This is a genomic window from Dyella mobilis (genome assembly GCF_016904945.1).
Lineage (GTDB): Bacteria > Pseudomonadota > Gammaproteobacteria > Xanthomonadales > Rhodanobacteraceae > Dyella_B > Dyella_B mobilis.
Map to the genome: position 1 here is coordinate 1 of NZ_JADIKF010000033.1, position 115343 is coordinate 115343.

General features: G+C 62.2%; 98 protein-coding genes, 1 tRNA gene, 1 other RNA gene, 2 pseudogenes and 1 riboswitch (1 of these 103 running past the window's edge). Of the genes and pseudogenes, 63 read left to right on the top strand and 39 right to left on the bottom strand.

Annotation, left to right across the window (positions count from 1 at the left end; genetic code table 11):
• Nucleotides 1-119, top strand: a pseudogene (locus ISS99_RS23725) (IS30 family transposase); the annotation flags it as partial.
• A gap of 529 nt (nt 120-648) precedes the next feature.
• On the opposite strand, the gene ISS99_RS02220 reads toward ISS99_RS23725, so the two are convergent.
• A tRNA-Leu gene (locus tag ISS99_RS02220) sits at nt 649-735 on the bottom strand.
• Between the two features lie 98 nt (nt 736-833).
• Complete coding sequence (locus ISS99_RS02225) at nt 834-1073, bottom strand: hypothetical protein (protein WP_204629950.1); 240 nt, start codon at nt 1071-1073, stop codon at nt 834-836.
• 244 nt (nt 1074-1317) lie between these two features.
• On the opposite strand from ISS99_RS02225, the gene ISS99_RS02230 reads away from it, so the two are divergent.
• Nucleotides 1318-1971: a response regulator gene (locus tag ISS99_RS02230; protein WP_204629951.1), complete on the top strand. Its 654-nt coding sequence runs from the start codon at nt 1318-1320 to the stop codon at nt 1969-1971.
• A 79-nt stretch (nt 1972-2050) separates the two neighbouring features.
• Here ISS99_RS02230 and ISS99_RS02235 read toward each other — a convergent pair whose 3' ends face one another.
• On the bottom strand, nt 2051-5236 hold the full coding sequence (locus tag ISS99_RS02235) for an Rne/Rng family ribonuclease (RefSeq protein ID WP_204629952.1): 3186 nt from the start codon (nt 5234-5236) through the stop codon (nt 2051-2053).
• A 337-nt stretch (nt 5237-5573) separates the two neighbouring features.
• On the opposite strand from ISS99_RS02235, the gene ISS99_RS02240 reads away from it, so the two are divergent.
• Nucleotides 5574-6545, top strand: coding sequence for an RluA family pseudouridine synthase (locus ISS99_RS02240; RefSeq protein ID WP_204629953.1), 972 nt, complete (start codon nt 5574-5576; stop codon nt 6543-6545).
• Here ISS99_RS02240 and ISS99_RS02245 read toward each other — a convergent pair.
• Both ISS99_RS02245 and ISS99_RS02250 read right to left on the bottom strand, forming a co-directional pair.
• On the bottom strand, nt 6523-8022 hold the full coding sequence (locus ISS99_RS02245; protein ID WP_204629954.1) for a CPBP family glutamic-type intramembrane protease: 1500 nt from the start codon (nt 8020-8022) through the stop codon (nt 6523-6525). The genes ISS99_RS02240 and ISS99_RS02245 overlap by 23 nt on opposite strands.
• A gap of 14 nt (nt 8023-8036) precedes the next feature.
• Nucleotides 8037-8378, bottom strand: a complete 342-nt coding sequence (locus tag ISS99_RS02250; protein WP_204629955.1) for a 4a-hydroxytetrahydrobiopterin dehydratase — start codon at nt 8376-8378, stop codon at nt 8037-8039.
• Between the two features lie 139 nt (nt 8379-8517).
• On the opposite strand from ISS99_RS02250, the gene ISS99_RS02255 reads away from it, so the two are divergent.
• Nucleotides 8518-9126, top strand: a complete 609-nt coding sequence (locus tag ISS99_RS02255) for an NfuA family Fe-S biogenesis protein (protein WP_204629956.1) — start codon at nt 8518-8520, stop codon at nt 9124-9126.
• A gap of 21 nt (nt 9127-9147) precedes the next feature.
• Here the strand turns inward: ISS99_RS02255 and ISS99_RS02260 are convergent, their stop codons facing one another.
• The 8 genes from ISS99_RS02260 to ISS99_RS02295 form a co-directional block, all read right to left on the bottom strand.
• Complete coding sequence (locus ISS99_RS02260) at nt 9148-9318, bottom strand: hypothetical protein (RefSeq protein WP_204629957.1); 171 nt, start codon at nt 9316-9318, stop codon at nt 9148-9150.
• Between the two features lie 103 nt (nt 9319-9421).
• Nucleotides 9422-9772 (bottom strand): c-type cytochrome, encoded by a 351-nt coding sequence (locus tag ISS99_RS02265; RefSeq protein ID WP_204629958.1) that lies wholly within the window; start codon nt 9770-9772, stop codon nt 9422-9424.
• A gap of 21 nt (nt 9773-9793) precedes the next feature.
• Nucleotides 9794-10117, bottom strand: coding sequence for a c-type cytochrome (locus ISS99_RS02270; RefSeq protein ID WP_204629959.1), 324 nt, complete (start codon nt 10115-10117; stop codon nt 9794-9796).
• Nucleotides 10118-10277: 160 nt separating this feature from the next.
• Nucleotides 10278-11507: a TraB/GumN family protein gene (locus ISS99_RS02275; protein WP_204629960.1), complete on the bottom strand. Its 1230-nt coding sequence runs from the start codon at nt 11505-11507 to the stop codon at nt 10278-10280.
• A gap of 121 nt (nt 11508-11628) precedes the next feature.
• Nucleotides 11629-12519 carry a carbon-nitrogen hydrolase gene (locus ISS99_RS02280; protein ID WP_204629961.1) on the bottom strand — a complete coding sequence of 297 codons (891 nt, stop codon included), beginning with the start codon at nt 12517-12519 and terminating at the stop codon, nt 11629-11631.
• Between the two features lie 85 nt (nt 12520-12604).
• On the bottom strand, nt 12605-13933 hold the full coding sequence (locus tag ISS99_RS02285; protein ID WP_204629962.1) for a dicarboxylate/amino acid:cation symporter: 1329 nt from the start codon (nt 13931-13933) through the stop codon (nt 12605-12607).
• Between the two features lie 177 nt (nt 13934-14110).
• Complete coding sequence (locus tag ISS99_RS02290) at nt 14111-15145, bottom strand: agmatine deiminase family protein (RefSeq protein WP_204629963.1); 1035 nt, start codon at nt 15143-15145, stop codon at nt 14111-14113.
• A gap of 136 nt (nt 15146-15281) precedes the next feature.
• Nucleotides 15282-15626 carry a hypothetical protein gene (locus ISS99_RS02295; protein WP_204629964.1) on the bottom strand — a complete coding sequence of 115 codons (345 nt, stop codon included), beginning with the start codon at nt 15624-15626 and terminating at the stop codon, nt 15282-15284.
• 249 nt (nt 15627-15875) lie between these two features.
• On the opposite strand from ISS99_RS02295, the gene abc-f reads away from it, so the two are divergent.
• The 4 genes from abc-f (at nt 15876) to ISS99_RS02315 (ending at nt 20892) form a co-directional block, all read left to right on the top strand.
• A complete protein-coding gene (abc-f, locus tag ISS99_RS02300) occupies nt 15876-17771 on the top strand; it encodes a ribosomal protection-like ABC-F family protein (protein ID WP_204629965.1) in 1896 nt (631 codons plus the stop codon).
• A gap of 3 nt (nt 17772-17774) precedes the next feature.
• Complete coding sequence (locus ISS99_RS02305; protein WP_204629966.1) at nt 17775-18689, top strand: phosphoglycerate mutase; 915 nt, start codon at nt 17775-17777, stop codon at nt 18687-18689.
• Nucleotides 18686-20407, top strand: coding sequence for a single-stranded-DNA-specific exonuclease RecJ (recJ, locus tag ISS99_RS02310; RefSeq protein WP_204629967.1), 1722 nt, complete (start codon nt 18686-18688; stop codon nt 20405-20407). The genes ISS99_RS02305 and recJ overlap by 4 nt, the downstream gene beginning before the upstream one ends.
• Nucleotides 20408-20526: 119 nt before the next feature.
• On the top strand, nt 20527-20892 hold the full coding sequence (locus ISS99_RS02315) for a SpoIIAA family protein (protein ID WP_284343848.1): 366 nt from the start codon (nt 20527-20529) through the stop codon (nt 20890-20892).
• Nucleotides 20893-20909: 17 nt separating this feature from the next.
• Here ISS99_RS02315 and ISS99_RS02320 read toward each other — a convergent pair whose 3' ends face one another.
• The gene (locus ISS99_RS02320) at nt 20910-22400 is read right to left on the bottom strand and encodes a DcaP family trimeric outer membrane transporter (RefSeq protein ID WP_204629968.1); all 1491 of its coding nucleotides are present in this window, start codon (nt 22398-22400) and stop codon (nt 20910-20912) included.
• Nucleotides 22401-22695: 295 nt separating this feature from the next.
• Here ISS99_RS02320 and ISS99_RS23445 point away from each other — a divergent pair, with 295 nt between their 5' ends.
• The 5 genes from ISS99_RS23445 (at nt 22696) to lysS (ending at nt 27872) form a co-directional block, all read left to right on the top strand.
• Nucleotides 22696-22824, top strand: a complete 129-nt coding sequence (locus ISS99_RS23445) for a hypothetical protein (RefSeq protein ID WP_275578097.1) — start codon at nt 22696-22698, stop codon at nt 22822-22824.
• Between the two features lie 113 nt (nt 22825-22937).
• Entirely contained in the window at nt 22938-24614 is a 1677-nt protein-coding gene (asnB, locus tag ISS99_RS02325; RefSeq protein ID WP_204629969.1) for an asparagine synthase B, read from the top strand.
• A 141-nt stretch (nt 24615-24755) separates the two neighbouring features.
• A protein-coding gene (prfB, locus tag ISS99_RS02330; RefSeq protein WP_204629970.1) for a peptide chain release factor 2 occupies nt 24756-25881 on the top strand; the annotation gives its coding sequence in 2 pieces (ribosomal slippage) (nt 24756-24830 and nt 24832-25881; 1125 coding nt in all).
• Between the two features lie 24 nt (nt 25882-25905).
• Nucleotides 25906-26250: a hypothetical protein gene (locus tag ISS99_RS02335; RefSeq protein WP_204629971.1), complete on the top strand. Its 345-nt coding sequence runs from the start codon at nt 25906-25908 to the stop codon at nt 26248-26250.
• 104 nt (nt 26251-26354) lie between these two features.
• Entirely contained in the window at nt 26355-27872 is a 1518-nt protein-coding gene (gene lysS / locus ISS99_RS02340) for a lysine--tRNA ligase (protein WP_204629972.1), read from the top strand.
• Between the two features lie 203 nt (nt 27873-28075).
• Here the strand turns inward: lysS and ISS99_RS02345 are convergent, their stop codons facing one another.
• Both ISS99_RS02345 and sbcB read right to left on the bottom strand, forming a co-directional pair.
• Nucleotides 28076-28762: a DUF2461 domain-containing protein gene (locus ISS99_RS02345; RefSeq protein WP_204629973.1), complete on the bottom strand. Its 687-nt coding sequence runs from the start codon at nt 28760-28762 to the stop codon at nt 28076-28078.
• 15 nt (nt 28763-28777) lie between these two features.
• Complete coding sequence (gene sbcB, locus ISS99_RS02350; RefSeq protein ID WP_204629974.1) at nt 28778-30223, bottom strand: exodeoxyribonuclease I; 1446 nt, start codon at nt 30221-30223, stop codon at nt 28778-28780.
• 64 nt (nt 30224-30287) lie between these two features.
• On the opposite strand from sbcB, the gene orn reads away from it, so the two are divergent.
• The 5 genes from orn to ISS99_RS02375 all read left to right on the top strand — a co-directional run bounded on the left by orn (nt 30288) and on the right by ISS99_RS02375 (nt 35148).
• Nucleotides 30288-30848, top strand: a complete 561-nt coding sequence (orn, locus tag ISS99_RS02355; protein ID WP_204629975.1) for an oligoribonuclease — start codon at nt 30288-30290, stop codon at nt 30846-30848.
• A gap of 5 nt (nt 30849-30853) precedes the next feature.
• Nucleotides 30854-31759 (top strand): dihydropteroate synthase, encoded by a 906-nt coding sequence (folP, locus tag ISS99_RS02360; protein ID WP_204629976.1) that lies wholly within the window; start codon nt 30854-30856, stop codon nt 31757-31759.
• Nucleotides 31760-31939: 180 nt separating this feature from the next.
• Nucleotides 31940-33298 carry a phosphoglucosamine mutase gene (glmM, locus tag ISS99_RS02365; RefSeq protein WP_204629977.1) on the top strand — a complete coding sequence of 453 codons (1359 nt, stop codon included), beginning with the start codon at nt 31940-31942 and terminating at the stop codon, nt 33296-33298.
• A gap of 142 nt (nt 33299-33440) precedes the next feature.
• Nucleotides 33441-34376 carry an isopenicillin N synthase family dioxygenase gene (locus ISS99_RS02370; protein WP_204630088.1) on the top strand — a complete coding sequence of 312 codons (936 nt, stop codon included), beginning with the start codon at nt 33441-33443 and terminating at the stop codon, nt 34374-34376.
• A gap of 70 nt (nt 34377-34446) precedes the next feature.
• On the top strand, nt 34447-35148 hold the full coding sequence (locus tag ISS99_RS02375) for a VIT1/CCC1 transporter family protein (protein WP_204629978.1): 702 nt from the start codon (nt 34447-34449) through the stop codon (nt 35146-35148).
• A gap of 4 nt (nt 35149-35152) precedes the next feature.
• Here ISS99_RS02375 and ISS99_RS02380 read toward each other — a convergent pair whose 3' ends face one another.
• Nucleotides 35153-38077: a bifunctional diguanylate cyclase/phosphodiesterase gene (locus tag ISS99_RS02380; RefSeq protein ID WP_204629979.1), complete on the bottom strand. Its 2925-nt coding sequence runs from the start codon at nt 38075-38077 to the stop codon at nt 35153-35155.
• A gap of 350 nt (nt 38078-38427) precedes the next feature.
• Here ISS99_RS02380 and ISS99_RS02385 point away from each other — a divergent pair, with 350 nt between their 5' ends.
• Nucleotides 38428-38850 (top strand): hypothetical protein, encoded by a 423-nt coding sequence (locus ISS99_RS02385; protein ID WP_204629980.1) that lies wholly within the window; start codon nt 38428-38430, stop codon nt 38848-38850.
• 59 nt (nt 38851-38909) lie between these two features.
• On the opposite strand, the gene ISS99_RS02390 is transcribed toward ISS99_RS02385, so the two are convergent.
• Nucleotides 38910-39299: a nuclear transport factor 2 family protein gene (locus ISS99_RS02390; RefSeq protein ID WP_204629981.1), complete on the bottom strand. Its 390-nt coding sequence runs from the start codon at nt 39297-39299 to the stop codon at nt 38910-38912.
• Nucleotides 39300-39682: 383 nt separating this feature from the next.
• On the opposite strand from ISS99_RS02390, the gene ISS99_RS02395 reads away from it, so the two are divergent.
• The 3 genes from ISS99_RS02395 to ISS99_RS02405 are packed head-to-tail and all read left to right on the top strand — an operon-like array spanning nt 39683 to nt 43814.
• Entirely contained in the window at nt 39683-40315 is a 633-nt protein-coding gene (locus ISS99_RS02395) for a TetR/AcrR family transcriptional regulator (protein WP_204629982.1), read from the top strand.
• The gene (locus ISS99_RS02400; protein ID WP_204629983.1) at nt 40312-42864 is read left to right on the top strand and encodes a PEP/pyruvate-binding domain-containing protein; all 2553 of its coding nucleotides are present in this window, start codon (nt 40312-40314) and stop codon (nt 42862-42864) included. Before ISS99_RS02395 ends, ISS99_RS02400 begins: the two co-directional genes overlap by 4 nt.
• Entirely contained in the window at nt 42861-43814 is a 954-nt protein-coding gene (locus tag ISS99_RS02405; RefSeq protein WP_204629984.1) for an alpha/beta fold hydrolase, read from the top strand. The genes ISS99_RS02400 and ISS99_RS02405 overlap by 4 nt, the downstream gene beginning before the upstream one ends.
• Before the next feature lie 45 nt (nt 43815-43859).
• Here ISS99_RS02405 and ISS99_RS02410 read toward each other — a convergent pair whose 3' ends face one another.
• The 4 genes from ISS99_RS02410 to ISS99_RS02425 all read right to left on the bottom strand — a co-directional run bounded on the left by ISS99_RS02410 (nt 43860) and on the right by ISS99_RS02425 (nt 47481).
• Entirely contained in the window at nt 43860-44111 is a 252-nt protein-coding gene (locus ISS99_RS02410; RefSeq protein WP_204629985.1) for a hypothetical protein, read from the bottom strand.
• A gap of 148 nt (nt 44112-44259) precedes the next feature.
• Nucleotides 44260-46056 carry a chloride channel protein gene (locus ISS99_RS02415; protein ID WP_204629986.1) on the bottom strand — a complete coding sequence of 599 codons (1797 nt, stop codon included), beginning with the start codon at nt 46054-46056 and terminating at the stop codon, nt 44260-44262.
• A 314-nt stretch (nt 46057-46370) separates the two neighbouring features.
• Nucleotides 46371-46784: a VOC family protein gene (locus tag ISS99_RS02420; RefSeq protein ID WP_204629987.1), complete on the bottom strand. Its 414-nt coding sequence runs from the start codon at nt 46782-46784 to the stop codon at nt 46371-46373.
• A gap of 139 nt (nt 46785-46923) precedes the next feature.
• The gene (locus tag ISS99_RS02425) at nt 46924-47481 is read right to left on the bottom strand and encodes a hypothetical protein (protein ID WP_204629988.1); all 558 of its coding nucleotides are present in this window, start codon (nt 47479-47481) and stop codon (nt 46924-46926) included.
• 281 nt (nt 47482-47762) lie between these two features.
• On the opposite strand from ISS99_RS02425, the gene ISS99_RS02430 reads away from it, so the two are divergent.
• The gene (locus ISS99_RS02430; RefSeq protein ID WP_204629989.1) at nt 47763-48512 is read left to right on the top strand and encodes a DUF4386 domain-containing protein; all 750 of its coding nucleotides are present in this window, start codon (nt 47763-47765) and stop codon (nt 48510-48512) included.
• A gap of 27 nt (nt 48513-48539) precedes the next feature.
• Here the strand turns inward: ISS99_RS02430 and lspA are convergent, their stop codons facing one another.
• Nucleotides 48540-49037, bottom strand: a complete 498-nt coding sequence (gene lspA / locus ISS99_RS02435) for a signal peptidase II (RefSeq protein ID WP_204629990.1) — start codon at nt 49035-49037, stop codon at nt 48540-48542.
• A 360-nt stretch (nt 49038-49397) separates the two neighbouring features.
• Here lspA and ISS99_RS02440 point away from each other — a divergent pair, with 360 nt between their 5' ends.
• Nucleotides 49398-49832, top strand: coding sequence for a hypothetical protein (locus tag ISS99_RS02440; RefSeq protein WP_204629991.1), 435 nt, complete (start codon nt 49398-49400; stop codon nt 49830-49832).
• A gap of 87 nt (nt 49833-49919) precedes the next feature.
• Here ISS99_RS02440 and ISS99_RS02445 read toward each other — a convergent pair whose 3' ends face one another.
• The 5 genes from ISS99_RS02445 to smpB all read right to left on the bottom strand — a co-directional run bounded on the left by ISS99_RS02445 (nt 49920) and on the right by smpB (nt 54702).
• Nucleotides 49920-51572, bottom strand: a complete 1653-nt coding sequence (locus ISS99_RS02445; RefSeq protein WP_204629992.1) for an MASE1 domain-containing protein — start codon at nt 51570-51572, stop codon at nt 49920-49922.
• Between the two features lie 367 nt (nt 51573-51939).
• On the bottom strand, nt 51940-52188 hold the full coding sequence (locus tag ISS99_RS02450; protein ID WP_204629993.1) for a hypothetical protein: 249 nt from the start codon (nt 52186-52188) through the stop codon (nt 51940-51942).
• A 518-nt stretch (nt 52189-52706) separates the two neighbouring features.
• On the bottom strand, nt 52707-53495 hold the full coding sequence (locus ISS99_RS02455) for a YkgJ family cysteine cluster protein (RefSeq protein ID WP_204629994.1): 789 nt from the start codon (nt 53493-53495) through the stop codon (nt 52707-52709).
• A 236-nt stretch (nt 53496-53731) separates the two neighbouring features.
• Nucleotides 53732-54083: a transfer-messenger RNA gene (gene ssrA, locus ISS99_RS02460) on the bottom strand.
• Between the two features lie 124 nt (nt 54084-54207).
• Nucleotides 54208-54702, bottom strand: a complete 495-nt coding sequence (smpB, locus tag ISS99_RS02465) for an SsrA-binding protein SmpB (RefSeq protein WP_204629995.1) — start codon at nt 54700-54702, stop codon at nt 54208-54210.
• An 81-nt stretch (nt 54703-54783) separates the two neighbouring features.
• Here smpB and ISS99_RS02470 point away from each other — a divergent pair, with 81 nt between their 5' ends.
• The gene (locus ISS99_RS02470) at nt 54784-55215 is read left to right on the top strand and encodes a type II toxin-antitoxin system RatA family toxin (protein WP_204629996.1); all 432 of its coding nucleotides are present in this window, start codon (nt 54784-54786) and stop codon (nt 55213-55215) included.
• The gene (locus ISS99_RS02475; protein WP_204629997.1) at nt 55202-55498 is read left to right on the top strand and encodes an RnfH family protein; all 297 of its coding nucleotides are present in this window, start codon (nt 55202-55204) and stop codon (nt 55496-55498) included. Before ISS99_RS02470 ends, ISS99_RS02475 begins: the two co-directional genes overlap by 14 nt.
• A gap of 27 nt (nt 55499-55525) precedes the next feature.
• Here ISS99_RS02475 and ISS99_RS02480 read toward each other — a convergent pair whose 3' ends face one another.
• Entirely contained in the window at nt 55526-56011 is a 486-nt protein-coding gene (locus tag ISS99_RS02480) for an outer membrane protein assembly factor BamE (protein ID WP_204629998.1), read from the bottom strand.
• 75 nt (nt 56012-56086) lie between these two features.
• Between ISS99_RS02480 and fur the strand changes: the two genes are divergently transcribed.
• Entirely contained in the window at nt 56087-56509 is a 423-nt protein-coding gene (gene fur / locus ISS99_RS02485; RefSeq protein ID WP_204629999.1) for a ferric iron uptake transcriptional regulator, read from the top strand.
• Between the two features lie 311 nt (nt 56510-56820).
• On the opposite strand, the gene ISS99_RS02490 is transcribed toward fur, so the two are convergent.
• Nucleotides 56821-58428, bottom strand: a complete 1608-nt coding sequence (locus ISS99_RS02490; RefSeq protein WP_306482346.1) for an MASE1 domain-containing sensor histidine kinase — start codon at nt 58426-58428, stop codon at nt 56821-56823.
• 43 nt (nt 58429-58471) lie between these two features.
• On the opposite strand from ISS99_RS02490, the gene ISS99_RS02495 reads away from it, so the two are divergent.
• Nucleotides 58472-59107, top strand: coding sequence for a response regulator (locus ISS99_RS02495; RefSeq protein WP_204630000.1), 636 nt, complete (start codon nt 58472-58474; stop codon nt 59105-59107).
• Between the two features lie 16 nt (nt 59108-59123).
• Here ISS99_RS02495 and recN read toward each other — a convergent pair whose 3' ends face one another.
• Nucleotides 59124-60797: a DNA repair protein RecN gene (gene recN, locus ISS99_RS02500; RefSeq protein WP_204630001.1), complete on the bottom strand. Its 1674-nt coding sequence runs from the start codon at nt 60795-60797 to the stop codon at nt 59124-59126.
• Nucleotides 60798-60959: 162 nt separating this feature from the next.
• Here recN and hrcA point away from each other — a divergent pair, with 162 nt between their 5' ends.
• The 7 genes from hrcA to ISS99_RS02535 all read left to right on the top strand — a co-directional run bounded on the left by hrcA (nt 60960) and on the right by ISS99_RS02535 (nt 68708).
• A complete protein-coding gene (gene hrcA, locus ISS99_RS02505; protein WP_204630002.1) occupies nt 60960-62009 on the top strand; it encodes a heat-inducible transcriptional repressor HrcA in 1050 nt (349 codons plus the stop codon).
• A gap of 81 nt (nt 62010-62090) precedes the next feature.
• Nucleotides 62091-62624 carry a nucleotide exchange factor GrpE gene (gene grpE / locus ISS99_RS02510; RefSeq protein ID WP_204630003.1) on the top strand — a complete coding sequence of 178 codons (534 nt, stop codon included), beginning with the start codon at nt 62091-62093 and terminating at the stop codon, nt 62622-62624.
• 234 nt (nt 62625-62858) lie between these two features.
• Nucleotides 62859-64790: a molecular chaperone DnaK gene (gene dnaK, locus ISS99_RS02515; protein WP_204630004.1), complete on the top strand. Its 1932-nt coding sequence runs from the start codon at nt 62859-62861 to the stop codon at nt 64788-64790.
• Nucleotides 64791-64850: 60 nt separating this feature from the next.
• Nucleotides 64851-65429 carry a TMEM175 family protein gene (locus ISS99_RS02520; protein ID WP_204630005.1) on the top strand — a complete coding sequence of 193 codons (579 nt, stop codon included), beginning with the start codon at nt 64851-64853 and terminating at the stop codon, nt 65427-65429.
• A complete protein-coding gene (gene dnaJ / locus ISS99_RS02525) occupies nt 65426-66550 on the top strand; it encodes a molecular chaperone DnaJ (RefSeq protein WP_204630006.1) in 1125 nt (374 codons plus the stop codon). The genes ISS99_RS02520 and dnaJ overlap by 4 nt, the downstream gene beginning before the upstream one ends.
• Nucleotides 66551-66613: 63 nt before the next feature.
• The gene (gene dapB, locus ISS99_RS02530; protein ID WP_204630007.1) at nt 66614-67426 is read left to right on the top strand and encodes a 4-hydroxy-tetrahydrodipicolinate reductase; all 813 of its coding nucleotides are present in this window, start codon (nt 66614-66616) and stop codon (nt 67424-67426) included.
• Nucleotides 67427-67467: 41 nt separating this feature from the next.
• Nucleotides 67468-67634, top strand: a riboswitch (yybP-ykoY riboswitch).
• A 66-nt stretch (nt 67635-67700) separates the two neighbouring features.
• Entirely contained in the window at nt 67701-68708 is a 1008-nt protein-coding gene (locus ISS99_RS02535; RefSeq protein ID WP_204630008.1) for a sodium:calcium antiporter, read from the top strand.
• A 3-nt stretch (nt 68709-68711) separates the two neighbouring features.
• Here the strand turns inward: ISS99_RS02535 and ISS99_RS02540 are convergent, their stop codons facing one another.
• Nucleotides 68712-69416, bottom strand: coding sequence for a 2OG-Fe(II) oxygenase (locus ISS99_RS02540; RefSeq protein WP_204630009.1), 705 nt, complete (start codon nt 69414-69416; stop codon nt 68712-68714).
• Nucleotides 69417-69631: 215 nt separating this feature from the next.
• Between ISS99_RS02540 and carA the strand changes: the two genes are divergently transcribed.
• Genes carA through greA form a run of 3 tightly spaced genes read left to right on the top strand, consistent with a single transcriptional unit; the run spans nt 69632 to nt 74461 of the window.
• Entirely contained in the window at nt 69632-70759 is a 1128-nt protein-coding gene (carA, locus tag ISS99_RS02545; RefSeq protein ID WP_204630010.1) for a glutamine-hydrolyzing carbamoyl-phosphate synthase small subunit, read from the top strand.
• Nucleotide 70760: 1 nt separating this feature from the next.
• Entirely contained in the window at nt 70761-73988 is a 3228-nt protein-coding gene (gene carB / locus ISS99_RS02550) for a carbamoyl-phosphate synthase large subunit (RefSeq protein WP_204630011.1), read from the top strand.
• Nucleotides 73985-74461: a transcription elongation factor GreA gene (gene greA / locus ISS99_RS02555; RefSeq protein ID WP_204630012.1), complete on the top strand. Its 477-nt coding sequence runs from the start codon at nt 73985-73987 to the stop codon at nt 74459-74461. Before carB ends, greA begins: the two co-directional genes overlap by 4 nt.
• Nucleotides 74462-74537: 76 nt before the next feature.
• On the opposite strand, the gene ISS99_RS02560 is transcribed toward greA, so the two are convergent.
• Nucleotides 74538-75317 (bottom strand): CPBP family intramembrane glutamic endopeptidase, encoded by a 780-nt coding sequence (locus ISS99_RS02560; protein ID WP_239537605.1) that lies wholly within the window; start codon nt 75315-75317, stop codon nt 74538-74540.
• Nucleotides 75318-75428: 111 nt separating this feature from the next.
• Between ISS99_RS02560 and ISS99_RS02565 the strand changes: the two genes are divergently transcribed.
• Entirely contained in the window at nt 75429-76175 is a 747-nt protein-coding gene (locus tag ISS99_RS02565; protein WP_204630014.1) for an SDR family oxidoreductase, read from the top strand.
• Between the two features lie 86 nt (nt 76176-76261).
• On the opposite strand, the gene ykgO is transcribed toward ISS99_RS02565, so the two are convergent.
• From ykgO to ISS99_RS02585, 4 genes are all read right to left on the bottom strand, one after another.
• Nucleotides 76262-76387, bottom strand: coding sequence for a type B 50S ribosomal protein L36 (gene ykgO, locus ISS99_RS02570; RefSeq protein WP_008215056.1), 126 nt, complete (start codon nt 76385-76387; stop codon nt 76262-76264).
• Nucleotides 76388-76450: 63 nt separating this feature from the next.
• Complete coding sequence (locus tag ISS99_RS02575) at nt 76451-77362, bottom strand: LysR family transcriptional regulator (RefSeq protein WP_204630015.1); 912 nt, start codon at nt 77360-77362, stop codon at nt 76451-76453.
• A 233-nt stretch (nt 77363-77595) separates the two neighbouring features.
• Nucleotides 77596-79614: an NADPH-dependent 2,4-dienoyl-CoA reductase gene (locus tag ISS99_RS02580; protein ID WP_204630016.1), complete on the bottom strand. Its 2019-nt coding sequence runs from the start codon at nt 79612-79614 to the stop codon at nt 77596-77598.
• Nucleotides 79615-79695: 81 nt separating this feature from the next.
• The gene (locus ISS99_RS02585; protein WP_204630017.1) at nt 79696-79953 is read right to left on the bottom strand and encodes an acyl-CoA-binding protein; all 258 of its coding nucleotides are present in this window, start codon (nt 79951-79953) and stop codon (nt 79696-79698) included.
• A gap of 108 nt (nt 79954-80061) precedes the next feature.
• Between ISS99_RS02585 and cmk the strand changes: the two genes are divergently transcribed.
• From cmk to ISS99_RS02650, 13 genes are all read left to right on the top strand, one after another.
• Nucleotides 80062-80742, top strand: coding sequence for a (d)CMP kinase (cmk, locus tag ISS99_RS02590; RefSeq protein ID WP_204630018.1), 681 nt, complete (start codon nt 80062-80064; stop codon nt 80740-80742).
• Between the two features lie 161 nt (nt 80743-80903).
• Complete coding sequence (gene rpsA, locus ISS99_RS02595) at nt 80904-82577, top strand: 30S ribosomal protein S1 (RefSeq protein ID WP_204630019.1); 1674 nt, start codon at nt 80904-80906, stop codon at nt 82575-82577.
• Nucleotides 82574-82945 (top strand): integration host factor subunit beta, encoded by a 372-nt coding sequence (locus ISS99_RS02600; protein WP_275578098.1) that lies wholly within the window; start codon nt 82574-82576, stop codon nt 82943-82945. The genes rpsA and ISS99_RS02600 overlap by 4 nt, the downstream gene beginning before the upstream one ends.
• 158 nt (nt 82946-83103) lie before the next feature.
• Nucleotides 83104-83367, top strand: coding sequence for a DUF1049 domain-containing protein (locus tag ISS99_RS02605; RefSeq protein ID WP_204630021.1), 264 nt, complete (start codon nt 83104-83106; stop codon nt 83365-83367).
• On the top strand, nt 83364-84539 hold the full coding sequence (gene lapB, locus ISS99_RS02610; RefSeq protein WP_204630022.1) for a lipopolysaccharide assembly protein LapB: 1176 nt from the start codon (nt 83364-83366) through the stop codon (nt 84537-84539). Before ISS99_RS02605 ends, lapB begins: the two co-directional genes overlap by 4 nt.
• Entirely contained in the window at nt 84532-85578 is a 1047-nt protein-coding gene (locus ISS99_RS02615) for an MraY family glycosyltransferase (RefSeq protein WP_204630023.1), read from the top strand. The genes lapB and ISS99_RS02615 overlap by 8 nt, the downstream gene beginning before the upstream one ends.
• Complete coding sequence (locus tag ISS99_RS02620; protein ID WP_204630024.1) at nt 85565-87460, top strand: nucleoside-diphosphate sugar epimerase/dehydratase; 1896 nt, start codon at nt 85565-85567, stop codon at nt 87458-87460. Before ISS99_RS02615 ends, ISS99_RS02620 begins: the two co-directional genes overlap by 14 nt.
• Nucleotides 87461-88333 (top strand): UTP--glucose-1-phosphate uridylyltransferase GalU, encoded by an 873-nt coding sequence (gene galU / locus ISS99_RS02625; RefSeq protein ID WP_204630025.1) that lies wholly within the window; start codon nt 87461-87463, stop codon nt 88331-88333.
• Between the two features lie 301 nt (nt 88334-88634).
• Nucleotides 88635-94676 (top strand): alpha-2-macroglobulin family protein, encoded by a 6042-nt coding sequence (locus ISS99_RS02630; RefSeq protein WP_425490421.1) that lies wholly within the window; start codon nt 88635-88637, stop codon nt 94674-94676.
• Nucleotides 94677-94734: 58 nt separating this feature from the next.
• Nucleotides 94735-97131 (top strand): penicillin-binding protein 1C, encoded by a 2397-nt coding sequence (pbpC, locus tag ISS99_RS02635; protein ID WP_239537595.1) that lies wholly within the window; start codon nt 94735-94737, stop codon nt 97129-97131.
• Nucleotides 97132-97195: 64 nt separating this feature from the next.
• Nucleotides 97196-98485 (top strand): NAD(P)/FAD-dependent oxidoreductase, encoded by a 1290-nt coding sequence (locus tag ISS99_RS02640; protein WP_204630027.1) that lies wholly within the window; start codon nt 97196-97198, stop codon nt 98483-98485.
• On the top strand, nt 98482-98832 hold the full coding sequence (locus ISS99_RS02645) for a tRNA-binding protein (protein WP_204630028.1): 351 nt from the start codon (nt 98482-98484) through the stop codon (nt 98830-98832). The genes ISS99_RS02640 and ISS99_RS02645 overlap by 4 nt, the downstream gene beginning before the upstream one ends.
• A 1-nt stretch (nt 98833) precedes the next feature.
• Nucleotides 98834-99277, top strand: a complete 444-nt coding sequence (locus tag ISS99_RS02650) for a GNAT family N-acetyltransferase (RefSeq protein WP_204630029.1) — start codon at nt 98834-98836, stop codon at nt 99275-99277.
• On the opposite strand, the gene ISS99_RS02655 is transcribed toward ISS99_RS02650, so the two are convergent.
• A complete protein-coding gene (locus ISS99_RS02655) occupies nt 99274-100203 on the bottom strand; it encodes an MBL fold metallo-hydrolase (RefSeq protein WP_204630030.1) in 930 nt (309 codons plus the stop codon). The two genes, ISS99_RS02650 and ISS99_RS02655, sit on opposite strands and share 4 nt — an antisense overlap.
• Before the next feature lie 365 nt (nt 100204-100568).
• On the opposite strand from ISS99_RS02655, the gene ISS99_RS02660 reads away from it, so the two are divergent.
• The 7 genes from ISS99_RS02660 (at nt 100569) to ISS99_RS02690 (ending at nt 109085) form a co-directional block, all read left to right on the top strand.
• Complete coding sequence (locus tag ISS99_RS02660; protein WP_204630031.1) at nt 100569-104012, top strand: hybrid sensor histidine kinase/response regulator; 3444 nt, start codon at nt 100569-100571, stop codon at nt 104010-104012.
• A gap of 81 nt (nt 104013-104093) precedes the next feature.
• Nucleotides 104094-104477 carry a hypothetical protein gene (locus ISS99_RS02665; RefSeq protein WP_204630032.1) on the top strand — a complete coding sequence of 128 codons (384 nt, stop codon included), beginning with the start codon at nt 104094-104096 and terminating at the stop codon, nt 104475-104477.
• Between the two features lie 83 nt (nt 104478-104560).
• Nucleotides 104561-106318 (top strand): copper resistance system multicopper oxidase, encoded by a 1758-nt coding sequence (locus ISS99_RS02670; protein ID WP_204630033.1) that lies wholly within the window; start codon nt 104561-104563, stop codon nt 106316-106318.
• A complete protein-coding gene (locus ISS99_RS02675; protein WP_239537596.1) occupies nt 106315-107124 on the top strand; it encodes a copper resistance protein B in 810 nt (269 codons plus the stop codon). Before ISS99_RS02670 ends, ISS99_RS02675 begins: the two co-directional genes overlap by 4 nt.
• Before the next feature lie 8 nt (nt 107125-107132).
• Complete coding sequence (locus ISS99_RS02680) at nt 107133-107720, top strand: c-type cytochrome (RefSeq protein ID WP_204630035.1); 588 nt, start codon at nt 107133-107135, stop codon at nt 107718-107720.
• A 92-nt stretch (nt 107721-107812) separates the two neighbouring features.
• A complete protein-coding gene (locus ISS99_RS02685; RefSeq protein ID WP_425490422.1) occupies nt 107813-108577 on the top strand; it encodes a sulfite exporter TauE/SafE family protein in 765 nt (254 codons plus the stop codon).
• Nucleotides 108578-108716: 139 nt separating this feature from the next.
• Nucleotides 108717-109085 (top strand): HU family DNA-binding protein, encoded by a 369-nt coding sequence (locus ISS99_RS02690; RefSeq protein ID WP_204630037.1) that lies wholly within the window; start codon nt 108717-108719, stop codon nt 109083-109085.
• A gap of 107 nt (nt 109086-109192) precedes the next feature.
• Here the strand turns inward: ISS99_RS02690 and ISS99_RS02695 are convergent, their stop codons facing one another.
• On the bottom strand, nt 109193-109879 hold the full coding sequence (locus tag ISS99_RS02695; RefSeq protein ID WP_204630038.1) for a class I SAM-dependent methyltransferase: 687 nt from the start codon (nt 109877-109879) through the stop codon (nt 109193-109195).
• A 363-nt stretch (nt 109880-110242) separates the two neighbouring features.
• On the opposite strand from ISS99_RS02695, the gene aqpZ reads away from it, so the two are divergent.
• From aqpZ to ISS99_RS02710, 4 genes and pseudogenes are all read left to right on the top strand, one after another.
• Nucleotides 110243-110977, top strand: a complete 735-nt coding sequence (gene aqpZ, locus ISS99_RS02700) for an aquaporin Z (protein WP_204630039.1) — start codon at nt 110243-110245, stop codon at nt 110975-110977.
• A gap of 136 nt (nt 110978-111113) precedes the next feature.
• Nucleotides 111114-112091 (top strand): DedA family protein/thiosulfate sulfurtransferase GlpE, encoded by a 978-nt coding sequence (locus ISS99_RS02705; protein ID WP_284343849.1) that lies wholly within the window; start codon nt 111114-111116, stop codon nt 112089-112091.
• 532 nt (nt 112092-112623) lie between these two features.
• A pseudogene (locus ISS99_RS23730) lies at nt 112624-112719 on the top strand (ESPR domain-containing protein); the annotation flags it as partial.
• A 24-nt stretch (nt 112720-112743) separates the two neighbouring features.
• Nucleotides 112744-115343, top strand: the start of a protein-coding gene (locus ISS99_RS02710) for a YDG domain-containing protein (RefSeq protein ID WP_239537597.1). The gene runs 6853 nt beyond the window's last position; 2600 of the gene's 9453 nt are visible here — the first part of the coding sequence; its start codon is at nt 112744-112746; the stop codon falls past the right edge of the window.

Sequence of the window (115343 nt, forward strand, 5' to 3'; positions counted from 1 at the left end):
GTCGGTTGAATCTTCGTCCTCGCGCCACCCTGGACTACCACTGTCCCGCTGAAATGTTCATGCGCGCATTAGGACGTCATGATCTGGCGGATCAAATTGATGACGCACTTCTAGATTGACTCTGCCATTGTTTTTTTAGGCGCCGTCGCCGCCCGTGCTGGATTCGCTGCCGATTTACGTTGAGGTCGTTTAGGCATGATGTCCGCCCCTTTGATCGAGAGTTGTGGATGCCTGCAAGTGCCCGAACACACCGAGCGTATCGATGTGCAAGCGCTGGACTTGATGCCTCGTGACCGCTGCCACTGAAGAACAAATACGCCTAGATGACCGTTGCCTTAGAGCAAGCGGATCGCTTTTCTAATCGATGCGAGCGAATGAAAAAGCAGGTAACGACCGGGCGGTGGCCGAGCCTGTGATCAAGCCGGCCGCCGCTACGTCGCCCCCGCGTTCCCGATCCCCTGCCATACAACAAAATTTTGATGAGGCGCCGTGAAAGCTACGTCAAGAACGGGCAGTACCTTCGGGGGTATTTGAGCGCGCACAAACAATGGGCCTCTACCTCGACGCCCAGACCATGCTTGCTGATAATTGCGGACCAAATCCAAGATTGCGGACCAAAACACGCAATTGAAAATCGCTGGGAACGGTTGGTGCCCGGAGCCGGGATCGAACCGGCATGACCTTGCGGTCGAGAGATTTTAAGTCTCTTGCGTCTACCTGTTTCGCCATCCGGGCAGGAGGCAGCTGCCGAGTGACGAGAGCTGCAGGCGCGCGAATCGTAGCATGCGCCTGAGAATCATCGGAGCGTGGAATGCTCCGTATGCCTGATTGACTCAGGCCACTGCTGTTTCGATCGGCATGCCCGGGCGTGCGTACTGCGCCAGGCGAATGGTGGAGGCGGGGCCGGGCATTTCGACACAGGTGCTGCGGCCGGAGCGGTTGTGCTCGTCGCGGGCAGCTTCGCGTGCCAACTGGATGGCAGGGCCCAGCCGCAATTGGCTGAAAAGGGTCGCCGCATCTCGGCGAATGCTCCAATCCCCGTCAGGGGACTGCCTGAGCGAATAAATCACCATCGGTATCTCCATCGGTTAGTGATTACTAGCCTTACTGGGGACTGCGAATTGCGTGACTAACTAGTTCCTATATACGGAATAATGACATTTAAATTAGGTTGTGTATGTAAGTAATTTCCTACTCAACGTGTCAGGGTTGTAGCTATATGGAAAATCCTTGCCAAACGAGAAGTTACGGGCTTGCATTGCGTCAGCGAGGCGCCTACTTTGACGCTGCACAGCACCTAACCAGGGAGGGCGCGCAATGATCGACGTTGTACTCGTGGATGATCACGAGCTGGTTCGGACCGGCTTCAGGATGATCCTGCAGCAGCCGGATATTCGCATTTGTGGGGAGGCGGGCACGGCAGAGGAGGGCTTGCGCCTGATCAGGGCGGGCAAGCCGCACATCGCGCTGGTCGACGTACACATGCCTGGGATGAGCGGTATCGAGCTGACCGAGCGGGTCGCTCGAGCGAATTTGCCTACACGCGTGATCGTAGTTACGGTCGTGGACGATGCCCGTTTTCCGAAACGGTTATTGGATGCTGGCGCACATGGGTACCTGACCAAGAGCTGCGCCGCCGAAGAATTGCTCAATGCCGTGCGCCAGGTGGCCAGCGGCAGGCGTTACCTGGCTCCGGCCGTGGCGCAGCAGTTGGCGCTGGCCACCCTGGATGGGGAAGGGTCGCCATTCGACAACCTGTCCAGCCGCGAGCTGGAGGTGGCGATGATGCTGGTACGCGGCAAGGCGCTTACGGCCATTGGCGAACAGCTGAATCTGAGTCCCAAAACGGTATCCACCTACAAACAGCGGCTGATGGAGAAGCTGCAGGTGGATCACGTGATCAGCCTGGCGCATCTGATGACCGTGCACGGTCTGCTGGATACGCACAACAACCAGGTTGGGGCGACCTGAGCGGATTTTCCTCGCACCCATAAAAAAGGCCGGACATTGTCCGGCCTTTTTGTTTGTATCGCTGTAATCAACGGGACGGTCAGGACAGCCCGCTGTCGTGCTGTTCCTTGCGCACTTCGACTTCTTCCTCGGAAGAGGGCACATCGGCCTTTTCGTGGCCGTGTTCCGTGCTTTCCGGAGTGTCGTGATGCGGCTGGTGCAGCGGGTGGGAAAGCAGGTCGCCTTGCTGTGGCTGGTGGAACAGCGGAGCGGGCGCCACGACCACCGGGGCCGTGTGGATGATTTCGGGTTCGTGCGCACGCTCGACCACGACGGTGGGTTCGGTGACCGCGATGGGCGCTTCGGTGACCACGATCGATTCGGAGGAAGCGGCGACGCTGGCTTCGTTGGCGGCGATCGTTGTCTCGTGCGGCACGCTCACCGTCACCACTTCGGCGGGTACTTCACGCGCTTCGTGTGCCGGCTCGCTCTTCGCTTCAACGACCGGCGCCTCGGGAGCTTCGACCTCTTCGCGTACCGGAATAGGCGGAAGCACCGGCAGGTTGAATGAGGAAGGAGTCGGCGCCGAAGCGATGATCACCGGCTCGGCTGCTTCTTCTTCAACGGAGGGCGTGTAGGCAACGTCGGCCACAGCCGGCTTTGCTGCTTCGATCTCGCCAACGGATGTCTTGAACGGTTCGGTGATGGCCGATGCCTCGGCCGCAACCGGAGCCGTCTCTGCGGCAGGTGCGGGTGCGGGAGCCGGTGCCGGAGCTTTCACCTCGCGCGGTGCAGCCTGCGGCTGCGGCGGGGCGACAGGTTGCGGCCTGGCCTCTGCGTGAGCAGCTTCGGTTGCTTCCGGTGCGTCATCGTCGCGGTCCTCGTCGTCCACGTCCAGCCCGTCGTTGAGCTGGTCGTTGGACACGACGCCTGCGGCAGTCGCGCTGTCGTGACGACGGCGACGGCGGCCACCACGACGGCCGCGGCGACGGCGGGACTGTGCGTTGTCGCCGGCTTCGCCAGCGGCGGCGTCCACACCTTCAGGGGTGGTCACGGCGACCGGAACGGCAACGTCCTCAGCCGGCTTCGGCGTTTCGGCCGGCTTGGTGGCTATCGGCGCGGGCGGCGCAGCTTGCGCAGCCTGTTGCTGGCGTTCGGCCTGAGGTGCGCGCTGTTGCTGGCGCTCCTGCCGCTCTTGCTGTTGCGGTTTGGCGGCCTGGGCATTCTGCGGCTGCTTCTGGCGCTGCTCGTTACCGGCGGCTTCAGTAGCGGCCGGCTTGGGCTGACGCTGTTCCTGCTTGTTGCCCTGCTGCGGCTGCTGGCGGTTCTGCTGCGACTGCTGTTCGTTACGCTGCCGCTGGCCTGCGTTCTTGCCTTGCTGATTGCGGGTGCCGCCTTGCTGGCCGTCGCGCTGCTGGTTCTGGCGTTGCTGGCCGCCTTCGGCGCGCGGGCGCTGCTCGTTGCGGCGGTTGCCGCGCGAGTTTTCCGGGCGCGCGGTGCTCGCCGGAGCGGGGGCCGGGGCGGGTTCGGCTGCGGCGTTGCCGCCAAACAGACCGCCGAACAGCCTGGAGAAGAAGCCTCCCTGGGTCACGGGAGCCGCGGCCGGCGCGGGAGCCGGTGCAGGCTGGCGCCGGGCGGCCGGAGCCGGTGCTGCGGCAGGCGCGGTTTCCTCTTCGCGAACCGGTGCCGGGCTGGCCGGTACGATGCCGCTGACGGCAGGCTGTTCGCTGCTGCCCAGCATCTGGCCCATCTTGCGGACCACGTCGGCTTCTTGCGCAGTGAGGCGCTCATAGCTGGGCTTGCTGTGCTCGCCCATGTCCGCTTCGCGAATGCGCTGAATTTCGATGTGCGGCGTTTCGAGCTTGTCGTCCGCCACGATCACCACGTGCACCTTGTTGCGCAGCTCGATCTCGACCACGCTGGCGCGCTTCTCGTTGAGCATGAAGTTGGCCACGCTGGACGGGGCCTGCACCAGCACCTGGCCGGTGTTGTCCTTCATGGCGTGCTCTTCGATCAGGCGCAGGGTTGAGAGCGACAGCGATTCCACACTGCGGATGTGGCCGTGGCCTTCGCAGCGGGGGCAGACCATCTGGGTGGCTTCGCCCAGCGAGGGGCGCAGGCGCTGGCGCGACATTTCCATCAGGCCGAAGCGCGAGATGCGCCCGATCTGGATGCGCGCGCGGTCCAGCTTGGAGGCCTCCTTCAGGCGCTCCTCGACTTCCCGCTGGTGCTTGGGGCTGTCCATGTCGATGAAGTCGATCACGATCAGGCCGCCGGCATCGCGGATGCGCAACTGGCGGGCGATCTCGGTTGCCGCTTCCAGGTTGGTATTGAACGCGGTCTCCTCGATGTCGCCACCCTTGGTGGCCTTGGAGGAGTTGATGTCGATCGCGGTCAGCGCTTCGGTCTGGTCGATCACGATCGAGCCGCCGGAGGGCAGGCGCACGCTGCGGTCGAACGCGCTCTCGATCTGCGTTTCGATCTGGTAGCGCGAGAACAGCGGGGTGTCGTCTTTATAGAGCTTGAGCTTGCGCAGGGCGTTGGGCATCACCTGCTGCATGAACTCGCGGGCGTCGTGGTACAGCGACTCCTCGTCGATCAGGATCTCGCCGATGTCGCTGCGCAGGTAGTCGCGCAGGGCGCGGATGAACAGCTTCGATTCCTGGTAGATCAGGAACGGCGCCTTCTGCGCCTGGGCGGCGCCGGAGATCGCCTTCCACAGCTGGATCAGGTAGTCGAGGTCCCACTGCAGCTCTTCGGCGTCGCGGCCCATGCCGGCAGTACGCACGATCAGGCCCATGTCGTCCGGAACGGTGAGATGCTCCAGGGCTTCCTTGAGCGCCTGCCGGTCTTCACCCTCGATGCGACGGGACACACCGCCAGCCTTCGGGTTGTTCGGCATCAGCACCATGTAGCGACCGGCGAGGCTGATGAAGGTGGTGAGGGCGGCACCCTTGTTGCCGCGCTCTTCCTTCTCCACCTGGACGACCACTTCCTGGCCTTCCTTGAGGAGTTCGCGGATGTTGGACTTGTAAGGATCCAGGCCCTGCGTGAAGTACTCGCGGGCGATTTCCTTCAGCGGAAGAAAACCGTGGCGTTCGGCGCCGTAGTCGACGAAGCAGGCTTCGAGGGATTGTTCAACGCGAGTGATGCGGCCTTTGTAGATGTTGGCCTTTTTCTGTTCGCGGGAGGGTATTTCGATATCGAGATCGTAAAGGGTCTGGCCATCAACGATAGCCACACGCAACTCTTCACGCTGAGTTGCGTTGATCAACATTCTTTTCATTGTGATTCCTCGGCTTGGCCGCGCGTCGCGCGCCGCGGTGGCGCCTGGTGTGGCGGCCTATCCGGGGATCGCGCCGCTGCGGTAAAGCGGCAAAATAAACGGTAACGTTCCCGATACCGGGGTGATTCTTGGCACGCACGCCGCGCTGTCTGTCTGCACATGAGACCGGACAAGCGGCTACCCGAACCGTTACGATTACAGGGTGTTTGCAAGCGGCTGCCGTGATGGCGACCGAACCAAACCTCACCAGCGTTACGGTCAGGCTCCCAGTCTTTACCAACGTCGGCCGACCGGGATAAGCGCCGGACGAGTATCCTCTTTAGCTAGGTTTTTTTCAATGCAGACGGCAACTTCCCCTGATGCACCTCAAGGGGTGCGTCAACTCGAGATCGGCCCGGAGCGAGACGGCCAGCGCATCGACAATGCGCTGATGACCATACTCAAGGGGGTGCCCAAGAGCATGATCTACCGCCTTTTGCGCACTGGTCAGGTGCGGGTGAACGGCAAACGCGCCAAGCCCGATACCCGTCTCAGCCTGGGTGACATGCTGCGTATTCCCCCGGTAAGGGTGGCTGAGCGGACAGCCGAACAGGGTGCCGCCCTAGGCGCCATCGCGGCGGCCGCTGACGCGGTGATCTACGAAGACAAGCACTTCCTGGTCATCGACAAGCCCACCGGCATGGCCAGCCATGGCGGCAGCGGCGTGAGTCACGGGGCGATCGAGCTGCTGCGGCAGGCCCGACCCAAGGAACATCTCGAGCTGGTCCACCGCCTGGATCGCGATACCAGCGGGGTGCTGGTGTTTGCCCGCACCCGGGCCGGGCTGACCGGATTGCAGGCGGCGATCCGGGCCGGCGAGGTCACCAAGCAGTATTTATGTCTGATGGTCGGGCATCCTTCCAAGGCCCGCTTCGACGTGAATGCGCCCTTGCAGAAGTCGATCCTGCAGGGCGGCGAGCGCATGGTGCGGGTCTCCGAAAGCGGGAAGCCTTCGCTGACCTTCTTCCGGGAAATGGAGCAGTACCCGGGCGCCCGTTTGATGCAGGCCACCCTGGGTACCGGCCGCACCCACCAGATCCGCGTACATGCGGCCCACATCGGCCATCCGCTGGCTGGTGATCCGAAGTACGGCGATCGTGACGCTAACAAGCGCTTTCGGGACATGGGGCTGAATCGCCTGTTCCTGCACGCCTCGCACATGTCCTTCGAGCTCGAAGGGAAGGCGTATGGTTTCTCCGCGCCGCTTCCCGACGATCTGAAGAACTTTCTCGATACGCTGGCGGGCCCTAAAGGAAGAAGCGGGCGCTGACTTCCAGCGACCGAAGCCAGTCGCCTCCCGCAAGTCCCGATTCGACCAGCAGGGCGCAGACGGCGTGCGCCACCCCGATTGGCAGCACCCTGCGCCAGCGCAAGTAGCACCAGGCCCAGAACAGCTCGGCTGCGAAGCACAGCTGCATCAATACGCCGTTCGGGGTGTGCAGGAGGGCGAACAGAATCGCCACCGGGATGATGGTAAGTACGCGGCGATGCTCGGCGATCTGCTCGAACCGCCGCAGTACCACCACCAACATCAGCCATTGTTGCAACAGCGCCCAGCCGAAATAGGTGAGTACGTGGCCAAGCGGCAATGGGTGCAGCTTGTGTCCGAAGAGGACGATCAGCACCACGGTGATCGGCAGCGGTTCCATCGGCCACAGCCAGGCGAGCCGCGGAGCCGAACGCCACAGCCGCGGCAGATGGCGCCGCTCGATAAACAACGCAAAGGCGAGGCCGCCACCGAAGGCGAGCAGGCCGACGGGGGTGGGATAGAGCCCCCAGTTGAGTCCCATCACCAGCCACAAGGGCCCCAGCAGGCAAGCGCCGATTTCCAGCCAGGGCCGCCACGCTCCTTTGACGGGACGCAGTGCGAACCACGCGAGCGCGGCCAGGTAAACCAGGCAGTCGAGCCACGGCGCCAGATCCCCGGAAGTTTGTGACAACGCTTGCGGCATGGCGCCCGCCGGCACGATCAGCGCCGCGGGCCAGCGGGCGCGCAATGTGTCGCGCAGGCTCAGCATGGCTTCGGCGCTGAGGCTTTCCGGCAAGCGGAACAGCGGCATGGCCATGGCTTGCGCCGGAGCAAGTGCCGGTTCGACGTTGCCGACAGGCAGATCAATCGGCGCCGTCGGTACGTCGGTCATGGGTTCGGTGGTGAGCAAGGCAACCGACGCCAGATGCAAAGAAGCGCGTGCCGGCAATTGCACGCGCAAGCGCAGCATCTGCGCGACGCCCAGCGGTGGGCAGTGGCCGCCGGCCGGCGACTGCCAGGGCAGGTTCCGCAGATCGATACGCAAACTGCGCGTGTCGGGATTGAACCTGGCGGCCAGGGTAGCCTGGCAGGTCGGTGTGAGTCCGCTGCCCCAGATCAATCCCAGCGTGCCCTTGGCGGTACTTTGCAGTTCTGCTTGAAGGATGGGCCAGTGGGCAAGATCGAGCGTGGAGGCCACCGGCAAGCCGAGCTCGAAGGCGGTGCCATCCGTGCTCGTCACAGTCAAAGCCTGCGCGTGCCCCGTCACCGTTGCAGACCCGAATGCACGGCCTGCAACGAGATCGCGCGGTTTGTGCAGGGACCATTGCCAGCGCGGAAGCCCCGCTTCGACATCCGCCAGTTGTTGATTGGCCTGATTGAGCAAGTGCGCGGCGCTGATCCGCGCGGCCAGCCAGCTCAGCGCGACGCAAATGACGATCGTGGCCAGTGCATAGCCGGCGGAGATACCTATTGCGCCCAGGCGCTGCTGCCGATCCAATGCGGCGCCGCCGGTCAGCGGGCGAGCAGGGCGTCGACGCGCGCGGCGCAGATGAAGTCGTTCAACGACAACCCGCCGACATCATGCGTTGACCAGTGCAGCTTGCAGTGACCGTAGCCAGCCTCGATGTCTGGATGGTGATCTTCGTGATTGGCCATGAAGCCCACGGCGTTGATGAAGCCCAGCGTGTGATGGAAGTTCTCGAAGCGATAATCCTTCACCAGGCCATCCCCTTTCGTGCTGAGTTTCCAGCCGGGCACCATCGGCAGCAAGGCGCCCACGGCCGCTTCGTCCAATGCGTGTTCCTTGCCTTTGCGGGGCTGGCAATGCTGGGTGGCAAGCGGAAGGGTGGTCATGAGGCTCTCCGTAGTCATTCGTTGAAGCGCCGAAACTGTACGCGAAAAAACGTGATGGGGACATTCGTGGCGAAACAGGACTAAAATGGTGCTATATAGCCCGGCCTTTCCGGGCACCGACGATGTTCCCGGAGCACGCATGATCGAGATTTCCGAACGCGCACAGCAGCATTTCCTGCGCCTTCTCTCGCAACAAGGCATTGAGGGTTTGAGTATCCGCCTGCACGTCACCGCGCCGGGAACGCCGGCCGCCGACTGCGAGCTGGAGTTCTGCGAGCCGCAGGAACTCACCGGCGGCGAATGGACGGTGGAGTGCCAGGGTTTCGATTTCCACATCGACGGCGACAGCGCATCGTGGCTGGAAGGCGCCAGTATCGATTTCGAACCGAACCAGACCGGCGGCCAATTGAACATCCGCGCGCCGAAGATCAAGGGCGAACTGCCCGGCATGGAGGCAGGGTTGGTCGAGCGTGTGCGCTATGTGCTGGAAGCGGAAGTGAATCCGCGCATCGCCGCGCACGGCGGCCGCGTGAGCCTGCTGGAGATCGACGCCGACGGCGTGGTGCTGCTGCAGTTCGGCGGCGGCTGCCATGGCTGCGGCATGGTGGATGTCACGCTCAAGCACGGCGTGGAGAAGACCTTGCGCGAGCGCGTGCCTGAAATCACCGAAGTGCGCGATGCCACCGATCACAAAGGCGGCAGCAATCCGTACTACAGCAAAAAGGAAGGGCAGTCGGCGATGGGTTGAGTACGGCGCCGCCGGCGGGGCCTATTTTCTTGTGCCATTTTCTTTGCGCAGCAGCCAGATGAAGGCGCCGATCGAAAGCAGCCCCAGTGCGAGCCCGATACCGCAGCCCCACAGCACGCCGACGGCTCCGCCACACACATAGCCGATCAACGCGCCCAATAAAAAGAAGACGAGCAGAGGCAGGCAACCCATTGGTCGCTTTCCCGGACATGCAAAGCCCGATCTTCGTGCAAAAAAGCGAAAGCCCGCAACGTGTGTCGCGGGCTTTCGTCACGTTCCGAGCTGCGATGAGCCGTCAATCGCCCTGGATGTGTCCCTTGAGCGTATCGAGCTTGGTCGGCATGGAGGAGAAGTAGGCCGCGATGTCCTCGATATCCTGATCGGAAAGATTGCCGACAAAACCCTTCATGATCGCGTTGCCGCGACGGCCGTCCTTGTATTCGTGCAGGGCCTGTTGAATGTATTCGTTGTACTGGCCGGCAAGGCGCGGATATTGCGGATCGACCGCATTGCCGTCGCTACCGTGGCAGGCGAAGCACGTTGCGGCTTTGGCTTTGCCGTTTTCCGCATTGCCGCTGGCCAGCAGCGGCGACGAAGCCAGCACGAGAGCCATACCGAACGAGAGCAGCGTAAGCGCGCGTTTCATGCAGTGGAGTCCTCGGTCCGGTTACTTCGGAGAGATGCTGGAGAGATAGGCGGCGATGTCCTCGATCTCCTGGTCGGAGAGGCTCTGCGCCTGGGCCATCATGGTCGGATGCGTGCGATCGCCCGATTTGTACTCGTGCAGCGCATTGATGATGTATTGCGCATTCTGGCCGGCGATTTTCGGCACGGGATACTGCGGATAGGCATTGTTGGTGCCCGGAATTCCGTGGCAACCGTTGCAGGTGTAGATCAACGTACGGCCATTGGCTTTGTCGCCAGTGGCGTTGGCATTACCCGCGAGAAGAACGGCGGCTGCAGCCAGGCCAAACAATTGCAATCGAGTCATCAAGAGGATCCCCACGGTTCCAGCGGATGCATGCAACGTATTCGACCGAGTATAGAGGTGCCTCCGGGCAGTCACAATGGGATACGGCGATAGCAGGAACGCGACAAAAAGCCGCGCTCCCGCCGCAGGGATCGGGCGTCTCCCGGCATGCTTTGCCGAATCAGAGCAGGCTTTTCAGGATGTGGATGCCCGCGGCGTATTCGCCGATGATGGTGCCCAGGCACACCAGGAAGAAGTTGAGCAGCGTGCGCGCTACGCGGTTGGTCCACCAGCCGCTCCAGTGCACGATGTCGTCGCGCAGCGATTCGAAATCCGCCACGCGCGGGCGGCGGATCCAGGCTTCGACCATCGCACTGATGCCGCCGGAAGGAATGCCGGGGCGAAACGGCTTGATCGGGGCCGCGATAAAAGCCGCCAGAACGCTCAAGGGATGCGCTCGTGCTGCGATGGCCCCCAATGCCGCAAAGCCGCCGGTGAACAAAACCCAGTCGCGCAATGCCTGCGCGCCCAATGCGGCATTGCGATGGAATGCCACGCCGATCGCGGCGAACACCAGCAGCACCAGGCCGATGGCCAGCCACTTGGGCCACTTGGCCTTGGGCGGAGTTTGTGCCAACTCGGCAGCCGTCGTGGCGGGATCCGTTTGCTGCGTGCGCAGGTGCTCGCACATTCCTTTGAGGTGGCCGGCGCCGATGACCACCAGCACGCGATAGGGACGGGGCGAAGCGGAGTTCGCGGCCTCTTCGCGCAGGCGCGCCGCCATGAAGGCGTCGCGTTCGGCGATCAGGCTGCGATAAAGCGGCGCCGATTCGCTGGCGAATTCGCTGAAGGCGCTTTCCAGCATGTCGCCTTGCTTGAGCTTTTCGATCTCTTTTTCGTCGATCGTTTCGCGCTCGAATACGCTGGCCAGCAGGCCGCCCAGCAATCCGAAACGTTGCCAGAAGCCGACACTGTGCCAGGCGCGCTTGAGCGTGGTGCCCACTTCGCGGTCGATCAGCCACAGCGAGAGCTGCCGTTGCTCGGCACCATCCATGGCCGCCTTCATTTCCGCGCCGGGCTGGATGCCGTACTGGTCGGCCAGCCGCTTCTGGAAGGTGGAAAGCACCAGGCTTGCCGCGACCATGCCGGCCTTGCCCTGGCGGATCACCCGGAACAGATCCATCTGCTTGAAAGCTTCCGGATCGCGCATGCCCTGGGCGCGGCTTTCGCACAGCTCCACGGCAACGGCGTTGAAGGGTTCATGGGCAAGCAATGCCTGCACCGCTTCCACGCTGCTGCGCGAAACGTGGGCGGTGCCCAGCACGACATATTCCACCCCATCGCGTTGCACGCGCTCGATCGGCTGACCGTGCAGCCCGGCGGAAGACATATCGGTGTCGGGAACGCTCATGCGATCTAAGCAGCTCAGTTGAAGGGTGGGTCAAGCATGGGGACGCGACAAACGTGGCGCAAGTCGGACAACCCCGGTTGCAAAGTCTAGCCAGATAAAACGTCGCTCAGCACAACGTGAATCAATCGCGAAAGCGGCGCAGCAAGTCAGCATAGGCGTCGATGCGGCGGTCGCGCAGGAACGGCCAGATCCGGCGCACGTGCTCGCTGCGCGCCAGATCGACGTCGGCCAGCAGCAGGTGTCGCTGGTCGGTGCCGGCCTGGGCCAGGAACTCGCCCTGCGGACCGGCAACGAAGCTGCTGCCCCAGAACTGGATGCCGGCGCCCACGTTTGATGCGTCGGCCTCGTAGCCCGTGCGGTTGCAGGCCAGCAGGGGCAGGCCATTGGCAACGGCATGGCCGCGCTGCACGGTGATCCAGGCATCGCGCTGGCGATCTTTCTCGGCCTGTTCGTCGTTTGGATCCCAGCCGATGGCGGTGGGGTACAGCAGCAGTTCCGCGCCGGCCAGCGCCATCAGGCGCGCAGCTTCCGGATACCACTGGTCCCAGCACACCAGCACGCCGAGGCGGCCGACCGAGGTGTCGATCGGCTCGAAGCCCAGGTCGCCGGGGGTGAAATAGAACTTCTCGTAGAAAGCCGGATCGTCCGGGATGTGCATCTTGCGGTATTTGCCGGCGATCGCCGCGGAGCGATCGAACACCACCGCAGTGTTGTGATAGAGCCCGGCCGCACGCTTCTCGAACAGCGACGCCACGACGACCAGCTTCAGCTCTTCGGCCAGTTTGCCCAGGCGCGCCGTGCTGGGGCCGGGAATGCTCTCGGCCTGATCGAATTCGTGCACGGATTCGTGCTGACAGAAATACGGCCCGTTGTGCAGCTCCTGCAGTAGCACGAGTTCTGCGCCCGCCGCGGCGGCTTCGCGCAGGCCGGCTTCGATGGCATCGAGGTTGGCATCGCGGCTGCCGCGGTGGGTTTCCTGCAGCAGCGCGACTTTGAGGGTCTTGCGGGTCATGCTCGTGTCCTGTTCGCTGCGATCGGCGAAAGGCCATAGTGTACCGGCACGCCTCTTTACCGTCTTGCGACGAGGGACGCCCCGTTCAGGCCGTTTCGGCGGAGGCCGCGCCCGCGGTTTTCATCTGCACGTCCACGACCGTCGCCGTAACGATGTCGCTGCCGGCATTCACCGTGGTGCGCAGCATGTCGAGGATGCGATCCACGCCCAGCACGATGCCAATGCCTTCCGGCGGTACTCCGAACGTTGCCAGCAGTCCGGCGATCAACGGTAGCGAACCGCCGGGAATCGCGGCCACGGCGACCGAGCTGAGTACTGCAAGCAGCATCAGGACGCATTGCTGCCCAATGCCCAGCTCGACGCCGAATGTCTGGGCCACAAACAACACCACGCAACCTTCGAAGAGCGCCGTGCCGCTCATGTTCATGGTGGCGCCCAGGGGCAGCACGAAACCCGACGTACTGGGTGCGAGCCGCAATTCGTCGCGAGCTACGGCAAGCGAGGTGGGCAGGGCCGCGCTGCTGGAACTGGTGGAGAACGCCGTCACCAGCACCGGCCTGATCTGCCGGAAATAGGCCCAGGGCGAGCGTTTTGCCAACCAGCGCAGCCACAAGGACATCGTGCCGAACAAGTGCAAGGCCAGGGCAGCCGCGCAGCCCACCACAAATACCGACAGCGTCAGCAGCACGCCCATGCCCACTTTGACGATCACGCTGTAGATCATCGCTGGAACCGCGTAGGGCGCGAGTTTCAAGGCGAAACCCACGATCGAGGTCATCAGGTCGTTGAGCAGATCCAGGCCGGCCTGAAGTTTTTGCCGCCTGGCGTCGTCGAGCCTGGTGCCGGCCGCGCCGATCAGGATGGCAAACACGATCAGTGGCAATACGTCGCCCAGCACGTTGCGGTTGTTGCCGACAAACGCGCCGAACAGATTTCGCGGCATGAACATGTCGACCAGGATCGCCAGGCTCATGCCGGGCCGGCTTTGCGCGTGTTCGACGGCGTGCTGGGTGCTGCCACCGTATTCCTGCATCAATAGATCTTTGGATGCCGGGTCCAGGTGGTGGCCCGGTTGCAGCAGATTCATCATCAACAGACCGATCCCCACCGCGATCAGCATGTTGGCAGCGAACAGCGCGAACGTGCGCCAAGCCAGTGGCCCCAGCCGATCCAATCGGCCCAGTTGCGCCACGCCGGACGCCAGCGATGCGAAAACCAGCGGTATGACCACGAAGAACAACGTGCGCAGAAAGACCTGTCCCAGTGGGTCCAGCACCGAGGTGGACACCGCCTGCATGGTCTTTAGTACGTCGGGATAGAACTGGCCGATGCCCAGCGTGACGATGGCCGCCGCGATGCCGGCGACCAGTGCCCAGAGTATCCGGCTGGCGAGAGACGTTGATACTGCACTCATCCGATGAGTCTCCGTATCAGGTAGGAACGCCGCGCGCCGGTTCGTGGCCCGGCGCGGGGAATGATGGCGAAGCCGCGCACCGCGAGAGATGGCAAACGTTTGCCATCTCTCGCGTCAGTGCTGGAGCTTTACATCAGGGACGCATCCTTGACGATCGGATGGTTCGTAAATGAGCGATCAGGCAAACAGCCCTTCGGGCAATTGCATGGTGATGCAATGCAGGCTTCCGTTCTGCCAGATCAGCGGCCGGCAAGGCACCTGTACCACCACCCGGCCCGGATGGGCCTCGCCGATGATGCGGGCCGCTTCGGCGTCGGCGGCGTCGCCATAAGCGGGAACCAGCACGGCGCCGTTGACGATCAAGTAGTTGGCATAGGACGCGGCCAGGCGGCGCCCCTCATCCATGACCGGTTGCGCCCAGGGCAACGGATACAGCGTATAAGGCTTGCCTTCGGTGGTGCGCAGCGCGGCGAGTTCTTCGCCCATGCGTTGCAATTCGTCGTGATGCACGTCGCTGGCGTCGTCGCACGACTGATAGACGATGCGGTCGCCCGGTGCGAAGCGGGCCAGCGTATCGATGTGCGCGTCGGTATCGTCGCCTTCCAGATAGCCGTAGTCGAGCCACAGGATGCGCGCTGCATGCAGGCTGTTACGCAGGATGGCGCTCATTTCCTCGCGCGATTGTTCGGGGTGCCGTTGTGTGAGGCAGCGCCACGTCGTGAGCACGGTTCCCGCGCCATCGCTTTCGATGCCGCCGCCTTCCAGCGCCCAATCGATGCGCTTGTGCGCCGCCTTGCCGAACACGCCGGCTTCGACCAGGCCGGCGACCAGCGCGTCATCCTGCTCCGCGCCGAACTTGCCGCCCCAGCCGGTGAAGCGAAAATCGGTGAGCTGGAAAGCCTGGCTGTCGCGCAGGGTGATCGGGCCCGAATCGCGCAGCCAGGTGTCGTCGTAGGGCAGCTCCACGAAGCGGATGCGTGCCAGATCTGCCGAGGCGCTCTGCAGTTTTGCCGTGACGTGCGCGCGCAGTTGCGCGTCGGCCACCACGATGATCAAGGGCTGGAAGCGCGTCACCGCTGCGGACAGCGCCACATACGTGGATTCGACCGCTTCGAGCCGCTCGGCCCAGTCGGTATCGGCGTGCGGCCAGGCAATCAGGACGGCGGCCTGCGGCTCCCATTCGGCCGGCAGGCGCAAGGTGGATTCGCTCATGGAAAAGACACTCGCAAAGAAATGGCGCCCGAAACGTCGCCGGGCGAGGCAAGTGTCGAAGTTTACGATGGCCGGCGGGTAGGGGGCGAGAGCCCGTGGCGAGGGTGCGTCGCACCCGTCGCCCCCATCCAGCGGTTCAGTTCACCGAGCCGGGATTGCGGTTGTTGCCGGCCGGCGTATTGAGCACCGAGTGAATCACGTGGCTCCCTTGGAAATACACAATGAAATTGGCGTATTCCCAGCGGTTGATCGTCGGATGCTTGGGTGCATCGCCGCCGCGGGGGGAAAGCTTGCGCAAGGGTGCGCCGTACGCTTTCTCGACCTGCGCCATGGACATGCCACGGGCCGGCAGATTCATGCTTTTCTCGTCCTGCACACGCTGGGTCAGCGTTTGCTGGGCGAATGCCGTCTGTGTCACGGCAAGGCCGGAGCCGATGGCGAGCGCTGCCAGCAAGGGCAGGTATGTATGGTGCTTGAACATGGTCCCCTCTCCGCGCGAAGCGTTGCCGCGTCGTTGTAGCAGAACTGTCTGCGCCATGCTACGAGCAAAATCCTCAGATGTGATCCAGGCGCGCTCTGGGCGGTTTCGAGCAATGCGCCGGCGAGCCGCCGATGGCTGGCCCACCGGTGGCTTGGATCGCCATCACCGGCATGAAGTGAATCGGAGCATGCCCGTGAGCCGCTATCATGTGCGGCTGCGGGCAGTCAGGCCCGGCCCGAGTTTGTTTCGATGATTGCGTTTCGCCACTTTGCTTTGCGCCGCGGCAGCCGGTTGCTGCTTTCCGACATCGACCTGGTGATCCAGAGCGGCTGGCGCCTGGGGGTGGTCGGCCGCAACGGCTGCGGCAAGTCGAGCCTGTTTGCCGTCTTGCAGGGACAGTTGGAGGGCGACGCCGGCGAGCTGGACATGCCGGCCCGTTTGCGGCTGGCCTCGGTGGCGCAGGAAACCCCGGCGCTGCCAGATCCCGCCATTGAGTATGTGATGGGCGGCGACGTGCAATTGGCGGCGGCGCTGCGCGACGAACTGGATGCCCAGGCCCGCGGCGATACCGAAGCCATGGCCCGCGCGCACCATCGCATCGAAGAATTGCACGGTTACGACGCGCGGGCACGCGCCGGACGGCTATTGCACGGGCTTGGCTTCAGCCCCGAAACGCACGAGCGGGCGGTATGCGAATTCTCGGGCGGTTGGCGCGTACGCCTCAATCTGGCGCGTGCGCTGATGGCGCCCTCCGATTTGCTGCTGCTCGACGAACCGACCAACCACTTGGACCTAGACGCCGTGCTGTGGCTGGAAGAATGGCTGCGCCGCTATCAAGGCACCTTGCTGGTGATCTCGCATGATCGCGAGTTCCTTGACGGCGTGATCACCCATACCCTGCATTTGAATGAAGGCAGGGGAAAGCTCTACACCGGCAACTACAGCTCGTTCGAATTGCAGCGCGCCGAACAGTTGCGCCTGCAGCAGATTGCGCACGAGCGCGAGCAGGCCGAGCGCGTGCACCTGCAGTCGTTTATCGACCGCTTCAAGGCCAAGGCCAGCAAGGCCAAGCAGGCCCAGTCGCGCATGAAGCGACTGGAAAAAATGGCGGGCACCGAAGCGGTGCGCGCGGAACGGGCTTTTCGTTTCCAATTTGCCGTGCCAGATCGCGTACCCGATTCCATGCTGCAACTGGAAGAGGTCGTGGCGGGTTATCCAGGCGAAGCCGGCGAGCCGTCCGCCATCATCCTGCACGACGTTCGCTTTCGCCTGGAGGCGGGCGAGCGCATTGGCCTGCTCGGTCCCAACGGCGCCGGCAAATCGACCATGGTCAAGACCCTGGTCGGCGAGCTTGAACTGCTCGGCGGCGAGCGCAAGTCGCACAAAGATCTGAAGATTGGCTATTTCGCCCAGCACACCGTGGAAAGCCTGCGCGAGGGCGCCAGTCCGTTCGACCATCTGCAAGACAAGGCGCCCGGTATTTCGGCGCAGGTATTGCGCGATTTTCTGGGCGGCTGGAATTTCGCCGGCGATCGCGCATTCGAATCGGTGGACGGTTTTTCCGGTGGTGAGCGTGCGCGGCTTGCCCTCGCGTTGATCGCCTGGGACAAACCCAACCTGCTGCTGCTCGACGAGCCCACCAACCATCTCGATCTCGACATGCGCGAAGCGCTGGCCGATGCGCTGGCCGATTTCGACGGAGCTTTGGTGCTGGTGTCGCATGACCGTCACTTGCTTGGCATGGTCTGCGACAGCTTCTGGCGCGTGGCCGACGGCAAGGTCGAATCGTTCGACGGCGACCTCGACGATTACGCGCGCTGGTTGCGCGCGCGCGGCAATGCACCCAAGAAAAGCGCAGAAGCCGAAGCCAAACCGATGGAATCGGCGGCCGATCGCCGCCGCGCCGCCGCCTTGCAGCGCGAGAACGAAAAGGCTACGCGCCAGCGCGTCAAGAAAATCGAGACGCGCGTGGCCGCAATCGATGTAGACCTCACGACGTTGGAGCAGAAGCTGGCTGATCCGGAAACCTATAACGGCTCCACCGCCGAGCTGATGAAACTGGGGCAGCGCCAGTCGGAACTGCGCAAGGAGAAGGAAACGCTGGAGGCGGAGTGGCTTGAGCTGTACGAACTGCTCGAGGCCTGAGCGATGAGCGATCTGCAAACCCGTGCGGTGGAGTGCTGGCTGCCGGACCTGCAGCGCTTCGATGCCCTGCATCCGCTGCGCTCCTTGCTGCGGCGCGCGGATCGGCTCGATCCGGGTGCGGTCGGCTATCTCGGAGGGCTCGCCGCATTTTTCCATTGCGCAGAGGGTTTGCCTGCCGCGGCGCTGATCCGTGAATACCTGGCAGGGGATGCGGCCGATGCGTGCTGGCTGAGTGCCGATCCGTCCTGGTTGCAACCGGATCTGAGTGGTGCTCGCTTGATGGCTTGCGGGCATTTGCAGTTGAACGCGGACGAGGCGCTGGCACTGGCCGAAACCCTGAAGCCGGTATTCGCCGATGCTGGCATGGCACTGGACATCTCATCTCCTGATCGTTGGCATCTGCGCTTGCCGCCCGGAACCGCCTTGCCGGACTTCGACCCGCCGGAAAGCGCCTTGGGCGAAGACTTGTACGAGCATCTGCCCCAGGGCGAGGAAGGACGGCGTTGGCGCGTGCTGTTGAATGAGGTGCAGGTGCTTTTGCATCAACACCCGATCAATGCCCAGCGCCGCACGCGCGGCCTGCCGCCAGTCAATACTGTGTGGTTGTGGGGGGCGGGTGCGTTGCCGTCGCAGGTCACCACCAAGCTGACCGGCGTGATCAGCCAAGATCCGCTCCTGCTGGCGCTGGCCAAACGCGCAGGCATTCCTTCGCAACCGCGCGAACAGGTATCGGTGAGCGCTGCGGGCCGCGGCTGGTTGGTCGATTTGCAGGACTTGCCCGTTGTTGATCTGGCCTCTGCCTGGTGGCCGGTGTTGCAGGCGCAAGCCCGGCGACAACCCTTGCTGCTTGCCTTTGCCAGCGGCGAGCGCTATCTGCATCGCCCCTGGCATCGCATGCGCGTGTGGCGAGGATCATGAGCACGTTGCAAATACGGCGGCGCCCGTTGCTGGGCGAGCCGGTGGGTTGGGGCAATACGCTGCATCCCTTGTTGCAACGCATTTACGCAGCTCGCGGCGTGTTCACTCCCGAGCAGGCCGAGCATCGTCTGACTCGCTTGCTGTCGCCACAACAAATGGGCGGTTTGCGCGAAGCGGTGGCATTGCTTGCGCAGGCCATTGGCGACGATCAGTCGATCGTGATTGCCGGCGACTACGACTGCGACGGTGCAACCGGTACCGCGGTTGCCGTACGCGGCTTGCGTCTGCTCGGGGCGCGCAAGGTGGATTACGTCGTGCCGAATCGCTTCGTGCACGGCTACGGGCTGACGCCGGAACTGGTGGCGTCGCTGCCGGACCACGTGCAGTTGGTGGTGACCGTCGATAACGGCGTGGCCAGCGTGGCGGGTGTTGCTGCCGCACGTTCGCGCGGCATGCGCGTGATCGTCACCGATCATCACTTGCCGGGCGAGCTGCTGCCTGCTGCCGATGCCATCGTCAATCCCAACCTGCATGGGGACGATTTCCCCAGCAAGGCGCTGGCCGGTGTCGGCGTGATGTTCTATGTCCTGCTGGCGCTGCGCGCACATCTTCGCGAGCAGGGCACCTTCGGTGTGAGTGGTGAACCGGATCTTTCCGTGCTGCTCGATCTGGTGGCCTTGGGCACGGTGGCCGATCTGGTGCCGCTGGATTTCAACAATCGCGTGCTGGTCGAAGCCGGCATGAAGCGCCTGCGCAGCCGCCGTGGTTGCGCGGGCATCACGGCGCTGGTCGAGGCCAGCCAGCGCAGCGTGGCGACGTTGTGCACTAGCGATCTGGGCTATGCCGTCGGGCCGCGCTTGAATGCGGCGGGGCGACTGGAGGACATGCGGCTCGGGGTGGAGTGCCTGCTTACCGACGATGATCGGCAGGCCCGCCATTACGCCCAGATGCTCAGCGCCATCAATCAGGAACGCCGCGACCTGCAGGCGGCGATGGTGGCCGAGGCCGAGGTGATGGTGGCGCAAGCTTCGGGTGTCGACGCGAGCACGATGGGTGTGACCTTGTTCGAGCCGAGCTGGCACGCCGGCGTGGTCGGCCTGGTGGCATCCAAGCTGAAAGAACGCTTGCACCGGCCAGTCATTGCGTTTGCGCCGGCGGGCGAAGACGATCCCGATCATCTGCGCGGCTCGGCGCGTTCGATTCCCGGCTTTCACATTCGCGACGCCTTGGCAGCGGTGGATGCGCGCCATCCCGGGCTGATCGAGCGTTTCGGCGGGCACGCCATGGCGGCCGGCCTGAGCTTGCGCCTGCAAGACTACCCGCGCTTTGCCGCCGCTTTCGACGCCGTCGCGCGCGAGTGGTTGAACGAAGAGCAATTGCAGGCCGTGCTCTACACCGACGGCGAAATGCCCGCGGGCCTGTTTACGCTGGACATGGCGCGTGCGCTGCGTTTTGCCGGGCCTTGGGGCCAGGCGTTTCCTGAGCCGGTGTTCGAAAATCGCTTCGAGTGTTTCAGCTGGCGTCCGATGGGCGAGAAGCATTTGCGCATGAGCCTGCGCGATCCGCGTGACGATGCGCTCTACGACGCCGTGATGTTCAATGCCTACGAAGGGAAGCCGCCGCCGGCGGTCATGCGTGCGGCGTTTGAACTGACCATCAACGACTGGCAGGGGCGCGAATCGCCGCGCCTGTTGCTGCGCCACGTGGAACCGGCCTGATCTAGTGCTAACAGGCCCTGGTTTCCGGCAACGGTAAACGTCGCTTTCACATTTCCTCACTTGTGTGCGGATGCGAATCGCGTTTGGATAGACTCCTGCCGTTGCGAGGAGATTTCGACGTGATCGAACAACTTCCCAATCTGCCGGCCGGCGTGCTGGGTTTTCGCATGCGCGGCATCGTTACCGCGGAAGACTACGAGAGCGTGATGGTGCCGGACATCGAAGCGGCCTTCGCCCTCAACCGCAAGCTGCGTTCGATCATCCACATCGGCGACGATTTCACCGGCTTCGCGCCCGGCGCCATGTGGGATGACGTGAAACTCGGCTTTCGCCACATCTCCGGCTGGGATCGCACCGCGCTGGTCACCGACGTAGGTTGGGTGCGTTTCATGTCCGTTACCTTTGGCGTGGTCATGCCCACCCATTTCAAGCTGTTCGGCAACGATCAATTGGACGAAGCCATGCGCTGGGTGACGGCGCCCTAGGGCCTGTTAGCACTAGCTCATTTGATGAAACTGTATTGGATCGAGCCCTGGATGCGGGTGTCGTCGTTGTAGCGGTTGTCCTGCTCCAATAGCCGGCCATGCAGGAGTTCGATGCCCGTCGTGAAGCTGGGCGAGGGACTCCAGATGAGATTCGCGGCGGCGTAGTTGCTGTCGTGGAAGTCCTCGGCACCAACCAGCGACGAATGCTGGATGCGCGCAATGCCATAGACCAGATTGCTGCGCCAGTTGCTGCTCCAGTAATGCGCGTAGGCAAGGTGGGCGCCCAGGCCGCTCAGCACGTGCAGTTTGCCGTCAGGCTCGACCACGGCGTCGAGGTCCAGACCGCCGGTATCGGCCAGATAGCGCGCGATGCCTTTGCCCCAGCCGGCGCCGAACATCAGCAGGTCGCCGTAGGGATCGGAGGGGCCGACTTTGAACGAGCCGCTCAGCTGTGCACCCCCACCCAGAACCCGGTCGCTTTGTTCGTAGTCGGTGTAGCCGATCTGGCGCAGCAGGCCGCCCAACTGCAGGTGCCCCCAGCCGCCCTCGGTACGCGCGGCAAGTATCAGATCAGGTATGTGTTGGGTGCCGTGTACGCTATTGACGATGATGTCGGGGTAGGCCGGTTGATAGGCGCTTACTTCGGATGTGGGCTGCTCCGCGGCAATCACCAGACTGCTGTTTTCACCCAGGCGAAAAAACTGGTGGATGCCAGCCTGGCGCGGTGCGATGGCGCCGGGAGGGCCTTCGAAATCCAGCGTATCGGGCAGCGAATCGAGGTCGGCAAAGGCCGACCAGCCAAAGCCGGCAAAGGTGTTGCCCAGTTGCCCGTAGGCCTGGCGCAGGCGGAAGCCATAGTTGCCGGCGCCGCCGCCGAACAGGTCGGCTTCCAGGTAAAAACGCAGGTCTTCATCGAAGATGGTCGGACGCCGCACTTCCATGCCGAAGCGGGTCTGGCGGGCCTGCATGGTGAAATTGCCGCTATCGTCATGGGGCTTGGGCACCGGAATGGCCGAGGTCACGAAGGCATCGGAGTAGCCCATGGCGCCAGTGTCATAAATCGCATCCAGCTTGGCGTAGCCGCTCAGGCGGATCAGTGTCTCGGTGCCGGGGATCTGGATAAACCCCTTGAGATCGGGATTGGTGGGCGGTGCCTCGTTGTCGATGCGCGAGACGGAGTCCTGGTTCTCGGACACGCTTTGCTGTGGCGGGAGGGGGGAGTGTTCGGCGTCCGTCAGAGCCAGCGCATTGACTTGTCCGCTGGGGACTTCGGTCAGCGTTGCCGGGGGTGCCACGGAGGTTGGCACGGGAGCTGTAGCCACGGGCGGCGCGGCAGTTTGGGGTTGGGCGGCGCGCAGCGCCTTCACCTCGGCCTGCAGTTCCTTGACCGTGCTTTGCAGGTCGTCCACTTCCTTTTGCAGCTTTTGCGTCTGCGTCTGATCCTGGCCGAACGCCGGCGATAGCAGCGCCAGCATGACCAGGCCGCCCAGGTATTTGATCCGCGCCATCGTCTGTTCCTTGAGATTGGAAAGGCCGGCCCTCGTCGACCGGCCGGAAGCGATGCATATCGCCGGCTGCTACTGCAGATTTCCATGACTACAGCGTGTGCTCGATGCCCCTGCGGATACCCGTTCCCCAGCCAGCGATCCCATCGATGACATCGCTTTCCCTGTCCGGATGCGCGGTCGCTATCTCAGCAGGGACCAGGCTAAGTGCCTGTGAAAATTCGAGGGCTTGGGATTTCGGGGTATATCCATGCGCCGGCCGCTTGCGCGTGAGCCCGCCACGTGATGTAGTCGAGTCATGAACGCTTTCGCCGCCAGCCATCTTTCCTTCATCGCCGCCCACGTGGCCGATGTCGGTTTGGCTGCCTTCGGCCTGAATAACAACGCCAATAACAATACCCGTCACTACGGGTGGGCCGGCGTGTAGACGAAAGCAACAAACACACACGCAAAAAGGGCCCGCCAAGTGCGGGCCCTTTTTTTTCGCCTCATCACTGCTCGACCTGCCAACCGACCACCGACAAATCAAAGGAACCCGCCATGTGTGCCATCTTTGGAATCTTCGACTTGCAGCCAGGCGACGACCTGGCTGCCTTGCGCCAACTTGCCCTGGAGCTGTCCCAGCGCCAGCGGCATCGCGGACCGGATTGGAGCGGGGTGTTCGTGGATGCCGGCGTGATCCTGGTGCACGAGCGCCTGGCCATCGTCGATCCTGCCAGCGGTGCGCAGCCGTTGCGCTCGCGCAGTGGCCATCTTGCACTGGCCGTGAATGGCGAGATCTACAACCATCGCGAGCTGCGTGCGAAGAGCCGCTACGACTTCACCACCGGCTCCGATTGCGAAGTCATCAACGCACTCTATGAAGAACACGGCGCGGATTTTCTCGGCAAGCTCAACGGCATCTTCGCCTTTGCGCTGTGGGATGGCGAAGCGCAGCGCTACCTGATTGCACGCGACCCGATCGGCGTGTGCCCGTTGTATTGGGGGCACGACGCGCAGGGCAGGGTATGCGTTGCTTCGGAAATGAAAGCCCTGGTCGGTGTCTGTGCGGACGTTGCGCCGTTTCCGCCAGGGCACGTCTATGACAGCGCCAGCGGTGAGTTGTTGTCTTATTACAGCCGCCCGTGGCGCGATTACGCCGTCACGAAAGGACAAGCACCGGCAGCAGGCCAATTACGCGAAGCGTTTGAGCAGGCCGTGCATCGCCAGTTGATGACCGACGTGCCATACGGCGTGCTGCTGTCCGGCGGCCTGGATTCCTCGCTGGTGGCTGCCTGCGCTGCACGCTTCGCCCGTGAACGCATCGAAGACGAAGATCGCAGCGAGGCGTGGTGGCCGCGCTTGCATTCGTTCGCCATCGGCCTGGAAGGTTCGCCTGACCTGGCGGCGGCAAAAGTGGTGGCCGATGCGCTGGGCACCGTACATCACGGCTTCATTTACACCTTCTGGGAAGGGCTCGATGCGCTACCGGAGGTGATCCGCCACATCGAAACCTACGACGTCACCACCATCCGTGCCTCCACGCCGATGTATCTGCTGGCGCGGCGGATCAAGGCGATGGGTGTGAAGATGGTGCTTTCCGGCGAAGGCTCGGACGAAATCTTCGGCGGCTACCTGTATTTCCACAAGGCGCCGTCCGCCGAGGCATTTCACGAGGAGACCGTGCGCAAACTCGATGCCTTGCACAGCTACGATTGCCTGCGCGCCAACAAATCGATGATGGCCTGGGGAGTGGAGGCACGCGTGCCCTTCCTCGATCTGGAATTCATGGAGGTGGCCATGGGTATGGACGCCGCGCACAAGATGGCGGGCAAGGGGCGTATCGAAAAGGCCGTGTTGCGCGAAGCGTTCGACGGCGCCTTGCCCGAGTCGATCCTGTGGCGCCAGAAGGAACAGTTCAGCGACGGCGTGGGCTACGGCTGGATCGACGGATTGAAGGCACACGCCGAACAGGCCGTCAGCGACCGCGAATTTGCCGCGGCCGCTGCGCGTTATCCCTTCAACACGCCGGCGACCAAGGAGGCGTACCTGTATCGCCGTATTTTCGAAAAGCATTTTCCGGGCGAGGCCTGTGCGGCAACCGTGCCGGGCGGCAAGTCGATTGCCTGCTCTTCGCCCGCGGCGCTCGCGTGGGATCCGTCGTTTGCCGCCATGGCCGATCCGTCCGGCCGCGCCATTCGCGACGTGCACGCTCATGCGCTGGATACCACGGCGTAAAGGGTGGCCAGGCCGGCTCTTCTTCCTGTACGGGAGAAAGCCGGCCTGGCGTGGGGCCTGGGCGGTACGGCGGCCGGTTTGTTAAGATAACTGTTTGATTCGCGCCCGCCCGGGCGCCCGCCACCTCAGGTTCAACCCACCATGATCGAAACCAATCCGATCCTTGCGCAGATCGCGGACCTCAAGGGCCGCATCGAGTCGCTTAGGGGGTATCTTTGACTACCCCATCAAGCGTGAGCGCCTGGAAGAAGTAAGCCGCGAACTGGAAAGCCCCACCGTCTGGGACGATCCGCCGCGCGCGCAGGAACTGGGCCGCGAACGCGCCCGCCTCGATACCATCGTCAGCGGCATCGACCGCATCACCGCCGGCCTCGACGATGCCGGCGAGCTGCTGGAAATGGCGGCCGCCGATGGCGACGAGGACACCGTGCAATCGGTGGTCAACGACGTCACCAAGATCGACGGCGAGGTCAGCAAGCTGGAATTCCAGCGCATGTTCTCCGGCAAGATGGACTCGGCCAACGCCTTCGTCGACATCCAGGCCGGTGCCGGCGGTACCGAAGCGCAAGACTGGGCAGAAATACTGTTGCGCATGTACCTGCGCTGGACCGAATCGCGCGGCTGGAAGGTCGAGTTGATGGAAGCCAGCGCGGGCGACGTGGCCGGCATCAAGTCCGCCACCTTCCGCGTGGAAGGCGATTACGCCTATGGCTGGCTGAAAACCGAAATCGGCGTGCACCGCCTGGTGCGCAAGAGCCCGTTCGATTCCGACAATCGCCGCCACACCAGTTTCACCTCGGTATTCGTTTCGCCGGAAGTCGATGACGACATCGATATCGAGATCAACCCGGCCGACCTGAAGACCGACGTGTACCGTTCGTCCGGCGCCGGCGGCCAGCACGTCAACAAGACCGAATCGGCGGTGCGTATCACCCACGTGCCCAGCGGCGTGGTGGTGGCCTGCCAGACCGAACGCAGCCAGCATGCCAACCGCGATCGCGCGATGAAGATGCTGAAAGCCAAGCTGTACGAGCTGGAGATTCAAAAGCGCAATGCCGAGAAGGACGCGCTGGAAGCCTCCAAGTCGGACATCGGCTGGGGCAGCCAGATCCGTAACTACGTGCTCGACCAGAGCCGCATCAAGGATCTGCGCACCGGCATCGAACGCACCGATACCCAGAAAGTGCTGGACGGCGATCTGGACGAATTCGTCGAAGCCAGCCTGAAATCCGGCCTGGACGCCGGCGCCAAGCGCCTGGATGCTTAATCACACCGAACACGGAGCCGCCGCATGAAAAGCAAGAATATCTGCACCATCCTGCTGGCGTGTTCCGTGTTCGCGTTGTCCAGCTATCCGGCCATGGCCGACCAGACCGTCAAGCAGGATGCGAAAGATGCCGGTCACGCCGTCGGCAATGGCGCGCGCGAAGTAGGGCACGGCACGGCGCACGTCGCCAAGGCAATCGGGCATGGCACGGCCAATGCCGCCAGGACCGTCGGGCATGGCACCGCGCACGCCGCCAAAGCGGTTGGGCATGGCGCTGCGCAAGCAGGGCACGGCATTGCGCACGGTACGCGCGAAGGCTGGGATGCCACTAAAAGCGCGGTCAAGGGCGTGTTCCACAAAGGTGATTGAAGGCAGGCGTTCCGCAGGGAAAACCGCGCCGCACAGTTAGGCCATCAAGCAATACAAAAAGTCTGCGGCGCCATCCACGAGCGCCGGCTGCCAACGGAATCTCCATGACTGAACCCACTGACAACCTGCCGCTCGACGAAAACAAGCTGATTGCCGAGCGCCGCGAAAAGCTCAACACGCTGCGCGAGCAGGGCATCGCGTTTCCGAACGATTTCAAGGTGGATGCCTTTGCCGGCGATCTGCAAGCGGAATTCGCCGACAAGGATACGCACACCGCCGAAGCGATCGAAGCGGCGGCACGTCGCGTAAAAGTCGCCGGCCGCATCGTGCTCAAGCGCGTGCAGGGCAAGGTCAGCTTCGTGCAGATGCAGGATTTTTCCGGCCGCATCCAGCTCTTCATTCACGCCGGCACGGTGGGCGAAGTATACGAAGCGTTCAAGGGCTGGGACGTGGGCGACATCGTCGGCGCCGAAGGCGTGCTGATGCGCACCAAGACCGGCGAATTGTCGATCAAGGTCGACGCGCTGCGCCTGCTGACCAAGAGCTTGCGCCCGCTCCCCGACAAGTTTCATGGACTGGCCGACGTGGAACAGCGTTATCGCCAACGCTACGTCGACCTGATTGTCACCGAGGAAGCGCGCCGCACCTTCGCGTTGCGCTCGAAGATCATCGGCTATATGCGCAAGTGGCTCGAAGCCGAGCCGCGCCGCTTCATGGAAGTGGAAACGCCGATGATGCACATCATTCCCGGCGGCGCCACGGCACGACCTTTCATCACGCATCACAATGCGCTGGATATCGATCTTTACCTGCGCGTGGCGCCGGAGCTCTATCTGAAGCGCCTGGTCGTGGGCGGTTTCGACCGTGTCTACGAGATCAACCGCAACTTCCGCAACGAGGGTGTGTCCACGCGCCACAACCCCGAATTCACCATGCTGGAGTTGTACCAGGCATACGCCACCTATCACGAGATCATGGATCTTACCGAGTCGGTGATCCGCGATACCGCGAAGACGGTGCTCGGCACCACCGAGCTCACCTGGGACGGAGCCAGCATCGACGTCGGCCCGGCGTTCCGCCGCTGGCGCATGGAAGATGCCGTGCTGGAACTCAATCCCGAGATCAAGCGCGAAGAGCTGCGTGATCGCGAAGTAATGGCCGCACACGCCAAGCGCCTTGGCGTGCACGTGAAGCCGGGTTACGGCTGGGGCAAGCTACTGCTGGAAATCTTCGAGAAGACCGTGGAGCACACCCTGGTGCAGCCCACCTTCATCATCGACCACCCGGTGGAAGTGTCGCCGCTTGCGCGCGAGAACGACGTCGACAAGGGCATCACCGACCGCTTCGAACTGTTCGTCAATGGCAAGGAGCTGGCCAACGGCTTCTCCGAATTGAACGATCCGGAAGATCAGGCGGCACGCTTCCAGGCGCAGGTCGACGCCAAGGATTCCGGCGACGACGAAGCCATGCATTTCGATGCCGACTACATCCGCGCATTGGAAGTGGGTTTGCCGCCGACCGGTGGCCTGGGCATCGGCATCGATCGCCTGGTGATGCTGCTTACCAATTCGTCGTCGATCCGCGACGTGTTGTTGTTCCCCTATATGCGTCCCGAGGCATAAGAACGCATCCGGGCAGATCCGTAGGCTGGGTTAGCGCAGCGTAACCCAGCAAGCGAGGAGCGAGTGGAGGGGAGTGGGAAGTAAGAGAAAGTCGAAGCCATGCCATGGTTTTTTCTTATCTCTCCCCATTCTCCACTCACTCCTAAGTTTTCGCGGTTATTGGGTTTCGGGGGTAACCCCACCTGCGTGGCAGCACCGCGAGCTTAGAAATCCAGCTCTTGCGAAGCGCACAGGTAATCGATCATCGGCGCCAGCCGTTTGTAGCTTTCCACCATAAAGGGCAGTAATTCTGCCGAGCACGCCAGCGATTCCTCGAAGCCTTCGCCTGCGGCGAAATCCTTGCGCTTCAAATCCTCGATCAGTTCGTGTTGCGGATCGAAGCCGCGCGGCGGGCGGGTCAGCGCTTCACCCCAGAATTGGAAGTGATCGCGGAAGGTCTTGCTCTGCGTTGCGCGTTTCCACGCGGCGGGATTGTCGGCAAGAAAGGCGCGAATGCGCTTTAGTGCATCCGATTCGGGATGCCAGATGCCGCCGCCGATAAAGCAGTCGCCAGGTTGCAGGTGCAGATAGAACGAAGGCGCCGGAATTTCGTGACGGCGCTCGTGGAAGAATCGCGCGCTGGCCCAGGGTTTGTAGGGCTCTTTGTCGCCTGAGAAACGTGTGTCGCGATAGATGCGGAACAGCGAGCCACCGTTCTTGCGCGGATCGGCGCGAAAATGCTTGCTGATCTTGGCCAGCGGCGCCTGCATGTCGGTGATCAGCTGCAGGAACGGATCGCGGACGTCCTTTTCGAATTCGGCCTTGTGCTTGAGAAACCACTCGCGGTTGTTGTTGCGCGCCAGCGCGCGCAGGAACTTGAAGGTGGCAGGCGTGAAATAGGTGCTTGGCATGAAGGAGTCCGTGGGTCAGGCAGCAATGCCGGCGTCGGCGGCGAGTTGCTCGCCCCATGCCTGCAACTGGTCGAGCAGGGCGGATTTGTCGCTGCGCGCAGGATCGCCGCGCAACGCTTGGAGCTGTTCGAAGTAGCTGCTTAGCGTCAAGGTGGTCAGCGGTGTGGAGCGCGTCAGCCGTTCGACGCGAAATTGCTCCCAACGTTCGCGCTCGTCGGGTGACAGGGTTTCCGGCCAATTGCGGGCACGATAGCGGAATAGCAGTTCGGCGTAGCGTGGATCGCGGAAAGCGAACGGGTGTTGTCCCAGCTGCGCCGGTGGCGTAGAACGCACCTCGCGCAGCAGGCGTTTGTCGGAGTCGGGCAGAAAGCCGCTGTACAGCGCCAGCTCGGGATCTTCCGGCGGCGGCAGGTTGGCGGCTCGCTGGAAGATGCGGCGCAGCTTTTCGTTCAACCCCGCGGCGGTGCGTAACGTGTCGGCGTGCGCAAGGCAGCGATCCAGGTCCAGTTGCAGGCGCCCCATATCGACGCCCTTGAGTACCGACAGTGGTGCGAGCGCGGGCGAGCGATTGGCGTGCACGGTGCGCAATGGGATTCGTTCCACACCTTCGGGAAGGTCGGCGCGGGCGGTAAAGATGCGGTCGGCAACGTCGTCGGCATCCAGTGCGAGCAGGTCGGCCGGATCTTGCGCCAGGTCGTACACGATCACTTCGCCCGAGCGGCTGGGGTGGATCGCCAGCGGGATGATCACCGCCGTGCAATGGCGGCTGGCCGGGTAGCGCGAAGAGACGTGCACCAGCGGGGTCATGCTGGCGACATCCAGCAGTTCGAACACACGCTGCTTGCGGCGCAACGCGTAGTGCCAATCCCACAGGCGAGGCTGGCGCACGCGGATCAGCCGGGCAAGGCCGATCAGTGCATGCACGTCGGACAAGGCATCGTGCGCGCGCTCCTGTTGCAGATGATTGGCGCTGGCCAGATGTTCCAGCTTGAAGCTCGGCGTGCCGTCTTCACGCGTCGGCCACGCGATACCTTCGGGCCGCAGGGCTTCGCAGGTGCGGACCAGATCGATCAGGTCCCAGCGCGAGTTGCCGTTTTCCCATTCGCGCGCATAGGGTTCGAAGAAATTGCGGTAAAACAGCTGGCGCGAAAATTCGTCGTCGAAACGCAGCGAGTTGTAGCCCACGCCGCACGTGCCGGGGGCGCCGAGCTGCTCGTGCACCCTTGCGGCAAAATCGGCCTCGGTCAGACCATCGTGCTCTGCCTGCTGGGGGGTGATGCCGGTGATCAGGCAGGATTCGGGGCTGGGCAGCGCGTCGCGCGGCGGCTTGCCGTAGAACATCACCGGCTCGTCGACGATTTCCAGCTCCAGGTTGGTGCGGATACCGGCAAATTGCACTGGCCGGTCCCGCCGCGTGTCCGTGCCCAGGGTCTCGTAGTCGTGCCAGAAGAGGGTCTGCATGGGCGGATCATCGCATGAGGAGCGTCCTATAAGCTCTGTTAAACTGCCCGCTTCGGGAGGACGCATGAGTCAAGCCAACGAAGACAACCTCATCTGGATCGATCTGGAAATGACCGGTCTGGATACTGACAACGATTCGATTCTCGAAATCGCCACCATCGTGACCAACAAGGACCTGGCCATCCTGGCCGAGGGTCCGGTTTTCGCCATCCATCACGAGGTGGAGCGGCTGGAGGCGATGGACACCTGGAATCGCAATCAGCATCGCCGTTCGGGATTGTGGGAGCAGGTCATCAACGCCACGGTCACCCACGCGCAGGCCGAGCAGGCCACGCTGGAGTTCCTCAAGGCGTGGGTGGTACCGGGCAAATCGCCGATGTGCGGCAACTCCATCTGCCAGGACCGCCGCTTCATGCATCGGCAGATGTCCGCGCTGGAGCGTTTTTTCCACTATCGCAATCTCGACGTGTCTACGCTGAAAGAGCTGGCGCGCCGTTGGGCACCGGCCGTCGGGCGCGGGTTCAACAAGGATTCCGCGCATACCGCTTTGTCGGATATCCGCGACTCCATCGACGAACTGCGTTATTACCGCCAGTTCATGGGGCCGCTGGGCGGCTTGGAGTAACCGGCATGTCGACGGATCTGTTCGCCACCGTGCTCGATTGCAACGGACGCCCGTTGATGCTGGACCGCCCGCGCGTGGTCGGCATCGTCAATGTCACGCCCGATTCCTTTTCCGATGGCGGCCAGTTCGCCGATACCGACGCTGCGGTGAAGCACGGCCTGCGCCTGGCAGAAGAGGGCGCGGACATGCTGGACATCGGCGGGGAGTCGACGCGTCCCGGCGCGAGCGACGTTTCCGTCGAGGATGAATTGAAGCGGGTCATCCCGGTGATCGAGCAATTGGCCGCGCGTACGTCGCTGCCCATTGCGATCGATACCTCTAAGCCGGAGGTGATGCGCGCCGCCGTGGCCGCCGGTGCCGGCATGATCAACGATATCTATGCCCTGCGCCGCGACGGTGCGCTGGATGCGGCAGCCGAATTGCGCGTACCGGTCTGCCTGATGCACGTGCAGGGCGAGCCGCGCACCATGCAGGACGCGCCGCACTACGACGACGTGGTGGGCGAAGTGCACCGTTTCCTCACCGACCGCCTGTTTGCCTGCGAGCTGGCCGGTATCGACCGGCGCAAGGTCATGGTCGATCCAGGTTTTGGCTTCGGCAAGGACCTGGAACACAACCTGGCCCTGCTTCGCCGGCTCGAGCGTTTCAGCGGCCTGGGCAGCGGCATCTACGCCGGGCTGTCGCGCAAGTCGATGATCGGTACGCTGACCGGCCGCAAGCACCCTGCCGAGCGCGATGCCGGGTCGGTCGCCGCGGCCCTGATCGCGGTTCAACGTGGCGCCCAAATGGTTCGCGTTCACGATGTGGCGGCTACCGTGGACGCCCTGAAGGTGTGGCATGCGGTGCAATCGGGTGACAAGCCCGACCGGCGCGACGAGCCGAAGATGCCGCGCTGGCCTGATGACGATTGAGTGAGTTTTCTGCTTCCTCCCGCCCGAGGTCCGAAGATGGCTTGATCGGGCAGGGCCATCGGGGGAGGAAAAGCTCCTCGGGCTCTTCGATCTTTTTTTGGAACGTCGGTTGCCCCATCCCGACCCCTCTCGCCTGCAAGAGAGGCGCAGAATAAAAACAGCAGCGAGGCAGGACAATCCATGACCCAACGCAAATATTTCGGTACCGACGGCATTCGTGGCCGGGTAGGGCAGTGGCCCATCAGTGCGGATTTCATGTTGCGGCTCGGGCGCGCGCTCGGCGTAGTGCTTCGGACGCAAAAGAGAATGCCGGGCCGTCCGTTGGTGCTGATCGGCAAAGATACGCGCGTTTCCGGCTACATGTTCGAATCGGCCCTGGAAGCAGGTCTTGCCGCTGCGGGTGTGGACGTCCGCCTGTTCGGCCCGATGCCGACCCCAGCCGTGGCCTTTCTTACCCGCAGCCTGCGCGCCGACGCGGGCATCGTGATCAGCGCCTCGCACAACCCGCACTACGACAACGGCATCAAGTTTTTTTCCGCGTACGGCGAAAAGCTGTCCGACGAGATCGAAGAAGCGATCGAGCGTGAAGTCGAAGCCGAGTTCACCACCGTGGATTCGGAATATCTGGGCAAGGTCGTGCGGGTGACTGACGCCGTGACCCGCTATGCCGAATTCTGCAAAGCCACCGTGCCGGAAGATTTCAGCCTGTCCGGTATGAAGATCGTTCTCGACTGCGCCCACGGCGCCACGTATCAGGCTGCCCCGAAGGTGTTTGCGGAACTGGGCGCCGAGGTACACGTCATCGGCGACCGGCCGGACGGCTTCAACATCAATCGCGACGTCGGCTCCATGCATCCGCATACGCTGCAGCGCGCGGTGCTGGAGCATGGCGCCGACATCGGTTTTGCCTTCGACGGCGACGGCGACCGCGTGCAGATGGTCGATCGCAACGGTGTGATCGGCGATGGCGACGACATGCTCTACGTGCTGGCGCGCAGCTGGCAACGGCATGGCACCTTGACGGGGCCGGTGGTCGGCACCTTGATGAGCAATTACGGGTTGCAGCTTGCGCTGGCGAAATTCAACGTCGAACTGGTGCGCGCCAATGTGGGCGATCGCTTCGTGCTACAGCAGCTGAAAGAACGCGGCGGCGTGCTGGGTGGCGAAACATCCGGACATCTGTTGTGCCTGGACCGAGCCACCACCGGCGACGGTATCGTGGCGGCCTTGGCGGTGCTCGAAGCCTTGCGGCTGGACGGCCAGGATCTGGTCGATGCGCGCCGCGGGTTGCACAAACTGCCCCAGGTCATGATCAACGTGCGCGCCGACGGTGCCCGCGAAGCCTTGAACAGCGATGCCGTGCGCGACGCGCTGGCCCGGACCGAACAGGCCCTGGAGGGGCGCGGCCGCGTCGTGCTGCGCGCTTCCGGCACCGAACCCCTGGTCCGTGTCACGGTGGAGGCGGCAGACGAGGCGGAAGTCAGGCACTTGGCAGAACAACTGGCCGGTGTCGTAAAATCCACAGCCGAACGCTCGTGAACCAGTAGCGCCGCCTGATAACGGGCTGGCGCTGCACCCAGGTCCCCAGGTCGCCAAGGAACAGGCCCGACGTGCACCGCCCCTGCGGTGGCGGAACACCATCGACCGCACGCCAACCTGTGGAAATATTATGGACACGTCCCTGAAGAAGGTTCCGACCCTCGACATTCGCCGTTACGACACCGATCGCGAGGCCTTCGTGGCCGAGCTGGGCGCCGCCTATCGCGAATTCGGTTTTTGCTGCATCAGCGGCCACGGCATCACGGCGCAACTGATCGACGGTGCCTACGACGCATTTCAGCGCTTCTTCGCGCTGCCCACCGAAACCAAGATGAAATATCACATCCCCGGTTCCGGCGGCGCGCGCGGCTATACCCCTTTCAAGATCGAAACGGCCAAGGACAGTCGCTATCCTGACCTCAAGGAGTTCTGGCACATCGGTCGCGAAATCGATCGCAATTCCAGCTTCGCCGAGGTGATGCCGCCGAACATCTGGCCGGCCGAAGCGCCTGGCTTTCGCGAGTTCGGCTACGAGCTGTTCGAGTCGCTGGATCTGCTGGGCAACCGCGTACTGCGCGCCCTGGCCTTGCACATAGGCTTGCCGGAAACCTGGTTCGACGACAAGATCGACCAGGGCAACTCCATCCTGCGCCCGATCCATTACCCGCCGATCCAGGCGGAAAACATTCCCAATGTGCGTGCGGGAGCCCACGAAGACATCAACTTCATCACCTTGCTGGTCGGTGCCAGTGCCGAGGGCCTGGAAGTGCTCACGCGCGAAGGCGAGTGGCTGCCCATTACCACCGAGGGCGACGCCATCGTGGTGAATATCGGCGACATGCTGCAACGCCTGACCAATCACGTTTACCCGTCCACCACCCATCGCGTGGTGAATCCGCAGAATGCCAACGCGCGTAAACCGCGATACTCGGTGCCTTACTTCCTGCATCCGAACCCGGACGTGATGCTCGACCCGCTGCCGCAGTGCATTTCGGCGGACAACCCGTGCCGCTATGACACTCCCATCAGCTCGCACGAGTACCTCATGCAGCGGCTGCGTGAAATCAAGCTGATCTAACTACCGCAGGTTGGGTTGGCGCAGCGTAACCCAACACGTTCGTCGCAATGCTGCTCCACGGAATCCGCGCATGGCTGCCAAGCATCATCACACCGAAAAACACTTCACCGCTTCGGACGTCGTGCGTGACCTGGTCATCGGCATGGCCGACGGCCTTACGGTGCCTTTTGCCTTGGCCGCGGGCCTTTCCGGTGCGGTGGTGGCCAGCCGCGTGGTGGTGGTGGCCGGCGTGGCGGAGATTGCTGCGGGGGCTATCGCCATGGGCCTGGGCGGCTACCTGGCAGCACGTGGCGACGCCGACCACTATGCGGCCGAGCGCCGCCGCGAACTGCGGGAAGTGCGTGAGCTGGCGCGCGAGGAAGAGCGCGAGATCGTGCAGATATTTGCGCAGTACGGGCTGGACCACGAAGCGTGCAAGCCCGTACTCGCCCACTTTCATCAGGATCACGAAGCCTGGGTGGATTTCATGATGCGCTTTGAGCTGGGCCTGGAAAAGCCCGAGCCAGGCCGTGCCTTGCGCAGCGCATTGACCATTGGCGGGGCTTATATCGTCGGCGGCCTGGTGCCGTTGGCGCCGTACATGCTGATCGAAGGCCTGCAGCCGGCATTGCGCGTTTCGGTCATCTGTACGTTGATTGCCCTGGGTTTGTTCGGCGCGGCCAAGAGCCGCTTCACGGGCATAGGCATGCTGCGAGGCGCCATGCAGACGATGTTCGTCGGCGGCCTGGCGTCCGCGGCGGCGTTTCTGCTTGCGCGCTGGATCGGCGGCTAGGGCGTTACAGCCATTGGTCGATCGGGGCTGGGCGTCCCAGCAGGTAACCTTGCCCCATTTCGCAGCCCATGCTGAGCAGCGTATCGAATTGCGCCTGGGTTTCGATGCCTTCGGCGATCACCTGGATATTCAGCGCATGCGCAAGCGCCAGGATGGCGGCGACCACGGTGGTGCTGTTGACGCTGCCTTCCTTGTCGAGTTCGTGCACGAAAGCGCGATCGATTTTCAGCATCCGCAGGGGCAGCGAATGCAGATAGCTCAGCGATGAATAGCCCGTGCCGAAGTCGTCGAGCGCGGCACCGACGCCGGCGCTGCGCAGGCGGTCGAGCATGGCGCGCACGCTTTCGGGATTGTCGAGCAACGCGCCTTCGGTCACCTCCGTGACCAGCCTGGACGGCGCCAACCCGGTGCGTTCCAGCATTTTCAGAATGCGCGTATCGAAATCGACGTGGCGAAGGTGCAATGCCGAAACGTTGAAAGTGATAAAAGGCTCGGCGGGCGCCTTATGCGAGAGCAGACGGCAGCTGAGTTCGAACAATCGCCAGTCGATCGCCTCGATCAGGCCGCTGTCCTCGGCAATCTGCACGAAGTCAGAGGGCTTGAGCAGGCCGCGTTGTGGATGGTTCCAGCGGATCAGCGTTTCATAGCCGACGATCTTGCCATCGGCGAGCCGGAAGATCGGCTGGAAATAGGGCTCGAATTCGTTTTGGCGCAGGGCCTTGCGCAGTTCGCTTTCCATGGTCAGTACATCGACCATGTCCTTGGCCAGGGCCTCGTCGAATACGGCAAAGCGCTTGCGCCCCAGTTGTTTGGCCTGATACAGCGCCATGTCGGCGTCGCGGATCAGTTCGTCCGCGTCCAGATAGCTGGAATCGCCGCAGGCGATGCCTACGCTGACCGAAGGTTCCAGTTCCTTGCCGGAGATGCGCAGCGGCGCCGCCACCGCCTGCAGCACGCGGTCGGCGATGGCCGTTGCCGTGGCGGTTACCTCGATATCTTCCAGCAGGATGGCGAACTCGTCGCCGGAAAGCCGCGCCACCATGTCCGGTTCGCGCACGTGCGCCAGCAGGCGCATGGCGATGGCTTTGAGGAATTCGTCGCCGGCCAGATGGCCCAGGCTGTCGTTGATGACCTTGAATCGGTCGATATCCAGGTACAGCAGCGCGCAACGGCGATGCGGCTCGTGCTGGATCGCGCCAAGCACCGAGTCCAGGCGCTCGCGTAAATAACCGCGGTTGGGCAAGCCGGTCAGCGGGTCGTGCATCACCTGGTGATGCAGTTGCTGTTGCATCTGCTCGCGGCGGACGATTTCTGCACGCAGTTCGCGTGTGCGCTCCTCCACCCGGTGTTCCAGGCGCAGGTTGGCCAGGTGCAGTGCCGCGGAAGAGCGGCGCCGGTAAATGCTGTTGGCGATCTGCAAGGCGACGAAGCCGAGCAGCTCTTTGTCCGCGGCACCGTAGGTGGCACTCGCATCATAGGTCTGCACGACAATCACGCCGATGGTGGCCTCGTCCACCTTCAGCGGTACGCCCAGCCAGCAGGCGCAGGGGTTGCCGATGCTGTGCGGAACCACTTCGCCGCTATGGGTGAGGGCGACGATGTCGGCGCGGGTGCCAGACCACGCCTCGCCCAGGCGCAGCACGTATTCGCTGAGTCCGCGGCCCACCGGGCGGCTGAGCACGTGGTGCACGCCGGCATCGATGTAGTAGGGAAATTCCAGTTTGGTGCGATCGTCGCTGAGCAGGGCGATGAAGAAATTCCTGGCATCCAGCAAGCGACCGACCACGGTGTGGACGCGCTCGTAGAACGTGTTCTCGTCGATATCGGCGGTAGCCAGCTGGGCTACCTGAAACAAAGCTTCCTGCAATTGCTCCGCGCGATGCCGTTCGCGTACTTCCTGGCGCAGGCCGCGATTGACCTCGGCGAGTTCTTCGGTGCGCTGGCGTACGCGCCGTTCCAGTTCGTCTTTGCTTTCCTTGCGCTCAAGGGCGGTAAGGATGTGGCTGCCGACGAATTCGAGCAAGGTCAGTTCGTCGCGCGAATAAACCAGGCCGGTGTTATAGCTCTGCACCACCAGGGCGCCGTGCACCTTACCGTTGTGCTGCATCGGCACGCCAAGCCAGTCGTCGCTGTCGGGGCCGGCGAGGATCAGCGGTCCGTTGACCTGTTCCAACAGCTGGTGATCGTCGCCCATCAGCGGCTTGCCCTGGGTAAGCAGGTACCAGGTAAGCGTGTGGCGGCGATCTTCGAGCCGGATCTCGCGCGTGGTATCGGGCTGGTTTTTGTCCTTGATGTCCGCGTAATACAGGAAACGCATGGTTTCCCGTTCGGGGTTGTAGCGCACGATGAAGAAATTCTCGGCGTACATCAGCCCGGTGACGATGCGGTGGATTTCCCGCAGCATGTCCGGCATCTCCAAGTTTGAACCGGCGAGGTCGGAGATCGCGAACAAGGCGCGCTGCAGGTTTTCCGAATGCTCCAACTGGGCGTGCGAGTCGTACAAGTCGGCCAGTTTCATGGCGTGGTAAAGCTGCCGCACGCCCAACTGCAGATAGGGACTCATCGCCGCAAGCAGCGCCTTGGCGGCCTGATCGCCGCTCAGGCTCAGCACCAGGACTACGCGCTCCTGGCTGAGCAAAGTCAGCGCATAGTGACGCCCTTCCTGGGAGTAAACACCTTCGCCGGCCTGCAATGCCGCGTTGGCCAGTTCGAGCTGGGCCGGGTCGGATGGACTCGGAGCAGGGGCGTGTCCGCCGTAGGGATTGAGCCAGAACACCTGCGCGCGAACGCAGCCAGGCTGCTCTTGCGCCAGTGCTTCGATCAGGCTGCCGACTTCCTCAGGCGTGGTGGCTTCGATGAGGCGGCCCAGCCACGCCGTGTGTTCCGGCTCATGGGCGGTGCGAGTTTGGATAGGAAGAGTCCGGCTCATGGCCACCTAACTATCGTGATACCGCCTATAAATGAGTAGTCGTCGTGCAGAAAACGTGAAATCCCGGCAAGCAAAAGGTGAACACCCCGGAGACGCCACCTTTTTATCGGTTGACGTCCGCCTGGCCTTGAGCTGCCTCGGCTTGAACGGATTGGTGGCTTCCCCCTGGCTTGCGGGCCCAGCATAGCGTGAATTGCAGCCGTTTGAGCAAGACCGGGCTGGCGCGCCTGGCCCGGGCAGGAAGCCAATTCAGGTCTTTTTTTCGGGGCAAGTGGCTCTTGGCTCCCGCTGGCGCTCTAAGAAGATAAAGCACAGCTCGGAGCACCGAATTCACGGAGCCGGAGGGTGTCATGAAAACGGGATTGGCCGCAGTTGCCGCCACAATCGCTCTTGCAGGTTGCGTTACCACGGGGGGCAAGGTTGTCGATAAACAAGTCTTGTCGGCGCTCAAGCCGGGCGTTTCGACGATTGACCAGGTCAAGACCAACCTGGGTCAGCCTTTCCAGGACACCAGGGAGCCGGACGGTACCGAGCAGCTGCAGTACATAAGCAAGGTTCGGAAGGTCAATCCGGACGTGCGCACGATCGGCTCCAACATTCCCAGGCAGATCGAGGAAAACGTTTCCGCCTTGCTGGTATTCGACCAGACCGGCCATTTTCTTCACGCTTGGACGACCGACAAGACCGTGGACGAAAACGTGCCCGGCAATTTGGGCAAGGTGCAGCAAGGTGACATTAGGCGAGGCGGCGCATTCAGTCGAGGCGGCGGGTGAAGCGGCATTGGATGTGCGTGCGGTGGCCCGCACGATAGACCTTTATCACGTGTGCGGCTTCATTCCGCTACGACAGTGCCCTGGTGATAAACGATCTTCCATCCCTGCGCCGTGCGGCGCCACAGGGTGGCGCGGCGCGTGATGCGTTCGCCTTGTCGCAGCACGTAGGTAAGCAGATAGTTGTCCGCCGCAATCTCGCGGCAATGGAAGTCGCTGGTTTCCCACGTATCTTCCACGGGATGTCGGGAACGCTCTTCCAGCACGTCGAGCACGTAGCTGCGACTGTAACGGCGGCCCGATGCACCGACCTCCCAAAAGTCGGCTTCGGTCATGGCTTCGAAATCGGCGCGGGTGGTACCGAACTCGGGGCGATGAAAAATCGGCTCGCGCCGCTTCAGTTCATCCAGCACGGGTTGCACGTGCTGCGCGGTGATCGGATCGGATTCCATGGCTTGTCGATGTACTCCCTGCATGCACGAGAGAAAGTTGGACGTTGCTGCGCTCATTCCAGCGCAAGTCGGCACACAGTTTCGCATCCACAAAAAAAAGCCGCCATTGCGGCGGCTTTGGCGGGCGAAGGACCGGGGGCAGGGGAACCCACCGGCGTCTGGGATATCGCCCTTGAGACTATTTTTCTCACAACGAATGTGATGATGGCGCAAAGAAAAAACTTGGCTTGAATGCAGCAAGTCGTGAGGGTGTCGTGAAAGAGCGCGTCGTTGGCGACGTGCATCGCGAATGCAGCGGCCTGGATCGCCAGAGTCCCGGTTGGCTTGCACTCAGTATTTGAACGTCGTATATTTTTATACGTCGTATAAAAATATGGTGCGGCATGACCAAGGCAGACAGCCGGCCCGCAGCCGGCCGCCGCGAGCGCAAGCGGCAGGAAACGGCCGACAAACTGGGCGTGGTCGCGATGGGGCTGTTCGAAATCCATGGCTACCAGGAGGTGACCATGGAGCAGATCGCCGCTGCTGCCGACGTGGCCAAGGGCACGCTCTACAACTACTTCCCGGTCAAAGAAGCCCTGCTGGCTTATCAGTTCCGCCGCGAAATCGCCGCCGGCATGGCGGCGGTCGCCAGCGAGCTCGGGCGCAAGCGCAGCTTTGCCTCGCGCATGCGCTTTTTGCTCGATGCCTCTGCCGAATGGAATGCGGCGCGGCGCGCCTATCTGCCGCATTACCTGCGCTTTCGCCTGATCGAGATCGATCCCGATGCGCGCCGTGCCGCGGATGAGGATCAGCAGAGCGGTGTGAACCGCATCCTCGAGCAATTGCTTCTAGCCGGTCAGCAGCAAGGAGAAGTACGCGGCGATCTGGATGCGCACGAGTTGGCCGGCACGTTCGAGGTGATGTGCTTGGGCGCCGTCATGGCGTGGCTGCATCACCCCGAGATTGACCTGAAGCAACGCTTTGCGTTGGTGCTGGACGTGTGGCTGCACGGTATTGCCGGGAAAAAAGCATGAGCGGCATGATTCTGGATTGGTCTGCTGCGCGAGAGGCGGGTGCCGCATGCGCCGGTGGCAAGGGTTGGCAATTGGGCGTACTCGCGGATCTAGGCTTGCCGGTGCCACGCGGTTTTGTGATCGCCGCCGAAGCCAGTGCAGGGCATCGTTGTGGCGATCCTCTGCCCGCACCGGTGATGGATGCCTTGGCCCATGCGTTGCAACGCCATGGCTGGATCGATCAACCGCTGGCGGTGCGCTCTTCGGCCGTGCAGGAAGATTCCGGGTACGCGTCATTTGCGGGCATGCATCGGTCGTGCTTGAACGTGCGCGGGCTCGATGCCGTTGCACGCGCCGTGCAGCAAGTGTGGGATTCGCACGGTTCTCCTGAAGCGGTGGCTTATCGCCAGCGCCTGGGCATCGTCGACCGCGTTGCCGCCATGGCCGTCGTGGTGATGCCGCTGTTGCCGGCGGTGGCATCGGGCATCGCGTTTACCTGCGACCCGTTGTCGGGCCGGCGCGATCAATGGCTGATCCACGCAAACTGGGGATTGGGCGAAGCGCTGGTCAGCGGACAGGCGGATGGCGACGAGTATCGGTTGCAGGAAGCGGGCGACGACGCGCGACTGGTTTTGATTGACCGGCGCGTGGGCGGCAAGGCACGTTTCAGCGCAGCCGCTGAAGCAGGCGGCACGGCGCTGCAGGACACGCCGGCGCAGCAAGCAGCTCAAGCCGTGCTGAGTACGGATCAAGTCATTGCGTTGGGCGAGATCGTACGCGAGGTCGCCAACGTGCTCGACTACGCAAACCCTCATTACGACGTGGAATGGGTATGGGATGGGCATCGCCACTGGGTGGTGCAGGCGCGGCCGGTGACCGTGACCGGGCGATATACCTATTCGGCCCTGGCCGGTCAGCCGACCATCTGGTCGCGCGGCAATTCGCGCGACGTGGTCCCCGATCCGCTGTCGCCGATGGATGTCAGCCGCACCACATTCGAGCGCATCCTGACCCGTACCACGGCGCTGGCCGGTTACCCGACCCTGCCGGGGATTCAGCGCATCGCCTTGCACGCCGGGCGGATCTACTACGACGCATCGATCATGCAATGGGAGGCTTTCGACGCGTTTGGCGCCGAACCGAAAGCCATTAACGAATTGCTCGGCGGGCACCACCCGGAGATTGCCGTGCCTGCGCCAACCTTGAAGCAGAAGCTCAAGCGCTTGCAGTACAGCTTGCGTTTTATCCGGCGCATCACCGGCCCGCGGCTTCGCGCGCATCGCCTGATCGCCGGCGTGCGCAAGGATGCGGCCGAGCGGCTGATGCAAAGCCTGCCACCCGATAACGCGGCGTTGGCATCCGGCTTGCGCGAACAGATTGCGCGCATGCGCGGTGCAGACGATCTGTTTTTACTGTGGGCGGCGGGCAGTGCGCTTTATGCCTTGCTTGATGGGATCGAGAAATATTGTCCCGGCGAAAGCCACGGGCTTGCCGCGGCCTTGATGGCTCGCGGCAAGCCCAGCGTCACGGCAGAGCAGGGCTATGCCTTGCTGGAGTTGTCCCGTGTTGCGGCAACCGATCCGGCCGCACGGGCGTGGCTGCAGAGTCAGGATCTGGTCGCTTCCGAATGGGCGCAACAATTGCCGCCAGACAGTGCATTTCGGCGAGCCTTTGAAACGTTCATGCGCGAATACGGCCATCGCGCCATCTACGAGAGCTATCTGCGCAATCCGCGCTGGCGCGAATCGCCTGGCTATCTGCTGCAAAGCATCGTCGGCCTGATGGGCTGCGATCCGGCAGCGGGGCGCGAGCGTCAGCAACAGGCGTGGATGGCTGCGCGTAGACGCCTCTCCAAGGCGCTGCCGTGGCATTTCCGGTTGCTGCTGCCGATCTTGGTGCGTTTCGCAACGGCTGAACGCAACATCCGCGAAGCCTCGCGCAGTGCCTATGTTGCGCAATTGGAAGTGGCCCGGCGCTTGACGCTTGCGCTGGCGCAGCGCATGGCTGCGCGCGGATGGACGAACGAGGACGATATCTTCAACCTCACCCTTCCGGAATGGCTTTCGCTGGCGGAGGGCCGTCTGCCGATCGCCGTTGCAACCAAGCGTGCAGCGTGGCGCCGTGCCCAGCTTGAAGTCTTTGCCGCCCATCCGAAGCCGGAAGTGATCATCGAAAAGGGCGGCATGGCCTTCGAGCAACACGCGCCGGATATCCAAAGTGCTGACGCCCACGTGTGGAGTGGCATTGCCGTCGGTGGTGGCCGCGCCACGGGAGCGGCGCACGTCGCGCACGAGCCCGGTGAAGCCTTGGGCATGCCGGTCGGTGCGGTGCTGGTCGCGCCCTCCACCGATCCGGCGTGGACACCGCAGTTTCTGAAAGCCGGTGCGCTGGTGATGGAGACGGGCGGCTACCTGTCGCACGGTGCGATTGTGGCGCGCGAGTTCGGTATTCCTGCAGTGGTCAATCTGCCCGGCATCCTGGGCCACATCGAGAACGGCGACGTGCTGGATGTGGATGGCAACCGTGGCCGGGTGTATCGCTTGGCGGCAGAAGGAATGGTGGCTGGATGAACGTGGCAATGACGGCCCTTGCGGCGCTAATTCTTTTGCTCGCCACACTGGCACTGCTTACGTGGTGGATAACCCGGCAGGCCGAACGCCAGGCGCCGCCGATAGGGCAATTCGCCGAAGTAAACGGTGCGCGGCTGCACTATCTGGACCAAGGCAGTGGACCCGCCATCGTCGCGTTGCACGGCGTAAACGGCAATCTGCGCGATTTCTATCGACTGATCGACCGGCTTGCCGAAAACCATCGTGTCATCGCCATCGACCGTCCTGGTTGTGGTTATTCGGTGATGCTGTCCGGACCGCAACCGCCGTTGCGTGCGCAGGCGTCATTGGTGGCTGCACTGATGGACCGGATCGGTGTGCAAGAGGCGACCGTGGTCGGGCATTCGCTAGGCGGCGCCCTGGCGCTGGCGTTGGCGCTGGATCATTCCAAGCACGTGCGGTCGCTGGCGCTGATCGCTCCCTTGAGCCAGGCAAAGCTGGCCGTCCCTAGGTTGTTCAAAGCTTTTCAAATGCCGCCTGCGCTGCGGCGTCTCATTGCGTATACCTCCGTGACGCCAGTGAGCCGGCTGGTGCAGAAGGCCGCTTTGACCTGGAGCTTCGCGCCCGATCCGCCTTGCTACGACTATCTGGTGCAAGGCGGCGGCGTGCTGAGCGTTCGCCCAGGCAATTTTCTCGCTGCCGCTGCCGATATCGCGAGCGTGCGCGGCGAACTGCTGCAGATGGTGCCGCGCTATGGCTCTTTGAACATGCCCGTGCACATCATTTTCGGCAGGCAGGACGCCTGCCTGGATGGTTCGATACACGGAGAGCGCCTGGCCGAATCGATCCCTCATGCGAAGCTGCGGTTGATCGATGGCGGACATCTGATCACCGTTGCGGCGGCCGATGCGGTATACGAGATGATCCGGCAAGCGGCACGCGAGGGATACAGCCCCGCCGATGATGGCTAGGTCAGTGCTGGTAACGAAGCGACGTTCTTCGCAGGGATCGTGCGCTCAAGGCGAGCGAACGGTGGTTCCGGTCTGCTCCGGCTTGGCCGAGGGTTTCTCGGCCTGCTTCGGGTTCGGGTTGCGATACGCCAGCACCAGGCCGGCGACGACCATCATCAATCCGCCCACCATTGCCGCGATGGCGCAGCGGACCTTGGTCGGGTCCCCGCTGAACAGTTCCGGCGTGACCGCGCCGCTGATGATGATGGCCGAGCTGCACAAAACGATTGCCCGGCGGTGCCTAGAGGAAATTTTCACGTTCCTGGACCCCCGTCCGATTAGGGCTCAGTCTAGCGTAATTCGGCGCAGGGCCTGTTAGCTCTATTTTCGTAGCCGGCGTTCTCGTGCTCTTCCCGCAAACAGCTCCCGGTGCGGGCCGCGAAAATAGGGCTGACAGTCCCTAAAACTACTTCACGTTGCCAAAAAAGCGCTCGCGCACCCGCTCTTCCTCGTGATGGTGGGTATAGGGCTTCAGCAGGTCGTAGCGGGTCACCATGCCCAGCAGCAGTTGCCGGTCGGCGCTGACCACCGGGATGCGATCAAGCTTCTCCACCGCCGCGCGGATGGCCACGCTCTTGCAGCTTTCGTCCGGGAAGGAGACGACCGGTTCCTTCCCAAGCACGTCGGCGAGCTGCCGGTTGCCGTCCGGATCGTCCTGGCGCAATCGGGCCAGTTCCTCTCGATTGATCACGTTGAGCAGGCGCCCATCGCTATCGATGACCGGATAGGCACGGTATTTCTGGTCGGCGCCGAAATACTTCTGCGACGCTTCGCTTACGCTGATGTTGCCGGGAATGGTCATGATGTCGGTGGTCATCACGTCTTTCACCGTGACGTGCTCAAGCCGGTCCACCGTGTATTCGCGAAAAATGTCGAAGCCGCGGCGCGCCACTTTCTCGGTAAGAATGGAACGCTTCATCAAGAACACGCTCACGCCATAGGCCGCCGTGCAGGCCACCAGCAAAGCGGGCAATGCACTCGCGTTGTGCGTGAGTTCCAGGGCAAACATGATCGAGGTGAAAGGCAGGCGCATCACCCCGGCCAGCATCGCCCCCATGCCGAGTAGCGGCCACAGCAGCGTATTGCCGCCGGGAAACACCATCGATTCGAGCGCGCCAAGGCCGGCGCCCAAGGCCAACAGCGGAGCCAACACGCCGCCGGACGTGCCGGAGCCCAGATAGATCACCCACATCAGCGCCTTGGCCAGCATGAAGACCACGATCGCGCTGCCTACCAGCTTGCCGGTCAGCAGCTGATCGATCACGTCGTAGCCCACGCCCAGCGCTTGCGGCTCGAACCAGCCGCCGATGCTTATGGCGATAGCACCGATGGCCGGCCACCACATCCAATGGATCGGCAACTTGGTGAAGCCGTCTTCCACTTTGTAAATGGCGGCGGTAAGCGCGGTGGCGAACAGGCCTGCGAGAAAGCCGCACACCGCGGCCAGGCACAAATCCGTCAGCTGCAGGTGGAATTCCACGTTGAGCGGAAACAGCGGGCCTGCGCCGAGCAGAAACGGCCGCAATGCATCGGCTACGAAGCAGGCAATGGCCACCGGAATGGTGCTGCGCGGGCGCCATTCGAACAGCAACAGTTCCACGGCCAGCAAGGTTGCAGCAATAGGGGTGCTGAAAGTGGCCGCCATGCCGGCGCAGGCGCCCGCCACCAGCAAGGTGCGCCGTTCGATGGAGGTGAGATAGAACATCTGGCCGAACAGCGAGCCCACCGCGCCGCCGGTCATGATGATCGGCCCCTCGGCACCAAACGGCCCGCCGGTACCGATGGCGATCGCCGCCGACAGCGGTTTCAAAATCGCCACCTTGAGCATCATCTTGCTCTTGCGGAACAGGATGGCCTCCAGCGCTTCGGGAATACCGTGGCCGCGGATGCGATCGGAACCGAAACGGGCCATCAGACCGATGATCAGGCCGCCCACGATCGGCGCCAGCACGATCGCCCAGGCCGAGTGCCCCAATGATGGCGGCACGAAGTCGAACGACAGACGCTGCAGAAAGGCCAGGTTGGTGACGAAGCCGATCATGCGGTAAAGCACGAACGCCACGAGTGCGGCGGCGATGCCGACGAACACCGCCATCAGCGATAGCTTGAGGATGCTGACGCTAGGTCGGAAATCGCTCTGGCTGAGCGTGTCGCGTTTCCACTTCTCGTAGATCTGCCGGGCTAGATGCGTGATGCGGGTCATGGGAATCCCGAATGACTGCCAACCACGGCCCGACCGGTATGGCACACCCGCCCGGGGCCAACGCAAGCCTGTGCGAGCCGATCTGGCGGGCAGGAATGCGGCCAGGGCAGGGTAGCGCATTCCTGCCTCGGCATCAGGTATGCCCATGCAGCCTCGACGAGCGTGGCAACCGTTCGCGTCTTTGCCGCGAAGCAGGAGTGCGTCTGATTCTCGAATTAGTGCTGAAAAAGCCCGCAAAGAAAAAAGGACGGCGGTGATCAAACCGTCGTCCCCCATTTTGCCGGTCCAACTGGTGGCAGCCAGCTGCCGAATACTCAGCTGTGCGGCGGAATCGCGCTGGGATCCATCCACATCACTTCCCAGATGTGGCCATCCGGATCTTCAAAACTGCGGCCGTACATGAAGCCGTAATCCTGGGTCGGCGTCGGATCGGCCTTGCCGCCGGCACGGGTTGCCTCGTCGACGAGGGCGGAAACCTGCTCGCGGCTATCTGCCGACAGACACAACAGCACCTGTGCCTCGGTATGCGCATCGACAATCCGCTTGCCGGTGAATTGGCGCCACTTGTCGTGGGTCAGCAGCATCGTGTGAATCGTGTCCGAAATCACCATGCACGCCGCGGTATCGTCAGTGAATGCGGGATTGTTGACCGCGCCGACGGCCTCGTAAAAGGCTTTTGATCGCTTCAGATCAGTCACCGGCAGGTTAACAAAGATGAGTTTGCTCATTATCTGGTCCTTGAGATGTAAGCCACGGCATGATCGCCGCCGCATGTTAGCGTCGAACGAGCTGGATCGGAATCGACAGCAATGGCGGATTCGATCTCCGCTTGCTGAGAGTGGGGTATGCGCCAAGGGGCGCCTTCAGCTACGGGGACGTGGAAGCCTGCGTATGCTTGAGCTCCTCGCCCCTGCTCGTGAGCCGGATTTTTCGTTCGGCATTCTGCCTGGCGTCTGCCGGCATGCAGAGCACGAGTTCTTCAAGCTGATCGACGCGGGTAATGGTCTTGAATGTCCTGTCCGCGTCTAGAAAGATCACGGCCCTCTTTTTCCGCACCAGTAATTCGATGACATTGCGAAGCGTTCCAGGGCTTTTTGTATCCCAAACCATTAGCCCTATGTCGGCTACGTCTGCCATGCGAAGGTCCTTGGCGGCAAAGAATGCCCGCGAGCTCTTGGCGTGGCGGGTAGCCACCACCTCAACGGGCCATCCCCCACGGTTGTTGCGCGGCGAATCGCCACTGCAATACACCGTGACCCGTGCGCTGCCGGCGGTGTTCAAGTACGCCTGAATCGCGGCGTCGGCGCCATCGGCATCTCCGATGACAACCTGGAAGCCCGATGCGACTATGTTGTGGATGCGCGCCTCAACGAGCGAATCGAGATGCCTGATCGTTATCGATCCCGCCATGAACACGGTCGTCACCTTGCTTGTCCCCACGTAAATCGCACAACCCTTCGTCCATGGCAAATTAGAGCCCATCAGCGCGAAACGCCAGCGCTCTTCGCCAAGTGCGGGGCGAGTAGGGTTGGGGTGCGCTCGTGGTTCGTGCCTGGGCAGCGGCCCATCCGCCGGCCCTGCATCGAAACTCACAGACGGAGGACTTCCGGCACTCAAAAGCAGTCACAGGCCGGTGCATAAAGGACTTCGAGCAGAATCCGCTGCAACGATGAACATCGGCATCTCGCTAAACGAGGGCATGCTGCATGGCTGGCGTCCATCCCGAACGATTTTCTCCCAAAGCTCTGGCCAGGGTTGTCGGCATCCTGTCCCTTGTCGGCATCGTCACTGGTGCCTTCGACATCGGCTACGTAAGAAGCGCTTTGATCGTGGCCGGCAACGCTGCAGCTACTGCTCAAAATATCGCCGCACACGAAACGTTGTTTCGCCTTGGCTTCACGGCACACATCGTTTTGCTGCTATGTAACATTCCCGCCGAGGTGATCGGCTTTATCCTCTTCAGGCGCGTCAATGTCGTCATAGCTGCCATCGCGATGAGCTGCGGCCTGATCGGTACGGCGATCGAGGGCATCGACATGCTCAACGCCTATGTGCCGCTCAAGCTGGCTGAAGAGAGCGGTGCATTGGGCATTTTCAGCACCGGGCAGCTGCAAGCCCTTTCTTATCTTTCCCTGCAGTTGCAAGACACGGGTCTGCTCATTTCCTTCGTGTTCTACGGCTTGGACGAAATGGCCACCGGCTTCAACATTTTCCGCTCCGGCTTTCTGCCAAGGATTCTGGGAATTCTGCTGGCGCTCGCCGGGCTCTCTTATTTCGCCGACGGTTTCATCAGCTTCGTGTCGCCTTCGCTGCAGGCACGTTTACTGCCCTATCTGCTTTTTCCCTGCCTGCCGGGCGAAGGTTCCATCGCGCTGTGGTTGGCGATCGTGGGGCTGAATGTCGAAAAGTGGCGCAGGTGGGTCGTCGATCCGCAAGTTGCGAATTGGATTCCTTAGCGGAGGTAATGCGCGGATACGACGCCTCTAAGCGACCCGTTTCGATCGTTGCAGGAAAGAGCCCAGGATGAGAAGCACCACGCCGAACGTGATCCCAACGTCGGCGACGTTAAAGATACCCGTCCGCAGATTGCCGACGCCCAGGTTCAAAAAGTCGAACACCTGGCCGCCGTAAATACAGCGATCAAGCAGGTTGCTGAGGCCGCCACCCAAAATGCTGGCGACGGCAATGAGTTCCATTCTCCTGAGCCGCTCTGAGCGAATCACCCAAATGAGCAGGCCGGCCAGCAGTGCTATGACGCCATAGGTAAACACCAGGTTGCGAAGCTGCAAGGGCAGGTTGGCTCCCAGGCTGAGAAAGGCGCCATGGTTATAGGAAGGAAGCAGCAGAAGGCTGCCTGCAAAAAGCGACAGCACTTCATCGGGCTTGAGCATGTCCTTGAAGAACGCCTTGCTCAGTTGATCCGCGACGATCCACGCCAGGGCACCCAGCAACGCCCAAATTATTCTCGATTTAAAAAGCACTAAATAATCCTCAACGTGGGCCAGGTAATGCGCGAAATGCTAGAGCATTCCCATTGAATGTTTGCGCCATGATGCGCTTCGCAGACAGCAAACGGTTGTGTGAGTACAAACCCTACCTTTTTTGCGCTCCGTCTGAATCGATGCCCGCGGTTCCCAAACGCAAAACTTTCCGCTTCGTCCAATTGCCCGTGTCCATTATGTCAAGGAAATGTGATGACGAACCTTTTGCCTCGAAATAAACTGTTTATTCGGTAAATAAGGTGCGATATCACCCAGCGAAAGGCACGAGTTTTTGATGGTTTTACTGCTAAATTCACCGTGGCAATCGTGCCATTAATTTTTTTTTGGAGAGGGGGCAGTATGCGATTCAATGTGACCCTGCGGGCCGGGCTTGCGCTTGCCCTAGTTGTACTGTCTGGCGCGACCTTCGCGCAGACTTCTACTTCTGCACTGTCCAGTGGCCTTGGCCAGGCCTGGCCGAACGTTGCGGACCAATCCTTGAGTCCGAACTGGCATGCCTATGTTTTTACCCTTGGCGGGGTGGAATACGTTCAAATTAACGATGTGAACGGCAACGTTCAGGGCGCGGTGGGCACGGCAGGGGGCACTCAGTTTGTCCTGCCCATGGGCGCGAACGCTCAAAACGTCATCGCTAACGCATCGGTCTCGAACGCGAGCAACGCGACGACGGTCTACCAGGACGCCAATATCACCATCTTGGCAGTTCCATCGGCGCGAGGTGTCACGCTCGAGTCGACGTGTGGCTCCAGCGTACAGTGCCAGGGCGGCCATTGAGGCCACCAGCCGCGAACGGAAAGGGAGCATTTCTGCTCCCTTTCTTTTTGCCTGAAATGACAGTGTGCGGTGCCGGGGCGGCGCCAATTAGCCAGCCCACAAGCGGAACGGAGAGGAGGTGCTGTGCTCCTTCTCTTTTTGCGCGGCATCTATCAGAAGCGTCGTGATGCGTAGACTCTTGGGATTTGCGCGGACGTGCAGCTCGCCATCGAAGAGGCGGGCGTTGTCACGGAGCTGATGCAAATCAAGGCCCGTTGCCCCGAGCTTCGATGCAAGCTGATTCTGTTGGCCTTCAAGCACAAAAGAATCGTTGGCCAACCCGTCTTCCAACAAGCCTTCGACTCGAAGAGCGACGATGCGCTGTCCGTCTACGTAAGCGCCACGCAGAAGAATGCTTACGCGCGAGCAATGAAGGTTGCCGCACACATAAACGACCGCTTCGCGCGCAAGCCGATAAATCATCGTGTGCAGGCCATTACCGACTTGGGACAGACCGCGCCCAGTGACCTTGCACTGGTACGCAATGCCCATCTCATCCAGCGCACGGCCGATGTTTTCCTTGAGCGCAGCGCTCATGCCCCTGCGCCGCCAGGCGATGGGGTGCATGCTGTCGGCAAGCTTGTAGACCTTTTCTTGCGCGGTGACGGCCTGCTTGGTGAGCGTCTGGCTTTCATTCGCCGGAAGCATCAGCCGGAAACGCGACAGGAGGCGATTGCTGTTGATTTGCATCTCGCCAACTACTTGTTCCAACGTTTCCGATGCCTGGCGCATGCGAAGTTCGCTGACCAGCATGCTTTGCCGCGCCAACTGCAATGCCTGCCGTGCGTTGGTCTTTTCAACCTCGTCTGCTTGATGCATGGCGCTGATTCGCGCGCCCATGGCAAGCAGGCAAGTGATGGAGAACGCAATGATGGCCTGCACCTGGACTACGTCTGCATCGGGAATATTGCCACCCCAGCTAAAGAGCAGGCAGATGCTGGCCACCGTCATGGTTCCACCCATCACGGTTCCCCTCCAGCCATGGCGCAGAGTCAGCCAAGCTACGGGTGCAAACTCAAAGAGCGCCCAGATTGGTTTGGTGGCTTCAGCGGAGCGGTAAGTGAGCCACGAGAGGATGAGCAGGGCGGGGAGCACTACCAGTCCGGTATCAAAGAATATGGGGCTGCGAAAGAAGGTGTGCAGGCCCTTCTTCAGGGTCCCGGCCCGGTATCCCAGCTTTGCCATGATGATCCACGGCACGATCGTGAGGAGTGCGACGTAGCTGCCGATGAGCAACGAGCCAAACAGCATCGCGTCGATGCTGTATCCCCGGTGAGGGATGAGCCAGAGCCCTGCGGCGTTATACAGACTCCAGAGGGTCGAGCAGGCAAGCGAGCATAGAATGAGCGTATTGAAGTTAATTAGGCGCTTGGTGGGGAAGAGCGCTAATTTTTCTTTGCAATACCACACCACAGGCATGGCAACCGCAGTCAGTGGGAAGGGGTATTGCAAGCTCCAGATAAACCCAAACTGGGGCTCACACTCAATTGCTTGAGGGAGCGAATACAAGCCATCCCCCAACGCGAGCGCAAACCAATAGCGGTAGGGAAAGAGGAGAAGAGCGGAAAGGCGAAGGCCTGCCGTAAGGCTCCAATGGGCATCCGATAGCGGGCGGATACAAGCGAAAACCGCGATGTAGCCCCCAGCGACGCCAAGCTGCTTGAGCAAGGTCGGCCACGTTTCCAATTTATTCCACACCATCCGCACACCCCCCAATCGGAATGCTTTGAAGCTATTCAAAAATGCGGGCCGTGAGCCAGGCCCTCACCGGATAAGCCCCGCCTCCCTCCAGGCGGATGGTCAATGATATCGAGTTGAGTGGGGTTTCGCGTGAAGGCGGTCTACACGTCCTTCGTCACGCTTTGGCTCGTAATAGCTTAAATACAAAGCCTTTTTGGATATGCATTCAACCCCGAGAAGTCGATCCAGCGTGAAGGCTTCGCAACGATGTGGCGCAGGCAGTGGTTCCCAGTTAAAACAAAAAAGCCCCAAGCGATCGCCTGGGGCTTTTTGCCATACGGCTGTTTCACTAACTTATATTCAGCGACAGGGTCGCTCTATTTCAAATTCAACGAGGTTGCATCAGGCTCTTATCGCTCTTGTTCGGCGACGTGCCGCCCAGGATCGATCCAGCCGGAGCTTCCCCACGGCAACCTCTGTCATAGATTACGCAGGCTTGTTGGTTGCCTTGACCGCACTCCTTTGCAAGTTGAAAGCAGGTACTGACAGGCAGTTCTGCCCTGACCGGTGCCGACTGCACCATGGCACCGACGCCAACAAGCAACGCGGCCATGGGGACCGTGGAAAAGATCTTCATAGATAAAAATCCCTTTATGCGTGGTCTATTACCACCCGCTTTTTCTAGTGAAGAGTAAGTGAAGATATCGTGAGGCGTAATTTTTCGTTCGACGGAGCTCTTATTTTCTCGGCACGTTTAATTTGCTTTTCAAGCGTAAATGCTGAGATGACTTTGAATGCGCGGAGGGTGATATTTATATGCCGCGATGCGCCAACGTGGCGGGATAGTCGGAAGGTGTGCAGGGCAGTCTAAATAGGCACGAGGAGTGTGGCCATCAGAGTTTCCGCCCAGGGAACTTTGCACGAAAAAGTCGAAGTTCAACGAAGAATAGATCGTTCGGATTCTCAAAGAGGTTGAGGCGAGGGCAAGAACGTGAAGGTAAGCCCTGAGCACAAACGTCCTTCAATTCAAGACTTTTAAAAAGCTGCACGATCTTGTGGTCGGCCCACTGCTTGTATTGATCACATGCAATAACGGTTTCAGGTCGGCTTATTTTTGAGGCTATGAGGCGTCCAAGATTGCGGATCGTCAGTTGCTCAAGTTACCCCGGGATGCTGTGTGCCGTCTTCGACCGGAATCTGGCCAGATGCCCATGCCGCAAGCTCCTCATCGTCATGCAGAACGCTCGCCAGGAATGTGTTCATCTCGAGGAAGTGCGGAGTTCCACTCGGCCGCAAAGCGTGATGGAACGATTTGCGGATCAGATCGTCGAAAGGGTAGGTGAACACCACTTCCTCGCCCGCATTCCGGCCCAGCCGGATACGGTCCTCGCAAGCCGTTATCGAACACGAGCGATGGGTGCGACAGTTGATGGGGCGCGCCGCGTAAAGGGTGCACAGGCCCTGTTCGCCCAACAAGCCACATCGCGAACCAGGTCCGGATTTTCCGAGTGAAGGAAGTCGGTGGGCGATCTCTGCTTTTTCCGGCTCGGTGAGTTTGAGCAATTCCCTCGCAATAACGGCAGCTTCCTGCGCGCTAAGAACGATGCGCATGTGTGTACAACACGCGGAGCATCCGCCGTCATCCGGGCATGCCGGCCTGGGATAACGGTCGCTGTCCAGCTCGTCTTTGACGATGGTATCGGCAAGGTTGAACAGGGCATGGATCTGATTGAGTGAGTCATTGTCGGGCCCGTCGCCTTCACCTGGGCCAACGATGAGGCGTGCGACGATCCTGTGCGCGCGTTCCTCAAGCAGCGGCCGGTATCGACGCATGCCTTCTTCGGATGCGCATCGCTCCTCGAGCACGGCATCGATGATTTTCGCTTCGAGCGTGTCCGGCAGTTCTTTCACGGGCGATGGATGGTCGGTATGTATCTTTTCCATTTTTACACTTGTAGAAGGTTATAAAAAACGACATTCCTTCTGTGCCGCGACAGGGATGTTTTGTCATTGTGGCTGCCGTAAACCACCGGGTGAAGGCGATGGTTAAGTCGCTTTTTTAACTACCGATGTCCCGTTTTTTCCTTGATCCGGAGTATGCAGGTCCATGCGCTCTCCATGATCTACCCGATATCACCAAAAAAACGCCCGGTGATTTCTCGCCGGGCGTTTTGCTTCATTGGTGGAGGTGGCGGGAGTCGAACCCGCGTCCGAAGGCGCTTGACGCCCGGTACTACATGCTTAGCTCACTGTTGAATCTCATCCCGCGACAGCACAGTGTGCGCAGCGCATCGAAGGACCAGCCCGCTTGATTTAACCCTTGCCGGCAGGCGGCAGCTTCGGGCGATCCCGTGATAATGACCCTACATCCACGAGCACAGGCACAAGTGGGTTCGGGGCTAGGCCTTAAGCGGCCAGAGCGTAGTTGTCGTCGTTGGCAACTATAAGTTTGCGGCTGGATTAACGAGGAAAGCTGCCCCCTCGGCATGCACCAAGCTATCTCACTACCCCCGTCGAAGCCAGGACACCCCCGGGGAAAGAAACTGCTTTAGCTCAACGAGTATATCACTGTGCCTGGGAGTGAGTGGAGAGGAGGGAGAAGTAAGAGAAAGCATCACGAGCTCTGTTCTCACCACTCGCCGCGCTCTCTTCGCTCTCAGGCGCTGCGGTTGTGCGAGCGCATGGTGCGCTGTTTTTCGCGCTGCCAGTCGCGTTCTTTGTCGGCATTGCGCTTGTCGTGCTCCTGCTTGCCGCGCGCCAGGCCGATTTCCACTTTCACCTTGTTGCCCTTCCAGTACATGGCGATGGGCACCAGGGTGTAGCCCTTGCGTTCCACCGCACCGATGAGCTGGTCGATTTCCTCCTTGTGCAGGAGCAGCTTGCGGGTGCGGCGGTCCACGGCCACCACGTGGGTGGAGGCGCTGATCAGTGGCGGGATGGAGGTGCCGACCAGGAAGATTTCGCCTTTGAGCACGACGGCATAGCCGTCGCCGAAATTGATCCGGCCGGCGCGCAATGCCTTCAGCTCCCAGCCTTGCAGGGCGATACCTGCTTCATAGCGCTGGTCGATGTGGTATTCATGCCGGGCGCGCTTGTTGAGCGCGATGGTGCCGCCGGCATTTTTCTTTTCCTTGTCCTTCGCTTTTGCCATGTCCGTTAAACTTTGGGCCTGTCGCCCCTGGGCAGGGTATCTGCACCTGGGCTTTAGCTGGATTCTTGTAAAGAGGCTACTGTGATCGAAATTCGCCGCAGCGCCCTGGTGAAATTCTCGCCGGCGCAAATGTTCGACCTGGTCAATGAGGTTGAAGCATACCCAAAGCGTTTCGCCTGGTGTGCCAGCGCCGAGGTGATCGAGCGCGGGGAGAACATGTTGGTGGCGCGGCTGGATCTCAAGTTTGCCGGCTTTCATCACAGCTTTACTACCCGCAATACCATCGCTCGTCCGAATCGCCTGCAGGTAAGCTTGGTGAACGGGCCTTTCCGCAGCCTGGACGGGTTCTGGGATTTCATCCCGCTGGGCACCGACGGCTGCAAGGTGGCCCTGGAGCTGGATTTCGACTACGCCGGGCGGTTGGGCGGCACGGCGTTGAAGCTGGGTTTCCAGGGGCTGGCCAATCGCATGGTCGACGATTTCTGCCGCGAGGCGGAACGTGTCTACGGATAACCCCGAAACCGCCAGCACCGTTACTGTCGAGGTCGTCTACGCCACCGAGGCGCGGCATTGGCTGCGCCGGCTCTGCTTGCCCAGAGGCAGCACGGTGATGCAGGCGGTGGAGCAATCGGGCTTGTTGCAGGAACTGCCGCAGTTGGAGGTGGATCCTTCGCGCCTTGGCGTTTTTTCCCGTCGTGTGGCGCCGGACGACGCGCTGCACGATGGCGACCGGGTGGAAATCTACCGGCCGCTTACTCTGGATCCGAAGGATGCTCGCCGGCGCCGCATGCGTTAGGGCCGCTCAGGCTTTCAAACCCGGCGATCAGTTGCCGCCGTTGTCGCCGCCATTGTCGCTGCCGCCGTTATCGCCACCGCTATCGCCGCCACTGCTGCCGCCGTTGCTCTTGTCGCCGGAGGTGTCGTTGACGTTGTAGTTGGTCTTGTACTTGTTGCTTTCCTTGACCAGCTTCTGCGCATCCTGGAAGTACAGAGTGCCTTCGGTGCGAACCAGCACGTCGTTATTGAAGTACAGGCTCATCGACTGCATCTTCATCTTCTCGCCGCGGTGCGAGTAAGTGGAGACGTAATCCCAGCGGTTCTGGTTGAACGGCGTGGCCACGGAAGGCGTGCCCAGCAGCACCAGTACCTGACGCTTGGTGAGACCCGGCTTGAGCTGATCGGCGAGATTCTTGTCGATGGTCTTGTCGAACAGATTGCCCTGGGCCACGTCGGGGGTATACACGATATGGCAGCCGGCCAGTGAAAGTGCCAGCGTGGCGAAGCCCAGCGTGCGAATCAGCTTTTGCATTCGTAGTGCGTCCGGATCGTGAAGGTGTCGATGATACACTAATGGCTTGATTCCACCGTGTACCGGGAGCTCGTCATGGAGCAGGAAACTCAGGAACTCCGTAAGGCCGGCTTGAAAGTCACCCACCCCCGGATGCGGATTTTGCAGATTTTCGAAGAAGACGGCGTGCGGCACCTGACCGCCGAAGACGTCTACAAGAAACTGCTGGCCTATCAGGAAGACATCGGCCTGGCCACGGTGTATCGGGTGCTGACCCAGTTCGAGGCCGCCGGCATCCTCAGCAAGCACAATTTCGAGGGCGGCCAGGCGGTTTACGAACTGGATCGAGGCCAGCACCACGATCACATGATCGATGTGGACAGCGGAAAGGTGATCGAGTTCGTCAGCGAGGAGATCGAGCGCCTGCAGCGTGAGATTGCCGCCCGCCACGGTTACGAGATCCAGGACCACAGCCTGGTGCTGTATGTCCGGCCGCTCAAGGGTGATGCCCGCAGGTAAGAGGACGGCAGGGTGTCGGTTTTTGGCCTCAGGCGTCCAAACCCCGGATTTCAGGCATAAAAAAAGCCGCGGGAGGACTCCTGTCCACCCTACGGCTTACCGTTGTCCCTTGACTGCTGTGTATCCGAGTTGCTCGCGATACGTGCATTTGTCCAGACTCCGGCGGAATGGCTCCCTGCCATTCTTCGGGCCCGCCGTCCCCACGGCCGACCCGTGCTCACCATCTTGCGATGGCGGCTCCCCCACATCGATGGAGAGATCGTAACGAACCCTTTACGGACCTGGTATTGGAAAATTTCCTAGTTACAGTGTCACAGGTCACTTGTTTCGCGGCGTGCGATGGTGCTACGCAGCAATATTCGCAGGTGAACACCTTGTTGATCGGGGCGCAGGCGAAACAGGCCGCCTAGCGAGGTCACGCGGTCGCGCATGCCTTGCAGCCCGCGTCCGCCGCGCGGCACGCGCTCGGGCAGGCCGATGCCGTTGTCGCGGATATCCAGTAGGGCCAGGGCGGTGCCGCCACGTTCGCCGATACGCAGGCGCAGGCGGAATTCGTTGGCCTGCGCATGCTTGACGGCGTTGGTGGCGCTTTCCTGGGCCAGGCGATAAATGGCGGTGCGGATGTCTTCTTCCAGCAGGCGCGGATCGCCATGCAGTTCGGTGTGGTAGGCCATGCCGGCGGTGGCCATCAGGTCGCGGATCGGACCTTCGTCGAGGGCGCGCATCAGGCCGAATTCGTCGAGCACGGCGGGGCGCAGGTCGTCCAACAGACGGTGCAGGGCGCGGCGCATGTGGCCAAGAATGCTGTTGATCGAAGTGCCGATGTCTTCCAGGCCGGCCTGCTGCAAGCGGTTTTGCGCCAGCTTCACGTGGGTCTGGATGGCGGTGAGGTTCTGGCCTAGCTCGTCGTGCAGTTCTGCGGCGACGTGGCGGCGCTGGTTTTCTTCCGCTTGCATGTTGCCGCGTGCAGCGTCGCGTAGTTGCCGCGCCAGGTGATCGAGGCGTCGGTTCACGGCGGCCAGGTACACATTCTGCTCGGCTACGCGCGCACTGCTGCGGCGTAGCGCATCGGTGGCCGAGCCGAGCATCAGCGCGCCGGTACCGGCAACGGCAAGAAACAGGTGCGAAGAAGCGGTGGGGATGACGTGCGTGAACACGCGGTCCACCAAGGCCATGCCCAGGCTGGAAACCAGCATGGACAGGCTGGCGCCGCGCCAGCCGTGGCGAAAGGCAAAAAACAATACCGGCGCCAACGACAGCACGCGGGCAAATTCGCGCTGCGGTGCTGCCTGCTCGGTAAGGATCAACAAGATGACCAGTGCCGGCAGCATCACCAGCAGGCCGTCCATGAGCAGCTCTGACATCTCCTGTTTGGAGGGCCGCGCACGCCAGATCATGATCAACGGCGGCACCAGCAATAGCAGGCCCACGTAGTTGCCGAGCAATTCGTCGCCCAAGGCGTGCAGCAGGCCTGCCGGCGGCAGTTCGTGCACCAGCGCCATCATCAGCGCATCGGTGGCGGTGGCGGCAATCACCGTAAAGCCGGCGGAGAGCAGCAGGCGCGAGACTTCTTCCGGGTCGCGCAGGCTCGGGCGCAGATTCGCGCGGCGCAGCAGCCCCAGGCAAAGCGCCACGACGATCGGTTGCGGCAGGTCGCCGTACACGAACACCCGCCAGCCCATGGAGTAGCCGTGCAAGTAATCGATCAACCCCGCGGCGATCAGTTCGCCGCCGATCAGCCAGCTCCAATAGCGCATGGGCGACAACAGCAGCACGCCGAAGCGCAGGCCGAATTGCAGGGTCCAGTCGGGTTGCGAGGTAGGCCACAGCAACGCCCAGAGCAGGGCGTAGCCAAGGCCGATGAGCGGGCCGGGGGTAAGGGGCAGGGCGGATTTCAGGCGCATGCGGAGATGGTACACGTGAACCGCTTCCGTCCGTCGTGCAGACTGTTACAGTGCACCCATGCACAGCATAGTTCTGGTCGACGATCACGCCATCGTCCGCGAGGGGTTCAAACGGCTTATCGAGATGGAGCCCGATCTTGAGGTCGTGGCCGAGTGCCGCAATGCCGACGACGCGGTGGAAGCCATCAGCCAGCGCCGCCCGGATCTGGTGGCGCTTGATCTGTCATTGCCGGACGGCAGCGGCCTGCCCTTGATCGAGCATTTGCGCAGCGTTGCCATCGGCACGCGCATCGTGGTGCTGAGCATGCACGATGGCGAACCTTATGTATCCGAAGCGCTGCGTCGCGGCGCCAGTGGCTACGTCACCAAAGGCGCGGCGCCGGAAGAACTGGTGGCCGGATTGCGCGCGGTGATGCGCGGTGAGCAGTTTTTGAGCTCCGACTTGCGCCAGCGCCGTGCCGAACGGCCCAACGACACGCTGGATCCGGTCGACCGGCTTACTGCTCGCGAACACGAGGTGTTCCTGCTGCTGGCAGCCGGGCGTGCGCCGAAGCAGGTGGCAGCGGAATTGGGCATCGGCCAGAAAACGGTGTACATCCACCGCGCCAGCTTAATGGGCAAGCTGGGCGCGGGTTCGGAATTGGATCTTTATCGGATTGCCAGCGAGCGCGGCTTGCTGCCCATCAGGGGTTGAGGGGCGGCAGGCGAGTTCAAGCCGTTTGCGCTTGCTCCAGCATCTTCTTCGCATGAGCCCGCGTTTCGCGGGTGATTTCCACGCCACCCAGCATGCGGGCGAGTTCGTCGCGCCGCCCTTCGGTGCTCAGGGATTCGATGCGGGTCTGGGTGCTGTTGCCTTCGCTGTGCTTGCTTACGCGCAGATGCGAATGGCCCTGCGCTGCCACCTGAGGAAGATGGGTGACGCATAGCACCTGGCAGCGCGAGCCCAGTGCGCGCAGCTTCTGGCCGACGACTTCGGCCACGGCGCCGCCGATGCCGGTATCTACTTCGTCGAAGACCATGCAGCCGATGGTGTCTTTGCCCAGAGTGGCAACTTCGATCGCCAGGCTGATGCGGGCCAGCTCGCCGCCAGAGGCGACCTTGCGCAGGGCGCGCGGCGGCTGGCCGGGGTTGGCGCTCACCAGCAATTCGCAGCGTTCGTGGCCTTGCGGGTCCGGATCGTCGTTGTCGGCCGGTTCCAGTGCCACTTGCAGCATCCCGCCGGCCATGCCCAGTTCGCCCATCAGCGCACTGACTTCCTTGCCCAGCCGCTTGGATGCGGTCTGGCGCGACTTGCTCAGCGCTTCGGCGGCTTTGTCGTAGTCGCGCTGCAACTGGTCCCGCTGGGCCGTCAGCCGCTCGATCGCGTCGCCGGCGTTTTCCAGTTCGGTCAGTTCGACTTGCAGAACGACGCGTTTGTCGTCGAGCTCGCCCACCGGCAAGCGGTGTTTGCGCGAAAGCTCGTGCAGGCGCGTGAGATGGGTGTCGACTTCGGTATAGCGTTCGGGGTCCAGGTCGACGTTCTGGGCGTAGTGCTCCATGCCGTCGACGGCTTCGTTGAGCTGGATCTGGGCGCCATCGAGCAGCTCCAGTATCGGTGCCAGCCGATCGTCCAGCGCGGCCAGTCGGCCCAGTTCGGCATGGGCCCGGCTCAGTGATTGGCGCAGCGCGAACTCGCTGTCGCCATCGACCAGTTCGACCACGCCGGTGATGCCTTCGGTCAGCTTGCTGGCGTTGGCCAGGCGCTTGTGGCTGGCTTCCAGTTCGGCCAGCTGGGCGGACGGGAGCGCCCACTTTTCCAGTTCGGAAAGCTCGTGGCGCAGCAGCTCCAGCCGGTGTTCGCGGTCTTCGCCGCCGGCCAGCTTGCGGATGCGCGCGCCGATGTCGCGCCACTGCATGGCTGCATCGCGTACCTGGGCCAGCACTTTGTCGTTTTCCGCGTAGGCATCCAGCAGGCTCAGCTGATGCGATCGATCCAGCAGTGCCTGGTGCTCGTGCTGGCCGTGGATCTCCACCAGCAGTGCCGCAAGATCGCCGATCTGGCCGATGGTGGCGGGGCGTCCGTTGATCCAGGCGCGGGAACTGCCTTCGGCGCGCACCACGCGGCGCAGTTGGCAGGCGTTGTCTTCGTCCAGCTCCTCGCGCTTGAGCCAGTCGCGGGCTTCGGGCAGGTCTTTCAGGTCGAACTCGGCCACCAGTTCGGCCCGGTCGCTGCCGGCACGCACGATGCCGCTGTCGGCACGGGCGCCGGCCAGCAGCATCAGGGCATCGACCAGCAGGGATTTGCCGGCACCGGTTTCGCCGCTGACCACGGTCAGGCCGGGGCCGAAATTGATATCGGCCTGTTCGACGACGGCAAGATGACGGACGTAGAGGGAAGTAAGCATGGGTGAGCGCGGCAGTGGTTCGTGCGATTGTAAGGTGAGGCGGGGAACCGCGAACAGGGAACACCCGGAGGGCCGCCGCCCCCCGTCTCGGTCCCCAGCTCTTTCTTGCATTCTCCCGTCCCAAACCTTATTTCTTTAGCGTCTCACGGATTGCCACAGCGCATGCCCAACCATCACGAACTCGACATTCGCGCCCGGCGCCTGTTGCGCACGCTGATCGCGCAATACCTGGCCGACGGCGAGCCGGTGGGGTCGCGCACGTTGTCGCGCTCCTCGGGGTTGGACGTGAGCCCGGCGACGATCCGCAACGTGATGGCCGACCTGGAAGAGGCCGGGTTGGTGTCCTCGCCGCATACCTCCGCCGGGCGCATTCCCACGCCCCGCGGCCTGCGCCTGTTCGTGGACAGCTTGATCGAATTGCAGCCGCTGCCGCGCGAGGAAATGGTGCGCCTGCAGCGCGAGTTGCCGCCGGGGCCCACCACCGTGCGCGATCTGGTCGGCAACGCGTCCACGCTGTTGTCGGCGATGACTCACTTCGCCGGCGTGGTGACCGTGCCGCGCCAGACCGATTTCCCGCTGCGCCACATCGATTTCGTGGCGCTGCCCGATGCGCGGGTGCTGGTGATCCTGGTGTTCTCCGACAACCAGGTGCAGAACCGCGTCATCCAGTTGGCCAAGCCGCTGGACGGCCGCGAGCTGGAGCAGGCCGCCAACTACATCAATGAGCATTTCGTGGGCCTGCGCGTGGACGACATCCGCGCGCACCTGCTGCGCGAATTGCGCGAGGCGAGCAGCGAATTGCATCAAATGCTGTCGAGCGCGGTGGACCTTGCGGCGGCTTCCTTTGCGCCGCAAAACGAAGACGTGCTGGTCAGTGGCCAGACCAACCTGATGGCTTATTCGGAATTGGCCAACCTGGATCGCCTGCGCGAGCTGTTCGAGGCCTTCCAGCAGAAAAATGAGCTGCTGCAGTTGATGGAAGTCTGCGCGAAGGCGCCGGGCGTGAGACTATTCATCGGCGAGGAGTCGGGCTTTGCGGCGCTGGATGGCTGCAGCGTGGTCACCGCCAGCTTCGGCGCACAGGGCAGACTGCTGGGTGCCGTGGGGGTGATCGGCCCGACGCGGATGGCGTACGAGCGGGTCATTCCGGTGGTACAGGCGACGGCAGGTTTGCTGAGCGAAGCCTTGAATCGCGCCGCGACGGCCTTATAACCGGCCCGGGAGGCGGGATTACCCGCAAGATTTTGGAGGTCGGTACGACGTACCGGCCACGGACGAGGTTTGGAGTCATTCATGCACAACAGCGATTCGCAGTCGCCGAACGAAACGCCGGAAAGCGGCACGCAGGCTGCCCCAGGCAGTGAACTGGAGGCCATCAAAGCCAAGCTGGCCGAACTGGAGGCGAGCAACAAGGACCTGCGCGAGGTGGTGTTGCGCGAGAAAGCCGAGCTGGAAAACCAGCGTCGCCGCCTGCATCGCGATCTGGAGCACGCGCGCCGTTTTGCCAATGAGAAGCTGCTGAACGAGCTGCTGCCGGTCTACGACAGCCTGGAACGCGGGCTTTCGGTAGAGGGTGGCGACGTGGCTTCGGTGCGCGAGGGCATCAGCCTTACGCTCAAGGAACTGCTGCGCATTGCCGGCAATAACGGATTGGTGCAGGTGGATCCGCTGGATCAGCCGCTGGATCCGGAGCGGCATCACGCGGTGAGCATGGTGGAGGCGCCGGGCAAGGCGCCAGGCACCGTGGTCACCGTGCTGCAGAAAGGCTATGTGTTGAACGATCGCTTGCTGCGCCCGGCCCTGGTGGCCGTGGCCAAGGACGACTGAGTCAAGAGAGCCTGTTCCCCATCTCCCCGCAGCCTGCGTGGCCCCGAGTGGCCGCCGCGTGGCGCGCGGCCTGACCGGGCCACTGGTCAGGCGCTGCACGTGGCCGGGATGTTGAACGGGCTCCAACAATTTCAACACTGCAGGGTTTAGCTGATATTGAACCGTTTTCAGTCAAACCCCATCTGACAAACATTCGCGGCCGAGGGGCCGCATGCGAGATTCCGGAGCATACACATGGGCAAAATCATCGGCATTGACTTGGGCACGACCAACTCGTGCGTCGCCATCATGGATGGCAGCAGCGCCAAGGTTATCGAGAACGCGGAGGGCGATCGCACCACGCCGTCCATCGTCGCGTTCACCAAGGACGGCGAAGTGCTGGTCGGCGCGCCGGCCAAGCGCCAAAGCGTCACCAATCCCAAGAACACGTTCTACGCGGTGAAGCGCCTGATCGGCCGCAAATTCACCGACGCCGAAGTGCAGAAAGACCTGCACATCGTGCCCTACGGCATCATCGCCCACGATAACGGCGACGCCTGGGTGCAGACCTCCGACGGCAAGAAGATGGCGCCGCAGGAAATTTCCGCCAAAGTGCTGATGAAGATGAAGAAGACCGCTGAGGACTACCTCGGCGAGACGGTCACCGAGGCGGTGATTACCGTGCCGGCCTACTTCAACGACAGCCAGCGCCAGGCGACCAAGGACGCCGGCAAGATCGCCGGCCTGGAAGTGAAGCGCATCATCAACGAGCCGACCGCGGCCGCGCTGGCCTACGGCCTGGACAAGAAGGGCGGCGACCGCAAGATCGCGGTGTACGACCTCGGCGGCGGTACCTTCGACGTGTCGATCATCGAGATCGCCGAAGTCGACGGCGAGAAGCAGTTCGAAGTGCTGGCCACCAACGGCGACACCTTCCTGGGTGGCGAAGACTTCGATATGCGCGTCATCGACTACCTGATCGAAGAATTCAAGAAGGACCAGGGCATCGACCTGCGCAAGGATCCGCTGGCGCTGCAGCGCCTGAAGGATGCCGCCGAGCGCGCCAAGATCGAACTGTCGTCCGCGCATCAGACCGAAGTGAACCTGCCGTACGTCACGGCGGATGCTTCCGGTCCGAAGCATCTGAACATCAAGCTCACCCGCGCCAAGCTCGAAGCGCTGGTGGAAGACCTGGTCAAGAAGACCATCGAACCCTGCCGCACCGCGTTGAACGACGCTGGCCTGCGCGTGTCCGACATCAACGAAGTGATCCTCGTCGGTGGCCAGACCCGCATGCCGAAGGTGCAGGAGTCGGTGAAGGACTTCTTCGGCAAAGAGCCGCGCAAGGACGTCAACCCGGATGAAGCCGTAGCCGTGGGCGCTGCGATCCAGGGCGGCGTGCTGGGCGGTTCGGTGAAGGACGTGCTGCTGCTCGACGTGACCCCGCTGTCGCTGGGTATCGAGACGATGGGCGGCGTGATGACCAAGCTGATCGAGAAGAACACCACGGTGCCGACCAAGGCCTCGCAGGTGTTCTCCACTGCCGACGACAACCAGACCGCCGTGACCGTGCACGTGCTGCAGGGTGAGCGCGAGCGTGCCAATGCCAACAAGTCGCTGGGCAAGTTCGACCTGGCCGGCATCGACGCCGCGCCGCGCGGCATGCCGCAGATCGAAGTGACCTTCGACATCGATGCCAACGGCATCTTGCACGTGTCGGCCAAGGACAAGAAGACTGGCAAGGAACAGCGCATCGAGATCAAGGCCGGTTCGGGCCTGTCCGAGGAAGAAATCCAGCGCATGGTGGCCGACGCCGAAGCCAACAAAGAAGAAGACAAGAAGTTCCACGAGCTGGTCAGCACGCGCAACAAGGCCGATCAGCTGGTGCACGCCACGCGCAGCGCCATCAAGGAACACGGTGGCAAGGTCGGCGGACAGTTGAGCGAGATCGAAGCGGCGCTGTCGGAACTGGAGAAGGTCAAGGACGGCGACGACAAAGCAGCGATCGAGTCGAAGATCCAGAAGCTGGAGCAGGTGGCACAGTCGCTTTACGCCGCAGCCCAGGGTAGCGGCAGCGGCCCGGCCGATGCCGATGCACAGCCGCACGGCCCGACCGGTTCGGCTCATTCCGACGACGTGGTCGATGCCGAGTTCACCGAAGTGAAGAACGATGGCAAGTCGTCCTGACCTAGGCTGACATTTGACGACGGGCGCCCTCTGGGCGCTCGTTGTCGTTGGAGGGGAGCAATGGAGAAGGGGCGGCTAGAAGCCTTCAGCGATGGCGTGCTGGCCATCATCATTACCATCATGGTGCTGGAACTGAAGGTGCCGCACGGCGACGGCTGGGAGGTGCTTGCCCAGCAATGGCCGGTGTTCCTGAGCTACGTGCTGAGCTTCGTCTACGTAGGCATCTACTGGAACAATCATCACCATTTCCTGCATGCTTCGGAAAAGGTGAGCGGCAGCGTGCTGTGGGCCAACCTGCACCTGCTGTTCTGGCTCTCGCTGATGCCGGTGACCACCGGCTGGATGGGTGAGAACCACTTTGCGCAACTTCCGGTGGCGGTTTACGGCGTTGTACTGCTGATGTGCGCGGTGGCCTGGATTCCGTTGCAGTACACCCTGATCGAGGCCAACGGAGGCAAAACCTCCTTCCTGGCCCAGGCGGTGGGGGGTGACTGGAAAGGCAAGGTGGCCGTCGCCATGTATCTGAGTGGCATCCTGCTGGCGTTCGTGGCGCCGTGGGTGTCGTGTTTACTTTATGCCACGGTGGCTGCGATCTGGTTTATCCCCGATCGGCGCATCGAATCGCGGATCAAGCAATGAGCAAGCGTGATTACTACGAAGTCCTGGGTGTCGAGCGGTCGGTGACCGAAATCGAGCTGAAGAAATCCTTCCGTCGCCTGGCCATGAAATACCACCCGGACCGTTGCCCCGACGATCCGCACGCCCAGGAAAAATTCAAAGAGGCCAAGGAAGCCTACGAAGTCCTGTCCGATACGCAGAAGCGTTCGGCGTACGACCAATACGGCCACGCCGCGTTCGAAGGCGGCATGGGCGGCCGGGGCGGCGGTGCCGGTTTTGGCGACATGGGCGATATCTTCGGGGATATCTTCGGCGACATTTTCGGTGGCGGCGGCCGCGGGCGTCAGCGCCGCGGCGCTGACCTGCGCTACATCATGGAACTGGATCTCGAAGAAGCCGTGTTCGGCGTCGAGAGGAAATTCGACGTTCCCACCCAGGTCAACTGCCACCATTGCAACGGCAGCGGCTCCGACGACGGCAAGACCGTGCAGTGCAAGACCTGCCAAGGGCATGGCCGCGTGCGCATGCAAAATGGCATTTTCTCCATCCAGCAAACCTGCCCGCATTGCGGCGGCAGCGGACGGGCGATCGAAAAACCCTGCAAGCAGTGTCACGGCGAAGGCCGCCTGGAAGAAACCCGCACGTTGTCCGTGCGCATTCCCGCAGGTGTCGACAACGGCGATCGCATCCGCTTGACCGGCCAGGGCGAAGCCGGCCCGGCCGGCACCGAGCCGGGCGATCTGTATGTGGAAGTGCGCGTGCGCGAGCATGCGATCTTCCAGCGCGAAGGCAACAACCTGTATTGCGAGTTGCCGATTCGCTTCGCACAAGCGGCATTGGGCGCAGAGCTGGCGGTGCCGACGCTGGAAGGCGAGGTGGGCATCACCATTCCGCTGGAGACCCAGACCGGGCAGCAGTTCACCTTGCGCGGCCGCGGCGTCAAATCGGTGCGTGGTGGGCGTGCCGGCGATCTGATCTGCCGCGTGGTCGTGGAAACACCCGTGCGCTTGACGCGCGAGCAGCGCGATCTGCTGGAGAAGCTGGAAGCGACTTTTGCCGGCAGCAATGCCGACGAGCACACACCGCGCGCCAAGACCTGGGTGGATGGCGTGAAGCAGTTCTGGTCGCGGGTGACTTCCTAACCTCACCGTGATTATTCGCACCCTCTCCCAAGCGAGAGGGACAAAGCTCGAGGAAGCGTCTACATGTCCCAGCCCATTCGTCTTGCCATCAATGGCGCTTCCGGCCGCATGGGCCGGGCTTTGCTTGCGCTGGTGCGCGAAGATCGCCGTTTCGAGCTGGTGCACGCCGTGGTTTCCGCGGGTTCTGAGCGCGACGGCACGCCGGTATTCGAAGGATTGTCCTCCGGCTTGCGCTACGCGCATGGCTGGGAAGCCGCGCCGGCTATCGACGTGATAGTCGACTTCAGCGGTCCCGACGGCCTTGCCGCGGCGCTTGCTCATTGCCGCGCGCACCACATCGCGCTGGTAACCGGCACGACCGGTCTCGATGCGGCCGCGGAAGCCGGACTCGACGGCGCCTCGGCCGAGCTGCCTCTATTGCGCGCGGCGAATTTCAGCCTTGGCGTCGCCGTGCTGACCCGCCTTCTGCGCGAGGCCGCTGCATCGCTGCGGGATTGGGATCTGGAAATCGTCGAGGCGCATCACGGGCGCAAGGAAGATGCACCTTCGGGCACCGCGCTTGCGCTCGGCCATGCCGCAGCCCAGGCGCGAGGCACCACGCTGGCGGAAGACGGCGTATACACCCGTGAAGGCCGGCCCGGCGCACGACGCAGCGGCACGATCGGTTTTGCGGTAGTGCGCGGCGGCGACGTGGTGGGAGAACACACCGCCTTGCTGCTTGGCCATGGAGAGCGGGTGGAGCTGAGTCATCGCGCCACGGATCGTTCCATTTTTGCGCGCGGCGCGCTCGAGGCTGCCGCATGGCTGGCGGGGCGCAAGCCGGGCGGCTACAGCATCGACAACGTGGTGCAGGAACGCGAACGCAACCCGGGTTGAAGGGCGGCTTGTTCGCCGGCCTTGGCGCCTGTACCATCCGCCGCAACGTCATTGGGGAGTAGCCATCCTCGCCGCATCCGGCCGCCAGGCGATGCTCCGAGGAATTCGCGTCAACACACTTGAAGCCTAGATGCTTCATGGCGCGAATGGTTGTCGCAGATGCTCCATCTGCGATGGTCCGGCGAGACCTTTGGCCACGACACGACTCACCCTGGCTGGGCGAGCGACGTGCGTGCGCCATAGGTTGTCTCGCTTGCCCGGCCCGGAACCTTTCATGCTAGTCACCATGCTGCTGTTCCTGCTTTCGGCCGGCATCATCTACGTGTCGTGCGAGTACTTCGTCAACGGCATCGAATGGCTGGGTCAAAAGCTCAATATCGGCGCGACGGCAACCGGAACGGTATTGGCCGCCTTTGGCACGGCCTTGCCGGAGAGCGCGGTCACATTTGTTGCCGTGATGATGGGAAGAACTCCCCAAGTGCGCGACATCGGCGTGGGCGCTGCGCTGGGCGGTCCGCTGGTGCTCGCCACCATTGCCTACGCGGTCGTGGGGGGCGCGCTTTGGTACAACCGGCGCCGATTGGGTCGCGAAGACCATCGGGTTCGCGTCGATCACTTGCGGCTGGCGCGCGACCAGTCCTGGTTCCTGTCGATTTTCGCGGTGAAGTGCGGGCTCGGTCTGATCGCTTTTGCGTTCAAGCCCTGGCTGGGCGTGCTCTTTATCGCTGCCTATGCGCTCTACGTGCGGCGTGAATTGAAAAACGATGATGACGCGTCGGCGGACGACGAAGTGCTGGAGCCGCTGAAATTTCAGCCTCGCGCCGCTGCGCCGATGCTCGGCATGGTGATTGCGCAGACGTGCCTGGCACTGCTGGTGATTGCCTATGCCTCGCACGTGTTTGTGTCGCAGATCCAGACGATCGGCTTGGCGCTGCATCTGCCGCCGCATCTGATCGCACTGGTATTGAGCCCGGTTGCGACCGAACTGCCGGAAACGATGAATGCGTTGATCTGGGTGCGGCAGGGCAAGGAACGGTTGGCGCTGGCCAATATCTCCGGCGCCATGATGATCCAGGCAACGATTCCCAGTGCCTTGGCGCTGTTCGCCACGCCATGGATGTTCGATACGCCGTTGATCGTTGCCGGTGCGGTCACGGTGGCAGCGATTGTTTATCTGTGGTGGCTGTTCCGTCGCGGCCAGGTGGACGGACGCCGGTTGTTGCCGGTGGCATGGCTTTATTTGCTGTTCGCCGGCTTCGTAGCCTGGTGGTGCATCCGCTAGGCGTTATTCGGGCCGAGTCTTGTGCGATGCGTTGCGGTCGCGATCCGCGCCGAGTTTGCGGTCCAGCACGCCGAACAGCTTCTTGAATGCACGCGAGAATTTGCCGCGCTTGGTCTTGCGCAGCTTTTCCTCTTCGCTGGTGAGCCAGGCGACCTGGATCACGCGGCGCTCGCCCTCGTAAGGCAGGTGACCGTGGAAAGAGTTGTCGCAGCGCTTGAATACCGCGAACTCGCCATAAAGCGGCTTGAGCTCGGGGGCGGCCAGGTCGTCGATGTTGTCGATCTTGTTGAGAAAGCGCAGGCAGCCGTCGCTGGTATCGGGCCACTGCGTATTCAAATAGAGCAGGGCGGTGGCCACTTTGGAGCGGCTGTCGGTATGGATGGTGCCGTGTCGCTTGTTCAAGGCGCGGCACAGGGTGATCAGCGTCGGATATCGCCCCAGGTCGCTGATCCCCAGGTAGTTGCCGATGGCGCTGGCGAATTCCGGCGTGGTCAGCTGCCCGACCAGCGCATTCACCGAAGGGCCGCAGTCGATCGGGTCGTAGGGAAAGAAGCCGGCGCTGGTGTATGCGGGGAAATCCCGCTCCAGGTCGCCGCGGGCCTCATCGGGGAGTTGGCCGTGGGCGATCATGAACGGAAAGGGGTGCTGCCGCACGTCCGTGTCCGGGCGGTCGAGTCGAATGGGATCGAGCAGAACCGTTGCGCTCATGGAGTTTCGTAGCTTTAGCGGGCAAGTGGCTGACAGTCTAGCGCGGGAGATGCGTTTGCGAGCGCCGAGGTGGCATTTTTCACAATGCCTGCCGGTGGACAGAAAGCGCCCTTGCACCTATCATTTCAACCCGCCCGAGACTTTCTTTGACCCAAGGTCCACAAGCCTGCTTCGATGCGGCTTGCGGACCTTGCTGCACCTAAAAGGCGGCCCCCATGCCCATTTCCGCTCTGCTTGCCCTCGAAGACGGCAGCGTGTTTCACGGCCAAGCCGTGGGCGCGACTGGTGAGACCGTCGGAGAGGTGGTTTTCAACACGGCGATGACGGGCTACCAGGAGATCCTCACCGATCCATCCTATGCCCGTCAGATCGTTACCCTGACCTATCCCCACATTGGCAATACCGGTTGCAACGCGGAAGACGAAGAATCTTCGGCCGTCCATACCGCCGGCCTGATCGTGCGCGACGTGCCACGACGCGCCAGCAATTGGCGCAGCACCGAAAGCCTGCCCGATTACCTCAAGCGCCACGGTATCGTGGCCATCGCCGGCATTGATACGCGGCGCCTTACCCGCATCCTGCGCGACAAGGGCGCACTAAACGGCTGCATCGTGGCCGGCGAGTCGATCGACGCCGACGCCGCATTGGCCAAGGCACGCGCCTTCCCCGGCCTCAACGGCATGGACCTGGCCAAGGTGGTCAGCGTGACCGAGCCTTATAGCTGGAACGAGGGTGTGTACGACCTTGACCGCACGGTTTTCAACCAGCCGGCCCGGCGCTTCAAAGTCGTGGCGTACGATTTCGGCGTAAAGCGCAACATTCTGCGCCTGCTCGCCGAACAGGGCTGCGATATCACCGTGGTGCCGGCGCAGACCCCGGCGGCCAAGGTGCTGGCGATGAAACCCGATGGCGTGTTTCTCTCCAACGGTCCTGGCGATCCGGCCGCCTGCGATTACGCGATTGCCGCCACGCGCGAATTCCTGGATGCGAAGATCCCGCTGTTCGGCATCTGCCTAGGCCACCAGATCATGGGTGCTGCCGTTGGCGCGAAGACGCTGAAGATGAAGTTCGGCCACCACGGCGCGAATCATCCGGTGAAGGATCACGACGACGGCCGCGTGCTGATCACTTCGCAGAATCATGGTTTCGCGGTGGATGTCGCGACGCTGCCCAGCAACGTCCGCGTCACGCACACCTCGCTGTTCGATGGTTCGCTGCAAGGTTTTGCACTGACCGATCGTCCGGCCTTCTGCTTCCAGGGGCACCCGGAAGCGAGCCCTGGGCCGCACGACATTGGTTACCTGTTTGATCGTTTTGCCAAGCTGATGCAGGAGGCCCGCTGAGATGGCCAAGCGTACCGATATCAAGACCATCCTCATCATCGGCGCCGGCCCGATCGTCATCGGCCAGGCCTGCGAGTTCGACTACTCCGGCGCACAGGCGTGCAAGGCGCTGAAGGAAGAGGGTTACCGGGTGATCCTGGTGAACTCCAACCCCGCCACGATCATGACCGACCCGGAAACGGCCGACGCGGTCTACATCGAGCCGATCAACTGGCAGACGGTCGAGCGCATCATCGCCAAGGAGCGCCCGGATGCCGTGCTGCCGACCATGGGCGGCCAGACCGGCCTGAACTGCGCGCTCGACCTGGCCGATAACGGCGTACTCGAAAAATACGGTGTCGAGTTGATCGGTGCCTCGCGCGAAGCCATCCGCATGGCCGAAGACCGCGAGCTGTTCCGCGTGGCAATGGCCGATATCGGCCTGGAATGCCCGAAGGCTGCCGTGGCGCGGTCGTTCGAGCAGGCCGTGGAAATCCAGGCCACCGTCGGCTACCCAACCATCATCCGTCCCAGCTTTACGTTGGGCGGTTCGGGCGGCGGCATCGCCTACAACCGCGAAGAATTCGAAGAGATCGTCAAGCGCGGCCTCGAGCTTTCGCCGGTGCACGAAGTGCTGGTGGAAGAGTCGGTGCTCGGCTGGAAGGAGTTCGAGATGGAAGTGGTCCGCGACAAAGCGGACAACTGCATCATCGTGTGCTCGATCGAAAACCTCGACCCGATGGGTGTGCATACCGGCGACTCCATCACGGTTGCGCCGGCGCAGACGCTCACCGACAAGGAATACCAGCGCCTGCGCGATGCCTCCATCGCGGTGCTGCGCAAGATCGGCGTGGATACCGGTGGCTCCAACGTGCAGTTCGGCGTGAATGCCGAAACGGGTCGCGTGGTGGTGATCGAGATGAATCCGCGCGTGTCGCGTTCGTCCGCGCTGGCCTCCAAGGCCACCGGCTTCCCGATCGCCAAGATCGCGGCCAAGCTGGCCGTCGGCTACACGCTGGACGAGCTCAAGAACGACATCACCGGCGGTCTCACGCCGGCTTCGTTCGAGCCGACCATCGATTACGTCGTTACCAAAATTCCGCGCTTCGCCTTCGAGAAATTCCCGCAGGCCGATGCGCGTCTCACCACCCAGATGAAATCGGTGGGCGAGGTGATGGCGATCGGCCGCAGCTTCCACGAATCGCTGCAAAAGGCGTTGCGCGGCCTGGAAATCGGCAAGACCGGTCTCAACCCGACCGGCCTGGACATCGCTACGGACGATGGTCTCGCGACGCTGAAGCGCGAACTGCGCGAGCCGCGTCCGGATCGCGTGTTCCACCTCGCCGACGCCTTCCGCGCCGGACTGAGCCTGGAAGAAGTGCACGATCTCAGCCGCGTCGACCCATGGTTCCTTGCCGCGTTCGAAGACATCGTGCTGACCGAGAAGGAAGTGCGGGAGCAGGGCATTACCGCGCTCGACGCCGCGCGCATGCGCGAGCTGAAGCGCCTTGGCTTCTCCGACGCACGCCTGGCAGAGCTGATCAACACCGACGAAGCCGCGGTGCGCCATCTGCGCCGTACGCTTGGCGTACGCCCGGTCTACAAGCGGGTGGATTCCTGTGCGGCCGAGTTCGCCACGACCACGGCTTACATGTACTCGACCTACGAGGAAGAGTGCGAAGCCAATCCGACCAGCCGCGACAAGATCGTGGTGCTGGGCGGCGGTCCGAACCGCATCGGACAGGGCATCGAGTTCGACTACTGCTGCGTGCACGCGGCCCTAGCGCTGCGCGAAGACGGGTTCGAGACCATCATGGTCAACTGCAACCCGGAAACCGTGTCGACCGACTACGACACTTCCGATCGCCTGTACTTCGAGCCGCTGACCCTGGAAGACGTGCTGGAAATCGTCGACCTCGAAAAGCCGAAGGGCGTGATCGTGCAGTACGGTGGCCAGACGCCGCTCAAACTGGCGCGTGCACTCGAAGCCGCCGGTACGCCGATCATCGGCACCTCGCCGGATTCGATCGATCTGGCCGAAGACCGCGAGCGCTTCCAGCAGATGATCAGCAAACTGGGCCTGACCCAGCCGCCGAACCGTACCGCACGCAATGCCGATGAGGCGTTGGCGCTGGCGCGCGAAATCGGCTATCCGCTGGTGGTGCGTCCGAGCTACGTGCTGGGCGGCCGCGCGATGGAAGTGGTGTATGACGACGCCGATCTGTCGCGCTACATCCGTGAGGCGGTGCAGGTGTCGAACGATTCGCCGGTGCTGCTGGATCGCTTCCTCGATCATGCGGTGGAAGTCGATGTCGACGTCATCGCCGACCAGGAAGGCAATGTGCTGGTCGGCGGCATCATGGAGCACATCGAGGAAGCCGGCGTTCACTCGGGCGATTCGTCCTGCTCGCTGCCGCCGTATTCGCTCACGCCGGCGATCCAGGACGAATTGCGCCGCCAGGTCGCCCTGATGGCGAAAGAACTCAAGGTGATCGGCCTGATGAATACGCAGTTTGCGATTCAGGGCGATACGGTGTTCATCCTCGAAGTGAATCCGCGTGCCTCGCGTACCGTGCCGTTCGTCTCCAAGGCGACCGGTGTGCCGTTGGCCAAGATCGCCGCCCGCTGCATGGCGGGGCGCAGCCTGATTGCACAGGGCACGACGCGCGAAGTGATCCCAGGCTACTACTCGGTGAAGGAAGCGATCTTCCCGTTCCTGAAGTTCCAGAACGTCGATCCGATCCTCGGCCCGGAAATGCGCTCCACCGGCGAAGTGATGGGCGTGGGCCGCAGCTTCGGCGCCGCCTTTGCGCGCGGCCACGATGCGGCTGGCATCAAGACGCCGCAGAAGGGCAAGGTCTTCGTATCGGTGCGCGATGCCGACAAGGATCGCCTGCTGCCGGTTGCCGAGGGCATTATCGCGCGCGGTTTCACGTTGGTCGCTACATCCGGTACGGCAAGCTACCTGTCGGAGCGTGGCGTGGCTTGCGAGCGCATCAACAAGGTGCTTGAAGGCCGGCCGCACATTGTCGACCTGATCAAGAACGGCGAGATCGTCTATATCGTCAACACCACCGAGGGCAAGCAAGCGATCGCCGATTCGTTCTCGATCCGGCGCGAAGCCTTGCAGCACCGCGTCACGTACTCCACCACCGTTGCCGGCGCGCGGGCGCTGGTGCATTCGCTGGATTTCCACGATACCGGCGAAGTCCATAGCTTGCAGGAATTGCACAAGGAGCTGAGCGCATGAGTCGCGCCCCCATCACCAAAATTGGTTCGGAGCGTTTGCGTGGCGAGCTGGATCACCTGAAGTCGGTCAAGCGCCCGAAGATCATCGCGGACATCGCCGAGGCGCGCGCTCACGGCGACTTGAAGGAAAACGCCGAATACCATGCGGCACGCGAGCAGCAGAGCTTTATCGAAGGCCGGATTGCCGAACTGGAAGCGGCGCTGTCCACCGCTGAAGTGATCGACGTGTCGCGCCTGAGTGCCGGCAACAAGGTGGTGTTCGGCGCCACGGTAAATCTGGAAGATGAAGACAGCGGCGAGGCGGTGACCTACCAGATCGTGGGTGATCTGGAGGCCGACATCAAGCAGCGTCTCATCGCGGTCTCGTCCCCGATCGCGCGCGCCCTGATCGGCAAAAGCGCCGGCGACAGTTTCGAGTTCAAGGCACCCAACGGTGTGAAGCGCTACGAGATTACCGGCGTCAGCTACGAGTGAACGATGCGATCTGCCTCCTTGGCAGATCGTGCAAAAGATAGGCCGGGTTTCGTGTTCGAAGCCCGGCTTTTTTGTTTCAGCGCACCTGCGGATTGAAACCGCTGATGAGCGGGGCGGCGCGTTGGGGATCGTCTTGGGCCGGGTTGTAGACCAGCAGGATCCGCAGGTCGATCAAAATGTGCATCAGGATAGGCAATGCCAAGCCTCCGGACAGAATGGCAAGCATGCCGAATACCGCACCGGCCGTCGTTGTTTCCAGTACACCGCGTTTGCCTTGATAGACGTGGCCCAGGCCGAACGCCAGCGAGCTGAGTACCCATGCCCAGATCAGTCCCGTGCCCGGGCCGCCGATCAGCTGGCCGCGGAAATACTGCAGCAGGAAACCTCGGTAAAGCAGTTCCTCGCCAATGCCCCCGCTCAGGCTCAGCAACACCCACCACCGGCGCTCCTGTCTGGATACAGGCAACATGAAGCGAACGAGGGAGGCCAGGTAGGCTTCCAGATAAGCCTTGCGAATGCGCTTGCGGAATACGCACTGGATACTTGGCCACAGCACCCACGCAAACAGCAGAGCGATAAGTGCGCTCGCCGCCATCGAAATCACCGAATGGCGATCCAGCCAGGGAGCGTCTGTATGACTGCGCGCAATGATCAGCAGCGTATCGAGTGGCGCGATGGCCAACGCAATGATCACGAATACCGAAGTGGCGAGCACACTGCGGCGATACAGTGCCAAACGCGCGGCAGTGCTGCTGAAACGTTTCAGGTGCTGCATGGCAGGCAGGTCGATCAAGGGAAAGACAAACACCAGCGCGACGGCAAACACGTCCTGCATCAGGCCCAGATACTCATGCATGTCCACGAGACTTCCCCCGCAACACGGTCGCGCGTAAGTTACCGGTGAATCGGGCTGCCGCTGGCAGTCTTGCACAATCCCTGCCGCCTGGCAGCGATGAGGACGATTTCCATGGGAAAAGTGGTCGTGATCACCGGCGCAAGCCGCGGCATTGGCAGGGCTACGGCACGTCTGCTGGCGGCGGACGGCTGGTCTGTCGGCGTCAATTTCGCACAGAACGAAGCGAAGGCGCAGGAGACCGCGGACGACATTCGCAAGCTGGGCGGACAGGCGCTGGCGGTGCGCGGCAACGTCGCCGACGAGGTTGATGTGGTGGCTGTGTTCGATGCGGTGGAATCTGCCTTCGGCGTCGTGGACGCGCTGGTCAACAATGCAGGCATCGTCGCGCCGTCGATGCCGCTGGCCGACATGAGCATCGATCGGCTCAGGCACGTGTTCGACGTCAACATACTTGGCGCTTACCTATGCGCACGCGAGGCATCCCGACGCATGTGCAAAGGGCGCGGGGGAAACGGCGGCGCGATCGTGAATGTGTCTTCGGCGGCGGCGAGGTTGGGGTCGCCTCACGAGTATGTGGACTATGCGGGATCGAAGGGCGCGATCGATACGCTCACCATCGGGCTGGCCAAGGAGCTCGCTTCCGAGGGCGTGCGCGTGAACGCAGTTCGTCCGGGGCTTATCGATACCGAGATCCATGCCAGCGGGGGACGCCCGGATCGGGCGGCGGTGCTGGGTGCGCAAACGCCGCTGGCGCGCGCCGGTACGGCCGACGAAGTGGCCCAGGCCATCGCGTGGTTGCTGAGTGACGCGGCGTCGTATGTGACGGGGGCGTTGCTGGATGTCAGCGGCGGCCGCTGACTCGATCGGGCCGTCTTTTATGAGAGATGGCCGGGCATAAAAAAAGCCGCTTTGCAGCGGCTTTTTTCAGATATTCGCAACAGCGATCAACGCTGACGCGCCTTGAAGCGCGGGTTGCTCTTGCAGATCACGAACACTTTGCCGCGACGGCGCACAACCTTGCAGTCACGGTGCCGCTGCTTGGCGGACTTCAAAGAGGAAAGCACCTTCACGGCAGGCTCCTGAAACGATGTGAGACGAAGAAAGCGCGAAAGTATAACTACTTGAATCGCTTATCACAAGCCCAGCGCTTTCTTGGCGTCCGTGACCGTTTCAAGGAACTGCAGCACCACGGGCGCGGGGTTCTCGGTCCGGCTGGCCACGGCAAGCAACAGGTAGGCATCCGGGTCGACCAGCGGCACATAGCTTACCCCCGCCAGTTTCACCACCTGCATGCTGGCCGGAATCAGCGCCAAGCCGATGCCGGCGGCCACCAGGGCCAGGAGGCCGTTGATCTGCTGGGCCTGCTGGCGTACCACCGGATGGAATCCGGCCTTGGAGGCCAGCCGCACCAGGCGGTCATATAGCGTAGCGGCCAGTTCGCGGGGTTGGATCACAAACGGCTCCCCGGCAACTTCGCCGAGCTCCAGGCTCGGACGGTCGGCCAATCGATGCCCGGAGGGCAGGGCAAGCAGCAGCGGCTCGCGATCGATAATGTCCAACCGCAGCGCCCGCGCATCGTCTTCGTGACTGGGCACGTCGCGTACGAAGCCGACGTCGATCTGGCCGGAACGCACCGCCGCAAATTGCGGCTCGGTGTACATCTCGCTTAGCCATAGCCGGATATTGGGTGCTCGCTGTCCAAGCAGAAGCAAGGTTTGGGGCAGGGCCGGGTGGAAGGAAACCGAAACCGTATAAGCCAGCCTCAATTGGCCGCTGAAGCCGGCGGCGGCCTCGGTCACACGAATACGGGCATCGTCGGCCATGGCCAGGATCTGCCGGGCCTGCTCGAGAAACAGGCGCCCCGGCTCGGTCAGCGTAACGTTGCGTTTGTCTCGGTCCAGCAGGCGTATGCCCAGATCCTGCTCCAGGGCCTGGATCTGCTGTGAAAGCGGCGGCTGCGAAATGTGCAGGCGCTGCGCCGCGCGCGTAAAGCTCAGCTCTTCGGCGACAGCGATGAAGTAGCGCAACTGGCGAAAATCAAACATATATGACTTTCGTATAAATAGGGGCTCAAATATATATTTGATTCTGTATCGCGTCGATCATAATATAGTCCCTGTCGCGGCACTGACCCCCTCCCCCCGAGTGCCGCTGACCCTCGCCCCGCAGCGACGCTACCCCCGCGGTATTCGGCATCCCTCCCCAGAGCCAATACCGACGCGTCGCTGGCGGGGCGCTTCCTTTTTCGCTTTTTGTATCAGTCGCTTGCAGAGCCCTGTTAAAGCTCTGCAGCTAGTCGCGTGCCCTGGGCAATGGCCCGCTTGGCATCGAGTTCGGCCGCTACGTCGGCGCCACCGATGACGTGCGTACGCTGCCCTTGGGCGATCAGGGCATCCGCCAAAGCGCGGTTGGGCTCCTGGCCGGCACAAATGATGACGTGATCGACCGGAAGAACCTGGGGCTTGCCGTCTACGGTGATGTGTAGGCCGTCGTCGTCGAAGCGATCGTAGGCGACGCCGCCCAGCATGGTCACCTGCTTGTTTTTCAGCGTGGCGCGATGCACCCAGCCGGTCGTTTTGTTCAGCCGCGCGCCGGGGCGTCCCTCGCTCCGCTGCAGCAGCCACACCTGGCGCGCGGGTGGTTCCGGCTGTGCCGGCTTCAGGCCGCCACGCTGATCCAGTTGCATATCCACGCCCCATTCGCGCGTCCAGCGCTCCACGTCGGTTGTCGGGGAGGGGGTGTGCTCGATCAGGAATTCCGCCACGTCGAAACCGATGCCGCCTGCGCCGATGACCGCCACACGATGACCTGCCAGCTGATTGTGTGCGAGGATGTCGAGATAGCTCAAAACGCGCGGATGAGTGCTTCCGGGGAAGCTCACCTTGCGCGGCGTGATTCCGGTGGCAATGACGACATCGTCGAACTTTTCAGCTGCAATTGAAGCGACATCCGCTACCTCGCCCAGGCGCATGCGTACTCCCGCGTCGGTCAGGCGATGGCGGAAGTAGCGCAGGGTTTCGTGGAACTCTTCCTTGCCGGGAATGCGTTTGGCGTAATTGAACTGGCCGCCGATGTCGCTGGCGCCATCGAACAAGGTGACGTCGTGGCCGCGTTCGGCCAGGGTTGAGGCGCACGCCATGCCGGCCGGGCCCGCGCCGACGACGCCGATGCGCTTGCGCGCGGGCGCTGGAACGACGCGCAGTTCGGTCTCGTGGCAGGCGCGCGGATTGACCATGCAACTCGCACGTTGATTCTGGAAAACGTGGTCGAGGCAAGCCTGGTTGCAAGCAATGCACGTATTGATGCGTTCGCTGCGGCCGCTTTTGGCTTTCACCGCCCAATCGGGATCGGCGAGCAACGGTCTTGCCATCGATACCATGTCCGCTTCGCCGCTGGCCAGTATTTGCTCGGCGACCTCGGGTACGTTGATGCGATTGGTGGTGATCAGCGGTATCGATACTTCGCTTTTGAGTTTCTTCGTCACCCACGCGAAGCCGGCACGCGGCACGTTGGTGACGATGGTCGGGATGCGCGCTTCGTGCCAGCCGATGCCGGTGTTGATGATGCTGGCGCCGGCCGTTTCGATGGCCTTGGCCAAGGTCACGATTTCCTGCCAGTCCTGTCCGCCTTCGACCAGGTCGAGCATGGAAAGGCGGTAGATGATGATGAAATCGGGGCCGACCGCCGCGCGCATGCGCCGTACGATTTCCACGGGAAAGCGCATGCGCCGCTCGGCATCGCCACCCCATTGGTCGCTGCGCCGATTGGTACGCTCGGCGATGAACTGGTTGATCAGATAGCCTTCCGAGCCCATCACTTCCACGCCGTCGTAGCCGGCGTCCTGCGCCAGCCGCGCGCAGCGCACGAAATCATTGATGGTGCGCTCCACGCCGCGGGTGCTGAGGGCGCGTGGCGTGAAGGGAGTGATCGGCGACTTGATCTTCGACGGAGCCACCGATAGCGGGTGATAGCCGTAGCGACCCGCGTGCAGGATCTGCATGCAGATGCGACCGCCTTCGGCATGTACGGCGCGAGTGAGCTTGCGGTGCCGCGGCTTGTGCCAGGGCAGGGTCATCCGCCCGCCGAACGGCTTGAGCCAGCCCTCGATGCTGGGCGCGATGCCGCCGGTCACCATCAGGCCGACGCCGCCACGCGCGCGTTCGGCGAAATAAGCGGCCAATTTGTCGAAATCGGCGGCCTTGTCTTCCAGCCCGGTGTGCATCGAGCCCATCAGGATGCGGTTGGGCAAGGTAACGTGGCCCAGCTGGAGCGGGGCGAACAGGTGAGGGTAGTCCATACGGCGCCGTCTTCAAACGATCGTATGAATGTGCCTGCTATGCATCCTGGGCGCAAGTGGTCCCGGCGCGGCAGGTGACGCTCAGGGCAGCAATTGTCGTACCAGTGAAATGTATTGCCGCCTGGCTTCGTCCTGGGAGATGCCCTTGAAATTGGCCCAGGCTTCTTTCTTGGCGGTGCCGATGAAATCGAAGAAGCCCGGTTCGCAACCGTGGACGTCGCCGCAGGTGGCCTGCTTATAGAGCGCGTAAAGCCGCAGCAGGGTGTCGTTGTCAGGCCGTTCGCCCAGTTGCTTGATGTCCGCAGCGGCTTGCTCGAACTCGCGTTGCAGATCATTCATGACGGCTGGCTGACACGGCAAAGTGACTGATGAAGAAGCAGAAAGCATGCGCCTGGAACCCCTGTAAACACGATAAGCTAAGCACTTCCCGTGCCATCAGGTCAGTCCATGCAAACACGTCCGCCTGCGCCCGTACTCACCATCGACGGACCTTCCGGATCGGGCAAAGGCACGATTAGCCGGCTGGTCGCCGAGCACCTGGGCTGGCGGCTGCTGGATTCCGGTGCGCTATACCGTGCGGTGGGCTACGCGGCGGGGGCGGCCGGCCTGGATTTGTCCGATGCCGAGGCCGTTACCCGTTGTGCCGAAACCACCCGGATCCAATTCCGGGCGGCGCCTAATGATGGCGAAACGCGGGTGATCGTCAATGGCCACGATGCCACAGATGAGCTGCGGACAGAAACCGCGGGCGCGGCGGCCTCGGCGATTGCGTCGGTGCCATCCGTCCGTAAGGCCTTGGTGAACATGCAATTGAGCTTCCGCAAGCAGCCGGGGCTGGTGGCCGATGGCCGCGACATGGGGACGGTCATCTTCCCGGACGCCGCGTTCAAGGTGTTCCTGACCGCCAGCGCGGCCGAAAGGGCGAAAAGACGCTATAAGCAGTTGAAGGAAAAGGGACTGAGCGTTACACTTGCTACCCTTCAGAGCGAAATTGAAGCGCGTGATGCCCGCGATGCCTCGCGAGCCGTCGCACCGCTCAAGCCCGCCGCCGATGCAGTGCTGGTCGATACCACCGGCATGGGGATCGAAGACGTGGTCGCTAAAGTTCTGGCCGTCGTAAAACCGTAAAGCGGTTGCGGCGGCTTTGGTGCTTCATGCCGCGGCATGAAGTTTTGGGTCAACGGTGCCAGGGAGCGATCCCGCAACACCCACAACCGGTGGGCCTGCCCGCGCACATACATCCGACGGCGTGCACAGGGTCAGGGCCTTTTCTTATTTCTGGAATCAACATGACTGAAAGTTTTGCCGAGCTGTTTGAACAGAGCCAACAGGCCATCTCCAAGCTGAAGCCGGGCGCCATCGTCACCGGTATCGTTGTGGAAATCCGCAACGACGTCGTCGTGATCAACGCAGGCCTGAAGAGCGAAGGCATCGTCCCGATCGAGCAGTTCAAGGACGAGAAGGGCGAGTTGGAAGTGCAGGTTGGCGATGAGGTGAAGGTTGCCCTCGACGCCCTGGAAGACGGTTTCGGCGAGACCAAGCTCTCCCGCGAGAAGGCCAAGCGTTCCATGGTATGGGACGACCTCGAGCAGGCCTTCGACAAGGAAGAGACCATCACCGGCATGATCTCCGGCAAGGTCAAGGGCGGCTTCACCGTCGACATCAAGGACGTCCGCGCATTCCTGCCGGGCTCGCTGGTCGACGTGCGTCCGGTGCGCGATCCGGTGTACCTGGAAGGCAAGGCGCTTGAGTTCAAGATCATCAAGCTGGACCGCAAGCGCAACAACGTCGTTGTCAGCCGCCGCGCCGTCGTCGAGACCGAGTTCTCCGAAGAGCGCGAGAAGCTGCTGGAGCGCCTGACCGAAGGCGCCGTGGTGAAGGGCACGGTCAAGAACCTCACCGACTACGGTGCGTTCGTGGACCTGGGCGGCATCGACGGCCTGCTGCACATCACCGACATGGCGTGGAAGCGCGTGCGTCATCCGTCCGAAGTCGTCAATGTCGGCGACGAGTTGGACGTGCGCGTGCTGAAGTACGACCGCGAGCGCAACCGCGTATCGCTGGGTCTGAAGCAGCTGGGCGACGATCCGTGGGTGAACATCTCGCGTCGCTACCCGGTCGGCAGCCGCCTGTTCGGCAAGGTCTCCAACGTCACCGATTACGGCTGCTTCGTCGAGATCGAGCCGGGCGTCGAAGGTCTGGTCCACGTTTCCGAAATGGATTGGACCAACAAGAACGTCAATCCGGCCAAGGTCGTGCAGGTTGGCGATGAGACCGAAGTGATGGTGCTGGACGTGGATGAAGAGCGTCGCCGCATCTCGCTGGGTATCAAGCAGACCCGCTCGAATCCGTGGGAAGCGTTCGCAGCGATGCACAAGAAGAACGACAAGGTGTCCGGTCAGATCAAGTCGATCACCGACTTCGGCATCTTCATCGGTCTGGATGGCGGCATCGATGGTCTGGTCCACCTGTCCGACATCTCCTGGCAGGCTTCCGGCGAAGACCTCGTGCGCAACTTCAAGAAGGGCGACGAGATCGAGGCCGTGGTGCTGGCAGTGGATCCGGAGCGCGAGCGCATCTCGCTCGGCATCAAGCAGATGGAGCAGGATCCGTTCGGTCACTTCATGGCCGTCCATGCCCGCGGCACCATCGTCAACGGTACCGTGAAGGAAGTGGACGCCAAGGGTGCGGTGATCGATCTCGGTGACGGCGTCGAAGGCTATCTGCGCGCCAACGACATTGCCAAGGAGCGCATCGAAGATGCTACGCAGCATCTGAAGGTGGGCGACAAGGTCGAAGCCAAGTTCACCGGTATGGACCGCAAGGGTCGCCAGTTGTCGCTGTCGATCCGCGCCAAGGACGAGGAAGAGCTGCAAGATGCGATGGCGGAATACTCCAGCGCGTCCGGTGGCACGACCAAGCTTGGTGCGCTGCTGAAAGAGCAGCTCAACAAGGCTGATTGATTAGTGCCTGCAGTGGGGCGGCGGTTGCGCCGCCCCAACTCGTTCCACGTCACGGACATTGGGGACCCATGACCAAATCCGAGCTGATTGAGGCGCTGGCAAAGCGTCAGACCCACCTTGCGTTCGGCGACGTCGAGCTGGCGGTCAAAAACGTCATCGAACAGATGAGTCAGGCCCTGGCCAGCGGCGAGCGCATCGAAGTACGCGGTTTCGGCAGTTTTGCGCTGCACTACCGGCCCCCGCGCATGGGTCGCAATCCCAAAACCGGCGATGCAGTGGCGCTGCCGGGCAAGCACGTGCCGCATTTCAAGCCCGGCAAAGAGCTGCGCGAGCGCGTCAACATGCATCTGGAGCAGCAAGAAAGCTGATCCTTTTTGCTTAAACGGTTATCCGACAGGCAGGCGGCCTTGGGCTGGTCCTGCCTTTCTTTTTGCAAATTTTTGCGACGTTCGAAAATCGTGATTCTTGCTGAATTACTTGCATCGACCGCCTGTGCCGCCCCAAAGCAATCAGGTAAAGTCTGCCGATGCGACTGATAGTCATGCTGCTATTGCTGTTGTTCATCGCCGGGGGAGTGGTGCTCGGGGCGCTCAATGCGGACCTCGTTGGCTACGATCTCGCGTTTGCACGCGTCCAGGTTCCCAAAGGGGCTGCTCTGCTGGCGATGCTGGCGCTCGGCTGGATCCTCGGCGGGCTGACGGCCTGGCTGGGCGTCACGACGCGACATCACCGCGACCGGCGACGCGCCCAGAAAGCCGGGGGCGCGGCCAAGGCATCGAAAGCCCCATGAGTACGTTCTATCCGCTGCTGGCCCTGTTGATTCCGGCGGCTTTCCTGAGTGGTTGGTGGACGGCCCGGCGTGCCGGCGTGCGCCGTTCCGGCGCCCAGGTCAGCGAGTTGTCCTCCGATTATTTCCGTGGCTTGAACTACCTGCTCAACGAAGAGCAGGACAAAGCTATCGAGGTGTTTCTCAAACTCGCCGAATACAATCGGGATACCGTGGAAACGCATCTGGCGCTGGGCAATCTTTTTCGGCGTCGAGGCGAAGTGGATCGGGCTATCCGTTTGCATCAGCATCTCGTCTCCAGGCCCGGTTTGTCCGAGGGCATGAAGACGGTTGCCTTGCTCGAGCTTGGCGAAGACTACATGCGTGCAGGTCTCCTGGATCGCGCCGAAGCGCTGTTCTCCGACCTGGTGGCGATGAACGCGCACGCTCCGTCGGCATTGCGGCACCTCATCGCGATCTACCAGCACGAGCGCGACTGGCACAAGGCCATCGAGCACGCGCGTCGCCTTGAAACCATGACCGGCGAAGAGGAAGTCACCACCATCGCGCAGTTCTATTGCGAACTCGCCGAGCAATCGCGGCAGCATGGAGCACGCGCCGAGGCGCGCGAATACCTGCAGCACGCGTTTGCCTGCCAGCCCGACTGCGTGCGGGCTTTCATGCTTACTGGCCGGCTGCACGCGGAAGAGGGCGAGTATCCCGAGGCCGTCGACGTGTACGAGCGCGCCGTCGATGCGGATATCGCGTTCGTGCCCGAAATCCTGCCCCCTTTGCTGGACAGTTATGCGCGTTCCAGCCAGATGGAGCGCGCCGAACGTTTCCTGCGCGATATTCTGGCCCGCTATCACGGCATCTCGCCGGTGCTGGCGCTGACGCACTTGTACGAGAAGCGCGATGGCGAAAAGCCAGCCATCGAATTTCTTACCTCGCAGTTGCGGCAACGACCGTCGGTGCGCGGACTGATGGCGCTCATCGATGCCACGATGGACAAGATCGAGGGCGAGGCGCGCGAGAATTTCCTGATCCTGCGCGACCTGACGCGCAAGCTGCTCGAAGGCCAGGCCATGTATCGCTGCAGCCATTGCGGCTTCGGCACCAAGGCCCACCATTGGCAATGCCCAAGTTGCAAAGGCTGGAGCACGATCCGGCCCATCCACGGTGTAGCCAATGAGTGACGCCGTCGTGGCCTCCTTCGCCCCGATCGCGGTTCTCGTCCTGATTGCCTTCCTGATTGCCCTGGGCGTGGTGCGGGCGGCGATTGCGTATGCGCAGCGCAAGCGCATGCTGGACCTTCCAGGGCAGCGTCGATCGCACAAGGTGCCAACCCCGCGCGGCGGCGGAATCGGCATCATCGTTTCCGTTCTAGTCGCGATGCCGGTCAGCCTTTCGTATATCCAGCCAGCCTGGCCTTTTCACGTAATCATCACGTTGCTGGCGGCTGTCGCGCTGGTTGCCTGGATCGGATGGTGGGACGACCACAGCCCGTTGCCCGCTTTGCCGCGTTTCGGTGTGCAGATGGTGGCGACGGCCCTGTTTTCCGCAGCATTGCTATACCAGGGACCGAGCAGTTGGTGGTGGCCCGTGCTGGTGTTGGCGGGTGCATGGAGCATCAACCTGCACAACTTCATGGACGGCATCGATGGGTTGCTGGCGCAGCAGGGCATTTTCGTCGCCTGCGGCCTGGGAATGCTCGCATGGCTGGCCGGCCAGAACGCCCTCGCGGGCGCCTCGGCGTGCCTTGCGGCGGCGTGCCTGGGCTTCTGGTGCTACAACCGTTCCCCGGCACGCATCTTCATGGGCGATGTCGGCAGCGGCAGCATCGGCCTGCTGCTGTTCGCCTTGACCGCCATGCTCTGGCGGGTCGATGGGATGTTGCTGTGGCCGGCTCTGATCCTCAGTTCAGCTTTCGTGACGGATGCGACCCTTACCCTACTGGTTCGTATCCTGAGTGGACGCCGCTGGTACACTGCGCATCGCGAACATCTGTACCAATGGATTGTGCGCAAGGGCCATACGCATGCGACGGGGGCGGCGTGGTACCTGGGATGGAACGTACTGGTGGCCGCACCGTTGGCGGCGCTGGCATGGGAGAGGCCTAAAGTGGGGTTGGTAGCCTGCATCGTTACCTATGCGATCGCGGCAATAGCCTGGCTGTACGCCAAGTGCCGCATGATCCGGCGAGTTCGATACAAGGTTCGTCATGTCCATACGTAAATGGGTCGGCATAGTTCATCCGCGGATAGCCGTCGTCGCGCACGATTTGCTGATCACGGCGCTTGCCTGGTGGGTGGCGAAGGAACTGCGCTACGCCCTGGATCCGCAACTGCAGATGACGTTCGGATTGTTCGAGTTTCCGATCGTGCTGCTGGTGCAGGGTGGGGTGTACGCCTGGACCGGGCTGTATAAAGGGGTCTGGCGCTTTGCCAGCCTGCCCGATCTTTGGAATATCCTGCGCGCGGCCATCGTCGGTACTGTGGCGATCGGCGTCACGCTGTTTTTCTATGGGCGACTGGATGGCGTGCCGCGCTCGATCCTGTTGCTCTATCCGTTTGTGCTGGCGCTGTTCCTGGGTACGCCGCGGTTGGCTTACCGATTCTGGAAAGACAGCCGCATCGACCTTTTCATGAGTTCGAAGACGCAGCGCGTACTCATCGTAGGAGCGGACCGCGCAGGCGAGGCACTGGCGCGCGATCTGCATCGGGACACTCGCTACACCGTGGTGGGGTTTGTCGACAACCAGCGCACCTTGCGTGGCGCACGCATCAACGGCAAGCCCGTACTGGGTACGCTTGAGCAGCTTCCGGAAGTAGCCAAGGAAGCGGCTGTACAGATGCTGCTTATCGCACTGCCCGGCGCCAGCGCTCGGGAGATGCGCCAGGTGGTGGAATTGTGCGACGTCACCGGACTGCCTTATCGCACCGTTCCCAAGCTTGAAGACGTGGTCGCCGGCCGCGCCCAGTTCAATCAGATCAAGGAAGTGTCGATCGAAGATCTGCTTGGGCGCGATACCGTCGAGCTGGATTGGACTCGTATCCGCGAGACGCTTACCGGCCGGCGCGTGTTGATCACCGGCGGCGGCGGCTCGATCGGTTCGGAGCTGTGCCGACAGGTTGCGCGGCTGGGCGTGCATGCGCTCACCATCGTGGAATCGTGCGAATACAACCTCTATCAGATTTCGCAAGAATTGCGCGCGGCTTATCCCGAGCTTCTGCTGAACAGCGTGCTGGCCGACTGCGGCGATCCCATCGCCATGCGCCGTGTGTTTACCGAGGTCATGCCGCAGGTGGTTTTTCACGCTGCCGCCTACAAGCACGTGCCGTTGCTGCAAGGGCAGTTGCGCACGGCAGTACGCAACAACGTGCTGGCGACGCGTACCGTAGCGGACCTGGCCAGCGAAACGCGCGTGGAATGCTTCGTGCTCATTTCCACCGACAAGGCGGTCAATCCCACCAGCGTAATGGGTGCGTGCAAGCGCATTGCGGAAATCTGGTGCCAGAATCTCAACGCGCATTCGAACACCCATTTCATCACCGTGCGATTCGGCAACGTGCTCGATTCGGCCGGATCGGTGGTGCCGCTGTTCCGCCAGCAGATTCACGCGGGCGGTCCGGTGACGGTCACGCACCCGGAAATCTCGCGCTACTTCATGACCATTCCCGAAGCCACCCAGCTGATCCTGCAGGCGTCCGCGCTCGGCAATGGCGGCGAAATCTTCGCGCTTGACATGGGCGAGCCGGTAAAGATCCGCGATCTGGCCGAGCAGATGATCCGCCTTGCCGGCAAGAAGCCGGGGACCGAGATTCCCATCGTGTATACCGGTCTGCGCTCCGGCGAAAAATTGTTCGAAGAGCTGTTCCACCCGCTGGAAAACTACAGCGCCACGAAGCACAACAAGATTTTCCTGGCACAGCACCGGCCGGTCTCGTGGGAGCTATTGCAGGCGCAAATGAGCAAGGCGATGGATGCCGTGCGCAGCTACGACGAAGTCGAGCTCAGAAACTGTGTGTCCAGCTTGTTGCCGTCGTTCTGCTGGAGCGACGTTGCGCAGCCAGGTAACGTGGTTCCATTACGCCGCAACGAAATTGGAGAGAAGTGAGTGAGTAAGCCATTGCGCAAGGTGGTGTTCCCGGTTGCCGGGCTTGGTACGCGTTTTTTGCCCGCAACCAAGGTCGTTGCCAAGGAAATGCTGCCGGTTCTGGACAAGCCGCTGATTCAATATGCGGTGGATGAAGCGGTCGACGCGGGTGCCGACACCCTGGTATTCGTCACCAATCGCTACAAGCACGCCATTGCCGACTACTTCGACAAGGCTTACGAGCTGGAAGCGAAGCTGCAGGAAAAGCGCAAGGACGAATTGCTGGCCTTGGTGCAAGGCACCTTGCCGCGCCACGTCCGCGCGATCTTCGTGACCCAGCCCGAAGCATTGGGCCTGGGGCATGCCGTGCTGTGCGCCAAGCCAGTGGTGGGCGACGAACCCTTCGGTGTGATCCTGCCCGACGACCTCATCTGGAACCAGGGCAGGGGCGCTCTGCGCCAGATGGCGGAGTTGGGCGAAGCGGAGCAGGCCGGCGTCATTGCGGTCGAGGAAGTACCGTACGACCAGACCGACAAATACGGCGTCGTGGACGCCGAGCCCATCGACGAGCGCAGTGCGCGTATCCGTTTCATGGTGGAAAAGCCCAAGCCGGCCGAGGCTCCTTCCAACCTCGCGGTGGTGGGACGCTACGTGTTGCCGGGCCGCATCTTCCAGTTGCTGGAACAGACCAAGCCCGGCGCTGGCGGCGAAATCCAGCTGACCGACGCGATCGAAGCCTTGCTGATGGAGCAAGGCAAGGTGCTGGCCTACCGCTTCGAGGGCACGCGCTTCGACTGCGGCAACAAGGCCGGCCTGGTCCGCGCCACCATGCACATGGCCATGCAGGACCCGGTGCTGGCCAACACCGTGCGGGAGTTTGCCAGCCAGCTTTGAGGCCGGCCGAGCCGTACCTGGAGCCGCCCGCAAGGGCGGCTTTTTATTTGTTTGCCACATCTGTGCCCTCAAGCATCCGCTCGTGCCAGAATCGTGTCTGCGCGCCGCCACTTTTCAGCGGCAGGATGCGCATGGGGAACTCCGTTCGTAGCCGCTCGTGCCTCCGGCATGAGCCTTCCCTGCAGGTATGCGAATGCCATGGCGTGCAAGGTGCCGTGGACCTTTAACGGATGGAATATCGGAAAGCATCATGGACTTGCTGCGTTTTCTCCTCGCATTGCCCGTACGCCTCATTCGCGGCGTGCTCAGCACCCTGGGTTGGATACTTCGCCCCTTGCTGGGCGAAGTCAGCTGGGCGGCACCCGGTTGGATGCATCTGGTGCGCCGACGCCCGCTGCAATCGGCGGCGGCATGCCTGTCGGTGGCCCTGGTCGTGACAGGCGGCTGGTTCGGATGGCGCTGGTACGAACATCGGCCGAAGCCGCGGGAACCGCAGCGAATCACCTGGCAAGTCAATGCGCCGGACACTACCGACTACAGCAAACTGCCTTTGGTGATTCATCCGCTGGAACTGGATTTTTCCGCTTCCGCAGCACCTATTGAAGTGGTAGGCAAACCGGTGACGGCGGGCATCGCCATGCAGCCGGAAACCAAAGGGCAGTGGACCTGGGTCGACGACAAGACCTTGCGGTTTACGCCGGCGGCCGACTGGCCGGTCGGGCAACACTACAAGGTACGTTTCGATGTCGCGCAGGCCTTCGCACACCACGTGCTGCTGGCCGACAATCACTTCGAGTTCGACACCGCTCCGTTCAAAGCGACCTTGGGCAAGGGCGAGTTCTATCAGGATCCGCAGGATCCGACCGCCAAGAAAACCATCATCCAGGTCGATTTCAACTATCCCGTCGATGCTGCCCAGTTCGAGAAGCGCATTGCGCTGAGCCTGGCCGGGCAGGGCGACCGTTCGTCCACGCCGCTCAAGTTCAGCGTTACCTACGATCCGTACAAACTGCATGCGTGGATCCATTCGCAACCGCTGGACCTGCCACGCGACGACGGCGCGGTATCGTTGAAACTGGACAGCGGCGTACGCAGCTCGCGCGGCGGCGATGGCACCGAAGCCGAACTGGACGCGAACGTGCGCGTTCCCGGCTTGTACAGCCTCACAGTGCAGGACATCAGCCCAACCCTGGTCGATAACGACAAATACGAGCCCGAACAGGTCGCGGTGGTGAATCTGAGTGGCGCGGTGCGCGACAGCGAGCTCGCCGGGCTGGTTCACGCCTGGGTATTGCCGGCGCGCAATCCTCGCGCCGAGGGCTCGGACCATGGCGACCAGCCCTACGACTGGAACGCCTCGGAGGTCGGCGACGACACGTTGCGTAAATCGCAGCAGCTTCCGTTGCAGGTCGTTCCTACCGAGAACGACTACCAGCCACTGCAGAGCTTCAAGTTTCACGCCGATCCCGGCCAGCGCATCTACGTGCGTATCGACAAAGGCTTGAAATCCTTTGGCGGTTACGTATTGGGCAGGCCGGTTGCGCAAGTCATCACCGTACCGGACTATCCGAAGCTGCTGCGCTTCATGGCGGACGGCTCGTTGCTTTCGCTCAGCGGCAGCAAACGCATTTCGGTGGTCTCGCGCAATGTGCCAGGCATGCGCCTGGAAATCGGCCGGGTATTGCCGGACCAGTTGCAGCATCTGGTCAGCCTCAACCAGGGCGATTACAGCCACCCGCAGCTCCTCTATGGTTTCAGCGAGGAACACATCGTCGACCGCTATGAAGTGAAGCGGGCCTTTCCCGGCGGCGATCCTGCGCACGCGCACTACGAAGGCATCGACCTGAGCCAATATTTGCAGGAAGGCAAGCGCGGCGTGTTCCTGCTGCATCTGCACAGCTTCGACCCTGCTGCGGCCAAGAAGCAGGCTGACGAAGCCGCCAAGGAAAAAGCGCTGGCCCTGCAGGGCATCGCACCACCGCCTCCCGGAGCGAAGCCCGATCCGGATGTGGCTTCCTCTGACAACGCTGCTGATTCGGATGGCTCCGACGACTCGGACGGTTCCGGCGATTCGGGCGATTCCAGCAATGCTACGCAGGACAACCGCCTGATCGTAGTGACCGATCTGGGCATGCTGGTGAAGCGCGCCATCGACGGCAGCCAGGACGTGTTCGTGCAATCGATACGCACCGGCCAGCCTGTTGCAGGGGCGAATGTTTCGGTGCTGGCAGTCAATGGCCAGACACTTTTCAGCCAGGACACCGGCGCCGATGGCATGGTGCATTTCCCGACTTTCAACGGGCTGGATCGCGAAAAGAAACCGACGCTCTACGTGGTGAAAAAGGCCGACGATCTTTCTTTCCTGCCCATCGGCGGCAGTGATCGACAACTTGATTTTTCGCGCTTTGACATCGGCGGCGAAGCCAGTGCCGTCAATCCGGGCACGTTGTCCGGCTATCTGTTCTCCGATCGCGGCATCTATCGCCCTGGCGACGAAATCCACATCGGCCTGATCGTTCGAGCGGCGACCTGGGTGCGCGACGTGGCGGGCATTCCGCTGCAGGCCGAGATCGTGGACCCGCGCGGCGTCGCGGTGAAGCAGATCCCGCTGAAGATGGACGACTCCGGCTTTGGCGAGCTGTCGTACACGCCGGCGGAAACCGCACCTACCGGCACCTGGACGGTGAACCTTTACATCGTGCGCGACGGCAAGGCCGATACGCAGATCGGCAACACCACCGTGCAGATCAAAGAGTTCCTGCCCGATCGCATGAAAGTCGAGGCCAAGCTATCCAGCCAGGTCGCCGAAGGTTGGGTCAAGCCTGACGGGCTCAAAGGCCTGGTCGATGCGCAGAATTTGTTTGGTACGCCCGCGGCCGACCGCCGCGTGGAAGCGACGCTGACCTTGCGTCCCGCCTGGCCGGCCTTTCACAGTTGGCCCGACTATCACTTCTACGACGTCCATCGCGCCAAAGACGGCTACGAGGAAAACCTGCAAGACGGCAAGACGGATGAGAAAGGCCACGCCGAATTCGACCTGGATTTGAAAAAATACGCCGACGCGACTTATCAGCTGTATTTCCTGGTCAAGGCACACGAGGCCGACGGTGGCCGCAGTGTGGCAGCTGCCACGCAAACGCTGGTGTCGAGCAACGACTGGCTGGTCGGTTATCACAGCGACGACAACCTCGACTATGTGGATCGCAACGCCGTACGCAAAGTACGCCTGGTGGCGATCGATCCCCAAGCCAAGTCGATGAAGCTCGATGGACTGAAGGCACAACTCATCGAGCGCCGCTACGTATCGGTGCTGACCAAGCAGGATTCGGGTGTCTACAAATACGAATCGCGCTTGAAAGAAATTCCCGTCGACGAGCAGCCGCTGTCCATCCCGGCCGGCGGTATGGATTACACGTTGCCCACGGACAAGCCAGGCAACTATGCATTGGTGATACTGCGCGGCAGCGATCGTGTGGAAGTCAATCGAGTGACTTATTCGGTGGCTGGCGCGGCCAACCTGTCGCGCTCGCTCGATCGCAATGCCGAGTTGCAGCTGAGTTTGCAGAAGTCCGATTACAACCCCGGCGATACGGTAAATATCTCTATCCATGCGCCCTACGCCGGCAGCGGATTGATCACCATCGAACGCGACAAGGTCTATGCGCACGCGTGGTTCCATGCCGATACCACCAGTTCGGTGCAGCAGATCGTCATTCCGAAGGATTTCGAGGGCAACGGTTACGTCAACGTGCAGTTCGTCCGAGATCCGTCGTCGGATGAAATCTTCATGAGTCCGCTCAGCTACGGTGTGGTGCCGTTCTCGGTGAACCTGGATGCGCGCCGCGATCCGATCACGGTCGATTCGCCGACGCTGGTCAAGCCCGGCGATACCGTCACCTTCAAGTTGCATGCGGCGCACCCGGCCAAGGCCGTGGTATTCGCGGTGGACGAAGGCATCCTGCAGGTGGCTCGCTACAAGCTGGGCGATCCGCTGACCTATTTCTTCCGCAAAAAGATGCTGGAGGTGCAGACCTCGCAGATCCTCGACCTGATCCTGCCGGACTTCGAGAAATTGATGGCCAGCGCCGCCGCACCCGGCGGTGACGCCGACGCGGCGATCGGCCGCCAGCTCAATCCGTTCAAGCGCAAGCGTGACAAGCCGGTGGTGTTCTGGTCCGGCATCGTCGATGTCGACGGCGACAAGGACTTCACCTACACGGTGCCCGATTACTTCAACGGCAAAATACGCGTGATGGCGGTTGCCGTGTCGCCGGATCGCGTCGGCACCTATGAAGGCAGCACCACCGTGCGCGGCGATTTTGTGCTGTCGCCCAACGTGCCCACCACGCTTGCGCCCGGCGATGAAGCCGACGTCAGCGTCGGTGTGGCCAACAACCTCACGGGCCTGGGCGGCAAGCAGGTGCCGGTCGCCGTGACCTTGCAGGTTGGTCCTCAATTGCAGGTGATCGGTTCGACCACGCAGAACGTCAGCCTCGGTGAAATGCGCGAAGGCGTAGTGAAGTTCCGCGTCAGGGCGACCGCGCAGCTTGGCTCCGGCCATCTGGCTTTCACGGCGGCCTATGCGGGCAAGTCCGCCCATCAGGCGGTAGATGTCTCGGTGCGCCCGGCGTCGGCATACCGCACCCAGGTCGACGTCGGCCAGGTGGCGACGCGCAGCCAGGTCGAGCTGTCGCCGCTACGGCCGATGTTCGATGCCTATGCGTCGCGCGATGCCGCGATTTCTCCTTTGCCGCTCGTGCTGGCGCAAGGCATCACCAGTTACCTGGTCAATTACCAGCACTACTGCAGCGAGCAGGTGGTGAGCATGGCCATGCCGCGCCTGATCGTGGCCAAGTGGCCGCACGTGCCGGTGTTTGCGCACGCCTTGCAATCGGCGTTCGACGATCCGGCGGACAAGACGATCAACAACGATCAAGCGATCTCGAAGTTGCTGGATGTGCTGCACGCCCGGCAAAACAGCGAGGGCGGTTTCGGGCTGTGGGCAGCGACGCCCGATGCGGAGCCGTTTGTCTCCAATTACGCGATGAATTTCCTGCTCGAGGCACGCGATCGCGGCACGGCGGTTCCGCAGGACATGGTCGACGCCGGTAACAAGTATCTGCAGCAGCTGGCCAACGACGATGGCATGGATTCGCTGGATCAACTGCGCCAGCGGGCTTATGCGGCGTACTTGCTGACACGCCAGGGCAATGTCACCACCAATGCTCTCGCTTCGATCCAGAAGCGCTTGCAGGACGCCTACCCTAAAGACTGGAAGAACGATCTGGCTGCGGCCTGGCTGGCCGCTTCCTACAAACTGCTCAAGCAGGATGATGAAGCCAATCGGCTGATGGCAGGCCCCGAGCAGGCGTTGGTGCGTTCCAAGGCCAGCGAACAGTTCGACTACGGTTATTACTACGACCCGCTGGTTCGCGACGCCAGCGTGCTTTACCTGCTGGCCAAGCATTTCCCGGAGCGTGCCAAGGCATTGCCGCCGCGCGTGTTTGAGAACATTGCCTGGCCGCTGGCGCACGACGACTACAACACGCTTTCCTCGGCCATGACGATCCTTGCGCTGGACAGTTACGCCGGCCAGACCGCAGGCGAACTGGACAAGCTGGGCATCGACGAAGTGCGCGCCGACGGCAGCACCAAGGCGATCGCCAGCATCGAAGGCAACCTGTTGCAGGCGGGTAGTTGGGATGCCTCGGCCACCAAGCTGCGTTTCATCAACCAGAGCAGCCTGCCGGCCTGGCACGTGGCCAGCCAGGGCGGCTACGACAGCACCGCGCCCAGCAAGGCGATCAAGCAAGGCATCGAGGTCGTGCGCGACTACACCGATGCGCAAGGCAAGCCCGTCGACACGGTGACGATCGGCCAGGAGATCGACGTGCACGTCAGGATCCGTGCCACGGGCGAGGAGGGTGTCGGCAACGTCGCGGTGGTCGACCTGCTGCCGGGCGGTTTCGAGCCGGTGATCCAGCCGCCGCCCGCGGCTGTCAGCACGCAAAACGGTGATAGCAGCAGCGGCAGCAGCAACGCCGGCGATAATTCAGGCGATGGCGACAGCCCCGCGAGTAATGCCACGGCAGCACCTGCGTGGCGCTCCACCATCGGTTTGCCGCAGTCGAGCTGGCAACTGGACTACGCCGACGTGCGCGAAGATCGCGTGGTGATCTACGGGACGGCCACGCCGGATGTGCACGAATTCGTCTATCGCATCCGTGCCACCAATGCCGGCAAGTTCACCGTACCGCCAGCTTATGCCGAATCCATGTACGACCGCGCCATCCAGGCCCGCTCTCCCGGCGGCACCAGCCTGACGGTGGTGGACAAGCCATGATCGCGCGCCGATGCCTTCCTGCTTCGTCAGGCAGGCATCGGCGCAGGTCCGGGGAGATATGAGCAGTTACCTCCACGCATCGATGAACGGCATGCTGCGCTGGATCCAGCGCTGGCAGAACTGGCTGGTCGCGCTAGGCATCGCTTTGGCAGTGCTGGTGGGATGCCGTTGTTGGCCTCATCAACCGCTACGTGGCTGGTTGCCGTCGTCGACGGCGGTGTACGACGACAAGGGACGCCTGTTGCGCCTCACCCTGGCCAGCGATCAGCAATACCGCCTGTGGGTGCCGCTCAACGACATCTCGCCGCAACTGGTCCAAGGCGTGTTGCTGCACGAAGATCGCTGGTATCGCTGGCATCCCGGTTTCAATCCCTACGGTTTGCTGCGCGGAGCATGGGTGACCTATGTGAAGCACGGTGCGCCGCAGGGCGGCTCCACCATCACCATGCAACTGGCGCGCCTGCTTTGGGGCCTCAACACGCGTACGCCGATGGGCAAGCTGAGGCAGATCGCGCGAGCGTTGCAATTGGAGCTGTTCTATTCCAAGCGCCAGATTCTGGAGGCCTATCTCAACGATGCACCGTATGGCGCCAACGTACAGGGTGCGGGCACGGCAAGCCTGGTCTACTTCGGCAAGCAGGCGAGCCAGCTCAGCCTGCCCGAAGCATTGACCCTTGCGGTCATTCCACAGGACCCATCCCGGCGCCTGCTGGCGGCGCAGCACGCGAATGAGGAAGCCTTGATCAGCAGCGGCCTGGCCGAGGCGCGCAATCGCCTCTACCGCGATTGGCTCGCGCGGCACTCACAAGATGTCGCCTTGAAGCCGCTGTTTGCACTTCCGTTGACGCTGCGGCCGCTCAACCGGCTGCCATTCGAAGCGCCGCACGCGGTAGAGCAAGTGCTGGCCAGCCAGGCGCTGGGCAACAGTGATGGCAGTGCCGCGCTCACGACCACCATCGACCTGAATCTGCAGCACAGCCTCGAACGGCAGATTGCGCTGTATGTGAAGCGCAACGCATCGCGCGGCATCGTCAACGCCACCGCGATTCTGGTGGATACGCGTGACATGGGTATTCGCGCGATGGTCGGCTCGGCCGATTACGCCAACGCCGCCATCCAGGGGCAGGTCAACGGCACATTGGCCAAGCGCTCGCCGGGCTCGACGCTGAAGCCTTTCATCTACGCATTGGGTTTCGACCAAGGTGTGCTGCAACCGCAGACCGTGCTGCGCGATGTGCCGACGGCCTTTGGTCCCTATACACCCGAGAATTTCGACGGCAACTTCCTGGGGCCGATCACGGCGACCCAGGCCTTGATCCGCAGCCGCAACATTCCGGCGGTATGGGTGGCGTCCCAACTGCATCAGCCCAGCCTCTACGACTTCCTGCAGCAGGCCGGCATCAGCCGCCTGGCCAGCGAGCAGCACTATGGTCTGTCGCTGGTGCTCGGCGGCGGCGAGGTCAGCATGCAGGAACTGGCGGGCCTGTACGCCATGCTCGCCAATCGAGGAGTGCTGCGGCCATTGCGCCTGCGCGCGGATGAGCCGCAGGCGGATGGCACCCGCCTGCTCAGCGATGAGGCGAGTTTCATGGTGATGGATATCCTGCGCCAGAATCCGCGCCCCGACGATGCGGCGAGCGCCCCGTCCATGCGCATGCCCGTGTATTGGAAAACCGGCACCTCGTGGGCGTTCCGCGATGCCTGGACCGCCGGCAGCTTCGGGCCCTATGTGCTGGTGGTTTGGGTAGGCAATTTCGACGGCGGCGGCAATCCGGCCTTTGTCGGCGTGGAGGCTGCGGCGCCGCTGTTCTTCCAGATCATCGACGCCTTGCGTGCCGAACACGTGCCGATGGACGAGCCGATCCGGGCCACGCCGGCCAACCTCAAGCGGGTGCAGATCTGCCTGGCCAGCGGCAACCTGCCCACGCAGTGGTGCCCACAAAAAGGCATGACCTGGTTCATTCCCGGAAAGTCGCCCATCCGTGTCGACGATATCTACCGTCCGGTGATCATCGACGACGCCACCGGCCAGGCAGCCTGCCCGCCGTTCGACGGAAAACGCACGCACCTGGAGGTCTACGAATTCTGGCCCTCCGACTTGCAGCGCGTGTTCCAGCAGGCGGGCATGCCGCGCCGCAAGCCGCCGGTCAATCCCGCGTGCGGCGGCAGCGAGCGCGTTGAGGGAGCCGCTCCGGGCATTACCTCGCCCTTGCGCGGCAGCACCTATACCTTGCGCCTCAAGCAGTTGGACGAAGAGCGCATTCCGTTTACCGCTACCAGCGACGCCGACGTGCATGCCCTGTATTGGTTTGTCGACGACGCCTATGTAGGCAAGAGCGCCTCCAACGAGTCGATGTATTGGCAACCCCGTGGCGCTGGCCAGTACACGATACGGGTAGTGGACGACCATGGCCGCTCCGACCAGCGCCTGATGCAAGTGAACCTGGCCGAATGAACGAGGCGGGCAATCCGCGTTATGCTCGGTTGCCCAGCCGCCCGGGCCGTCCGTACACAGAGGCATGAAGCAACCATCGGTTTCGTCTTACTACCGCGCTACGGCCACGCCGTACGAACCGTATGCCTCCTTGCAGGGGCGCCAGGAAGCGCGCGTGGCGATCATCGGCGGCGGTTTTGCCGGATTGAATACGGCCCTTGGATTGGCGGAACGCGGTGTACGCGACGTGGTGGTACTGGAACGCGAGCAGGTTGGATTTGGCGCTTCGGGCCGCAATGGCGGTTTTGTCTTTGGCGGTTATTCGCTTGGCGAATCGGCCCTGCATCATCAGCTTGGCGAGCAGCGCGCACGCCAGTTGTTCGACCTGACTACCGCAGCCGTGCAGCGCATCCGCGAGCGGGCCGCACGCTATGCGATACCTTGCGATGTCGTCGACCAGGGCATCATCTGGGCCAACTGGTTTCGCGATCCGGAAGTGCTGCGCAAGCGCCAGCGATTGCTGGCCGATCATTACGGCGTGCATTGGGATTGGTTGCCACAGGAAGAATTGCGCGAACGGGTGCGCAGCGATCGCTATAGCGACGGCTTGTACGAGCGCAACGCGCTGCACCTGCATCCGCTCAACTATGCGATCGGCCTGGCCGCGGCGTCGTCGGGCCACGGTGTGCGCATCCACGAAAACAGCGACACCTGGCGCCTGCGCAAGGAAAACGGCCATTGGCTGGTCAGCACGCCGCAGGGTGAATTGCGAGCCGAGCACGTGGTGCTGGCTTGTGGCGGTTATTTGGCCGGACTGAGTCGGCAGATCGATCGCGCGGTGTTGCCCATCGCCACCTACGTGATGGTGACGGAGCCATTGGGCGAGCGGCTCGACGATTGCCTGCAGACGCGCGCGGCGGTCTACGACACGCGCTTTGCCTTCGACTATTACCGCCCGTTGCCTGATCGGCGCTTGTTGTGGGGCGGGCGGATTTCCATTCGCAACCGATCAGCCCGGGCCGTGCAGCGCGTGCTCACACGCGATCTGCTGCGCGTATTTCCTGCGCTGAAAGGCGTGCGTGTCGACTATGCCTGGTCTGGTTTGATGAGTTACGCGCGTCACCAGATGCCGCAGATCGGCAGCAGCGGCGACGGCCTGTGGTGGGCGCAGGCCTTCGGCGGCCATGGCCTTGCGCCGACCTGCGCGGCCGGCGAGTTGTTGGCCGCAGCGATTGCCGAAGGCGACGAAGGCTGGAAGCAATTTGCCGATTACGGTCTCGCGCACACATACAAACCCTTCGGCTACCTGGGGGCGCAAGCCAGCTACTGGTGGCAGGAATTCAACGACTGGTTCAAGACGAGTCTGGAAGGATGAACGAGCAAACGGTTTTGAATGAAATCAGCTGGGACGATTTCCAGAAGGTAGTGATCGCAGCCGGTACCGTGACGCGCGTGGAAGCCTTTCCCGAGGCGCGCAAGCCGGCGTGGAAAGTGTGGGCGGATTTCGGGCCTTACGGCGAACGCAAGACCAGCGCGCAGATCGCAGCGTTGTATACGCCCGAATCGCTGGTCGGCCGGCAGATCGTGGGCGTCATCAATTTTCCGGGAAAGCAGATCGGCCCGTTCCGTTCGCAGTTCCTGCTGACCGGGTTTCACACTGAGCAGGGTGTGGTGATCACCACGATCGAGCGGCCGGTGCCCAACGGTTCGAGGCTGGCTTAAGGTGACTGATGCGTTGACGTTGCGCAACGCGCACGCGGCAGATGCTGCGGAAATCGCACGGCTTGCCGCGGAGCTTGGCTATGCGACGCCTGTGGAAGCGATGAGCGAGCGCCTGGGCGCACTGTTGTCCCATCCCAATCATCACGTCAGTGTCGCGGAGCAGGGCGCGGCATTGCTTGGCTGGATTGCCGTGGAGCACCGTTGCACGCTGGAATCGGGCGAACGCATCGAGATTGTCGGCCTGGTGGTCGACGCGAGCCATCGAGGCGGTGGCGTTGGGCGGATGCTGGTTGCCGATGCGGAGCGATGGGCCCGCCAGCGCGGCTTCGAAGCCATTTCCGTGCGCTCCAATATCGCTCGCGATGCTTCGCATCCCTTCTACGAAAGCCTGGGCTACGTGCGCCGCAAAACCCAACATTGCTACACAAAGACCCTTGCGCCCTAGCGGCTGCCGCGATCCAGCCAGACGGCCAGCCCCTGCGCATTGAGTTCGATATCCGTGCCGAGCCAATGCATCAATGCCGCACGATCGCCTTGCCAGCCATGCTCGGCCAGGCGTGACGCATAAAGCTCGGTCAGCGCCTGCTTCAGTTGTGCGTGCCGGTCAGGGCGTTCGCCGACGTCGAGAGCTACCTCGACCATGGCGTCGATCAATTCGTGCAGCTTTACCGCCAAATGCTCGACGTTTTCGACGCGGCCGTAATGCGTGAGATACATCGCTTCGGGTTTCAGCGCCAACAAACGGTTGATCGACGCATGCAGCGCCGCGGGATCGAATTGCACCGGTGTGGTGGTCGGCAACGTGAAGGGGCCTTGCTCGGTATCCAGTTCGCGATAGGAAAGGCCGAATGTGTCGCCGGTAAAAAACACATTCGCCTGTGCGTCGTAGACGGCCAGATGATGCTTAGCGTGGCCAGGGGTATCCAGGCAGCGCAGAGGGCGGCCGCGCAAGTCGACGACGAAATTGTCCGGGGCTTCCACCACACGTTCGGCCGGAATCGGACGGAGTTGCCCATAGGCCTTTTCCATCACCTCCTGGCCATACACCGCCAATGCCCCTGCCCAGAGTTGCGACGGGTCGATCACGTGCCGGGCACCGCGCGGATGCACTGCCAGCCGGGCATTCGGTAAATGCGGCATCAGCTCGCCAGCACCGCCGGCGTGATCCAGATGAACGTGGGTGAGGATCAGCCAATCGACTTCCGAAACGCCGATATCCGCATCGGCGAGCGCCTGCAACAAGCGGGGCACGGCATGGTTGGTGCCGCAGTCGACAAAGGCGGCGTGTCCCTCGTGCACGATCAGGTAGGCCGCATCGAATCCTGGCCGTACGAAACCGGTGTCAATCGTATGGATGCCTTGGCTTGTCATTGGGTGAGAATCCAGGTGCGTGGATGTAGATCGTTCTAAAGGGATTTTCGTCGAGGCCGGACGCATTTTTAAGATGTGTCCGATATTTCTCAAATGACCCGCCTCTTAGGATCCTCCATATCCCGTGTAATCCCCTCTAACGGAGCTTGCCCTCAGGCCGACCTGGCCTGAGGGAATTTTCTGACCCTGAGATCGGGCTATCCTCATGCGGACCGTCCCGTTGTTCCGCCAGATACCTCTCAATTATGGAGGGCGGGTACCTGGAATGTGCCAAGGTCGACATTTTGCTCCTTGCTTTGCAAAGCTATTTGCCATTCAGCGTGGTATCGCCGTAAATACCATCTAAGAATCATCGGACAAACAAGATGACGAAGTCTGAGCCTGTTTACGACCAAAGACCTACAGGCCAGCGGGATATTTCCGCACTGGAGCACCATCAGCGGCGTTTGTCGTATGGCGGCGGTGCATTCCTGTCCGTGGTTATCGTACTTATCCTAATTACGTCCATTCTACTCAGCATCAACGATTACAAATCGGATCAGCTGGATGATTTTCGCAAGGCGAAGTTGGCGCTGGATTCGGCGTTCGTCCAGCGGGATGCTGGTTACGTACGCACGCTGAACATGATCGAGTACGCATGGCAGAACAAATCTTCCGAACTCATTGCCGAAGGCGATAAGGAACTCCCTGGGTTCATTGAGCACGACAACGAAGCCATCATCAAAGCGAGTGATGGTGGAGTTCCGTGGCTGGTCATGGCCGACGGTATCGATGCATGGCCGAAGGAAAAGATTGATCGCTATCTGGGGCTGGTTCGCGAGCTGTCCGTGATCAACGGTACTTCGCTGACGATTCGCGGCAACCGGCCGATCACCGTTACGAGTTTCTACGATCCAGATGAAGTGCTGTTCGCTTTCGGAAACCGGTTGGGCGAAGCTGGTTTCAAGCCTGTACAGAAAAGCGGCAATAAATCAGCACTTTTCACCAAGTCTGTCGTGCCGGATATCGATTTCAGTAATTCACAGCAACTGCAGGATTTGCACAAGGGCAACCCTATACTGCCTTTTTATGGTGAAGGGTTGCCGAAGGTCGCATCGTCGCTGACTGTGAATCCTTTGACGGGTGCGCCGGCCATTGCAGGCACCATGGTGGCCATGGACGGTGATACGCCGATCGGTGCATTTGTGGCATACGAACCGATCGAACCGTTCGTCAATCAACTTCGGGCCATTTCCGACCAGGAGCTCGCCGTCGTCACCGATGACGGAAAAGTCGTTTTCGGTTCCGGTTCCGAAGCGGCCAATCAAGCCATCGCCGCCAGCATGAAGCCTCTGCTGGTCGTGCAGCCCAATGCAGACAGGACGGCGGTCTACCACATTGGTGGACGTTTCTATATTGCCCGGCGCTTGGCGGGTACCGATTGGACGCTGGTACATGCCTACAGCTGGTCGGACGTCCTGCATGGCAAGCGCATACCCATCCTGGTGGCCATGGCACTCGCCGCTTTGCTGCTGGCCACCCTTTGGCTGTTGCTGATCCGCCAATACCAGACCGTATTCGCGCCGGCCATGTCCCGCGCCAAGCGTGTTTACCAGAGCGAAGAGCTCAACCGTACCGTTATCGAAACATCACCGGTGGGTTTGTGCGTCATTGCCACCAAAGATGCTTCTCCGCTTTTGCAGAACGATATCGTGCGCAGCTATGCAGCCGCGATGTCCGACCCTGGTGCTGCGTTCTATAAGCAGTTGCTGCGCGATTTCGCCAAGGCGAAGGATACGTTGAACGATCGCCCGGAGGCACGCGAGTTCGGCTTTACCTTGAGCGAAACGGAGAAGGGCGGAGCACGGCACCTGCTCGTCGCTGCGTTACCCATCGTCTACCAGAATCGTCCGGCACTGTTCTGCGTGCTTCGCGACGTGACAGCACGCATCGAACTGGAAGAAAACCTGCTCCGCGCGCGACACGATTCCGAGCAGGCGAAATTGGCCGCCGAATCGGCCAGTCGGGCAAAAACGTCGTTCGTGGCAACCATGAGCCACGAAATTCGCACGCCGCTCAACGGCATTCTCGGCCATCTTGAATTGCTTGCCCGCTCGCACCTGGAACCGTCGCAGCGGGAACGGCTGGGACGCATTCGGCTGTCTGCAGACGCTTTGCTCGGCATCATCAGCGATATCCTGGATTTTTCGCGCATCGAAGCCGGCCAGCTGGATATCGATCCCGTGCCGTTCGAACTGCGCCCTCTGATCGAGCAGACCGCCTTGCTGTATGCGCCGGCCGCGCAACGGAAAGGATTGAAGCTCTATTACAGCGTCGAAGCCGGATTGGCCGAAAGCTATGTGGCCGATGCCCATCGCATCCGGCAGATATTGAACAACCTCGTCAGCAACGCGGTGAAGTTCACCGAATCCGGCCGAGTCGTGTTGCGCGTAAGAAGTGTGCCGCTCCACGGATCCGACTCGGCGCGGTTGCGTTTTGAAGTCATCGATTCCGGCATCGGCATGACCGAGGAACAGCGCAAACAGATTTTTCAACCTTTTTCCCAGGCGGACGCCAGCATTTCACGCCGGTTCGGCGGCAGCGGCCTCGGGCTTGCGCTGTGCCAGGAACTCGGCGAGTTGATGGGAGGCTTGATCGAAGTGCAGAGCACCTTGTCGGTGGGCAGCGTCTTCTCCTTCGAACTGCCGCTGACCGTGGATGAGTTTGTGCAACCTGCCGGTGCCGCCCCGCTGGCCGGCAGCCGTATTGCGCTTCTATCGCTCGCCGCCGAATGGCGAGCCGAAATAGAAGGCTTGCTGAGCGGATGGGGCGCCGAAGTGATGGTCGCGGCACTGCCCTCCGAGCTGGATGCGGATTGGGTGAGACAGGCCGACGCACTGGTCATTTTCGGTGCCGGACAGGCATGGTCTGCCGACGAGGAGGATGTCCTGCTGGCAGGCGCCAGGCGCATCGTGAAAGCAAGCATGGATGGGCCGCTGTTGCCGGAGTGGCAGGACGGCCTTTGCCTCATCTCGTGTTACTCCAGCCCAACCTTGCTGGCCGCCTTGCAGGAACCCGAGCCGGATATCGACCTGCCGATAGACGAGGCCACGTATCAACACTCCGAAAACGCAGTGGCCGAGCGTCATGGCTCGGTGCTGCTCGTCGATGACAATCCGGTCAATCGCGAACTGATCCAGCAACAGCTCGAAATCTTGGGCTACACCGTCGATGCTGCCGAAGATGGCACCACGGCTCTGCGCTTGTGGCACGAAGGGCGCTACGACATCGTGTTGACCGATATCAACATGCCGCACATGGATGGCTACGAGTTGACAGAGCAATTGCGCGCCCGGGGCGCGCGAATACCCATTCTCGCCGTAACCGCAACGGCGTTGACCAGCGAAAAGCAGCATTGCAAGCAGTCGGGCATCAACGACCTGCTGCTCAAGCCACTGTCGCTGGAGGTTCTGGATGAAGCGATGTCGCGCCATCTGGTGCAACCCGCGCGGCCGCCGGTTGCGCCGGTAAAGGCCAAATGGGCGGGCAAATACCCGGAAAAGGTCTGCCGTATCTTCGTGGAGTCGGGCACGCGCGATCTGCAGACCATCCTCGACGCGGCAAGGGTCCGCGATACGGAAACCTTGCTGGCGCGCGTCCACTCCTTGAAAGGCGCGTTGCTGATGCTGGGAGAGCACGAAGCCGCCGCCGAATGCCTGGAGCTGGAAAAGCGGATCGGCGCCGAAGGTATCGCCGCCGCCCGTGCCGGTGTCGACCAGTTGGAAATGACCATGCGAGAGCTGCTGCGCCGCTACGCCGAATACCTCTGAGAGCTTGCGCACGCACGCTCGCGGCTCGCCCACAGCCAGGCTGTTGAGTCTGACCGAAGTCCAGGGATAAGCTCCCTGGCCATGTCCTCCTCGTCTCCTGTCGCCTGCATCCGATCCTCGCGCCTCGTGCGCGTGCTGGCGATGTTTGCGTGGGTGATGCTGGTTGGCGTGTCGTTGCCGGCCACTGCCATGGCATCGTCCGATCACGCGCCTGCAACGATGAGTTCGATGGCAGGTCATGGCATGACCCACCATTCGGTGTCGGGTGCGCATCGGCAGGACGACTGCTGCGGCAACCCCGCCCATCCCGCGTGTCACTGCGACGCCGCCTGCGGCAGCCTGCTGCTGCCAGCCTTGCCGGCATGGCCGGGCGGTACTGCGCTTGCCGTCAACTACGCTCCGTTTCATGGCCGCATGGCGCCTACGCCGCCGCTGCTGCCTCCCTTGCGGCCACCCGCCGCCTGATCGCTCCAAGCGTGCTCTCCGGGCCCGTCAGGCGTTTTTGACGCGGGCGGCGCCGGCTATTCCGCCATACGTGGAGTGATCCCATGAACGTGTTTTATCCGCCGTCTCCGGCCGACCTGTCGCGGCGGCGATTCGTGCAGGGCGTAGCCCTGGGCGGGGCCGTGGCTGCGCTCGGCTTGGGCAAGCCCACGCCTGCCTTCGCCCTGCAAAATACTTCCGCGTCCGGCGATTTGTCGGGCAGCGACTTCCTGCTCGAAGTGGGGCAAACCGCCGTCAATTACACGGGCCGGCCCGCCAAGGCCACGACCGTCAATGGCAGCCTGCCCGGCCCTGTGCTGCGCTGGAAAGAAGGCGACACCGTGCGCCTGCGGGTGGCCAATCGCCTGCGCGTGCCCACCTCGATTCATTGGCATGGGATCGTGCTGCCGTTCCAGATGGACGGCGTACCTGGCATCAGCTTCAATGGCATTCCGCCGGGAGAAACGTTCCTCTATGAGTTCCGGCTGAGGCAATCGGGCACGTATTGGTACCACGCTCATTCCGGCTATCAGGAACAGACCGGCTTGTACGGCGCCATGGTGATCGAGCCTGCAGGCGGCGAGCGCGTGGCCGTCGATCGCGACTACGTGGTCATGCTCAACGACTGGACCGACGATCATCCGGCCAACATCTTCGCGCGCCTGAAAACGCGCAGCGATTACTACAACACCGCGCAGCCGACCGTGGCGGATTTCATGCGCGATGCGCACCGGGTAGGGCTGCGCGAAGCGTTTGCCATGCGCAAGATGTGGAACAGCATGCGCATGAACCCGACCGACCTCAGCGACGTATCGGCCTATACCTACACCTATCTGCTCAACGGTCACGCGCCGGCGGGCAATTGGACCGGGCTGTTCAAGCCGGGAGAAAAGCTGCGCTTGCGTTTCATCAACGGCTCGGCGATGACGATATTCGACGTGCGGATTCCGGGTTTGAAGATGACCGTGGTCAGCGCCGACGGCCAGGAGGTGGAGCCGGTCGATATCGATGAATTTCGCGTCGCACCGGCGGAAACCTACGACGTCATCGTCACGCCGCAGGAAGATCGCGCCTACACCTTGTTTGCGCAATCGATCGACCGCAGCGGTTACGCGCGCGGCACCCTCGCGCCGCGCCCAGGCATGGAGGCCGACGTGCCGGCGATGGACAAGCGCGTGTGGCTGGGCATGCAGGACATGATGGGCGCGATGCCGTCCAGCCCCCACGTTGCCGGCGGCATGCACGAGATGCCTGACATGCCCGGTATGAGCAGCATGGACATGCCGATGCACGATACGTCCGCAACGGCACCGGCAGCGCCGCTCAAGACCGGCCCCGACGTGGATATGCGCATTGCGCATCCGCGCAGCAACCTCGACGATCCGGGTGTGGGCTTGCGCGACAACGGACGGCGTGTGCTCACGTATGCGGATCTGCACACCGTCGGCGGCCCGATCGACAAGCGCATGCCGGAAAGGGACATCACCCTGCGCCTGACCGGCAACATGGAGCGCTATAGCTGGTCCTTCGACGGCGTGACATTTTCGGATGCCGCTCCGATACGCTTCAATTCCGGAGAGCGGCTGCGAATCGTCTTGATCAACGACACCATGATGAATCATCCGATTCATTTGCATGGAATGTGGAGCGAAGTCGAAAACGTCGACGGGCAATTCCAGGTGCGCAAGCACACCGTCAACGTGCAACCGGGGCAGCAGGTCAGCTACGCGGTGACCGCGGATAACCCCGGGCGATGGGCATACCACTGCCACGTGCTGTTTCACATGGAGGCGGGCATGTTTCGCGAGGTGGTGGTGGCATGAGCGCCTTCACGTGTTCGCACGCCACGTTCCGCTGCGCTTGGCTGGCGTTGGCATGCCTCGCCGCACCGGTTCTGGCATCGGCACAGGATTCGGCCATGAGCATGCCCATGCCTGCTACGCCTTCGCTGTTGCCTGCATCGGGCAACGTGTCCATGCAGGGCATGGAGATGAACGACAACGCCTCGCACGCCAGCTTGCTGATCGACCAGTTGGAATACACGGACGGCTACGGTGGCCGCGGCCCCGCCTGGGAAGCCGAGGCGTGGTACGGCAACGACAATGACAAAGCATGGCTGCGCAGCGAAGGCGAGGGCAGTGCCGGACGCATCGATAATGGCGACGTCGAGGCATTCTGGAATCACTCCGTGTCGGCTTTTTGGAGCACCCAGCTTGGCGTGCGGCATGATCTTGGACCGGGGCCTCAACGCAACTGGGCGGCTTTGGGCGTCGAGGGACTGGCCCCGTACTGGGTGGAACTGGAAGCCACCGCCTATGCCGGCGAGGGTGGCCGGCTTGCGGCACGCGTGCGAGCGGAATACACACTGCGCTTTACCCAGCGATGGATGCTGCAGCCGGAGTTCGAGATCAATCTTTACGATAAGGACGATCCGCAGAGGCAACTCGGCAGCGGCATTGCCGACTCCCAACTGGGCCTGCGGCTGCGCTACGAAATCAGCCGTCAATTCGCCCCTTATCTTGGCGTGGTCTGGATACGTCGTTTCGGCGCTACCGCCGGGTACGCCCAGGCAGATCGGCAACCTGTCTTCGACCGGCAATTTGTCGCCGGCCTTCGCATCTGGTTTTAGGAGTCTTCATGAAACATCGCATTGACTACCGCACCAGCCTCGGCGCCGGCATCGTCATCATCGCTCTGCTGGCTTACGCCTACGCCTGGTCCGGCTTCTATGACGTGGGTGCCGATGTACCGCACCAGCCGCTTACCTATCGCTTTTTGACCATGGTGCGCGAGCGCTCCGTGCAGCGGCACGCCAAGGACATCGTGGTGCCCAAGCTGGACGATCCGGCGCTGATTTTGAAAGGGGCAGGGCAATATGCGGCCATGTGCACGGGCTGCCATCTCGCACCCGGCATGCATGAATCGGAACTCCGGGCCGGGCTTTATCCGCAGCCGCCAGAATTGTCCAAACGGGCCGTCGATCCGCGCGAGGCGTTCTGGGTCATCAAGCACGGCATCAAGATGAGCGGCATGCCGGCCTGGGGCGCCACGCACGACGATCCCACCATTTGGAGCATGGTGGCTTTCCTGCAAAAGCTTCCCGGCATGACACCGGCGCAATACCGCGACATCGTCGCCAAGGCGCCGCCGGATGACGACATGGACATGGATATGGGTGCGGACAAGGGCACCATGCACGACGGTACGAGTTCTCCGGCGCACTGAGCGCAATAGCCCGGACGTGGCGGCGGCGTTCGTAGCTTGGAGTCGAAAAACGGGGCGCAGCTGCGCTAAGGTGCCCGCCCATGGACCTATCGTTGCTGCACCCTTTGCTTGCCGTGTTGTGCGGATCGCTGGTCGGCTTTTCGCTTGCGCTGATCGGGGGCGGCGGATCGATCCTGGCGGTGCCAATGCTGCTTTACGTCGTGGGCATTCACGATCCGCACACCGCCATCGGCACCAGTGCTCTGGCCGTGGCAAGCAATGCCTTTGCCAATCTGATTCCTCACGCCAGGGCCGGCCACGTGCGCTGGCCGGTGGCACTGACATTTGCCGCAACCGGCGCAGTCGGTGCGCTTGCCGGTTCCACCCTGGGCAAGATTATCGACGGCCACCGCCTGCTGGTGCTGTTCGCCTTGGCCATGCTGGTGATTGCCGCGGTGATGCTACGGGGACGCAGCCGGCACGACGGCAGCGGCTATCCGCGCAAGTGGATGTTTCCGCGCCTGGCCGCAGTGGGGCTGGGGGCCGGAAGCCTGGCGGGATTCTTCGGCATCGGCGGCGGGTTCCTGATCGTTCCGGGATTGGTGTTCGCTAGCGGCATGGCGATGATCGAGGCGATCGGTACGTCGCTGTTCTGCGTGGGAACGTTCGGCCTTACCGCAGCGCTCAACTATGCCTTTTCCGGCCTGGTCGATTGGCCGGTCGCGCTGGAGTTCATCGCCGGCGGTATTGCAGGGGGCTGGCTGGGTGCGCTGGGTGCTCAAAAATTGTCCAAAAAGCGCGGCGCGTTGACCGTTCTTTTTGCGGCCGTGATCGTGTCGGTCGCCCTTTTCATGCTGGCAAAAAGCTTGCTTCACTAGGTTTCCGACCCCTCCGGGTACGATTGAACGCATCTTTTACAGGTTTTTTTGCGTTTGCTAGTTGGCGACGCCACAAATTTCCCCTACATTTCAGCTCGCCGAGAGGCATTTCAACAATCCAATAACGATGGGGTAGTCCATGGCAAAGAAGGCAGCAAAAGGCAAGACGGCATCCAAAGCCGCCGCAGCTCCCAAGCCGATCAAGGAAGCACTGAGCAAGTCCGCTCTGGTTGCACACCTGGCCGAAGCCACTGAAGTTGCTTCCAAGGATGTGCGCGCTGTGCTTTCCGCTCTCGAAGGCGTCGTGCATGCGTCGGTCCACAAGAAGGGCGCCGGTATGTTCACCCTGCCGGGCCTGCTGAAGATCACCGCTGTCAGCGTTCCGGCCAAGCCGAAGCGCAAGGGCATCAACCCCTTCACCAAGGAAGAGCAGTGGTTCGCTGCAAAGCCCGCCACGGTGAAGGTGAAGATCCGTCCGCTGAAGAAGCTCAAGGACGCTGCAGTCTGATCCTTGCGTCGAGCCGGATTTTCCGGCTCGACGGCCTCGGGGTGCGTTACCGCAAGGTGCGCACCCCGGTCTTGCGTCGCCATCGTCCGCCGTGACGGGAGTGATGCTTACGCTTTCTGCGCCGTAAAAATCACCGAGGCCGGTTTGCCTGTACTCGGATGCAGGGGTTCCTGCACTTGGCACAGCTGCCATCCCGCGCTCACAAATAGCGCTATCCAGCTCGATAGCGTTCTGAAGTACCACGGGGCGGGCGAAGGGAAGGCATCGCCGAATCCTGCCCACGATTCTAATCGCCAGCCATCCGCGTAGGCACGTTCGCCGCAGGCCATCAGCGGGTGCACCGTCTGTACGATCAGTCGGCCGTTTTCTTCCAGCAACGCCGGTAGAGACCTCAGCAACGGCGCGACGGATTCCTCGCCCAGCAGCGCAAAATTGCAGACCAGCGTATCGGCCTTGAGCTCCAGCCGACTGGCAATGATGTCTTCATAAGAGGCCACCTGAAATTCGCCGCCGGCTTCGCGGGCCTGATCGATCAATGCCGGCACGGCATCGATGCCGGTAGCACGTATGCCTCGTGCCGCCAGCGCGCGCACCAGCCAGCCTTCGCCGCAGCCGATGTCCAGCACTGTACGCGGTTGCCTGGCGACGACGGCATCCAGGATGGCCTGGTTCGTCACCAGGCGCCGGCTTTCGATGGCGTTCGTGCGTACTGCACGTGTCCACGCTTTGGCATTTTTTCCCCAACTTTGCAGAACGATGGCTTCATCAGCACAGGGAAAATCGTTATCCGGCATGGGAGGTATCGCCAGTCATGGGTGGTGTATGCAAGGGGGCTCGTCCATGCAACGGGATGTCATCGGCAAAAGGCATTCGCGGCGCCGAGATCAAAACCCTCGTCAGGACAGACACCCGCAGCACTGTAATTCAGGGCAGTCTGAACTACTTTTGGGCAAGCCTCCAGCAAGATCGCGCCCTTTGCGTGCGTCTCTTTCCTCCACGGGAGGCTTCCGCAGCGAAGCGCCTCGTGGTATTACGCGATCAGCCATCGCCATGGATCGCGGCATGGCCTCCGGGGGACAAAGACGTCGCAATAAAGAAATACGCAGCAAACCTCGCTTTGCGTGTGCGCTCTTCATTTCTATTGATCGGAGACAACCATGTCCAAACGACTTAGTGCCGAGTTTTTCGGAACCTTCTGGCTAGTACTCGGCGGCTGCGGTGCGGCCGTCTTTTCGGCCGCCTATCCGGGGCTGGGTATCGGCTTTCTCGGTGTGGCGCTGGCCTTCGGCCTGACCGTGGTCACCATGGCCTATGCTTGTGCCGGGATTTCCGGCGCGCACTTCAATCCGGCAATTACCGTAGGGCTGTTCTTTGGCGGCCGTTTCAGCGGCAAGGACGTGATTCCCTACATCGTTTCGCAAGTGCTCGGGGCCGTGGCCGCCGCAGCGGTCATCTACGTGATTGCCAGCGGCAAACCGGGTTTTGATGCCACCGCCAGCGGCTTTGCTTCCAACGGCTACGGCGAGCACTCGCCCGGCGGGTATTCCCTGCTGGCCTGCATGGTGTGCGAATTCGTGCTCACTGCCATGTTCCTGATCGTCATCCACGGCGCAACCGATCGCCGCGCTCCGGCAGGCTTCGGCCCCCTGGCCATCGGCCTTACCCTGACCGTGATTCACCTGATCAGCATCCCGGTCACCAACACCTCGGTGAACCCCGCACGCAGCACTGGCGTGGCGCTGTTCCAGGGTACGTGGGCGGTGCATCAGCTGTGGATGTTCTGGCTTGTACCGCTGCTGGGCGGGGCCGTCGGCGGGCTCCTTTTCCGTAGCCTGCTGGCCGAAAACACCCCTCAGGTGGGTAGCGCATTGCCCGAGCCGGCAGCGGGCTGACCGGCTGAATTCCCAGGCCGTTTCGAGGGGCTGTGCGGATAGATCGCACGGCCCCTTTTTGCTGCTTGCAATGGAGGGCAATAGCCCCAACGATGCGATCGTCCGAGATGGCGGACAACCCGATAGAGGTTTCCCGGTGACGCATGCGATTATCGAGCTGATCGCGCAATACGGCCTGTTGCTGGTCTTCCTCAACGTGCTGGTGGAGCAGGCCGGTGCGCCGGTACCCGCCGTGCCTACCCTGGTGGTCGCAGGGGCGCTGTCGTCGATCGGCCGGCTTCCGCTGGGGGCCGTGGTGTTGTCGGCGCTGGTTGCCTGCCTGGTCGCGGACCTGGCCTGGTATTGGGCCGGGCGGTACTACGGCGCTGCCGTGATGCGCACGCTGTGCCGCATTTCCTTGTCGCCGGACTCCTGCGTAAAGCAATCCGAACTGCGCTTTCAGCGTTGGCGCGGCCGCCTTTTGCTGATCGCGAAATTCGTGCCCGGACTGTCCACGGTTGCACCCCCGCTGGCGGGAGCGATGAAACTTGAACCCTGGGTATTTGCGTGGATGGATGCGGCCGGTTCACTGATCTGGATCGGCCTGGTGGTCGGCCTCGGTTATGCCTTCGCCCATCAGATCGATCACGTACTGCTGTTGCTTGCCAGCGCCGGCACGGTGGCGGTGGAGTGCCTGGTGGCCGCCTTGATGGCCTACGTGCTGGTGAAGTGGTGGCAGCGTCGCAAGCTGTTGTTGTCGCTGCGCCTGGCGCGCATCACGGTGGACGAACTGCATCGGCTGATGCAAGAAGATCAAACGCCCGTGGTGGTCGACGTGCGCTCGCAAGCATCGCGCCTGATGGATGCGCGCATCATTCCCGGTGCGCTGATGGTCGATCTGCGTGGCGTCGAGCAACAGCTCGAGCAGGTATCGATCGACCGGGAAGTGGTGATCTATTGCAGCTGCCCCAACGAGGTATCGGCGGCCAAGGCGGCGAAAGGGCTGATGGTGCTGGGCTATCGCCGCGTGCGTCCGCTGTTGGGTGGGCTCGATGCATGGGCCGATGCCGGTTATGGTGTTGAACACGTGGTGCTGCAAGACGATCCGGCGGCTCAGCCTGGACACGTGCATTGAAGACGTTCGTTTTGAATTGTTAATGCATTTTCACTAATGTGAATTAGACGTTTAGACGTTTATATTCGGTGTTCATGCGCTTATATCCGTTGTTTTTTTTGTTTTGCTCGATTTAGAATCGCTGCGCGCCGTTCATTCGGCGTTTTGAATTTCGGCAGTTGCTCTGGCTGTCTGGGGCCGTGTCGGGGGGGCATGGTGTGAATGAATCACCCGTTCTACATCCGCGTAGCGGATGTGGGGCTGCTCGTCACGAGAGGGATTTTCATGGCTGCGAGTGGGAGGATGCCCACAGTAGGTCCATGTTGGGGGAGTAACTGGCGAACTCATTGCGCCAGTGACGTTTTTCTTTTGGGTAATGCCAGCGCGTCCTGCGCAAACGCTTCAGGCAAAACCGCATTCCTGCATCAGGGCGGAGTTCGCCGCCCGTTTCTCGCATTCTCCTTTGTAGCTCATGTCTTGTCGGGTCGTGGTTGCGCGCTCCGTCTGAAAGTGCGCGTGCCTCGGAATCATCCATGCACCGGTGCTTTGAGCCATGAATCACATCTATCGTCTGTGTTGGAATCGTGCCAGCGGGCAATGGGTTGTCGCGTCTGAACTGGCGAATGCCCGTTCACTAGGCGCCAATGCGGGCAAGCGACCAATCAGGCATCGAATGTTGGTGCTGTCCGTGCTCGCGGCATCGCTGTGCGCTGCCGGCGCGGCCTATGCCGGCAACGGACCGGTGGGCGGACAGATTGTCGGCGGCTCGGGGCAAATCCGGCAGGTCGGCAACACCACGACCATCGTGCAAACCAGTCCGACGCTCAGCCTGAATTGGCAAAGTTTCAACATCGCACCTAATCAGACGGTGGATTTCCTGCAGCCGGGCAGTAGCGCGATTGCGATCAATCGCGTCTTCAGCAGCACGCCGAGCGAAATCTACGGTCACCTCGATGCCAATGGACAAGTCTGGTTGATCGATCCCAATGGCGTCCTGTTCGGCCAGGGTGCACAGGTGAATGTGGGGGGACTGGTCGCTTCCACGCTTGATCTGCAAGACGACTCGTCGCTCTCGGGCAACCGCGTATTCGAGGGCTCCGGCAAAGGCAGTGTGATCAACGAAGGCTCCATCGTGACTGCCCAGGCGGGCTATGCGGCCTTGATCGGCAACCAGGTTTCCAATCGCGGAGTGATCAGCGCACAACTGGGTACGGTGGCCTTGGCCGGTGGCAGCGCCGTCACCCTGAGCTTCGCCCACAATCAGTTGCTGCACGTGCAGGTCGACCAGAGCACCCTGAACAATCTGGCGGAAAACCGGCAATTGATCGTTGCCGATGGCGGTCGAGTGATCATGACGGCAGGTGCCAAGGATGCGTTGCTGGCAAGCGCCGTCAACAACACCGGCCGGGTGCAGGCGCAAACCGTCCAGAACCACAACGGCGTGATCACCCTGTTGGGTGGCATGACGGACGGCACCGTGAATGTGGGCGGTACTCTGGATGCCAGCGCGCCGAACGGCGGCAGCGGCGGCTCCATCGAGACGTCGGCCGCACAATTCAACCTGGCGAACGACGCGCACATTACTGCCGCGGCGGAGCAGGGCAAGGCCGGCACCTGGCTGGTCGATCCTACTGACCTGACCATCAATGCCGCGGCGGCGACAACGATTTCCAGCACACTCAACGGCGGCACCAACGTTACCGAACAGACCACGGCCACCGGTGTGACCGGCGTGGGTGTGCAGACGGGCGGCCTGGGCGACATCAACGTCAACGCGGCGATCAGCTGGACCAATGCCGCCGCGAGCCTCAGCCTGCTGGCGTATCACGGCGTCAACGTCAATGCATCGGTCAGCGGCGCCGGCGGTGTCACCATGTATGCGCAGGGCGCCAACTTGACGATCGCATCGGGCGTTTCAATCGTCGGCGCCACCGGCGTCACCCTCGCGACCGGCGCCAACTTCGTCAACAACGCGGGCGCATCGGCGGTTTCTACCGGCACATCCTCGCCATGGCTGATCTATTCCACCAACCCGACCCTGGACACGGCCGGCGGCCTCAAGCCGCAATTCATTCAGTACAACGCGGCTTACGGCACCGCACTCACAGCGAACGATGTCGGCAATGGCTTCCTGTACAGCCTGGCGCCGGTGCTGAAAGTCACCGGGCTTACCGGCACGATCAGCAAGGTCTACGACGGCACCACCAGCGCGACCATTGCCGGCGCAAACCTGACCACCACCGGGCTGGTCAACGGCAACAAGATCGTGAGCGCGCCAGGTACGTATGGCAACGCCAATGCCGGCACCGGCATTTCGGTGACCGGCCCCAATTCGATCGCCAACTTCTCGATGACCGACAGCACCGGCAGCATCCCGGTCTACGGCTACAGCTTTTCCGGTTCCGCGGTCAGCGCCAACGTAGGCACGATCACGCCGGCGCCCATTACGGTATCCATCGTCGGCAACCCCACCGAGGTGTATGACGACACCGTGCAGACGACGGTGACGTCCGCCAATTACCAGGTGAGCGGATTTGTCGCCGGGCAGGGCGCCACGATCAGCTCGCAGACGGCGAACAGTTACGCATCGCCGGATGTCAGCAATCACGATTTGATCACCGCAACGCTGACCAGCACCGACTTCATCGCTGCCGCCGGCACCAACCTGGGCAATTACAGCCTGCCGGCTACCGCCACGGGTTATGGCACGATCACGCCGGCGCCGGTATCGATCCGCAACGTGCTGGCGACCAACAAGGTCTATAACGGCAACACGGTCGATACGCTCAATGCAGGTAGCGCATCGCTCTACGGCATATTGGCGGGCGATGCGAGTTCGGTGACGCTGAACGCATCCGGTGCCAGCGGCACCTTCAGCCAATCCAACGTGGGCAACGGCTTGACGGTAACGGCGAGCGGATTCGCGCTCAGCGGCAGCAAGGCCTTCGATTACGCACTGATCCAGCCCACCGGACTCATGGCGAATATCTCGCCCGCCACGCTCACCATTACCGGCGTGAGCGCCAACAGCAAAGTCTATGACGCTACCAATGCCGCCACCTTGAACCTCGGCGGCGCCACCTTGAGCGGACTGGTTGCAGGCGACAACGTCACGCTGTCCGGTGCGGGCGCCAGCGCCACGTTCTCGCAATCGAACGTCGGCAACAATCTGGCGGTGACGGCGAGCGGTTTCAGCATCAGCGGGTCGGCCATCGGCAACTACATCCTCAGTCAGCCATCCGGACTTGCGGCGAACATCACGCCAAAAGCGCT

Bases quoted from the DNA above. Each gene is read 5' to 3' on its own strand.
- ISS99_RS02660 (WP_204630031.1), top strand. From the start codon at position 100,569: ATGACGAAGTCTGAGCCTGTTTACGACCAAAGACCTACAGGCCAGCGG.
- ISS99_RS02270 (WP_204629959.1), bottom strand. From the start codon at position 10,117: ATGACTCGATTGCAATTGTTTGGCCTGGCTGCAGCCGCCGTTCTTCTC.
- cmk (WP_204630018.1), top strand. From the start codon at position 80,062: ATGCAAACACGTCCGCCTGCGCCCGTACTCACCATCGACGGACCTTCC.
- carB (WP_204630011.1), top strand. From the start codon at position 70,761: ATGGCCAAGCGTACCGATATCAAGACCATCCTCATCATCGGCGCCGGC.
- grpE (WP_204630003.1), top strand. From the start codon at position 62,091: ATGCACAACAGCGATTCGCAGTCGCCGAACGAAACGCCGGAAAGCGGC.
- ISS99_RS02640 (WP_204630027.1), top strand. From the start codon at position 97,196: ATGAAGCAACCATCGGTTTCGTCTTACTACCGCGCTACGGCCACGCCG.
- ISS99_RS02440 (WP_204629991.1), top strand. From the start codon at position 49,398: ATGCGATTCAATGTGACCCTGCGGGCCGGGCTTGCGCTTGCCCTAGTT.
- ISS99_RS02400 (WP_204629983.1), top strand. From the start codon at position 40,312: ATGAGCGGCATGATTCTGGATTGGTCTGCTGCGCGAGAGGCGGGTGCC.
- lysS (WP_204629972.1), top strand. From the start codon at position 26,355: ATGACTGAACCCACTGACAACCTGCCGCTCGACGAAAACAAGCTGATT.
- ISS99_RS02450 (WP_204629993.1), bottom strand. From the start codon at position 52,188: ATGAAGATCTTTTCCACGGTCCCCATGGCCGCGTTGCTTGTTGGCGTC.
- ISS99_RS02290 (WP_204629963.1), bottom strand. From the start codon at position 15,145: ATGAGCGAATCCACCTTGCGCCTGCCGGCCGAATGGGAGCCGCAGGCC.
- asnB (WP_204629969.1), top strand. From the start codon at position 22,938: ATGTGTGCCATCTTTGGAATCTTCGACTTGCAGCCAGGCGACGACCTG.
- ISS99_RS02390 (WP_204629981.1), bottom strand. From the start codon at position 39,299: ATGGAATCCGATCCGATCACCGCGCAGCACGTGCAACCCGTGCTGGAT.
- orn (WP_204629975.1), top strand. From the start codon at position 30,288: ATGAGTCAAGCCAACGAAGACAACCTCATCTGGATCGATCTGGAAATG.
- ISS99_RS02675 (WP_239537596.1), top strand. From the start codon at position 106,315: ATGAGCGCCTTCACGTGTTCGCACGCCACGTTCCGCTGCGCTTGGCTG.
- ISS99_RS02580 (WP_204630016.1), bottom strand. From the start codon at position 79,614: ATGGACTACCCTCACCTGTTCGCCCCGCTCCAGCTGGGCCACGTTACC.
- ISS99_RS02680 (WP_204630035.1), top strand. From the start codon at position 107,133: ATGAAACATCGCATTGACTACCGCACCAGCCTCGGCGCCGGCATCGTC.
- rpsA (WP_204630019.1), top strand. From the start codon at position 80,904: ATGACTGAAAGTTTTGCCGAGCTGTTTGAACAGAGCCAACAGGCCATC.
- ISS99_RS02385 (WP_204629980.1), top strand. From the start codon at position 38,428: ATGAAAACGGGATTGGCCGCAGTTGCCGCCACAATCGCTCTTGCAGGT.
- ISS99_RS02335 (WP_204629971.1), top strand. From the start codon at position 25,906: ATGAAAAGCAAGAATATCTGCACCATCCTGCTGGCGTGTTCCGTGTTC.
- glmM (WP_204629977.1), top strand. From the start codon at position 31,940: ATGACCCAACGCAAATATTTCGGTACCGACGGCATTCGTGGCCGGGTA.
- ISS99_RS02280 (WP_204629961.1), bottom strand. From the start codon at position 12,519: ATGACCCGCAAGACCCTCAAAGTCGCGCTGCTGCAGGAAACCCACCGC.
- smpB (WP_204629995.1), bottom strand. From the start codon at position 54,702: ATGGCAAAAGCGAAGGACAAGGAAAAGAAAAATGCCGGCGGCACCATC.
- sbcB (WP_204629974.1), bottom strand. From the start codon at position 30,223: ATGCAGACCCTCTTCTGGCACGACTACGAGACCCTGGGCACGGACACG.
- ISS99_RS02235 (WP_204629952.1), bottom strand. From the start codon at position 5,236: ATGAAAAGAATGTTGATCAACGCAACTCAGCGTGAAGAGTTGCGTGTG.
- ISS99_RS02620 (WP_204630024.1), top strand. From the start codon at position 85,565: ATGTCCATACGTAAATGGGTCGGCATAGTTCATCCGCGGATAGCCGTC.
- ISS99_RS02250 (WP_204629955.1), bottom strand. From the start codon at position 8,378: ATGACCACCCTTCCGCTTGCCACCCAGCATTGCCAGCCCCGCAAAGGC.
- ISS99_RS02240 (WP_204629953.1), top strand. From the start codon at position 5,574: ATGCAGACGGCAACTTCCCCTGATGCACCTCAAGGGGTGCGTCAACTC.
- ISS99_RS02615 (WP_204630023.1), top strand. From the start codon at position 84,532: ATGAGTGACGCCGTCGTGGCCTCCTTCGCCCCGATCGCGGTTCTCGTC.
- ISS99_RS02345 (WP_204629973.1), bottom strand. From the start codon at position 28,762: ATGCCAAGCACCTATTTCACGCCTGCCACCTTCAAGTTCCTGCGCGCG.
- ISS99_RS02560 (WP_239537605.1), bottom strand. From the start codon at position 75,317: ATGCATGAGTATCTGGGCCTGATGCAGGACGTGTTTGCCGTCGCGCTG.
- ISS99_RS02305 (WP_204629966.1), top strand. From the start codon at position 17,775: ATGAGCGATCTGCAAACCCGTGCGGTGGAGTGCTGGCTGCCGGACCTG.
- ISS99_RS02540 (WP_204630009.1), bottom strand. From the start codon at position 69,416: ATGAGCGCAACGGTTCTGCTCGATCCCATTCGACTCGACCGCCCGGAC.
- ISS99_RS02480 (WP_204629998.1), bottom strand. From the start codon at position 56,011: ATGCAAAAGCTGATTCGCACGCTGGGCTTCGCCACGCTGGCACTTTCA.
- ISS99_RS02645 (WP_204630028.1), top strand. From the start codon at position 98,482: ATGAACGAGCAAACGGTTTTGAATGAAATCAGCTGGGACGATTTCCAG.
- ISS99_RS02445 (WP_204629992.1), bottom strand. From the start codon at position 51,572: ATGGTGTGGAATAAATTGGAAACGTGGCCGACCTTGCTCAAGCAGCTT.
- ISS99_RS02575 (WP_204630015.1), bottom strand. From the start codon at position 77,362: ATGTTTGATTTTCGCCAGTTGCGCTACTTCATCGCTGTCGCCGAAGAG.
- ISS99_RS02275 (WP_204629960.1), bottom strand. From the start codon at position 11,507: ATGAGCGTTCCCGACACCGATATGTCTTCCGCCGGGCTGCACGGTCAG.
- ISS99_RS02230 (WP_204629951.1), top strand. From the start codon at position 1,318: ATGATCGACGTTGTACTCGTGGATGATCACGAGCTGGTTCGGACCGGC.
- ISS99_RS02265 (WP_204629958.1), bottom strand. From the start codon at position 9,772: ATGAAACGCGCGCTTACGCTGCTCTCGTTCGGTATGGCTCTCGTGCTG.
- ISS99_RS02695 (WP_204630038.1), bottom strand. From the start codon at position 109,879: ATGCCGGATAACGATTTTCCCTGTGCTGATGAAGCCATCGTTCTGCAA.
- dnaK (WP_204630004.1), top strand. From the start codon at position 62,859: ATGGGCAAAATCATCGGCATTGACTTGGGCACGACCAACTCGTGCGTC.
- folP (WP_204629976.1), top strand. From the start codon at position 30,854: ATGTCGACGGATCTGTTCGCCACCGTGCTCGATTGCAACGGACGCCCG.
- ISS99_RS02605 (WP_204630021.1), top strand. From the start codon at position 83,104: ATGCGACTGATAGTCATGCTGCTATTGCTGTTGTTCATCGCCGGGGGA.
- dapB (WP_204630007.1), top strand. From the start codon at position 66,614: ATGTCCCAGCCCATTCGTCTTGCCATCAATGGCGCTTCCGGCCGCATG.
- ISS99_RS02320 (WP_204629968.1), bottom strand. From the start codon at position 22,400: ATGGCGCGGATCAAATACCTGGGCGGCCTGGTCATGCTGGCGCTGCTA.
- ISS99_RS02225 (WP_204629950.1), bottom strand. From the start codon at position 1,073: ATGGTGATTTATTCGCTCAGGCAGTCCCCTGACGGGGATTGGAGCATT.
- ISS99_RS02495 (WP_204630000.1), top strand. From the start codon at position 58,472: ATGCACAGCATAGTTCTGGTCGACGATCACGCCATCGTCCGCGAGGGG.
- ISS99_RS02375 (WP_204629978.1), top strand. From the start codon at position 34,447: ATGGCTGCCAAGCATCATCACACCGAAAAACACTTCACCGCTTCGGAC.
- ISS99_RS02260 (WP_204629957.1), bottom strand. From the start codon at position 9,318: ATGGGTTGCCTGCCTCTGCTCGTCTTCTTTTTATTGGGCGCGTTGATC.
- ISS99_RS02535 (WP_204630008.1), top strand. From the start codon at position 67,701: ATGCTAGTCACCATGCTGCTGTTCCTGCTTTCGGCCGGCATCATCTAC.
- aqpZ (WP_204630039.1), top strand. From the start codon at position 110,243: ATGTCCAAACGACTTAGTGCCGAGTTTTTCGGAACCTTCTGGCTAGTA.
- carA (WP_204630010.1), top strand. From the start codon at position 69,632: ATGCCCATTTCCGCTCTGCTTGCCCTCGAAGACGGCAGCGTGTTTCAC.
- ISS99_RS02585 (WP_204630017.1), bottom strand. From the start codon at position 79,953: ATGAATGATCTGCAACGCGAGTTCGAGCAAGCCGCTGCGGACATCAAG.
- fur (WP_204629999.1), top strand. From the start codon at position 56,087: ATGGAGCAGGAAACTCAGGAACTCCGTAAGGCCGGCTTGAAAGTCACC.
- ISS99_RS02565 (WP_204630014.1), top strand. From the start codon at position 75,429: ATGGGAAAAGTGGTCGTGATCACCGGCGCAAGCCGCGGCATTGGCAGG.
- ISS99_RS02430 (WP_204629989.1), top strand. From the start codon at position 47,763: ATGGCTGGCGTCCATCCCGAACGATTTTCTCCCAAAGCTCTGGCCAGG.
- ISS99_RS02655 (WP_204630030.1), bottom strand. From the start codon at position 100,203: ATGACAAGCCAAGGCATCCATACGATTGACACCGGTTTCGTACGGCCA.
- recN (WP_204630001.1), bottom strand. From the start codon at position 60,797: ATGCTTACTTCCCTCTACGTCCGTCATCTTGCCGTCGTCGAACAGGCC.
- ISS99_RS02285 (WP_204629962.1), bottom strand. From the start codon at position 13,933: ATGAGTGCAGTATCAACGTCTCTCGCCAGCCGGATACTCTGGGCACTG.
- hrcA (WP_204630002.1), top strand. From the start codon at position 60,960: ATGCCCAACCATCACGAACTCGACATTCGCGCCCGGCGCCTGTTGCGC.
- ISS99_RS02520 (WP_204630005.1), top strand. From the start codon at position 64,851: ATGGAGAAGGGGCGGCTAGAAGCCTTCAGCGATGGCGTGCTGGCCATC.
- ISS99_RS02690 (WP_204630037.1), top strand. From the start codon at position 108,717: ATGGCAAAGAAGGCAGCAAAAGGCAAGACGGCATCCAAAGCCGCCGCA.
- ISS99_RS02295 (WP_204629964.1), bottom strand. From the start codon at position 15,626: ATGTTCAAGCACCATACATACCTGCCCTTGCTGGCAGCGCTCGCCATC.
- ISS99_RS02380 (WP_204629979.1), bottom strand. From the start codon at position 38,077: ATGAGCCGGACTCTTCCTATCCAAACTCGCACCGCCCATGAGCCGGAA.
- ISS99_RS02420 (WP_204629987.1), bottom strand. From the start codon at position 46,784: ATGAGCAAACTCATCTTTGTTAACCTGCCGGTGACTGATCTGAAGCGA.
- ISS99_RS02405 (WP_204629984.1), top strand. From the start codon at position 42,861: ATGAACGTGGCAATGACGGCCCTTGCGGCGCTAATTCTTTTGCTCGCC.
- ISS99_RS23445 (WP_275578097.1), top strand. From the start codon at position 22,696: ATGAACGCTTTCGCCGCCAGCCATCTTTCCTTCATCGCCGCCCACGTG.
- lapB (WP_204630022.1), top strand. From the start codon at position 83,364: ATGAGTACGTTCTATCCGCTGCTGGCCCTGTTGATTCCGGCGGCTTTC.
- greA (WP_204630012.1), top strand. From the start codon at position 73,985: ATGAGTCGCGCCCCCATCACCAAAATTGGTTCGGAGCGTTTGCGTGGC.
- ISS99_RS02455 (WP_204629994.1), bottom strand. From the start codon at position 53,495: ATGGAAAAGATACATACCGACCATCCATCGCCCGTGAAAGAACTGCCG.
- dnaJ (WP_204630006.1), top strand. From the start codon at position 65,426: ATGAGCAAGCGTGATTACTACGAAGTCCTGGGTGTCGAGCGGTCGGTG.
- ISS99_RS02255 (WP_204629956.1), top strand. From the start codon at position 8,518: ATGATCGAGATTTCCGAACGCGCACAGCAGCATTTCCTGCGCCTTCTC.
- abc-f (WP_204629965.1), top strand. From the start codon at position 15,876: ATGATTGCGTTTCGCCACTTTGCTTTGCGCCGCGGCAGCCGGTTGCTG.
- ISS99_RS02415 (WP_204629986.1), bottom strand. From the start codon at position 46,056: ATGACCCGCATCACGCATCTAGCCCGGCAGATCTACGAGAAGTGGAAA.
- pbpC (WP_239537595.1), top strand. From the start codon at position 94,735: ATGAGCAGTTACCTCCACGCATCGATGAACGGCATGCTGCGCTGGATC.
- recJ (WP_204629967.1), top strand. From the start codon at position 18,686: ATGAGCACGTTGCAAATACGGCGGCGCCCGTTGCTGGGCGAGCCGGTG.
- ISS99_RS02670 (WP_204630033.1), top strand. From the start codon at position 104,561: ATGAACGTGTTTTATCCGCCGTCTCCGGCCGACCTGTCGCGGCGGCGA.
- ISS99_RS02665 (WP_204630032.1), top strand. From the start codon at position 104,094: ATGTCCTCCTCGTCTCCTGTCGCCTGCATCCGATCCTCGCGCCTCGTG.
- ISS99_RS02395 (WP_204629982.1), top strand. From the start codon at position 39,683: ATGACCAAGGCAGACAGCCGGCCCGCAGCCGGCCGCCGCGAGCGCAAG.